Here is a 114572-nt window from a genome sequence, read left to right as displayed (position 1 = left end):
TCCAATACACTTCAAACACCTACCGGAAGCTCAACACAATGCTGAAACGACTGCTCGCCCCCGCGCTGATCGCGCTGCTGCCGCTATCCGCCATGGCCGCGCCCACGCTGGAACAAACCAACTTCACCAAGCTGCAAGGCGGCAACGCCACCATCGCCGCCTATAAGGGCAAGGTCACGGTGCTGAACTTCTGGGCCACTTGGTGCGGGCCTTGCCGCGAAGAAATGCCGATGCTGAACCGCCTGCACGCCAAACTGGCGCCCAAAGGCGTGGAAGTGGTGGGCGTGGCGCTGGACAACAAGGAAGAAGTCAGCGCCTTCGTCAACCAGTTGAAGATAGGCTACCCGATCCTGCTGGGCGACAGCGACACCCTGAACCTGATGCGCAGCCTGGGCAACGCCACCGGCGGCCTGCCCTACACCCTGATCCTGGACCGCAAGGGCAAGATCGCCGCCAAGCTCACCGGCTTGCTGGACGAGAAAAAGCTGGAAGCGGCGATCAAAACCCAGTTGTAAATCAGCCGGCGGCGGCCTCTGGCGTCAACCGCCGCCAATCACGCCTCAACGGCCGGCTCTACGCCGGCTCACTTCCGCAGCCAGCTCCCCCGCCTCCGCCGTCAATTGCCGCTCCACGCGCCAATAGCGCCGGCAATCCGGCGTGCGCCCCAGCAAGCCCTGCTCCACCAGTTCGCGCCGCAACAGCACATGATCGCCAAAGACTTCGCCCGCGCGGATCAAGGCGTTTACCTCCGGCTCGGACCATTGTCCGCCCTGCGGCAAAGCGGCCCACAACGCCCATAGGCAGAGACGCTGCTCGCTGAACTTCTTCGGCCAGCGCGTCAAGCGCCCCTCGGCGTCGTAATGACGCAACAGCCGCGTCGTCTCCGCGGACAAAGCTGCTGACGGAGCCGGACGTTCGCATTCCGCGCGCCAGTGTTGGAAATTCTGAAAACCAGCGGAACGCGCCAGCATATTGAGAATGTGCACATGGCTGGGCGGAGCGCTTTCCTGCGCCCATTGCTGCTTGAGCGAACGCGCCAGCGCGGAGATGTCGCTGCAATAAAAGGGATAAAGCGTACGAGACATGGTTCGAATCCTGTCGTCGTGCCAAGGTCGGAATGGACTGCCGCGGTCGCCTTTACGGCCTGGCACGGGTTCGAGCCAAGCGAGATGAATCTAGCCAAGACAGGTTTAGCGTGGTGAGGGCACCGGCGACGCCTGGGTGAACTGTTGACCCGCGACGATGCTAACACCGCGCCGCCGGCTTGCAAAGCGCATGGACATGAAAAAAGCCGACGCCCTCGCGTCGGCTTTTTGCGCTCTTGCTACTGGATCACTCCAAACGGCCGTGGCACTGCTTGTACTTCTTGCCGCTGCCGCAAGGGCAGGCGTCGTTGCGGCCAATGCGCAGACCCTGCGCGGCCAGCGCGTCCGGAGACAGCGGATTCTCTTCGTCATCGCCCAGCGCAGAACCCGGCGCGGCGTGCTGCATTTCATACTCGCCCACCTGGTGCGGTTCCACCGCGTCCACGTCTTCCTGGCTGCGGATTTGCACCGTCATCAGCACATTGACCACGCTGCGCTTGATGCGCTCCAGCATGTCGGCGAACAGTTCGAAGGCTTCGCGCTTGTATTCCTGCTTCGGGTTCTTCTGCGCGTAACCGCGCAGATGAATGCCCTGGCGCAGATGATCCATCGCCGCCAAGTGTTCGCGCCAGTGATTATCCAGCATCTGCAGCACCAAGCTGCGCTCGAACTGGCGCATCACGCCGTCGCCGGCCAGTTCCACCTTGGCCTGATAGGTCTCGGCGGCTTGCTCGATGATGCGCTCGCGGATGGTTTCGATGTCCAGCGCCGGTTCGGCCTTCAGCCACTCGCTGACCTTGATCGGCAGCAGGAATTCGGCTTCCAGCGTTTTTTCCAGGCCGGTCAGATCCCATTGCTCTTCCATGGATTCCGGCGGCAGGTGTTGGTCCACCAGGTCGGACAACACGCCTTCGCGCATATTGACCACCACGTCGGACACATCGCTTTCCACCAGAATTTCATTGCGCTGCTGGTAAATCACTTTACGCTGGTCGTTGGCAACGTCGTCGTACTCCAGCAATTGCTTGCGGATGTCGAAGTTGCGGCCTTCCACCTTGCGCTGGGCGTTCTCGATGGAGCGGGACACCCACGGGTGCTCGATCGCCTCGCCTTCCGGCATTTTCAGGCGGTCCATGATCGCGGCGACGCGGTCGGAAGCGAAGATGCGCAGCAGCGGGTCTTCCAGGCACAGATAGAAACGGGATGAGCCCGGGTCGCCCTGGCGGCCGGAACGGCCGCGCAGCTGATTATCGATACGACGGGATTCATGGCGCTCGGTGCCCACGATGTGCAGGCCGCCGGCGGCCAACACCTGATCGTGGACCACTTTCCAATCGGCGCGGATCTTGTCGATGCGCGCGCGCTTTTCCTCTGCGGACAGGCTGTCGTCGGACTCGATGCCCTTGATCTCCGGCTCCGGATTGCCGCCCAGCACGATGTCGGTGCCGCGGCCGGCCATATTGGTGGCCACGGTGATCACGCCGGGGCGGCCGGCCTGCACCACGATGTCGGCTTCGCGAGCGTGTTCCTTGGCGTTCAGCACATTGTGCGGCAGCTTGGCTTTTTGCAGCAGATCAGCGATCAGCTCGGAGTTTTCAATGCTGGTGGTGCCCACCAACACCGGTTGGCCGCGCTCGTGGCAGTCTTTGATGTCTGCCAGGATGGCGTCGTACTTTTCCTTGGCGGAACGGTAGACCTTGTCCTGTGCGTCCTTGCGTATCATCGGCCGGTTGGTCGGGATCACCACGGTTTCCAGGCCGTAAATGCTCTGGAATTCGTAAGCTTCGGTGTCGGCGGTACCGGTCATGCCGGCCAGCTTGCCGTACAAGCGGAAGTAGTTCTGGAAGGTGATCGAAGCCAGCGTCTGGTTTTCGCGGTTGATCTCCACGCCTTCCTTGGCTTCCACCGCCTGGTGCAGGCCTTCGGACCAGCGGCGGCCGGCCATCAGGCGGCCGGTGAACTCATCCACGATCACCACTTCGCCGTCTTGCACCACGTAGTGCTGGTCCTTGTGGAACAGCGAATGGGCGCGCAAGGCGGCCATCAGATGGTGCATCAGCGTGATGTTGGTGGCGGAATACAGGCTGTCGCCTTCCTTCAGCAGGCCCAAGCGGGTCAGGATTTCTTCGCTGTGCTCGTGACCGGCTTCGGACATCATCACCGAGTTGGCCTTTTCGTCCACCCAGTAATCGCCCTCGCCCTCTTCGGTTTCCTGGCGCTTCAACATCGGCGGCACCGCGTTCATGCGCTGGTACATGTCGATATTGTCGTCGGCCGGGCCGGAGATGATCAGCGGGGTGCGCGCTTCGTCGATCAGGATGGAGTCCACCTCGTCGATCACCGCATAGGCAAGCTTGCGCTGCACCTTCTCTTCCACGCTGAACACCATATTGTCGCGCAGATAGTCAAAGCCGAATTCGTTGTTGGTGCCGTAAGTGATGTCGCAGGCGTAGGCTTGCTGCTTCTCGTCGTGCGGCATCTGGGACAGGTTGACGCCGACGGAGAGGCCCAGGAAGTTGTACAACTTGGCCATGATGCCGGCGTCGCGGCTGGCCAGGTAGTCGTTGACGGTGACGACGTGCACGCCATCGCCGGTCAGCGCGTTCAGGTAGGACGGCAGCGTGGCCACCAGGGTCTTGCCCTCGCCGGTGCGCATCTCGGCGATCTTGCCGTAGTGCAGCACCATGCCGCCGATCAGCTGCACGTCGAAGTGGCGCATGCCCAGCACGCGACGCGAGGCCTCGCGGCACACCGCAAAGGCTTCCGGCAACAAGTCGTCCACCGTCTCGCCTTTGGCCAGGCGCTGCTTGAACTCATCGGTTTTGGCTGCCAAAGCCTCGTCGGACAACGCTTTCAAGCCCTCTTCCAGAGCGTTGATGCGCACCACCGTCTGGTGGAATTGCTTCAGAAGCCGGTCATTGCGGCTGCCGAATACTTTTTTAAGCAAAGAAGAAATCATGTAATCGAATTCCAGAGACCAGCGGGCTGTTTAGGTAAGGTGTCCGCAAAAATGCTTGAAAGTGTAGCACATTAGCCGCCTTATTTTATGGGGGCGCGCTTGCGCTGTATCAAGGGGGCAAGCGCCTGCTCGCGGTCTTTATTTTCGTATGCGCCCAACCCCGGCGTGAAAACAGCCCGTCGCGGCACGGCCTCGTCCGCAGGCGCGCGGCCATGGCGCCGCGCTTGCGGGCGGAGCCCGACCAAACTCAAACAAGTGTTGGTTTTAATCCACGTTTTTCGGGCGAATTCGAGCAAACACTCAATTAAATTGACACTGACTGTCATGCCACTTTAATAATCCCCTCCAACAATAACGCCTTTCCAACAAGGGCCGTCCACGGCCCGATTCAAGCAGAAGCACGCATAGACAATAGAGGGGAGACATCGATGGACCGCAGACAGTTTCTGAAGTGGAGCGGCTTCTTGACCGCTTCCGTCGCCGCCGGCGGCTTGACCGCGTGCGGCGGCGGAGGCGCCGGCAGCTTGCCGGGGGGCGCCGGTTCGACGCTAGGCATCAATGGCAGCGGCTTTGGCCAGGGCGTAGCCTCCGGCGACCCCAAACCGGACAGCATCGTTCTATGGACCCGGGCGGACGGCGGCGACGGCAGCCAAAACGTCAAGGTCACATTGCAGTTGTCCGACCGCGCGGATTTCTCCACCCTGCTGGTGAATGTGGCGCTCAGCGCCCAGCCGGACTGGGACTACACCATTCGCCACAAAGTCACCGGCCTTAGCAGCGCCGCCACCTACTACTATCGTTTCCTCACCGGCCAGGCGGTCAGCATGACCGGCCGCACCAAGACCGCGCCGGCCGCCGGCGCGCCGCTGTCACAACTGAAGTTCGCCTTCATTTCCTGTCAGGACTGGAGCGTCAACCACTGGGGCGCTTTTGAGGAGCTCGCCAATCAGGACCTGGACTTCATCGTCCATCTGGGCGACTACATCTATGAAACCGTCGGCGCCGGCTTCCAGAGCGGCGGCAACGAAACCCGCCATCCGGCGCTGAGCCTGCCCAACGGCACCCAGCGCGCCGACGGCGCCCGCTATGCCACCACACTGGCGGACTACCGCTCGCTGTACAAGTCCTATCGCAACGACCCCCGCCTGCAAAAGCTGCACGCCAGCTTCCCGATGATTGCGATCTGGGACGACCACGAGTTTTCCGACGACTGCTGGCAAGACCGCCAGGAGTACACCGCCACCGACGACAGTTCGCCGCAAACCGCGCGCCGCCGCAGCGCCAGCCAGGCCTGGTTTGAGAATATGCCGGCCGACGTGCAGTTGGACCTGAACAACCCCTCGTTCCAAAACATCCAGATCTACCGCAGCTTTACCTTCGGCGACCTTGCCACCTTGGTGATGACCGACGAGCGCTTGTACCGCAGCGACCACATCATTCCGGAAACCCAGGCCGGCAGCGAGATAGGCAGCCGCTACTTCGTGCAGAAAAACACCCTGGCCCAGGTGGAAGCCAGCAAGATGGCCTCCACCGGCGGCAATCTGCTCAATGTCTCCATTCTGGGCGAAACCCAGCGCGCCTGGTGGCAGAACCAGATGAAGTCCGCCGCCACTACCTGGAAGCTGTGGGGCAATGAAGTCTCGCTGCTACGCATGGGTTTCGACGGCACCGTCGCGGTGGCCTCGCTGCTGACCCAGGGCCTGGCGCCGCAACTGGCCGGCCTGGGCCTGACGCTGACCCAGCCGCAGATCGCCCAGCTGCAAGGCGCGCTCTATCTGGACCTGGCCGCCGCCAACACCAGCGCCGCCACACCCGTGGTCAGCTATGCCAACACCCAGCCACTGTTGAGCACCCTCAGCGGCGGCGGGATCTCCGCCGGCACGTTCAACACCGCCATCAAACCCGGCCTGGACGCCAGCCTGCCGCCGTCGATGTTCTTCGACAAGTTCATCCTCAACGCCGACCAGTGGGACGGCTACAATGCCGAGCGCAAAGCGCTGATGGCCTATCTGAAAGCTCAGGGCATCGCCAATGTGGTGGCCCTCACCGGCGACATCCACGCCTTCTTCGCCGGCCCGGTGATGGATGACTACGACGCCGCCAGCCCCAGCCCGGTGATGGTGGACCTGGTGACCGCCGGCGTCTCCAGCAACTCTCTGTTCAGCTATTTCAAGAACGTGGTGGACACCGTGCCGGCCTTCTCCAAGGCCAAACCGCTGATCTACACCACGGTGGGCGGCCAGGTGGTCAACACCTTCACCAGCACCTTGCAAAACTTCAACAGCTGGCTCAAATACGTGGACAGCGACGCTCAGGGTTACGCACTGGTGACGCTGACGCCGGCCAAACTCAGCTGCGCCTTCCACAAAGTGGGCGCCTTGAACGGCGGCTCGGCCCCCAACCCGGCCACAGCCAGCGTCAAAACCGTGGAGGTGGCGGCCGGCAGCCCCGCCGTCAACGTACTGTAAACCCCAGCGCACACCAAACGCTCCGAGCACCCGGCCAAGCCGGGCGCTCCGGAGCGAAACGCCACTCAGTTTCAAACAGTACAATCCGTCACAAAACCCCAACAAATCTGCCGCGCCGGTAACAATCCCGTTCACGTAACTCTGCTAGTATCCAGCGCCGACGCCCTGCGCTCTCATTCCCGATGCATGGCCTTGCTGGCAGCCCGCACCCGATGCCCCTGGCCTATGCTTTAAGATGACAGGCATGCTGATTCCGGCTGCGTGCCGCGCGGCCGCGGCTCCGCCCGAACAAAACAGACTAAAACCGCTGACCGCCGCTGGCGGCGCTGTCGGCGGCGCTAAACCGGAGAGGCCAGATGACTACCGTTGTCCGCCATTTCATGCCCGCCACAGCCAAACGGCTGATCCCCAATCGCTGGGATTTGATTGCGTTTCCGCTATTGCTGGGTTTTCTGCTGATGGCCACCACCGGCATCCGCGAAACCTGGGCGCCGCTTACAGCCTTGCAAACCGTCCCGATCACGCTGGACCCGGCCAATCTGCCGGAGTACGCGCTGCGCACCACGCTGCGCATGCTGGCCGCCATGGCCGCCGCACTGGTCTTCACCTTGATCTACGGCACGCTGGCGGCCAAGAGCCGCCGCGCCGGCTTGCTGCTGGTGCCCATCCTGGACATCCTGCAATCGGTGCCGGTGCTGGGCTATGTCTCCTTCACCGTCACCTTCTTCCTGGCGCTGTTTCCCGGCCGGGTGCTAGGCGCGGAATTCGCCGCCATCTTCGCCATCTTCACCAGCCAGGCCTGGAACATGACCTTCAGCTTCTACCAATCGCTGCGCACTGTGCCGCGCGACTTGGAAGAAGTCTCGCTCAATCTGCGGCTCACGCCGTGGCAAAAGTTCTGGAAGCTGGAAGTGCCGTTCTCCATGCCCGGCATGATCTGGAACATGATGATGAGCATGTCCGGCGGCTGGTTCTTCGTGGTCGCCTCGGAAGCCATCACGGTGGGCGACAAGACCGTCACCCTGCCCGGCGTCGGTTCCTACCTGGCGATGGCCATCCAGAACAAGAATCTGGCCGCCGTGGGCTGGGTGATTCTGACCATGACCGTGGTCATCGTCATCTACGACCAATTCCTGTTCCGGCCCATGGTGGCCTGGGCCGATAAATTCCGTCTGGAGGACACCGCCAGCCAATCCGCGCCGGAGTCCTGGGTACTGAACCTGATACAGCGCACCCGCGCCATCCAGCTTCTGCTCAAACCCTTTGGCAAACTGCTGCGCAAAACCGCCCGGCTGCGCCTCAATTACCGCCTGCCGCAGGGCCTGCACTCGGAAGCGCAAACCCCGGTGTCTCGCGGCATAGACGTGGTCTGGTGGCTGCTGGTGGCGGTGCTGGGCCTGTTGGCCAGCTGGAAACTGGTGACCTTCATTCACACAGAGGTGGGCGTCTCCGAAGTGCTGCGCGTGCTGGGCCTGGGTCTGATCACCCTGGTGCGGGTATCACTGCTGATCCTGCTCGCCTCCATCGTCTGGGTACCGCTGGGCGTGCACATCGGCCTGCGCCCGGCGCTGGCGGAAAAGATCCAGCCGCTGGCCCAGTTCCTGGCCGCCTTCCCGGCCAATCTGCTGTTCCCGGTGTTCGTGGTCTTCATCGTCCACTTCAAACTCAACCCGGATATCTGGCTGTCGCCGCTGATCGTGCTCGGCACCCAGTGGTACATCCTGTTTAATGTGGTGGCCGGCGCCAGCGCCTTCCCCAACGATTTTCGCGAAGCGGCGGCCAATTTCCGCATCCGCGGCTGGCAATGGTGGCGGCAAGTGATGCTGCCCGGCATCTTCCCCTACTACGTCACCGGCGCGATTACCGCATCGGGGGGCGCCTGGAACGCCAGCATCGTGTCCGAATACGTGTCCTGGGGCGACGACAAGCTGGCCGCTCACGGTCTGGGCGCTTACATTGCCCAAACCACAGCCGCCGGCGACTATCCGAAGATACTGCTCGGCATCACCGTGATGTCCATCTTTGTCGTCCTGTTCAACCGCCTGCTGTGGCGGCCGATGTACGCCGCCGCCGAAAACAAACTCCGTCTCAACTAAGGGGGCAACCATGACTCAAGACACCATCACCCCGGGGCGGGAGATTTTCCGGCTGGAAAACGTTTGCCGCGGCTTCAACAAGGGCAATGACGAAATCCAGGTGCTGGACGACGTCAACCTGACGCTGCGCGAAGGCGAAATCGTCGGCCTGCTAGGCCGTTCCGGCTCGGGCAAATCCACCCTGCTGCGCATCATTGCCGGCCTGATCAAGCAAAGCAGCGGCAATGTCAGTTACCACGGCAAGCCCCTGACCGGCCCTGCCGAAGGCGTGGCCATGGTGTTCCAGACCTTCGCGCTATTCCCCTGGCTGACCGTGCTGCAAAACGTGGAAGCCGGGCTGGAAGCGCTGGGCGTGGAAGCCAAGGAACGCCGCCGCCGCGCGCTGGCCGCCATCGACCTGATCGGTCTGGACGGTTTCGAGAACGCCTACCCGCGCGAACTGTCCGGCGGCATGCGCCAACGCGTCGGCTTCGCCCGCGGCCTGGTGGTCAACCCCACCCTGCTCTTGATGGACGAACCCTTCTCCGCACTGGACGTGCTCACCGCCGAAACGCTGCGCACCGACATGCTGGACCTGTGGAGCGAAGGCCAGTTGCCCATCCAGTCCGTGCTCATCGTCACCCACAATATCGAAGAAGCCGTATTCATGTGCGACCGCATCCTGGTGCTGTCGTCCAACCCCGGCCGCGTGGTGGCGGAAATCAAAGTGCCGTTCCCGCACCGCCGCAACCGGCTGGACCCGGCCTTCCGCAAAATGGTGGACGACATCTACGCGCTGATGACCGCGCGCCGCAGCGCCCACACCCTGCACAAGTTGCCGCTGGAAATCGGCAGCCAGTTAAGCGAGGTGTCCACCAACCTGATGGCCGGCTTGATTGAGGAAGTGGCTCAAGCGCCCTATCACGGCAAAGCGGACATGCCGGAAATCGCGGAGAAACTACGGCTGGAAGTGGACGAACTGTTCCCGGTGGCCGAAATCCTGGAACATCTGGGCTTCGCCGAACTGAAAGACGGCGACATCCTGCTCACCGCCGCCGGCAAACTGTTCGCCGACTACGGCACCCAGGAACGCAAAGTACAGTTCGCCGAACACCTGCTGCGCCACGTGCCCATGGCCGCCCACATCCGCAAAGTGCTTCAAGAGCGTCCAGGCCAACGCGCGCCGCGGCTGCGCTTCGCTCAGGAACTGGAAGACTCTCTGTCCGACGAAACCGCCGAGGAGACGCTGGACACCGTGATCAGCTGGGGACGCTACGCGGAAATCTTCTCTTACAACGACCACACTGAAACCTTCAGTCTGGAAGACGTGGAAGGCGGTCAATAAGCGCCGCTGGCGGCCTCGTCGACGGGACGAGAACGCCAGCTTATCTCCAAACACGGCCCGCCAGCGGCTACAATGACTTGTTTTCATTCCGCAGCCCGCCATGTCCGGACGCCAATTCACCGATATCGCCCGTCTCGACGGCACCCTGACCCGCCTCACCGCCGAAGCCCAGGCGCTGATGCGGCTGGACCGCGCCTTCCAGAAACTGTTGCCGCCGCAACTGGCCGGCACCTGCCGCGCCGTGCGCATCCGCGATGACGAACTAGTGATTTACACCGATACCGGCATCATCGCCGCCCGCCTGCGCATGCTGGCCCCCGGCCTGCTGCCGCAACTGGCGCAGCAAGGCTATGTGGCCGGCAAAGTACGGGTCAAAGTGGATATCCGCCTGGCGCGCAAACCCAAGGAAAAAACGCTGAAGATCAGCCAGAACGCATTGGACGGCATGGAAGAAGCCGCCGCCAGCGTCAGCAACCCTCTGGTCAGCGCCGCGCTGGCCAAGCTGATAGCCCACCACCGCAAGTAAAGGCCGGCGCGCCGCCGGCCGTCTTGCCGCAGCCGGTCAAACCGGCTTAAAGTCGCGGCATGAAAAAATACATCATCATGGCGCTCGCCGGCCTGGCCGCCGGCATCGCTCAAGCCGCTCCGACAGAACAGCCGACGCCGGCGGAGGCGGAAGCCGCCTTCAAGACCCAGGCCCTCGCCGAATTCAACAACAAGCCGGAATCCACCCACACGGTGCTGATGCGCTCGATGCTGGAATCCATGCTCAAGGACCTGCGCGTCACCTCAGTGAGCGACTGTCAGAACGATGAAGAAAACGCCACCCTGGACTGCGAAGTCAGCTACCAGGGCCGCAAACTTACCGGCAAGCCAGTGAAGCGCGAGCAGCGGATGCGCTTCAGCCGTCAAGACGGCCAATGGCGCATCGTGCCCCCGCCCAAAGACGCGGACGACGAAGAGGCCGGCGCCGCGTCCTCTCCTCAATAGGCTCAGGCAAGCTGCGCCTCGAAGCTGTCCGCTCGGGCCATTTGCCACATACGGCCGTAGAACGCCGCCTTGATCTCCGGCTCCAGCAACTCGCCCGGCTGCAAAAAGACATGCAGTTGCGAAAACAGCCTGATCTCGGTGTCGCTGACGCGGCGCACCAAATGGTGCGGCCGCAACTGCGACGGGTGCTCCAGCCCGGCCGAGGCCAGCATCTCCGCCAGCGCCTTCATGGTGTTGCGATGAAAATGGAACACCCGGTCCGCCTTATCCGGCACCACCAGCGCGCGCTGACGCAGCGCATCCTGCGTCGCCACCCCGGTGGGGCAACGGTTGGTGTGACAGCTCTGGCTTTGGATGCAGCCGATGGCGAACATGAAGCCGCGCGCGGAATTGGCCCAGTCCGCGCCTATCGCCAGCACGCTGGCGATGTCGAAAGCGCTGACCAGCTTGCCGCTGGCGCCGATCTTGATCTTGTCCCGCAGATTCAAGCCCACCAACACATTGTGGACAAACAGCAAACCCTCGCGCAGCGGCACGCCGATGTGATCCGTGAACTCCAGCGGCGCCGCTCCTGTGCCGCCCTCCTTGCCGTCCACCACGATGAAGTCCGGCAGAATCCCCGTTTCCAGCATCGCCTTGGCGATACCCATGAACTCCCACGGATGGCCCAGACAAAACTTGAAACCCACCGGCTTGCCGCCGGACAACTCGCGCAACCGGGCGATGAAACGCATCAGTTCGATCGGCGTGGAAAACGCGCTGTGGCGCGACGGCGACACGCAATCCTGCCCCAACGGCACGCCGCGGGTCGCGGCGATTTCCGGCGTCACCTTGTGCTTGGGCAAAATGCCGCCGTGGCCGGGCTTGGCGCCCTGGCTCAGCTTGATCTCTACCATCTTCACCTGCGGATTGCGCGCCTGTTCGGCAAAGCGCTCCGCGTCGAAACCGCCGGCCGCGTCTCGGCAGCCGAAATAGCCGCTGCCCAGTTCCCACACCAGCGCGCCGCCATGCTCCAAGTGATAAGGGCTGATGCTGCCCTCGCCGGTGTCGTGATAGAAATCACCGCGCTGCGCACCCTGATTCAAGGCGCGGATGGCGTTGGCGCTGAGCGCGCCAAAGCTCATCGCCGACACATTGAACAAGGAAGCCGAATACGGCTGGGTACACTGCGGGCCGCCGATTTCCACGCGAAAGCCGGCAGGATCGCTCAGCGGCGCCGGCCGCATCGAATGGCTGATGAACTCGAAGCCCGGCTGATACACATCGATCAAGGTGCCGAACGGCTTGTCCGCGCCCTCGTTCTTGGCGCGCGCGTACACCAGCGAGCGCTGAGCGCGCGAGAACGGCAGTTGCTCGCGGTCGGACTCCAGCAGGTACTGGCGGATTTCCGGACGGATGCTTTCCACCAGGTAACGGATATTGCCCAGAATCGGATAGTTGCGACGCACCGCATGGCGGGTTTGCAGCAAATCGAACACCCCCAGCAGCGTCAACGCGGCGGCGGCCAGCGTGAACGGCCACAACCACTCATAGTGAACGAAGGGCAAGCTGAACAGCGTGAACAACAGGCAACAGGAGAAAAAGGCGTAGCGGCTCAACAAGGACACACTCATGTGGACTCCAGACTGGGGTGGCGGGGAAGGCTCAGGGTAACGTCGAAAACCCGCGGCTCACAAGGCGCGGCAGGCGCGAATTCACATTAATAAATACATTCACTATAAAGATAATCTACTCCCTGACCTAAAGGCCGGCTCCGCAGACACGGTAAATATCCGGAAGATAACATCTCTCGACATCCACACCGCCGCGGCCCGACCGCGGTACTTTAATAAAACGATGGAACCCAAGACATGCCCTGCCTGCAACGCTTCCTCCCGGACACCGCGCCGGAAACCCTGATCGCCGCGCTAGAACAAGACGGCGGCATCGTGATAGAACATCTGTTGACCCCGGATGGCCTGGCACAGTTCCGCGCCCAGCTGCAGCCGCTGCTGGACCGCTCCGCCCCCTGCCAGGGCGACTTCTACGGCTACGCCACCCGCAGGATCAGCGGCCTGATAGAACGCGTGCCCGTCACCCGCGAACTCGCCATCCACCCTTTGATCCTGCAAGTGATGGACGCCTTCCTGCTGCGCGGCTGCCGCGAATACCAGCTCAACCTCACCCAGGCCATCAGCATCGGCCCCGGCGAACCGCGTCAATTCCTGCACAGCGACGACCTGATGTTTCCCGGCACCGCGCCCGGATCGGAAAAAATGATCAACTGCATGTACGCGTTGGACGACTTCACCGAACAGAACGGCGCCACCTGCGTCGTGCCCGGCAGCCACCGCTGGCCGGAACCGCGCGATCCCAAGCCGGAAGAAGTCATCAGCGCCGCCATGCCCGCCGGCTCGGTGCTGATCTATCTGGGCTCGCTGATCCACGGCGGCGGCGCCAACCAGAGCGCCCAGGCGCGCACCGGCGTCGTCATCAGCTACAACCTGGGCTGGCTGCGCCAGGCGGAGAACCAATACCTTGCCGTCTCCCGGGAACTGGCCCGCGCGCTGCCGCCCCGGCTGCAACGGCTGCTGGGCTACTTTGTCCATGCGCCCAACCTTGGCAGCATAGACGGCCGCGACCCGATAGAACTGCTGCACGATCAGCCGCCGGCGGACGCGCTGTTCCGCGAATTCCTGCCGGAGGAAATTATCCAACCGCTCGCGGAAGCGCGCGCAGCCGCGTTGCGCGTCGATTAATCTTATCTCTGCACATCGACATCCCGCCGCAACATCGCGGCGGGATGATGAACAATGGAACACGCGGGCCATCCGGCTGACGCGCGCCGCCACCGCACTCTCTAGACCAAGGATAACAGCATGAACGCCAGCGAAGATCAGGACAGCCCGCAGCAAACCGAAGCGGACGCGCCGCAAGACCCTTCCCGCCGCCGCCTTTTTGAAGGCCTGGCCGCCATCGGCGCTAGCTGTGCGCTGCCCGCGGCGGCGGCGACGCCGTCAAGCCATCCGCGCCGGGGCCAATTGGACGCCTTGCTCAAAGCGAATATCAAGAATGTGGTGGTGATCTATCTGGAAAACCGCAGCTTCAACAACCTCTACGGCAACTTCCCCGGCGTGGCCCAGCCGCTAAGCGCCGTCGCCCCGGAACAAGCCTTGCAAAGCGACCGCGACGGCCGCCCGCTGCCCGGCCTGCCCAAAATTTGGGGCGGCCTGGTGCCTACCGGCCAAACCGTGGCCGGCAAGCACTATTTCATAGAAGAAAAAGACATACACGGCCTGCCCAACGCGCCGTTCCCGCTGAAAGACGCCGAAGGGCAGCCTTTGCCGGAGGCCGTGATCACCCGCGATCTCTGTCATCTGTTCTATCACAACCAGATGCAGATCAACGACGGCCGCAACGACCAGTTCGTTGCCTGGGCCGATTCCGGCGCGCTGGTCATGGGCCACTACCCAGACACCGCACGCACTCTCAATCAATGGCAGATCGCCCGCCGCTTCACTCTGTGCGACAACTTCTTCATGGCGGCCTTCGGCGGCTCCTACCTCAACCACCAATTTCTGATCGCCGCGCGCACCCCTGAATATTTCAATGCCGCCCAGACCCCGGCCAAGAAGAAAATCGCCGTGCTGGCCGACGGCCCTACCGGTCGCCGGCTGGCGCTGGACCCCAAATCCCCGGCCTCGGCGCTGGACGGTCCGCCCAAATTCGTCAACAACGGCTCCATCACCCCGGACGGCTACGCGGTCAATACCATGGCCCCGCCCTACCAGCCCAGCTTCGTGCGGCCGGCGGAGGGCGGCGACAAACGCTATGCCGACCCGCAAGACCCCAGCACCCTGCCGCCGCAAAGCTACCGCACCATAGGCGATCTCTTGTCCGAAAAACACATCGGCTGGGCCTGGTACGGCGGCAGTTGGCAAGCCGCGCTGGACGGCAAGGGCGGCGGCGACGCGCCCAACTTTCAATACCATCACCAGCCCTTCAATTACTTCCGCCAGTTCGCGCCCGGCAGCACCGCGCGCGAGCGCCATCTGCTGGACGGCGGCCTGGGCGATAGCCCGATTTCCAACCGCTTCATCGCTGACGCCGTGGCCGGCAAGCTGCCCGCGGTGGCGTTCTACAAGCCGCAGGGCAATCTGAACATGCATGCGGGCTATTCCGACGTGGAGTCCGGCGATCGTCATGTAGCCAATGTGTTGCAGCATTTGATGAGCGGACCGCAATGGAAGCATATGCTGGTGGTGATCACCCATGATGAGAACGGCGGCTGGTGGGATCATGTGGCGCCGCCTCAGGGGGACCGCTGGGGACCGGGTTCGCGGATTCCAGCGATCATCGCCTCGCCGTTCGCCAAGCGCGGGCATGTGGATCACACTTTTTACGATACAACGTCCATCATCCGTTTCATCAGCCGGCTGCATGATTTGCCGGAGTTGGAGGGGGTGAGCGCGCGCAATGCGGCCTTCCGCGCGCGCGGCGCGCGGCCGCCAGGGGATTTGACCGGGGCTTTGGTGTTTGCGTGAGAACCTGTTCACGATCTGCTGCGCGTTGGTGAGATAGCGTAAAAACAAGCTCAAAAAGCTCTGGCCTTGAGAGCACAGGAATCCACAAAAAAAGCACCGTTTTCCATGCTTGGAAACGGTGCTTTTCTCTTAAGTGAACGGCATTACCCCGACTTCCGGGGCGTTTTGAATGAACGCGACAAGCACTCAGATCACGTAATCCTGACCTTCCTGCTTGGCAAACACCGACAGCTTCTTCGGCGTCACATACAGGCTGTCGCCGGGCAATACCGCCAGTTCTCGATAACGCTCCTTGCTCACCGCCGCCTCTATGCTCCGGCCGTCGGCCTGCACCAGCTCCACCCGCACGATGGGTCCCACCGCGTGGATATGCTCCACCGTGCCCTGCGCCAACGCACCATCGGCGTGGCGCGACAGGTCCAGGTCGTGCGGGCGCACATAGGCCACCGCCTCATCGCCGCTGGCCAGCGCCAGCCCTTCCAACGCATGGGCATAGCCGCCGATCTGCAACTGCCCGCGCTCGATGCGGCCGTGGAACAGGTTCACATCGCCCAGGAACTGCGTGACAAAAGGCGTGGCCGGGTTTTCGTAGATGTCGTCCGGACGTCCCACTTGCTCGATGTGGCCGTGGTCCATCACCACGACCCGGTCCGACACTTCCAGCGCCTCTTCCTGATCGTGAGTGACGAACACGCTGGTGATGTGCATATCGTTGTGCAGGTCGCGCAGCCAACGGCGCAAGTCCTTGCGCACCTTGGCGTCCAACGCGCCGAAGGGTTCGTCCAATAGCAGCACCTTGGGCTCCACCGCCAAAGAGCGCGCCAGGGCGATACGCTGGCGCTGGCCGCCGGACAGCTGGCCGGGATAGGCGTCCGCCAACCAGTCCAGCTGCACCATTTTCAGCAGCTGCATTACTTTGTCGCGGATTTCATCCTTGCCGGGGCGGCTCTTGCGCGGCTTGACGCTGAGGCCGAAGGCCACGTTGTCGAACACCGTCATGTGACGGAACAACGCGTAATGCTGGAATACGAAGCCCACTTCGCGCTCGGCCACATGGGTGTGGGTGGCGTCGGCGCCGGCAAACAGCACTTGCCCAGCGTCCGGGCGTTCCAGTCCGGCGATGATGCGCAGCAAGGTGGTCTTGCCGCAGCCGGACGGCCCCAGCAGCGCCAGCAGTTCGCCGGCCTCCACGTTGAGGCTGACATTGTCCAGCGCGACGAAGTCGCCGAACTGTTTGCGGATATTGCGGATTTCTATGCTCATGCGGGCTGGTCCTTAGCTATGGCGCGGCCGGCGGCGGCCAGGCGAGCGGCCGCGCTGCGTTCCGCGGCGGCGTCGCTCTGTCGCGCCATCCGCCACTCCACCAGGCTCTTGACGCCCAGGGTGACCAGGGCGAGGAAGGCCAAGAGCGAAGCGCAAGCGAAGGCGCCGACGAAGTTGTACTCGTTGTACAGGATTTCTACATGCAGCGGAATGGTGTTGGTCTGGCCGCGGATATGGCCGGACACCACGCTCACCGCCCCGAATTCCCCCATGGCGCGGGCATTGGTCAGGATCACGCCGTAGAGCAGGCCCCATTTGACATTGGGGAGGGTGACGCGCCAAAAGGTTTGCCATCCAGACGCGCCCAAAACCAGCGCCGCCTGCTCCTCGTCCGCGCCTTGCGCCTGCATCAGCGGAATCAGTTCGCGGGCCACGAAGGGGAAGGTGACGAAGACGGTGGCCAACACGATGCCGGGGACGGCGAAGATCACTTGCAGGCCATGCTGTTGCAGCCAGCCGCCTAGCGCGGTGTTGACGCCGAACAGCAGCACGTACATCAGGCCGGCCACCACCGGCGACACCGCGAACGGCAGGTCGATCAGCGTGGTCAGGAAACTCTTGCCGCGGAATTCAAAACGAGCAATGGCCCAGGCCGCCGCTACGCCGAACACCAGGTTCAGCGGCACGGCGATGACGGCGGCGATCAAGGTCAGCTTGATCGCCGCCAGCGCGTCCGGCTCGGTCAGCGCTGCCAGGTACAGGTCCCAACCTTTGCGGAAAGCTTCCCAGAACACCGCCAACAGCGGCACCAGCAGGAACAGGAACAAAAAGACCAAGGCCAGGCCGGTCAACAGATAGCGCACCAGGCGCGATTCAGTGGTCAGGCTTTGCATATCATTTACCCGCGCCGTGGCGGCGCGCGGCCCACCATTGGATGAGGTTGATGGCGAAAAGGATCAGGAAGGAGATGGCCAGCATCACCAGCGCCACCGCTACCGCGCCGTGCTGGTCGAACTGGTCCAGCTTGGCGGCGATGATCAGCGGGGCGATTTCCGACACCATGGGGATATTGCCGGCAATGAAGATCACCGAGCCGTATTCGCCGGTGGCGCGAGCGAAGGCCATCGCGCCGCCGGTGATCAAGGCAGGCAGCGCCGCCGGGAAAATCACGCGCCGGAAGATGTCCCAGCGCCCGGCGCCCAAGCAGGTGGCGGCTTCTTCCAGTTCGCGCTCCAGGTCTTCCAACACCGGCTGCACCGTGCGCACCACAAAGGGCAGGCCGATGAAGGTCAACGCCACGATGATGCCCAGCGGGGTGAACGACACTTTCAGGCCCAGCGGCTCCAGATATTGACCGATCCAACCGTTGGGCGCGTACAGCGTGGTCAGCGCGATGCCGGCCACGGCGGTGGGCAGCGCGAACGGCAGGTCCACCAACGCGTCGATCAGCCGTTTGCCGGGAAAGCGGTAGCGCACCAGCACCCAGGCCACCAGAAAGCCGAACAGCAGATTGATCAGCGCGGCGATGCCGGCGGAGACGAAGGACAGGCGGATGGCGGCGACCACGCGCTCATGGGCCACCGCATCGACGAAGGCCGCCCAGCCCATGCCGTGCGCCGACCATAACAGCGCGGCAAACGGCAGCAGCACAATCAGGCCCAGCCAAAACAGGGTAATGCCGAAAGACAGGCCGAAGCCGGGCAGCACCGAGTGGCGCTTGTTGATCAGATTGAAACCGCTGGCCGCCATCATGCGCTCATTTCTTGCTGAAGATCTGGTCGAAGCTGCCGCCATCGGCGAAATGCTTCTGGTTGACCGCGGCCCAGGAACCGAACACGCTGGCCACGGTGAAGGTCTTCACCGCCGGGAAACGGGAGGCAAACTGCTTGGCCACCGCCGGGTCTTGCGGACGCAGGTAGTTTTCCGCGGCCAGCTTCTGGCCTTCCGGGCTCCACAAGTATTGCAGATAGGCTTCCGCCTGCTTGCGGCTGCCTTTGCGGTCCACCACCTTGTCCACCACCGACACCGGGTTCTCGGCCAGCACCGACAGGCTGGGATACACCACTTCAAAGCCGCCGCGGCCGAATTCGCGGGCGATCATTTCCGCCTCGTTCTCGAAGGTCACCAACACATCGCCGATCTGGCGCTGCATGAAGGTAGTGGTGGCGGCGCGGCCGCCGCCGTCCAGCACAGGCACGTTCTTGAAGATTTTGCCCACCAGGTCCTGGGCCTTGGCCTCATTGCCGCCCGGCTGCTTCAACGCATAGCCCCAGGCCGCCAGGTAGCTGTAACGGCCGTTGCCGGAAGTCTTGGGATTGGGAATAACCACTTTCAAACCCGGCTTGGCCAGGTCGCTCCAGTCGCGCACTTGCTGCGGGTTGCCCTTGCGCACCAGGAACACGATGGTGGAGGTGAACGGCACCGCGTGGTTGGGCAGCCGGCTGGCCCAGTTGGCCGGCACCAAGCCCTTGCCCGCCAGCAGGTCGATATCGGTGGCCTGGTTCATGGTGATCACGTCGGCGGCCAGGCCGTTGGCCACCGCCAGCGCCTGCTTGCTGGAGCCGCCGTGCGACTGTTGCAGGGTGACGGTTTCGCCGGTCTTGGCCTTATAAGCTTTCTGGAAAGCCGGGTTGTAGTCCTTGTAGAAGTCGCGCATCACGTCATAGGACACGTTGAGCAGAGTGGCGTCGGCCAGCGCGGAGCCGGTCGCGGCCAGCAACAGTGCGGCCAGGGCAAGGCGGAGCTTCATGGACAGACCTTTTCTTGATGGATGATCGGCGATGTTCCCGACTATACCCAAGGACTGTTATATCCATAAATAATATTGTGAAATACTCTTATCCCTCAATCATCTAACAAAACCAACCCGCCCCCAAGGCGTTCCCGCTCTGGCCCCCCTCCCCGCTTTGGTTTACTCTCAGAGTCAATTCTCTATTCTGGCTCTCGGAAGTTTCCACGATGAACGTCAAAGACTATATGCAACAGACGGGCAAGGCCGCCCGCAAGGCCAGCCGCGAGCTGGCCCGCGCAGACACCGCGCAGAAAAACCGCGCGCTGCTGGCAATGGCTGACGCCATCCTGCGCGATCAGTCCAAGCTGTTGGACGCCAATGCTCAGGACATGGAGGCGGCGCGCAAGGCCGGCTTGGAACCGGCGCTGCTGGAGCGGCTGGCTTTGACTGAGAAAACCATTGTCGGCATGGCCGAAGGGCTGCGCCAAATCGCCGCGCTACCGGACCCGGTGGGCGAGGTCAGCGAGATGGCCTACCGGCCCTCCGGCATTCAACTAGGCAAGATGCGGGTGCCGCTGGGCGTGGTGGGCATCATTTACGAGGCGCGTCCCAACGTCACCGCCGACGCCGCCGGCCTGTGCCTGAAATCCGGCAACGCCGCTTTGCTGCGCGGCGGTTCCGAGGCCTTCCACAGCAATCAGGCTATCGCCGCCTGCGTGCACGAAGGCCTGCGCGCGGCCGGACTGCCGGCGGAAGCGGTGCAGGTGCTGGCCACCACCGACCGCGCCGCGGTAGGCGAGTTGATCACCATGCCGCAATACGTGGACGTGATCGTGCCGCGCGGCGGCAAGGGTCTGATCGCCCGCATCAGCGCCGAGGCGCGGGTGCCGGTGATCAAGCATCTGGACGGCAACTGTCATGTCTACATTGACGACACCGCCAGCCCGGACAAGGCTTTCGACATCGCTCTAAACGCCAAGACCCACCGCTACGGCACCTGCAACACCATGGAAACCTTGCTGGTGCACACCGCCTTCGCGGAATTCATCCTGCCGCGCCTGGCCGAGGCCTATTGGGAAAAAGACGTGGAGCTGCGCGGTTGCGAACGCACGCGCGCCATCCTGGGCGACAAGGTTCGGCCGGCCAGCGACGAGGACTGGGCCAGCGAATATCTGGCGCCTATTCTAGCCATCAAGGTGGTCAAAGACCTTGATGAGGCCATCGAGCATATCAATCACTGGGGCAGCCACCACACCGACGCCATCGTGTCCGAGGACTACGGGCGCACGCGCCGCTTCCTGCGCGAGGTGGACTCCGCCAGCGTGATGGTCAACGCCTCCACCCGCTTCGCCGACGGTTTCGAATACGGGCTGGGCGCGGAAATCGGCATTTCCACCGACAAGATCCACGCGCGCGGCCCGGTGGGCCTGACCGGGCTGACCAGCCAGAAATGGATCGTGCTGGGCGACGGCCAGATCCGTTCCTGATTCCGCCGCCTTGGAAGCCGGCCGCGTGGCAGGCTTCTCGCTCTGGCGGGACACACGCCGCCGGCCTCGCTGCCGGCGGCGTTTTCATTGATAATCGCTGCTTTGCTTCCCTACCGGGCGATTCCATGCAGACCCTGAACCAACAAGACCTGGCCGCGCTGTCGGCCAAAGCCGCCTGTGCGCCGCGCCTGCGCGCCAACCAGAATTTCCACGCTCAACTGGAAGACCCCATCCAGCGCCTGGCCATCGCCATGGAGCCGGACACCTACGTGCGCCCGCACCGCCACGACCACAGCTGGGAAATGTTGATCGCGCTCAGCGGCGCCTTCGAGGTGATCGTGTTCGACGAGGCCGGCGTGGTGCAAGGCCGCCATCGCTTGGGCGAAGACGGCGCGCGGGTATTCGAAATGCCGGCCAACACCTGGCATTCGGTCGTGTCGCTGCTGCCGGGCAGCGTGGTATTTGAAGTCAAACACGGTCCTTATCTGCCGCTGCAGGACCAAAATCTGGCCGCCTGGTCCCCGGCCGAGGGCTCCGAGCGCGTGCCGGCGATGCTGGATTTCCTGCGCCGCGCCCAAGCGGGCCAGCGCTTCGACAGCTAAGCCGTCCCCCGGTCAAACGGCTAAGCAAATAAGCTTGCCAGCCGCCGCGCCCCTGTTTACCGTGTAGGGCATCTCTTGGGGACGGGAGGCAAACCATGTTGTGGCACTGGCTGCTGGCAAGCTTGCACCTACTGGCTTTGGGCGCCGGCCTGGCCGCGCTATGGAGCCGCGCCGGCCTGCTGCGCCAGCAGCAATTCCCCAGCCAGACCTCTCAGCTATTCCGCAGCCATCGCTGGTGGCTGCTGGCGCTGACGCTGTGGACCATCAGCGGCCTGGGCCTGCTCTCGCTGGACCCCTCCCGTCTGCAGCATCCGCTTTTCATTCTCAAACTGCTGACCCTGACCCCGCTGCTGCTGCTGGAAGTCCGCGCCTCCCGCGGTCTGATGCGCTGGCAAAGCCAGCTGCGCATCCAGCGCAGCCTGGAACTGCGCGGCGCCGATTCGCTGGCGCGCAGCAGCTATTGGCAAATCTGGCTGCTGCTCGCCATCGTCGGCGAATCCGTCGCGCTGCACGGGTGAAGCACCGTTCACGCTCGTAGACTTTGAGCCGGTTCTGGACGCTCCTCGGGCCTCAAACTCCTTAACACCTGCAACTGGCCTCACTCGAACTTGCGCGCGCCGCGGCGTTTCCAATCCTGGTACGTCGTCACTTCACGCAAGTTAAAGCCATGCCCAATCTGATCGAACACTGCAAATCCCTATTACTGCAAACCGCGCTCGGCGTCGCCCTGAGCTGCGCGGTGGTGCCGGCGCTCGCCAACCTGAACGACCCGGTCGCCACGCTGAAAGCCAAAGCGCCTCCGCCCGTCGTCGCCACCTGCCTGGACGAGCGCATGCGCAAGCTGCGCATTCCCAGCGAATACATCGAACGCGAACGCGGCAAAGACCACGGCGAAACCGTGCGTCTGACCAATCCCGCCACCAATAAAGACGGACTGGAAATCCTCATCCGCCCGGACGGCGACGCCAGCAAGCTAACGGTGAACACCCACGGCCTTAGCTACAGCAAGGCATGGCGCAAACTGGTCAATGACTGCGCGCAACGCGGCTGACGTCTCCCCCTGCGGGCCTGTGGACAGTGCTGTCCGCAGCCCCGCCGCTGTGGAAAGTGTGCACAAACTGTGCACAAACCTGTGGATAACATATACAGACACTCCAGCAGACCCCCGGTTTGACTGCGTCTGCTTGCCTGCTCATCTTGTGCACAACTTTTGTAACGCCCGCCACGCTGTGTGTAATGTGGATGAAACGGGGACAACTTTGTGGATAAGATTAGCCGCCGCTTCCACCTGACAAAAATTCTCTAGCGGTTAAACTGGACAGGAGATCTTTAGTCCAGGAGCCCGCATGTCCAATTACCACGCCAAGTACGAACTGCACTACGCCGCCGGCAAGGCGCTGCGTCAATCCTGCTCCCGCACCCTGCAAGCGGAAAACCGGCTCAGCGCGCCGCGCGATGTGGTGGCCATGGTGGAGCAAACCTCTCAGGGGCGGGTGCAAAGCCTGATTCCTCTGCGTTACAGCCGAATGCAGGTATCTCCGTTCACCTTTTTCCGCGGCTTCGCCATGATCCAGGCCGCCGACTTGGCCGCCAACCCTTCCAGCGGCTTGAAGCTGCAGATCTGCGGCGACGCCCACCTGATGAACTACGGCTTCTTCGCCTCCCCCGAACGGCAACTGATCTTCGATATCAACGACTTCGACGAAACCCACCACGGCCCATGGGAGTGGGACTTGAAACGGCTGGCGGTCAGCCTGGTGCTGGCCGCGCGCGGCCAGGGCTTCAGCGAAAGCCAGGCGCGGGAGATGGTGAGCCGCGCCAGCGAGGTCTACCGCCGCCGCGTCAACGAGTACGCTCGCATGGGCCAGTTGGAGCTGTGGTACACCAAGGTGGGCTTCGAGCAATTGCTGGAGCGCGCGCCCACCGACGCCATCCGCCAGCAAATGCTCAAGCTCTCCGACAAGGCCAGACACCAGACCCAGGAAAAGCTGCTGCCCAAGATGACGGAACTGGAGGACGGCACGCTGCGGCTGCGCGACAACCCGCCGGTCATCTTCCACCTGCACGACAAGAACACCCTGCTGGACAACGACGACAGCTGGCTGTCCGCCGCCGACGCCGAGGCCTTGGTCAAGCCGATGCTGGACAACTACATCGCCACTCTGAAGGAAGACCGCCGCGAGTTGCTGGAGCGTTTCCGGCTTGTGGATTGCGCGTTCAAGGTAGTGGGCGTGGGCAGCGTGGGCACCCGCTGTCTGGTGATGCTATTGCAGGACAATTTCGACCAACCGCTGTTCCTGCAATTGAAGGAGGCGCGTTCTTCGGTGCTGGAGCCCTACACCCAGGCCTGCGTTCATGGCCATCAGGGCAAGCGAGTCGTGTTTGGCCAGCGCCTGATGCAAGCCGCCAGCGACCTGTTCCTGGGTTGGACCATCGGCCCCGCCGGCCGCCACTTCTACGTGCGCCAGCTGCGCGACATGAAGGCCGCTCCGTCGCTAGAAGCCTTCGCCACGCCGGAGGCGCTAACCGCCTACGGCCAGGCCTGCGCCTGGGCGCTGGCGCGGGCGCATTCCAAATCCGGCGGCCAAGCCGCCCAGCTGGCGGGCTATGTGGGCGACAGCGACAAACTGGACCAGGCCATCGCCGACTACGCGCTGGCCTACGCGGATCAGGTAGAGGCCGATTACCAAGTGTTCAAGGCCGCCATCGCCAGCGGCCGGCTGCAAGTCCACGACTAAAAAGCGCGCAACGGCGCCGCCGCCGGCGGCGCCAAGCCTACCGTATTAATACCAAACCCTTGATCTTGCTGCTTGTAATGTCATAAAACCATACTACAACAGGCGATAATCCCGGTCCTGCTCTTGCCGCCGGCAAAGACAGGACCTACCGCCCAAAATCAGACATCCACCTTCGAAAAGCGAACATCATGCGGGTCAATACCAGACTGTTCATCATCATGGCGGCCAGCCTGCTGGCTCTGCTAAGCATCGCGGCCGTGGCGCTGCTCTCCACCCGCGCCACGCTGGTCCAGGAAAAGCGCGAGCAAATCACCCACCTGCTGCGCATGGCCGAAGGCACGATGAGCCACTTCCAGAAGCTGGAAGAAAAAGGCCTGCCGCGCGCCGACGCCCAAAAACAAGCCATCGCCGCGCTCAACGCGCTCAAGGTGGATGATATCTACTTCTTCGGCCGCAACCCGCAAAACGTAGTGATGTTTCACCCCAACAAGGACCGGGTGGGCAAAGTGGACATGGGCAGCACCCTGCCGGACGGCCGCACCACGGTGGCGGTCTATGAAGAGGCGCTGCAGAAGGACCACTACGGCCTGGTGACCATCCAGACCTCGCGCAAGGGCAGCAAGGAAGAATTTCCCAAACTCAACGGCGTGGTGCGCTTCGAGCCTTGGGGCTGGATGGTGGGCACCGGCATTTTCATCGACGACATCGACCAACTGTTCTGGAGTCAGGCGCGCACGCTGCTGATCATCGCCGCCATCGGCATGATCACGCTGGCCGGGCTGATCCTGCTGGTATCGCGCAGCATCATGCAATCTCTGGGCGGCGACCCCAACTATGCCGCGCAGGTGGTCAAGGCCATCGCCGACGGCGACCTGGGCACCGACATCGCGGTACAGGGCCCGCCGCACAGCCTGCTGGCGGCGATGCGCGAAATGCAGCTGAAACTGCGCCAGATGATAGAAGAGATCCGCCTGGCGGCCACCCATATCAACCAGGCCAGCCGCCAGCTGTCCAGCGACATGGACAAGGTGCACGAAGTGTCCGGCGTGGCCAGCTCCTCCACCAGTTCCGCCGCCGCCGCCATTGAGCAGCTGTCGGTCAGCATCGACCACGTCACCGCCAGCGCTCGCGATACCGAGTCCGGCTCGCGCGGCACCGTGGAACTGGCGCGCCAAGGCGAAGCGCTGGCCGCCCAAGCCGCCGACGGCATCCGCAATATCGCCGGCCAAGTGCATGCGGCCAGCGATATGGTGGGCAAACTGGCAGAGCGCACCCGCAACATCAGCGGCATCGCCGAGACCATACGCGATATCGCCAACCAGACTAATCTGCTGGCGCTGAACGCCGCGATCGAAGCCGCCCGCGCAGGCGAAACCGGCCGAGGCTTCGCGGTGGTGGCCGACGAAGTGCGCAAGCTGGCCGAACGCACCGCCACCGCCACCGATGAAATCTCCACCATCGTGCAAGCGGTGGTGAGCGAAACCGGCAGCGTGTCCAACCAGATGGACGACATCCGTCCGGCGGTGGAGGGCGGCGTGGAACAGGTGCAACAGGCGGCCCAGACCCTGGACGCCATCAGCAAGCAAGCCAGCCAGGCGCTGGAGAACGTGCACAATGTCGTCGTGGCGATGGGCGAACAAAGCCAGGCCGGCACCAATATCGCCGGCAATGTCGAACAGGTGGCCGGCGTGGTGGAGGAAACTCAGAACTCGGTCAGCAACGCAGTGCAAGCGGTGCGCGCCATCGATCAGCAGGCGGATACCCTGCAGCAGACCGTGGGCCGCTTCCGCCTCTAAGAACCTGTTCACGATCTGCTGCGCTGCGGCGATACGGCGTTAAAAACAAGCTCAAAATGCTCATGTACCCCTTGTACATTCCGCTTTTTCGATCGTTTTCGCCTTGTCTCGCTCTTGCTCGCGAAGTCGTGAACAGGCTCTAAAAGCCTGTTTGCGGTCTGCTGCGCGTCGGCGAGATCGATAGAAAAGGGCGTTGAAAACACGTTCCAAGCCTTCCCCTCCCCCAAGCCCCGGTCCGCCGGGGCTTTTTGCCGCCTTCATTCCGAGCTTGCCCTCCCGCCCCTGCCTGATGGCATAATGGCCGCAGAGCAAACGCTCCAAAAATAAAACCACGCCACGGACAGACAGACCCAAACATGCAAACAATAACGCGCAAGCGCATCGGGAGAGACTCATGTCCCAGGCCACCATCCCGGCGGACTTGGCCGAATGGCTGATTCAACAGAATGTTCGTGACGTAGAACTGGCTTTCGCCGACGTGCACGGCTTTGCCCGCGGCAAAACCCTGCCGGCCAAAGCCTTCATCAAGGGGCAACCGCTGCGCATTGCGCGAGCGGTGCCCATTCAAAGCTGCATAGGAGAGTTTCCGGACTACCGCTTCTACGGCGAGCACGATCCCGACGTCACGCTGGCGCCGGACTTCGCCACTCTGCGCCAGGTGCCATGGGCCAAGACCCCGCGCGCCAGCGTGATCTGCGACTGCGTCGATCACGACGGCAGCCTCACGCCGCTGGCGCCGCGCTCGGCGCTGAAAGCGGTGCTGGCGCGCTACGCGGCGCTAGGCTGGACGCCGGTGGTGGCGCCGGAGCTGGAGTTCTACATCTTCGCCGCCCACGGCGACCCGCAACAGCCGTTTCAACCTCCAACGCTGCGCAGCGGCCGCCGCGAAGCCGGCTTCGACTCCTTCAGCTTCTCCTCGCTCAACGATCTGGAAGCTTATTTCGACGATCTGTACCGCGCCTGCGAAATGCTGGGCATCGCCACCGACACCTTCGTCCACGAGATGGGCCCCAGCCAGTTTGAAATCAATCTCAAACACGGCGACGCGCTGGCGCTGGCCGACCAAACCTTCCTGTTCAAGACCGCGCTTAAGGAGATAGGCAACCTCCATGGCCTCAGCGTGGTGTGCATGGCCAAGCCGCTGCCGGGCCAGCCGGGCAGTTCGATGCACCTGCACCAAAGCGTGGTGGACCAGCGCGGCGACAATGTGTTCAGCCGCGCCGACGGCGAAGCCTCGGACACTTTCCACGGCTTCATCGCCGGACTGCAGCGTTATCTGCCGGAACTGATGCCCTTGTTCTGCCCCAGTCCCAACTCCTATCGCCGCTTCGTCAAGGGCATGGCCGCGCCAGTCAATTTAAGCTGGGGCCTGGACAATCGCTCGGTGGGACTGCGGGTGCCGGTGTCCGGCCCCGAAGGCCGCCGCGTGGAAAACCGGCTGCCCGGCTGCGACGCCAACCCCTATTTGTCGCTGGCCGCCAGCCTGGGCGCCGGCCTGCTGGGCATTGAAGAACGCTTGCGGCCTAGCGAACCCGCCACCGGCAATGTATTCAAGAGCGAACGCGCCAGCCTGCCCAACACCCTGGACGCAGCCTGCGAGGCCATGGCCGGCGGCGACGCCGCCAAGCGGCTGTTCGGCGCGGAGTTCAGCGCCGCCTACCTTGCGGTGAAGGAGGTGGAACTGAGCCACTACCATAGCCAGATTACGCCGTGGGAGCGTCAATACCTGGGCCTGCTGGCCTGAGAACCGGTTGGTCAATAAAAACAGGCCCGTTTATGCGGGCCTGTTTTTATTCTCTCACGCTGAAAACCTCAGTTGCGGCTCAATAACAGCCGTCTCGCCAGCAGCTCGATCGCCTCATCACGGCTGACCGGCACGTTGCCGCGATATTGCTCGGCCACAATCCACTTTTCCACCGCGGCTCGATCCCCGCGCGCAGCCTTGAGCAGCACGCCAAAAGCCATCCCCGTGGAATGCTCCGGCGGCTCCACCGCGCGGATCTGAGTATTCAAAGCGTACACCTTGTCCTCGGCCCGCGTCCTTTTGACCTGGTGCGGCGCGCGGCGCGAGTACAAAATCCACCCCAGCAAAGCCAGCAAGCACGCGCCGATGATCAATAGAAAAACAAGCATTTCAAATCAAACCTTTAACTGAAGATTGAATTGTAAAACACCGCCCAGCCCCTTCGCCAATGCTTTGCGCTAGGTCAAGCCCGGCCTATGCCGACTTGGCCTGTGCAGCCCTCCGCGATATGCTGTCACGATAGCCCTCCGTCTCACCAGCCATAAAGGACATCGAACATGTACCAACACATCATCGCCGCGCTGGACGGCAGCAGCAATTCGGACAAGGCGCTGCTGGAGGCCATTCGCATCGCCAAGTTCTGCAAAGCCAGCCTGACGCTGTTCCACATCGCCAGCCTGCGCGACCTGGCGGTGGAAGGCGTCGGCCTGCTCGGCACCCACGAACTGCACGATCAAGCTTTCCGCGACGGCAACCGCGTGCTGGAACAGGCGCGCAAACAGGCAGTGGAAGCCGGCGTGGAACAAGTGCAGATCCACATGGCGGAAAGCTGGGACGGCGGCGCCGACATGGCGGAGCTGCTGGTGCGCTATGCCGACAGCCACAACGCCAACCTGGTCGTGCTGGGCACGCATGGCCGCAGCGGCATCGCCCACCTGCTATTGGGTAGCTTCGCTCAAAACCTGCTGCGTCGGGCCAACTGTCCGGTCATGGTGTTGCGCAGCGAACAAAGCGAATTCGGCCAAGCGGAATAATAACCGCGACGCGCGGCCGTGGCGATGCCTTCATCATAAAAAGCTTCGCCTCGCGCCGCTCAGCGTTTGCGCGCGTAGATGAAAAACTCGCGGTTGCCGTCGCCGCCTGTGATCGGGCTGTCGAACCACTTCAACAGCTCGAACCCCTGCTCCCGCACGGCTTCGCTGATTTTTTCCCTCACTCGCGGATACAGACTCTCGTCGCGTACGATGCCCCCTCTGGCCAAACCTTCGCGTCCCACCTCGAACTGCGGCTTCACCAGGCTGAGCAGATGCCCGCCGGGACGGATCAAGGGCAGCGCCGACGGCAACACCAGGGTCAGGGAAATAAAGGACACATCGCATACCATCAGGTCGAAGGGCAGCCCGTCATTGGCCGCCAACAAGGCGGCGTGGTCCAACGCCCTGGCGTTTACGCCTTCGAAATAACGAACGCGCGCGTCCGTTCGCAGCCGCGGATGCAATTGATCGTGGCCCACGTCCACCCCCACCACCCTCCGCGCGCCTTGTTGCAGCAGGCAATCGCTAAAACCGCCAGTGGACTGGCCCACATCCAAAGCCAGCGCGTCGCGCGGGTCCAGGCCGGACGACTCCAAAGCGCCCAGCATTTTCAGCCCGCCGCGCGAGACGAAACGATCGGACGGATCGGCGGCGATATCGAAACGGCTGCCCGGCGCGCATTTCTGACTGGGCTTGCTCACCAGCGCGCCATCGCAACTGACCCGCCCGGCGGCGATCAAGTTTTGCGCCGCCGTGCGCGAAGCCGCCAAGCCAAGTTCCACCAGCAACACGTCCACTCGCGTCATCGCGCTCTCCCAACCATCGACAAAACCGCACAGCGTGGCAAGCGCGCCGGCCGCTGTCAAGCCAAGGTCACGATCTCACCGTGCGGAGGCCCCTCCAACCGCGCTAGAATCGCTACATGCCAATCCGGCCCGCCGCCGCCCCCGGCGTCGGCAGCCTCAAGCGGAGACATGGATGGATACACATCAACTGGAAGCGCGTGAAGTGCGCGTGCTGGGCGCCCTGGTGGAAAAGCAGGCGCTGACCCCGGACGCCTACCCGATGACCTTGAACGGCCTGGCGTCGGCCTGTAATCAGCTCACCAGCCGCGAGCCGGTGATGCAACTGTCCGAGGCCGACATCAGCGCGGCGCTGGACAGCCTGATCGCCAAGAAACTGGTGAACGAGCGGCTGCCGGCCGGCAGCCGGGTGGCCAAGTACGAACACAGGCTCAATTACGAATGGAATATCGAAGGCGCGCGGCTGGCCGCGCTGGCGCTGCTGATGTTGCGCGGGCCGCAGACAGCCGCGGAGATCCGCACCCGCTCAGGCCGCATCTACGGCTTCAGCGGCGTGGAGGAAGTGGAAACCGCGCTCAACGCGCTGGCCGACAAATACCCGCCGCTGGTGCTGAAGCTTGAACGTCAACCCGGCGAGCGCGAAGCGCGTTGGGCCCACTTGCTCAGCGGCGAACCGCCGTCTTTGCCGGCCGCCGGCGACAACGGCTGCGGCGTGATCGAAGTGGGCATGGCCGGCCGCGTCGCCGCGCTGGAAGCGGAAGTGGCCGCCCTCAAGACCCGACTACTGGAACTGGAAAACCTGCTCACCAGCGAATGATTCGCGCGTGAATATTTGGCGGCGCGTCGAACTTGTTAATTAAAAAGCGGTCACTTCCCTTGTTGTCTAACTCACCCAAGAGAAGTGACCCCATGAAAACTCTGCAACTGGGCGCCGCCGCCGCTCTGCTCTCCCTGGCCGCCGCCGCCCACGCCGCCGACTACAGCTTCATCGCCGGCAAGGATTTCCAGCAATTCAGCCGCACCCCGCAAGGCCTGGGCCTGGGCCTTTCCATCGACTACCTGAACAGCGACCACAAAGGTAACGCCGGCGGCGCCGGCTTGGAGTTCGCCATTCCGCTAGGCCCCGTCACCCTGGCCGGCGGCGGCAAGCTGATGGGCCTGAACCCGGATAGCGGTTCCGGCACCGCCGCCTTGCTGGGCGGCCGCGCCAACATCCAGCTGGCGCCCAAGGTCAGCCTCTACGGCCAGGCCTATTACGCCGGCGACAGCATGGCCAGCGGCAGTGTCAAGAACGTGAGCGATCTCGCCGCCGGCGTGCGCTGGAATCCGATCGGCCCGTTCACCGTCGAAGCCGGCTACCGCTACTTCGATATTGAACGCAAAGACAACAACCGCAACCGCCGGCTGGCCGACGGCATGTACATCGGCGCCGGCTTCACTTTTTAAACTCAGCGTTTCCCCCACGAAAAACAGCCCCGCAACGCGGGGCTGTTTCGCCTTTCCGGGCAACCGCCCTATTCCCGGTCCTGCGGCTGCCGCGGCTCGAACACCGCATACGTCTTGCAAGCCGGCTCAAGCACTTGCCAGGTGCCTACAAAGCCGGCGGGGATCACAAAGTGGTCGCCCTGCGCCAGCTCCACACTGTGCCCGGCCTCGTCGCTGACCCGCACCCGGCCTTGCAGCAAGGTGCAGAACTCATGTTCGCTGTAGCGCACTTTCCAGCAGCCCAGACCACCGCTCCAAATGCCGGCGTAAAACTGGCCGCTGGGATCGGAATAATGGTTGGCCACACTTTGCCGGCACTCGCCGGCGATGCGGCGATCTTCGGCCGCCACAAACGATTCCAGCGCCACGTCGTGGCGCTGGAACACAATGATATCGCTGGCCTGCTTCATCGCGCTGCTCTCCATTTGTGTTTGAAATATTTAACACAATGCCATGGATCACACGAAATATTCAACTCCTAGCGCTCCAATCGCCTCGTCGCCGGCCACATCGCCATGCAAAGCAGCACCATCGCCAAAGGCTGGTAACCAACATAAGGCTGGTAGGCCACACTGATCAAGGCCAACCCGCCGGCGATCAGCAGGTAATACATCAGGCCCAGCAAGGCGCCGGCCGTGCCTTGCACCGGGCGGTAGTCCCTCAACGCTTCAGCCAGCAAAGGCGGAATCGCGCAGCCGAAGGCCGCTGCGATCGCCAGTTGGCTGGCCAGCAATACGCCGACGGCCACAGGCGGAGACCATCCCGGCCAAGCGCTGGACAGTTGAACCAGCGCAGCCGCCCCGGCCGCAGCCAGCGCCGCGCGAGGCAAGCGCGCGCCGCCGCCGCGCGCCGCCAAGCGGCGGTTGACGAAGGCTCCGAACAAGCCGCCGGCGGCCACCAGCAAACCGCTGAGGCCGAACAGCCAGGCCGGCATGCCCAGCAACCGCAGCGTGAACGGCGCCAGGGTGTAAAAGCCGAACAACAACAGATTGAAACCCGCCACCAGCCACACTGTGGCCAATACCCGCGGATCGCGCGCCATTCTGACCGCCACCGCGCATAGCGCCGCCGGAGGCGGCAAATCCGCCGGCCGGGTCTCGCCGGCCAGCCTCCAGGACAGCAGCAGCAACCATGCCGCCAAGCCGCACAAGGCCGTGAACACGCCAAGATGACCGAAACCGGCCACCAACAGCGCCCCCAGCGGCGGGCCCAAGGCCGGAGACAGCGACAAGGCGGCGCTGACGGTGGCGAACACCGCCAGCAAGGCCGGGCCCTGATAGCGATCTCGCAACATGGTCTGCACCACCACCGAACCGGCGCTGGCGCCGAAAGCCAGCAATAGGCGCGCCAGCAACAGCACGGCGAAATCGCGGCTCAATACGGCCAGGACCGCGCCCGCGCCGTAGCACCCCAGAGCGGACAGCAAAGCCGGCCGTCTGCCATACACGTCGGCGCAGCGTCCCCAGCACACCACGCCGAAGGCGAAAGCCAGGAAGTAGACGCTCATCGTCAGTTGCGCCTGGCCTGGGCTGACGCGGTAAGCCTGGGCGATCTCGGTCAAGGCCGGCGCGTAAATGGTTTCGCTCAATTGCGGAAAACCCAGCAATACAATCAGCAGCGCCAGCGGCGCCGCCCGGATCGCGGATTTCATTTTGTCCTCCTTCAAACATTGAGCACGGATTGTAGGAGAATGAAGACCTGACTATTATCGATGGATAGCCATGAAACATTGAAAATCGGACAATATGCCGCGCTACCAGCCCACCACGGCCCCGGACCCGGACCAGCTGGCCGACCCCATCGTGGGCATGGCCATAGACGCGCCGGCACCGCACGATTCCGGCCTGCATCGCCATTGCCGCGCGCAACTGATGTACGCGGTCAGCGGCGTGCTGCAAATCCGCATCGGCCATACCCGCTGCGTGCTGCCCCCCACGATGGCCGCCTGGATTCCCTCGGGACTATGGCACCAGGCCGAAACCGGCAAGCCCTTCGCCTACCGCAGCCTGTATTTCGACCCTGCGGTCTACCCCTCTCTGCCGCGTCGGCCGCAGATCATCGCCGTCAGTCCATTGCTGCGGGAGCTGATCGTGCGGGTGGCGGAGTGGCCGTTGTCGCCGTTGGAGCCTGAGCAAGAACGGCTGGTGGAGGTATTGCTGGACGAAGCCGGCCGCGCGCCGGAGCAGGCGCTGAGTTTGCCGCTGCCGCAGGACCGACGGCTGCTGCGCATTGCCGAGCAGCTCTTGCAGCAGCCCGGCGGCGAAGCCACTTTGGAACAACTGGCGGCTCAGGCCGGCGCCAGCAGCCGCACCGTCAACAGGTTGTTCCAGCAACAGACCGGTCTTGGCTTCAGCGCCTGGAGGCGGCAACTGAAAATAATGGAAGCCAGCCGGCTGCTGGCCGAGGGGGAAAGCGTAAGCAGGGTGGCGACGGAACTGGGCTATGCGCAGGACAGCGCCTTCATCGCCATGTTCCGCCGCCATGCCGGGCTCACGCCCGGCCAACTCAAACGTTTACTCTGAGAATGTCTTAGAGCCTGTTCAAAATCTTGCGAGCAAGAGCGAGACAAGGCGAAAACGGCTGAGAAAGTGGAATGTACAAGTGGTACATGAGCATTTCGAAGCGGTACTCATCGTGTCACGCCTCGCGAAGCGCAGCAGATTATGAACAGATTCTTACCACCACAAATGGAAACGTTGCTTAGGCGGCAAATACATCTTGTCGCCCGGCTTGACGTCGAAAGCCTGGTAAAACGGCTCCATATTGCTGGCGGTGCCGATGGGGCGCCACAAGTCCGGCGTGTGCGGGTCCGACACTAGTTGCTTGAGCGTGGCCTCGTCGCGGGTTTTGCTGCGCCAGGATTGGGCGAAGGCGATAAAGAAGCGCTGGTCGCCGCTCATGCCGTCCAGCACAGGAGCCTCCTTGCCGCCCAACGCCAAATGGTAGGCTTTGTACGCCACTTCCAGGCCGGCGTTGTCGGCGATGTTCTCGCCCAGCGTCAACTCGCCGTTGACGTAATGGCCGGGCACCGGCTGGTAACGGCCGTATTGCTTGACCAGCTTGCGCGTGGCGGCCTTGAAGCGCGCGTTGTCCGTGGCGGTCCACCAGTTGCGCATATTGCCGTCACCGTCGAATTGACTGCCTTGGTCGTCGAAACCGTGACTGATTTCGTGGCCGATGGTGGCCCCAATGCTGCCGTAGTTGACCGCTGGGTCGAAGCCGGGATCGAAATACGGCGCTTGCAGGATGGCGGCTGGAAACACGATCTCGTTATTGGCCGGGTTGTAATAGGCGTTGACCGTCTGCGGCGTCATGCTCCATTCCTTGCGGTCCACCGGCTGGCCTAGCTTGCCGATCATATACCGGTAGTTGAAACTTGCGATGCGCCGCGCATTGCCGGCCAAATCGTCCGGGGACAGCTCCAGGCCCTCGTAATTCCTCCACTTGTCCGGATAGCCTATCTTCAAGGCGTATTTGGACAACTTGACATGAGCCTGCCGCTTGGTGGCCTCGCTCATCCAATCCAGAGTGTCGATGGACTGGTCATAGGCTTTCAGCAGATTGCGCACCAGTTCGTCGGCCTGGCGCTTGGCTTCCGGCGTGAAATAGCGCGCCACGTAAAGTTTGCCCAGCGCCTCTCCCAGCCCGCTTTCCACCACGCTCACACCGCGTTTCCAGCGCGGCCGGTTTTGCTTGCGGCCTTCCAGCGTCTTGCCGTAGAAATCGAAGTGGGCATCGACGAAGGCCGGCGTCAGGCTGGGCGCGTAGGCGTCCAGCGTGCGCGCCAGCAGATAATTGCGCAATGTGGCCGCCGATGTGGTCCGCAGCAGCGGCGCCAGCTTGCTCAGATAGTCGGGCTGATCCAAGTTCAATTGCTTGGCCGCGCCCAGGCCGGCGTCGCTCAACAAAGCCGACCAATCATAGCCCGGCTGCCGGCGAGCCAGCTCGGCCAGGCTCAGCTTGTTGTAGGTTTTCTGGATGTCGCGGTTCTCGACATTGGTCCATTGGATTTTCGCCAAGCGCGTTTCGAAAGCCAGCACATCGCGAGCGCGGCTTTGCGGCTGGTCCAGTTCCGCCAGCGCGAACAAGCGCTCCAGATACTTCAAGTAAGCCTGACGCGCGGCGGCGAAATCCGCGGATTTGCCCAGGTAGTAATCCTGGTCCATCGCCAGGCCTGACTGGCCGACTCCGGCCAGATAGACGGCGGAGTCCTTGGGGTCCTGGCTGACATAGAAGCGAAACGGCGTATCCACCGGCTGATCCTGCAACCGGCCCATATAACGCACCGCCTCCTCCGTCGAATTCAGGCCGGCCACCGCCCGCAGCGATTCGCGCAGCGGCTCCAGCCCGCGACGGGCAATGGTGTCCTCGTCCATAAAGCTGCGGTACAAGGCGGCTATCTGACTCGCCTCCTTGCCGACGTCCGCGCCCTGACCGGCCTGCTCTATCAACTGTCGCAGCCGTTCCAGATTACGCTCCGCCAACACTTCCGCCACGCCGATAGAGGAACGCTCGGCCGGAATCTCCGCGTGCTTGAGCCAGCCCCCGTTAGCATGCAGCGACAGATTATCCTGCACCCGCACCGCCGGATCGATGCCGTTCAAATCGATGCCGTAGCGGCCGTAGTCCAATCCGCTATCCGCCCATGCGCCGGCCGCGCACAACCAGGCCGCCAAAGGCAGCAGTCTGTTCATCTTCATGTTTTCCCCTTTGCTTTTATCGTGTTGCCTCGCGGCGGACCCTCTAACTTATCAAGGGTAAAACTCGGCCCGCAGCCTCTCCGCATACGCCACCAGATTGGGGCGCGCCGACACCAGCGCCCGCGACGGCGTTTCTCCCATGGCGTCGGTCAGCGCGCCGCTGACGAAGGCGTAGACGCTGGCGTCAATCCATGTGGCGGCGTCGCCCATGAAATAACGCCGCTCGCCCAACAAGGCTGACAGCGCCTCCACATCCGCTTCCAGCAGCCGCAAGCGCTCCGCCTCGCTGAAACGTCCCATGCCCTGCCCCCACAGATTGGCGCGCACTTTACGCCGCACCAGCGCCACCACCAATCCGCGCAGCAACGACGGCACGCCCTTGAAGAATACGCCGGGGCCGCGCTCGAAATGCGCGTCCACCATCCAACGCTCATGCACGATGCCCCAGTAGAAATGCTCTCCCAGCATACAGTCCACGCTCCAGGCCAGCGCTTTCTGCTCGGAGCTCAGGCCGGCGTCCAGCGTGATGCCATGCTTGTCCGCCAAGTGCAGGCGGATCAGCGTGGAGTCCGGCACCATCTGGCCGTCGTCGTCGATGCAGGGCAGTTTGCCCTTGGGGGCCTTGCGCATATCGCCGCGCACGCGGCGGTACGGGAGGCCGGACAGCTTAAGCAGCAGATCCGCCTTCACCACAAAGGGGCTGGGATCCATCAGGCCCATGGCGGGGCCAAACTGGTACAGGGTGATCATCAAGCACCTCCCGCGGCCAACATGACATTGAACTGAGGCAGACTAGCACGCCGTCGGGAGCACGCGCGAGAGGGCTGCGTGAAAAGGGGGAAGGAAGAGAGTTAATCCGCCGCGCAACGACGCAGCCAGTCCATGACCGCCCGCACTCGAGGGGACGGCGCTTGCGGCGCGCGCACCAGATAATACGCCTGTGGTCCCAGCGGCTCGAACGGCCCTAGCGGCAGCATCAGTTCGCCGCGCTCCACCCGTTCTTGAACCAGACGCCGCCGGCCCAGCGCCACTCCAGCGTGATGCGCGGCCGCCTGCGCGCACAAATCGGAACGGTCAAAACTCATGCCGCGCGACGGCAGCGCCACGCCGCGGCGGCGCGCCCACTCGCGCCATTCAGCATCGTGAGCCGCCCGCTCCCAAGCCTGGGCGTCGTGCAGCAGCAAACAATCGGCCAGGGCCGCCGGATTGCCGCGCAGGCCATGCCGGTCCGCGTACTCCGGGCTGCACACCGGCGCCACTTGCTCGTCCATCAGGCGCTGCGCATCCAGGCTGGGAAACTCGCCGGTGGAGTAATACAGCGCCAGGTCGATGTTCCAGGTGCGAAAATCCACCATCTCGTTGCCGCTGCGGATATCCAGCGCGATGCGCGGGTGGCGCTCGGCGAAGTCCGCCAGCCTCGGAGCCAGCCAGCATTGCGCCAGCGAGGGCCGTGCGTACAAGGCCACCGCGCCAGCCGGTTCGGTCTCGTCCCGCGGGTTCAAAGCCGCCTCCAGTTGCGCCTGGCCGGCCAGCCAAGCCTGGTAGATGCGTTCGCCGTCCTCGCTCAAGCGCAGACTACGGGTCAGCCGCAGGAACAAGCGGGTGCCCAGCGCCCGCTCCAGCCTGGCGATGCGATGACTGACCGCGCTGGCGCTCAGGCACAACTCATCGGCGGCGCGGGCGAAGCTCAAATGCCTCGCCGCCGCCGCGAAGGTATGCAGATTGGACCATTGTGCGCCGTCCAGCCGAACGCCGGCGCGTGGGGGAAGGTTCAGCATGCCGCCATTATCGTTCACGCAGGCAGCCGCCGCCGGCCTTCCGCCAGATAGGCGTCCATTTCCGCCGGCGGCACCATGCCGCCGCCGGTGCCCCATACCAGATGCGCCGCGCGCGCCAGCTTCTCCGCGTTCAAGCCCATCCGCTGGCGGTAGCCCTGGGACTCGCCTAGCACCCTCAGCGGGCCCGGCATGCCGGCCAGCGCCGACGGCTCCAGTTTCAACCCCTGCTCCCGCTCCAATAAGGCCAGTAAACGGTACAGCTCGCCATCGTCCACCGTGTAATAGCCGTCTATCAAGCGTTGCATCGCCCGGCCGACAAAACCGGATGGACGCCCCACGGCCAAGCCATCGGCCGCGGTCAGATTGTCGATGCCGAAATCCTGCACCGCTACCGCCTCATGCAGCCCGGTGTGGACCCCCAACAGCATGCAGGGCGCGTGAGTGGGTTCAGCGAACAGGCAATGCACGGCGTCGCCGAAAGCCAGTTTGAGGCCGAAGGCCACCCCGCCCGGCCCGCCGCCCACGCCGCAGGGCAGATACACCAGCAGCGGGTGTTCCGCGTCCACCCGGACGCCCTGCTCCGCCAATTGGCTGCGCAGGCGCTCCGCCGCCACCGCGTAGCCTAGAAACAGGTTCTTCGAATTCTCGTCGTCGACAAAATGGCAGCGTGGATCGGACGCCGCCTGCTTGCGGCCTTCGGCCACCGCCACGCTGTAATCGGACGGGTACTCAACCACATTGACGCCGTGGCTGCGCAGCAAGTCCTTCTTCCACTGCCGCGCGTCCGCCGACATATGCACGCTGGCCTGGAAACCCAGCTTGGCGCTGATGATGCCGATGGACAAGCCCAAATTCCCGGTGGAGCCCACCGCCACCCGATAGCCGCTGAAGAAGGCTCGCGCCTCATCGCTGTCCAATCCGGCATAGTCGTCGCCCTCCCGCAGCAGGCCGTGGCTGAGCGCCAAGGCTTCCGCGTGTTTCAGCACCTCGTAGATGCCGCCGCGCGCCTTGATTGAGCCGGAAATCGGCAGCAAATTGTCCGCCTTCAGCCACAGGCTGCCGCCCGCCTCCAAGCCGGCCTCGGCCCATAGCGCCGCGCGCATCGCCGGAATCGGCAACAGCGGCGACTCTATGATGCCGCCGCTGGCGGCAGCGTCCGGGAACACCCGCGCCAGATAGGGCGCGAAGCGGCGCAGCCGCGCGTCGGCGTCCTCGACGTCGGCCCTGCTCAAGCCCACGTCGGCCAATGCTTCCGCCGCCGGCGCCAGTGCGGGATTGAACCAGCTCAAAGGCTGCAAGGCCATCAAGGACGTCAATAAGGGATGGCTGGCCTGCCAGTCAGCCACGGTCTTGCCGGCAATCGTCGCTTGCATCGCGCGCTCCATGGAATCGAAGACCCGATTAAACCGCGCCGCGCCGCCGCTGGCAAAAGACGATTGCGCAAGCGACGGCTGACGCTGGATCAGCCATGCGGACTCGGGGACTTGCCACGCGCCGGGGTCCATCGCCTATGATGTGCGGATTATCCGCCGTCAGGAGTCCCCGTGCTCGCCAAGATCACCCGCCTGTTTCCGCTATGGGCCTTGCTGCTATCCGCCATCGCTTACCAGCGGCCGGCGGCGTTCACCCCCTTGCTGCCACATACCGGCCTGATGCTGGCGGTGATCATGTTCGCCATGGGACTAACGCTGACGCTGGACGATTTCAAACGGGTGCTGAGCCGGCCGGCGCCGGTATTGGCCGGACTCGGTCTGCACTATCTGGTGATGCCGCTGGCGGCCTGGGCGCTGGCGCGGCTGTTCCAGATGCCGCCGCAACTGGCCATCGGCATGATTCTGGTGGGCAGCGTCGCCAGCGGCACCGCGTCCAATGTGATCATCTATCTATCGCGCGGCGATGTGGCGCTATCGGTCACCATCTCTTCGCTGTCCACGCTGGTGGGCGTGGTGGCCACACCCTTGCTGACCCGGCTGTACGTGGACGCGGCGATCAAGGTGGAAGTGGCGGCGATGCTGCTGAGCATTCTGCAAATCGTCATCCTGCCGATAGGGCTGGGCTTGCTGGCCCACCGTTTCTTCGCGCCTCAGGTCCGCCGGCTGGAGCCGCTGCTGCCGCTGTTGTCGATGCTGGCCATCGTCGCGCTGATCGCCGCCATCGTCGCCGGCAGCAAGAACCACATCGCCGCGGTGGGCGGGCTGACCATTCTGGCGGTGATGCTGCACAACGCCATCGGCCTGTTGGGCGGGTATTGGGGAGGACGCTTGCTGGGCTTCGACGAATCGGTATGCCGCACGCTGGCGATTGAGGTGGGCATGCAGAACTCCGGCCTGGCCGCCCAGCTGGGCAAGGCCTACTTCAGCCCGCTAGCGGCGCTGCCGGGGGCGCTGTTTTCGGTCTGGCACAATATTTCCGGCTCGCTGCTGGCCGGCTATTGGCGGGACAAGCCCGCCGAGCGGACGCCGGCCGGTGCGGAACAACACGGGTAACGACACATGAGACTGCGCGCGACATCGCGCCGGATCAGCTCTCCACCCGCCAATGCCCGCTCTTGCCGCCCTCTTTCTCCAGCAGCCGCACGCCGTCGATGACCATGCCGCGGTCCACCGCCTTGCACATATCGTAAATGGTCAACAGGCCGACGTTGGCGGCGGTCAGCGCCTCCATTTCCACCCCGGTCTGGCCGCTGCATTCCGCGGTGACTTCGATGCGCACGGCGTTGTCGGCCTCCAGCAGTTCGAAGTCCACCGCCACGCGGGTAAGCGCGATCGGGTGGCAGAGCGGGATCAGGTCCGCGGCTTTCTTGGACGCCATGATGGCGGCGATGCGAGCGATGCCGAGCACATCGCCTTTTTTATGGCCGCCACCCTTCACCAGCGCAAAGGTAGCGGGCAGCATGCGGATATGGCCTTCGGCCACCGCGCGGCGGCGGGTGTGCGCCTTGGCGCCGACGTCGACCATATGGGCCTGGCCGCCGGCATCGAAATGTGTCAATTTGGACATGGGTTCATCACTCCTCCGGCCCGCTTAGGACAGCAGCCGGTAAATCAGCCAGAAGGCGCTGACCAGTACCACCAGGCCGCCGCTCCAGCGGCCGATGCGGCCAAGGTAGCGCAGGTAGAGCGGATTGCGGGTCAATAGATAGCAGACGCCTGCCCAGCCCAACAACAGGATGGTGACGAGCAGCCACAAGCGCCAGAAGCCGAACACCGCTAGGCCACCTCCGGCAGCCGGTGGAAGCTGGACGGCGCGTCCAGCGGATCGTCGTAGCTGACGTATTCCCAGGCTTCCGGCGTTTCCAACAGCTTGCGCAGCAGCTTGTTGTTCATCGCGTGGCCGGATTTGTGGCCGGAGAAGGCGGCGATCAACGGGTGGCCGATGATGTAGAGGTCGCCGATGGCGTCCAGGATTTTATGGCGGACGAATTCATCCGGAAAGCGCAGGCCTTCCGGGTTCAGCACGTATTCGTCGTCGATGACGATGGCGTTGTCCAGGCTGCCGCCACGGCCCAGCCCGTGGTTGCGCATGTATTCCACCTCGTGCATGAAGCCGAAGGTGCGCGCGCGGCTGATCTCGTCGGTATAGGAATGGCGCGCGAAATCCACCGCCACGGTCTGCGGCGCCAGATTGAAGGCCGGATGGTTGAAGTCTATGGACAAGGTGACCTTGAAGCCGTCATGCGGCTCCAGCTTGACCCAGACGCCGCGCTCTTCCACCTCCACCGTCCGGGTGACGCGGATGAAGCGCTTCTTGGCGTTCTGCTCGGCCACGCCCGCGGTCTGCAGCAGGTAAATGAAAGGAGCGGCGGATCCGTCCATGATGGGGATTTCCGCCGCCGTGACCTCAATCACGAGGTTGTCGATGCCAAAGCCCGCCAGGGCCGACATCAAATGCTCGATCGTGCCGACACGCACGCCGGTGTCAGTCACCAGCGTGGAGGAGAGTCGCGTGTCGTTGACGAGCGATGGATCCACTTTCACCTCCACCGGCTCGGGCAAGTCGGTGCGGCGAAAGACGATCCCGGTGTCGGGCGCGGCCGGCAGCAGGGTGAGTTTCACCCGCTCGCCGGAGTGCAAACCCACACCCGTGGCGCTTATCGCTTGTTTCAGCGTGCGCTGCAATATCATGTCGGACTTCTCAAACGGATGGGAATGCCCGATTCTAGCACAGTCAAAAACCGCACTTTATTGATTGATTTGCAGTATTAAATAGCTTTCTTCTATAGCGACTCCGCCTCAGTCCGCCTGCTTGCGCAGGAAGGCCGGGATATCGTAGCTTTCGCTCACTTCCGGATTGGAGAAGTCCATGGACGGCGCGGCGCGGCGACGGCCCTGGCGCATGATGGCCGGGGTGTCGAAGTCGTCGTAGCTGACCACTTCCACCGCGCGGTCGTCGGTGCCGGTCTTCACGATCTTGATGTACTCCGGACGCTCCTCGGTGTTGCGCGCGGTCTTCTTCTGGCCCAGACCAGTAGCGATCAAGGTCACGCGGATGGTGTCTTCCGGCATGTCTTCCACTTCGGCGGTGCCGAACTTGATCTGCGCGTCTTCGTCCGCGTACTGGCGCACGATGCCCATGATTTCGCGATACTCGCTCATCTTCAGGCAACCCGGCGCGGTGGAGATGTTGACCAGCACGCCGCGCGCGCCTTCCAGAGTGATGTTGTCCAGCAGCGGGCTGGCCACGGCCTGCTCGGCGGCCACGCGGGCGCGGTCGATGCCGGACGCGTAGGCGGAACCCATCATCGCCAGGCCCATTTCGCTCATCACGGTGCGCACGTCGGCAAAGTCGACGTTGATCAGGCCCGGGCAAGTGATGACTTCGGCAATGCCGGCCACCGCGCCCTTGAGCACATCGTCGGCGGCGCGGAAGGCTTCGCGCATGGTCACGTCGTCGCCCAGCACTTCCATCAGTTTTTCATTGGGGATCACGATCAGCGAATCGACGTGCTTTTTCAGGTCCTCGATGCCGTTCTGCGCCACTTTCATGCGCTTGCCTTCGTGCTCGAACGGACGAGTGACCACGCCCACGGTCAGGATACCCATTTCCTTGGCCACTTCCGCCACTACCGGCGCCGCGCCGGTGCCGGTGCCGCCGCCCATGCCGGCGGTGACGAACACCATATTGGAGCCGCGCAGCATCTCGGCGATGCGCTCGCGGTCTTCCAGCGCCGCGCTGCGGCCCACTTCCGGATTGGCGCCCGCGCCCAGGCCGCGGGTCAGGTTGTTGCCCAACTGCAGTTTCTGCGGCGACTTGTTGCGCAGCAGCGACTGAGCGTCGGTATTGGCGCAGATGAATTCCACGCCGTGCACATTGCCGTCGATCATGTTGTCGATGGCGTTGCAACCGCCGCCGCCAACGCCGATGACTTTGATGATCGCCACATTGGCGGTTTCTTGCATAACTTCAAAGACCATTCCGCTCATTTTCCTCTCCTCAATAAAGATGAGCTACCTACCCGATACATCTGCCCGATCGCTATCGTGGCCAGCGTGTGCGCCGGCCGCGTAGCGCTTAGTAAAATGTTCACGATCCTGCGAGCTAAAGCGAGACCAGGCGAAAACAGCTGAAGAAGCGGAATGTACATACGGTACATGAGCATTCTGAAGCCGTTTTCAACGCCGTATCGCCGACGCGCAGCGGATCGTAAACAAACTCCTAGAAATTGCCAGCGAACCACGCCTTCATGCGCGAGAACATCTGGCCCACGCCCGCCGACTCCACCTTGGGGCCGGTATGCGTTTGAATCTGATCCTTGCCGTACAACAGCAGGCCGACGCCGGTGGAGAAGCGCGGGGTCTTCACCACTTCCGCCAGGCCGCCCACATACTTGGGCACGCCGACGCGCACCGGCATGTGGAACACTTCCTCCGCCAGCTCCACCATGCCCGGCATCAGGCTGGCGCCGCCGGTCAGCACGATGCCGGAGGACAGCAAATCCTCAAAACCGCTGCGGCGCAGTTCCTGCTGCACCAGTTGGAACAGCTCTTCCACCCGCGGCTCCACCACTTCGGCCAGCGTGGCGCGCGACATCTGACGCGGCCCGCGCTCGCCCACGCCCGGCACTTCTATCATCTGGCTGGGGTCGGCCATCGCCACCAGCGCCACCGCGTGCTGGATCTTGATGTCCTCGGCCTCCTTGGTGGGCGTGCGCAAGGCCATGGCGATGTCGTTGGTGATCTGGTCGCCGGCGATCGGTATCACCGCGGTGTGGCGGATCGCGCCGTTGGCGTACACCGCGATGTCGGTGGTGCCGCCGCCGATGTCGATCAGGCACACGCCCAGGTCTTTTTCGTCCTCCGACAGCACCGCGATGGCGGAAGCCATCGGCTGCAATACCAGGTCGGACACTTCCAGGCCGCAGCGGCGCACGCACTTGGTCACGTTCTGGGCGGCGGACACCGCGCCGGTGACGATGTGCACCTTGGCTTCCAGCCGCACTCCGCTCATGCCCAGCGGTTCGCGCACGCCTTCCTGACCGTCGATGCTGTATTCCTGAGTCAGGATGTGCAGCACCTGATGGTCCGGCGGGATGGTCACCGCGCGCGCGGTTTCAATCACGCGGTCGATGTCCATCTTGGTGACTTCGCGATCCTTGATCGCCACCATGCCGTGCGAGTTCACGCTCTTGATGTGGCTGCCGGCAATGCCGGCGAACACTTCGTGAATCTTGCAATCGGCCATCAGCTCGGCCTCTTCCAGCGCGCGCTGGATGGCCTGCACCGTGGATTCGATGTTCACCACCATGCCGCGCTTCAAACCGCGCGACGGGGTGTGGCCCATGCCGACGATATTGAGTTGGCCGTCCTCCAGGACTTCTGCGACGATCGCCACGATCTTGGATGTGCCGATGTCGAGGCCAACCAGCATGTTCTTGCTTTCCTTTGGTTTGCTCACCTGTCGCTCCAACTGCTAATTACTTGTTTCCCTTGGCCGGCGGCGCCTTGTAATCGGGCATCCGCACGGCGAATCCATTCGGGTAGCGCATATCCACGTATTCCACGTGATACGGCAACGCCGCCAATTTGCTCTTCCAGTACTGGGCGAAGCGGCGGGCGCGCGGACTTACGTCGTTGCGTCCCAACTCCAGCTGCACCTGATTGTCCAGCCCCACTTTCCAGGCGCGGCGGCTGGACAGCCACAGCGCCGCGGGCTTGACGCCCGCCGGAGCCAGATCCTGGCGCAGCCCGCCCAGCATTTCGCTCATGTCCTTCTCTGCCCCCGCCGGCCCGTAAAACACCGGCAGGTCCTGATCGCTGGCGGCGTCGAACCGCTCTCCTCGGGTATTGACCAGGCCGTTCTCTCCCCAGCGCGCAAGCGCCACATGCTCTTCCACCGAGATGTCCAGCGCGTCCGGCCAGCGCCGTCGCACCTGGGCATCCCGCACCCACGGCAATTTGCCGAAGGCCGCCCGCGTCTTGTCGATGTCCAGCGTGAAGAAGGTGCCGGACAGTTCATGCTCGGCAATGAACTTCAGCTGTTCCGGCGTCACGCGTTTCATGTCGCCGCGAATCTGGATCTTCTTCACCGGAAACACCGGAGCGTGCGTCAACCAGAACCCTCCTGCATACAGCAACATCAGCGCTGCGGCGGCCAGCATCAAATTGGCCAGGCCTCTTAGCAACCGATGGTTATCCCACATGCACCATATCCAGCACCTTGAGGCACAAATCCTCGTAACTGATGCCCATCGCCCGCGCCGCCATCGGCACCAGGCTGTGGCTGGTCATGCCCGGATTGGTGTTGGCTTCCAGCAAGTAAATGCCTCCGGCCTCGTCCATCAGGAAATCCACCCGGCCCCAGCCGCGGCCGCCCAATACGCGGAACGCCGCCAGCGACAGTTCGCGCGCGCGCTGTTCCAGCGCCTCGCTCAGGCCGGACGGGCAACGGTAGACGGTGTCGTCGCGGAAATACTTGGCGTCGTAGTCGTAGAACTCGGTCGCCGGCTCGATCTTGATCGTCGGATAGGCCGTGTCGCCAATCACCGCACAGGTGTACTCACCGCCGCCGATGAATCGCTCGGCAATCACGATGCTGTCGTATTTGCGCGCCTCTTCGAACGCGGCTTTCAGTTCGCCCGGCTGCTTGACCTTGGTCACGCCGATGCTGGAGCCCTCAGTGGCCGGCTTGACGAAGATGGGCAGACCAAGCTTGGCCTCCACCGCTGCGAAGTCGCTGTTCTCGTCCAGCAGCTCGAATTCCGGGATCGGCAGGCCGGCGCCTTGCCACAACAGCTTGGTGCGCCATTTGTCCATGCAGATCGCCGACGCCATCACCCCGCAGCCGGTATACGGCAGGCCCATGCTTTCCAGCACGCCTTGCAAGGTGCCGTCTTCTCCGAAAGGGCCGTGCAGGATGTTGAACACGCGGTCGAAGCCTTCTTCCTTCAACGCGCTCAGCGGTTGTTCCGACGGATCGAACTTGTGAGCGTTCACGCCGCGGGACTGCAGGGCCTTGAGCACGCCGGCGCCGCTCATCAGCGACACTTCGCGCTCGGAGGAGCTCCCGCCCATCATCACCGCCACCTTGCCGTACTGCGTCATTGCCTTGTCCTTGTCATTCATCATCACGCGCCCGCCGCCACTTTGGCCGGCACCGCGCCGATGGAGCCCGCGCCCATGGTCACCACCACGTCGCCGTCGCGAGCCTGATCGAAAATGGTCTGCTGCATATCGACGATGTCCTCGACGAACACCGGCTCCACCTTGCCCAAAACCCGCACCGCGCGCGCCAAGGCGCGACCGTCGGCGGCCACAATGGGCGCTTCGCCGGCGGCGTAGACTTCGGACAGCAACAAGGCGTCCACGCTGGACAGCACTTTGACGAAGTCTTCAAACAGATCCCGGGTGCGGGTGTAGCGGTGCGGCTGGAAGGCCAGCACCAGACGCTTGTCCGGGAAGGCGCCGCGCACCGCGGCCAGCGTGGCGGCCATTTCCACCGGGTGATGGCCGTAGTCGTCCACCAGGGTGAAGCTGCCGCCGTCCTTGGCCGGCACTTCGCCATAGCGCTGGAAACGGCGGCCGACGCCGGCGAACTCGGCCAGGCCTTGCTGGATCGCTTCCACGCTGGCTCCGCACTCCAGGCCGATGGCGATGGCGGACAGCGCGTTGAGCACGTTGTGGCGGCCCGGCATGTTCAGCACAACAGGAAAGCGCACTTCCTTGCCGTTCTTCACCACCACGTCGAAATGCATCTGGCCGGCCGCGGCGCGGATGTTCTCCGCGTAGATGTCGGCGGAATCGTCCAGGCCATAAGTGGTCACCGGCTTGGTGATGCGGCCTCGGATCTCGCGCACATTGGGATCGTCCACGCACAGCACCGCGCGGCCGTAAAACGGCAAGCGCTGCAGAAAGTCCACAAAAGCCTGCTTGAGCTTGTCGAAGCTGTGGTCGTAGGTGTCCATGTGATCGGCGTCGATATTGGTCACCACCGCCATCACCGGAGTCAGGTGCAAGAAGGAGGCGTCCGATTCGTCGGCCTCGGCCACCAGGAATTCGCCGGACCCCAGGCGCGCGTTGGTGCCGGCCGCGGTCAGCTTGCCGCCGATGACGAAAGTGGGATCCAAACCGGCCGCGCCCAGCACCGAGGCGGTCAGGCTGGTGGTGGTGGTCTTGCCGTGGGTGCCGGCGATGGCGATGCCCTGCTTGAAGCGCATCAACTCAGCCAACATCAGCGCGCGAGGGATCACCGGAATTTTGTTGGCGCGCGCTTCCAGCACTTCAGGATTGTCGGACTTGACCGCAGTGGAGGTCACCACCACGTCGGCGCCATGCATATAAGTGGCGTCGTGGCCGTAGAACACGCGTATGCCCTGATCGATCAACCGCTTGCTGGTGGCGCTTTCCGCCATGTCGGAGCCGGACACGGTAAAGCCCAGGCCGTGCAGCACCTCCGCGATGCCGCACATGCCCACGCCGCCGATGCCGACGAAATGTATGTGTTTGACCCTGTGTTTCATGTCTGTGTCTCTGCTTGAGCGCTCATATGACGCCCTGTCATTCCCTGGCCAGCTGCTGGCACAGGTCGGCCACCCGGCCGGCCGCGCCGGAATGGGCCAGCGCGCGCGCGCGTTCGGCCTTGTCCAGCAACTGGTCTCTATCCAAACCCGCCAACAAGCCCGCAAGCCCATCGGCGTTCAATTCTTTCTGCGGCAGATGCCAGGCCGCGCCGGCCTTCGCCATCCACTCGGCGTTGTCGCGCTGATGGCCGGTGGTGGACACCACCAGCGGCACCAGCACGCTGGGCACGCCGGCAGCGCACAATTCGCTGACCGTGATCGCGCCAGCGCGGCAAATCACCAAATCGCATTCGGCCAGGCGCTTTGGCATGTCGTCTACGAAGGGCAACAATTCCACCTGATCCCGCAAGCCAGCAGCCTGATAAGCCGCTTCGACCGCGGCGAAATTCGCCTCGCCGGTCTGATGCGTCAATTGCGGCCGCTTGTCCGCCGGTAACTTGGCCATCGCCTGCGGCAAAGTGTCATTCAAAACCTTGGCGCCCAGGCTGCCCCCCACCACCAACACCTTCAGCGGGCCGCCGCGGCCGGCAAAACGCTCAGCCGGCGCGGCGATGCTCTCGATCTCGCCTCGCACCGGATTACCGGTGACCAGGGCCTTGCCGTTGCGCGCCGCGTCCCCATCGAAACCGCAGACCAGTTTCTTGGCGAACGGCAGCAAGGCCTTATTGCTCAACAACAGGCCGGCGTCGGCGTTGACCAAGACCAGCGGCTTCCACAGCAGGCCAGCCATCACGCCGCCGGGCAGGCAGACATAGCCGCCCATACCCAGCACCACGTCCGGGCGATGGCGGAAAATCTGCGCCGCGCTGCTGAAGAAAGCGCCAAGCAGCTGCAAAGCGCCCTTGGCCGAGCCCAACAGGCCCTTGCCGCGCACGCCGTGGAAATTCAGCCGTTCCAGCGGAATGCCGGTGGGCGGCACCAACTTGTTCTCCATGCCGCGCCGGGTGCCCAGCCACACCACATTCCAGCCCCGGCTTTGCAACTCCTTGGCCACGGCAAGGCCGGGGACGATGTGTCCACCCGTACCAGCCGCCATCACCATGACCGTGCGATTCGCCATCTCTAATCCGTTCCGTTAACTCTCGTTGCCGCGCATCGTGCGCCGGTTTTCGCTTCGCCCTTCGGGCTTGCAGAAACCGAAGGAGACGGCGCCAAGGCGCCTGGAAAGGCTTACCGCCTTTCCTGAATGCGGGGCTAAACCTTATAGCCCCGCATAATCCTTCGGTTTTCATAATCAACCCGCAGCAGCACCGCCACCGCGATCAAATTCATCAACATCGCCGAGCCGCCGAAGGACATCAGCGGCAAGGTCAAACCCTTGGTCGGCAGCAGGCCCATATTCACCCCGATGTTGAAAAACACCTGGATGCCGAGCCAGATGCCCAGACCCTGCGCCACCAGCGACTGGTAATAGCGCTCCAGCTTTTTCGACTCCACGCCGATGTGGAAGGCGCGCCGCACAATCCAGGCGTACAGACCCACCACCACGCAAATGCCGGCAAAACCGAACTCTTCCGAAATCACCGCCATGATGAAGTCGGTATGCGCCTCCGGCAGGTAAAACAGCTTCTCTATGCTGCCGCCCAAGCCGACGCCGAACCACTCGCCGCGACCGATGGCGATCAAGGAGTGCGACAACTGATAGCCCTTGCCGTACGGGTCGTCCCACGGGTCCATGAAACCCAGAACCCGCTTCAAGCGATACGGCGAGGAGATGATCAGCACCACGATGGCGCCCACCGCCATCACCGCCAGCCCGCTGAAGATGCGCATATTGATGCCGCCAAGGAAAAGCAGGCCCATCGCGATGCTCATCACCACCATCAACGCGCCGAAGTCCGGCTCGCGCAGCAGCAGGAAGGCCACCACCACCATGGCGGCGAACATCGGCGCGAAGCCTTCTTTCAGGCTGTGCAGCAGATGACTCTTGCGCACGGTGTAATCCGCCGCGTACAGCACGGTGGCGAACTTCATCACTTCTGACGGCTGCAGGTTCAACACAAACAAGTTGATCCAGCGCCGCGAGCCGTTGACCATCTTGCCGATGCCGGGAATCAACACCAGCACCAGCAACACCAGCCCAATCAGGAAAATCTTGCCGGAGTACTTCTGCCAGAACGCCGTCGGAATCTGGAAGGCGATATAGGCCGCGCTCAGCCCTATCGTCATGAAGATCATGTGGCGGATCAGGTAGAAGTAACGGTTGTGCGTGGCCGCGTCGGCCTCGGCGTAGGCGATGGACGCCGAGTACACCATCACCAGGCTGATCGACAACAGCAGGGCCAGCGCCCAGGACAGCGCTTCGTCGAACGGCTTGATGGCGGCGTAGCGCCGGGCTCCGTGCACGATCATGGCCGCGTCGCCTCGGTTTGCCGCGCCTTCAGTTCGCGCACGGTGTCGATGAACACCTGGGCGCGATGCGCGTAGTTGCGGAACATGTCCAGGCTGGCGCAAGCCGGCGACAGCAGCACCACATCGCCGGGCCGCGCCAGCTCAGCCGCGCGGCGGGTGGCTTCTTCCAGCGTCGCGCAGTCGTGCAGCGGAAGACCGGAGTCCGCCAGCGCGGCGCGAATCTTGCCGGCGTCGCGGCCAATCAACAGCACGGCGCGGGCGATGCGGCGGCAGGCCGGCGCCAGCGGCGCGAAGTCCTGTCCCTTGCCCTCTCCGCCGGCGATCAACACCACCGGACGGGTCATGCCGTTCAGGGCCGCCTCGGTGGCGCCGACATTGGTGCCCTTGGAGTCATCGATAAACGCAACCGAACCGATTTCGTCCACCAACTCGACGCGATGTTCCAGACCCTGAAAGGTTTTCAGCCCTTGCAGCAGCGCCGCGCGCGGCGCGCCCACGGCTTCGCACAAAGCCAGCGCGGCCAGCGCGTTGGCGGCGTTGTGCAGGCCTTGCAGACGCATTTCGGCGCAATCGAAGGCCCGCTCTCCGTCCAGGCTCAGCCAGTAGCGGCCGTCATCCTGCTGCAACGCGAATGCGGCATTCTCTGTCAGCGAAAACCATTTGACCACGCGGCCGGGCCGCGCCATCGCGCGCACCAGCGCATCGTCTCGGTTCAGCACTTGAACGCCGCCGCCGCGGAACACCCGGGTCTTGGTATGGGCGTAGTCCAGCAGATCGTCGTAGCGGTCCAGGTGGTCTTCGGAAATGTTCAGCACCGTGGCGGCATCGGCCTCCAGCGTAAGTGTGGACTCCAGTTGAAAGCTGGATAGCTCCAGCACCCACACGTCCGGGCGCTTGCCGCTTTGTTCGCGTTCCAGTTGCGCTTCCAGCACCGCCAGGCCGATATTGCCGGCCACTACCGCGTCCAGGCCGGCGGCGGCGCACAAATGGCCCGCCAGGCTGGTGACGGTGCTCTTGCCGTTGGAGCCCGTGATGGCGATCACCTTGCTGCCGTCGCCGCGAATCGCCCGCGCCAGCACTTCGATATCGCCTATCACCTCGCCGCCGGCTTGGCGGAAGGCGGCAACGGCCGGGTTCTTCAGCGGCACGCCCGGACTCAGCACCAGCAAGTCGGCGTCGGCGAAGGTCTGTTCGTTGAAGTCGCCGCCGCGCACTTCCGCCTGCGGCAGGAAGGCGCGCAGTTCGGCCACGCGCTCGGCCGACGGTTTTGCGTCGGCCACGCTCACGCGCGCGCCGTGCGCGGCCAGGTAGCGCGCGGCCGCCAAGCCCGAGCCCCCCAAGCCCACTACCACGACGTGACGATTCGCGTAATCCATGTTCTTCCTCAACGCAGCTTGATGGTGGACAGGCCGGCCAACACCAGCATCATGGTGATGATCCAGAAACGCACCACCACTTGCGTTTCCTTCCAGCCTTTCAATTCATAGTGGTGATGCAGTGGGGCCATGCGGAACACCCGTTTGCCGGTGAGCTTGAACGAAGCCACCTGAATCATCACGGACAGCGCTTCCACCACGAACAGGCCGCCCATGATCAACAATACAATCTCCTGGCGCACAATCACGGCCACGGTGCCCAGCGCCGCGCCCAGGGCCAGCGCGCCCACATCGCCCATGAACACTTGGGCCGGATAGGCGTTGAACCATAAAAAACCCAAACAGGCGCCGCACATCGCGGCGCAGAACACCACCACCTCGTGCGCGCCGGGAATGAAGGGCAGGCCCAGATATTTGGAAAACACCGCGTGGCCGGCAACGTAGGCGAAGATGGACAGCCCGGCCGCCACCAGCACGGTGGGCAAGGCCGCCAGACCATCCAGGCCATCGGTCAGATTCACCGCGTTGGAGGTGCCGACGATGACGAAGTAGGTGAGCACGCAAAAACCGATGGCGCCCAACGGGTAGGCGACGGTCTTGACGAAGGGCACGATCAGCTCGGTGGACGCCGGCAGCTTGGCGGTGGCGATCAGGAACACGCCGGCGCCGATGGCGATGGCGGACTGCCAAGCCATCTTGAACTTGGCGGACACGCCTTTCGGGTCCTTGTACACCACCTTGCGCCAGTCGTCGTAAAAACCCAGCGCGCCGGTGCCGAACATGACAGCCAACAGCAGCCACACGTATTTGTTCGACAGGTCGGCCCACAGCAGCGTGGTCAGACCGATGGCCAGCAGGATCAGCGAACCGCCCATGGTCGGAGTCCCCGCCTTGATCAGATGGGTCTGCGGGCCGTCGTTGCGCACCGCCTGGCCCACTTTGAGTTCGGTCAACTTGCGGATCACCCACGGTCCCAGCAGCAGCGAGATCGCCAGCGCGGTCAGCGCCGCCATCACCGCGCGCAGCGTGATGTAGTTGAAGACGTTGAAGGCCCGGATGTGGGAGCCCAGCAGTTCAGCCAGCCAGAGCAGCACGTTATTGTTCCTCTCTTAATTGTTGCATCAGGTGTTCCACCACCCGTTCCATGCGCATGAAGCGCGACCCCTTGACCAGAACGGAGGCACCCGACGGCAACTGCCGGTCGAGGAACTCGTACAACTCGTCAATCGAATCAAAATGTTTGCCGCCCGCGCCGCAGGCGACGGCGGCGTGACGCGAGGCTTCACCCAAGGTCAGCAGCAGATCGATGCCGCGTGCCTGGGCGTACTCGCCCACTTCCGCGTGCAGCGCATCGGCGGCTTCGCCCAATTCGCCGATGTCGCCCATCACGAAGCAGCGCGGCGCAGGCAAGCGCGTCAGCACGTCGATTCCGGCCTTCATCGAGTCCGGGTTGGCGTTGTAACTGTCGTCGATCACGCTCAAGCCGCGCGGACTTTGCTTGAGCTGCAAACGGCCCTTGGCCCCGCCGAAGGCCGCCAAACCGGTGGCGATGCCATCCAACGGCACGCCGGCGGCCAGGGCCAGGCTGGCGGCGGCCAGCGCGTTGCGCACATTGTGTTCGCCCGGCGCCGGCAGTTCTATCCGCCGCTCGCCGTCGGCGCAACGCAGGGTGAAACGGCTGCTGAGCGCGCCCAGCTCGATGTCGGCGGCGTGAACATCAGCCTCGGCGTTCAGACCGAAGACGATCTGACGATGGCCGTCCGCCGCGCGGCGGAACAGCGCCAGATTGGCATCGTCGACATTCAGTACCGCCACGCCGTCGGCGTCCAGACCTTCGAAGATTTCCGCCTTGGCGCGCGCCACCTCCTCGGTGGAGCCGAAATAACCGAAGTGAGCGCGCATCGCGTTATTGACCAGCGCGATGCGCGGCCGGGCCAGGCCGGTCAGGTAGCGCAGCTCGCCATGATGGTTCATGCCCATTTCCAGCACCGCGTAGCGATGCGCCGGCGTCAGTTGAAGCAGGGTCAGCGGCAGGCCGATATCGTTGTTGAAATTGCCGGCGGTAGCCAGCACCGCGTCGGCCCCGGCATGGCGACGCAGAATCGCCGCCAGCATTTCCTTGACCGTGGTCTTGCCGTTGGAGCCGGTGACGCCAATGCGCAGCACCGGCAGGCGGAGCGCCCAGCCGGAGGCCAGCCGGCCCAGGGCCAGGCGGGTGTCCTCTACCTGGATCAGGCTCGCGCCGGGCAAGTCAAAATCCGCGCGCACCAGCGCGGCCGCGCCCTTGGCGACAACCTCGGCGACAAAGTCGTGGGCGTCGAAGCGTTCGCCCTTCAAGGCGACGAACAGATCGCCGGGACCGGCCTCGCGGCTATCGGTCACTACGCGCAGGATGTCGCCGTCCGGGCCGCTCAAAGCGCCCCGGGCCAGTTCGGCGGCCTGCAGCAGCGTCATCATGCGCGTTCCCCCCAAGCGGTCAGCGCCTCTTCCGCCACGCGGAAGTCGGAGAACGGCCGTTTGACGCCGGCGATGTCCTGGTATTCCTCATGGCCCTTGCCGGCCACCAGCACCACGTCGCCGGCGCGCGCCTGGCCCACCGCCCAGTGGATGGCCGCTTCGCGGTCTACCTCAACGTGAGTGCGCGCGGCGTCCATGCCGGCCAACACGTCGCGCAGAATGGCTTGCGGGTCTTCAGTGCGCGGGTTGTCGCTGGTCAGCACCGCCACGTCGGCGATTTTCTCGGCGATGGCGCCCATCATCGGGCGCTTGCCCGGATCGCGGTCGCCGCCGCAGCCGAACACGCAGAACAGGCGGCCGCCTTCCGGGCGAATCTCGGCCAAGGTGGACAAGGCTTTTTCCAGCGCGTCCGGAGTGTGGGCGTAGTCGATCACCACTAGCGGCTCGTGCGCGCCGCCCACGCTCTGCATGCGGCCTCGCGCCGGCTGGATGCGCGCCATCACCGCGGCGGCGTCGCGCAGGCTGACGCCGTTGACGCACAAGGTGGCCAGACAGGCCAGCAGATTAGCGGCGTTGAAGCGTCCCACCAAGCCGGTGCGCACATCGGCGATGCCCCAGGGGGTGGTCACCGTCAGTTGCAGGCCGTCCAGCGTCGCGGCCAGCGCCAGCGGACGCACATCGCCCTGCTCCAGGCCGTAAGTCACCACTTGGGTCTGGGCCGGATCGATTTCGGCGGCCAATTGCCTGCCGAATTCATCGTCGGCGTTGATCACCGCGTGTTTCAGGCCCTCCCAGAAAAACAGCTTCTTCTTGGATTCGCCGTAGGCTTCCATCGAACCGTGATAGTCCAGATGATCGCGAGTCAGATTAGTCAGCACCGCCGTGGCGAAGTCCACGCCGTTGACGCGGCTTTGATCCAGGCTGTGGCTGGATACCTCCATCGTCACCACATGCGCGCCCTGACGGCGGTATTCAGCCAGTTTCTGCTGAATGGTCACCGGGTCCGGCGTGGTGTGGGTGGTTTCGGTCAGTTCGCCGTAAAAACCATTGCCGACGGTGCCGATCAGCGCCGCCTTCTGGCCCAGCAGCGAAAAAGCCTGCGCCAGCCAATGGGAAATAGAAGTCTTGCCGTTGGTGCCGGTGATGCCGATTACGCGCAGCGCGCGGCTGGGGTAACCGTAGACCTCGGCCGCCAGCATGCCGATGCGGTCGCGCAGATGCGGCACCGGCAGATTGGGCGCTTGCCACAGCGGGTTCCAGGCGAAGCCGCCGGCATCGTCCCACAACACCGCGGCCGCGCCTTTCGCCAACGCGGCCTGGATGTAGTCGCGGCCGTCGGAATGCAGGCCGGGGCACGCCAGGAACACGTCGCCGGGCAGCACGCGGCGGCTGTCGGTCTCCACCCGCTTGACGGGCAGTCCCAACTGCTTGATGTCGGTCGGATTCCAATCCGGCATGGGGGTCAAACGGCTTTTCATGATTTGATCAAAAATCCACCGGCACCGGGGTGGATTCCGGCAATAAAGTGTTGTTGGAGGGCTCGTCCGGCTGCACGTTCAGCACTCGCAGCGCGCCGCCGGCGATCTGCGAGAACACCGGCGCAGCCACCGCGCCGCCGTAATATTTGCCCGCGGAGGGCTCGTCTATCATGACCGACACAATCACGCGCGGCGATTTGCCCGGCGCGAAGCCCATGAACAGCGCGCGGTGCTTGTTGGCCACGTAAGTGCGGCCCTCCAGCTTGCGCGCGGTGCCGCTTTTGCCGCCGATGCTGTAACCGATGATGCGGCCGCCTACGGCGCCGCCGCCCGGCTGGCTGTTGGCGACCAGCAGGTCGCGCATTTCATGCGCGGTCTTTTCCGCCAGCACGCGCTTGCCCGGCATCGGCGTATTGGTCTTGTACAGCGAGATAGGCAACATCACGCCGTCGTTGGCGAACACGGTGTAGGCGCGCGCCATCTGGATCAGGCTGACCGAGATGCCGTAGCCGAAGGACATCGTCGCCTGCTCGATGGGCCGCCAGTTGTGCCAGTCGCGCAGCCGGCCGCCGGCTTCGCCGGGAAAACCGGTTTCCGGCGCGCGGCCAAAGCCCAGCGCGTCGTAATGCTTCCACGATTGTTCCGGCGAGCTCATCAGCGCCAGCTTGCTGGTACCGACGTTGGACGATTTCTGAATGATGCCCAGGATGTCCAGGCTGGGGCGCGGCGCCACGTCGCGAATGGTGGCCGGGCCTATCATGTAAGTGTGAGTGTCCAATACCGTGTTGAGGCCGGCCTTGCCGTTTTCCAGCGCCAGCGAGATCGACAGCGGCTTCATCGTCGAACCCGGTTCGAACAAATCGATCACGCCGCGGTTGCGCATCATTTCCGGCGTTACGCCGCTGCGGTTATTGGGATTGAACGACGGATAATTCGCCAGCGCCAACAACTCGCCGGTATGAGCGTCCAGCACCACCACGCTGCCCGCCTTGGCCTTGTTAAGCTCCACAGCCGCCTTCAGCTCGCGATAAGCCAAATACTGGATGCGGTGATCCACCGCCAACGCCAGCTTCTGGCCGTCTCGCGGCGGCTCGATGGCGGCGACGTCTTCAATGATGTGGCCGCGGCGATCCTTCAGCACCACGCGGCGGCCATCCTTGCCCGCCAGCATCTTCTCGCGCGCCAGTTCCACGCCTTCCTGGCCTTTACCGTCCACGCCGGTGAAGCCGATGATGTGGGACACAATCTCGCCGGCCGGGTAGAAACGGCGGAATTCCTGCTGCTTGGCGATGCCGGGCACGCCCAGCGCCATCACTTTGTCGGCCAGCTCCGGGCTGATCTGGCGCTTGATGTAAACAAACTCTTTCTTGCGGTCGGACAGTTTGGCCGACAACTCTTCCGGCGACAGATCCAGCATCGCGGCCAGTTCGCGCAGCTTGGCCGGCGGCACCGGCTCCATGTCCGCGGGGCTGGCCCAAATCGTCTGCACCGGCGAGCTGATCGCCAGCGGCTCGCCGTTGCGATCGGTGATCACGCCTCGGTTGGCTTCCAGCGTCATTGCGCGGCGGAAGCGAGCCTCGCCCTGGTTTTGCAGAAAATCCTGCTGCATCACTTGCAGGTAAACCGCGCGGCCGATCAGCGCCAGGAACAGCAGCGCCAGCATCAGCAGCACGAAACGCACGCGGCCCGGCTTCATGCGCAGCGCGGGGCTGGCGTCCGGGATGCGTTGCTGGTGGCGCGGTGAGTAAGTGCGCATCACATCCCCTTTCCAGGTGAAACCACCTGGATCTGACGCGGATCCGGGGTATGCATGTCGAGGCGGCTGGACGCGGCTTTCTCAATCACCGCGTGCGCGCCCCAGGTGCTCTGCTCCAGCTGCAGCTGTCCGAACTCGATCTCCAGCTGCTGGGCGGATTTGCGTTCTTTCTGCAAATCGCTGTAGAGCTTGCGCGACACATGGGTCGAGGTGACCACCGACCAGGCGGACAGCACCACGATGACCAGCAGTATCGCGTTGAGCTTGTTCATGCGTCGATCTCCCGCCACGGCGCTGCGGTGCGTTCGGCCACGCGCATGATGGCGCTGCGGGAGCGCGCATTGGCGCGCACCTCTTCATCGCCCGCGCGCACCGGCTTGCCCACAGTGGACATCGGCGGCTGCGCCATGTCGGAAGCGCGCACCATCGCCCAAGCCGGCAGCTTTTCCTCGCTGCTGGCGTCGCGCAGGTATTGCTTGACGATGCGGTCTTCCAGCGAATGGAAGCTGATCACCGCCAGACGGCCGTTTTCCGCCAGACGGCGCGCCGCCTGCGGCAGCACCGCCTTGAGTTCGTCCAGCTCGCGGTTCACAAAGATCCGGATCGCTTGGAAGGTACGCGTTGCGGGGTCCTGACCCGGTTCCCGAGTACGGACGTTTTGCCCAACGAGCACGGCGAGCTCACGCGTGGTCTGGAGGGGGGCGTCAGCCCTTTGCGCAACAATGGCTGCTGCGATCTTGCGAGCAAACCGCTCTTCACCATAAGTCTTGATGACCTCTCTGATATCGGCCTCGTCTGCCGTCGCCAACCATTCGGCCGCGGTGATGCCGCGGGTGGTATCCATACGCATGTCCAGGGGCGCGTCGAAACGGAAACTGAAACCGCGCCGCCCGTCGTCGATCTGCGGCGAGGACACGCCCAGATCCATCAACACGCCATCCACCTGGGGCACGCCCAGGCGGTCCAGTTCCTGCCCCAGCGCTTCAAAACCGTTGTGCACGATCTGAAAGCGCGGGTCTTCCTCCGCCAGCCGCGTGGCCACGGCGATGGCTTCGGGATCCTTGTCGAAGGCGATCAGGCGGCCTTGCGGCCCCAGTCGCGACAGGATCAAGCGGCTGTGGCCACCTCGACCGAAAGTGCAATCGACGTAGGTGCCATCCGGCCGGATGGCAAGCGCGTCGACCGCTTCGGTCAAGAGCACCGTCAGGTGCACGAAAGGGGTGGTGCTCACAGCGTAAAGTCTCCAAGGTGTTGGGCCAGATCGGTTTGATCGATGGCCAGGGCGTCAGCGGTCTGACTGTCCCATTCCTCGGCATTCCACAGCTCGAAGCGGTTGCCCATGCCCACCAGCGCGACGTCTTTGTCGAGTCCGGTGAGATCGCGCAAGCGCGCGGGCAACAGAATGCGTCCGGCACTGTCCATTTCCAGGGTTTCCGCGTGGCCGAGCACGAGGCGCTGGTAACGTTTCAGAGTGGGATTGCCGGTGGGAAGGGCTAACAGGCGGGCTTCGACCGGACGCCAGTTGGGTTCGGGGTAGATCAGCAAGTGGTCTTGGGATTCAAGGGTGACGATCAGTTTGTGCCCGAAAGCGGACAGCAGTGTCTCGCGGTGTTTAGCCGGAATAGCCAAACGCCCCTTGCTATCGAGAGACAAGATGCTGACGCCACCAATCATGATTTCGAGCCCGCTGACCGAATAAACCTAAGGGGCCGTCGCCCCCTGGGACAAATGCCCCACTTTCACCCACTTCGCCCCACTTTCCGCCACTATAAGAAAGAACTTCCCCACGGTCAACATCGAGAAGTTCTAATTCACCTTTTGAGACAATGACTTAGCGGACAGCGCAAAAAGCGGATTCCTTGTCAAATCAGAGGCTTAAAAACATCAGTCAAAGTGAGCTGTTAACACTCGAACTATTCCCGAAACACCACACCTCGAGCCTGGGAATATTTCCAAGGACAGTCCAATGCAAGACCACTTTCCGCGCCGCAACACAAAAACAGGACGGCGGCGCCACATTCGGCGCCGCCGTCCCGGAGTTCCGCCGGATTAGGCCAGCTTCTGTCGCAGAATATCCTGCACCTGGGCCGGATTGGCCTTGCCCTTGGAAGCCTTCATCACCTGACCGGCCAAGGCGTTGAGCGCCTTTTCCTTGCCGGCGCGGAATTCTTCTACCGCCTTGGGATTGGCGGCGATCGCTTCTTCCACCATCTTCTCGATGGCGCCGACGTCGGACACCTGCTTCAGGCCGTCGCGCTCGATGATGTCGTCGGCGGAGAGTTCGCTGTCCCACAAGGCGTCGAACACCTGCTTGGCCAGCTTGCTGGACAGGGTGTTGTCGGCGATGCGCGCGATCAGGCCGGACAGACGCTCGGCCGAAATCGGGCAATCGGCGATCTCCTTGCCGTCACGGTTCAACCGCGCGGCGATCTCGCCATTGATCCAGTTGGCGGCCAGCTTGCCCTGACCGGAGGCCTTGGCCGCGGCTTCGAAGTACTGAGCCAGGGCCAGGCTGGAAGTCAGCAGCGCCGCGTCGTAGGCGGACACGCCGTAAGCCTCGACCAGACGGACTTGCATCGCCGCCGGCAGCTCCGGCATCTCGCCGCGGATGCGGGCGATCTGCTCGTCGGAAATGCGCACCGGCAGCAGGTCCGGGTCCGGGAAGTAGCGGTAATCGTGCGCGTCTTCCTTGCTGCGCATCATCCGGGTTTCGCCGGTGTCCGGATCGAATAGCACGGTGGCCTGCTGCACCTTGCCGCCGTCTTCCAGGGTGTCAATCTGCCACTGGATCTCGTACTTGGCGGCCTGCTCCAGGAAGCGGAAGGAGTTGAGGTTCTTGATCTCGCGGCGGGTGCCGAATTCCTTCTGCCCCTCCGGGCGCACCGACACGTTGACGTCCATGCGGAAGCTGCCTTCCTGCATATTGCCGTCGCAGATGCCCAGCCAGGTCACCAGCGCGTACAGCGCCTTGACATAGGCCAACGCCTCGTCCACCGAGCGCATGTCCGGTTCGGACACCACTTCCAGCAGCGGCGTGCCGGCGCGGTTGAGGTCGATGCCGGACAAGCCATGGAAGTCTTCGTGCAAGCTCTTGCCGGCGTCCTCTTCCATATGGGCGCGAGTCACGCCTATCACCTTCTCTTGCTCGCCCACCAGGATTTTCAGCTGGCCGTGCTCAACAATAGGCAGGTCCATCTGGCTGATCTGGTAGCCCTTGGGGAGGTCCGGATAGAAGTAGTTCTTGCGCGCGAACACGTTTTTCTGGTTGATCTTGGCGTTCAGCGCCAAGCCCAGGCGGATGGCCTTGTCCACCGCGGCCTTGTTCAGCACCGGCAACACGCCGGGGAAGGCCAGTTCCACCGCGGAGGCCTGAGTGTTCGGCTCGGCGCCGAAGGCGGTGCTGGAGCCGGAGAAAATCTTGGAGACGGTATTGAGCTGCACATGCACCTCGATACCGATGACGACTTCCCATTTCATGGTCGGAAAATCCTTTTTGATGCCAGGACGGAGCTAAAACGCCGCCCTCGTAAACGTAAACTTAGCCGGCCTGCGAGCGGCGCTTGAAGACAAGGCGCGCGCAGGCAGTGCATTTAAGTACGGCAAGCGCGCCCAATGTCGAATTCGCATTGCGCAGCGGCCGGCTTCACAGCACCGGCGCGCGGCTATGCCAATCGGTGGCCAACTGGAACTGATGCGCGACATTCAACATCTTGGCTTCGCCGAAGTAATTGCCGATGATCTGCAAGCCGATAGGACGGCCATTGGCGCTGAAGCCGGCTGGCACGCTCATGCCTGGCAGACCGGCCAGGTTCACCGACAGCGTGTAGATGTCGGACAGATACATCTGCACCGGATCGTCGTTCATCGCGCCGATGTCGAAGGCCGCGGTCGGCGCCACCGGCCCCAGGATCACGTCGCACTGCTCGAAGGCGGCCTTGAAATCGTTGGCGATCAGACGGCGGATCTTCTGGGCCTTGAGGTAATAGGCGTCGTAATAGCCGTGCGACAGCACATAGCTGCCCACCAGGATGCGGCGCTTGACCTCGCTGCCGAACCCTTCGGCGCGGGTCTTCTCGTACATGTCCACCAGGTCCTTGTACTCTGCGGCGCGATGGCCGTAGCGCACGCCGTCGTAGCGCGACAAATTGGTCGAGGCCTCGGCCGGCGCGATCACGTAGTAGGCCGGAATGGACAGCTCGGTATTGGGCAGGCTGATTTCCACCACCTGCGCGCCCTGCTTCTTCAACACCGCCACCGCCTCGTCCACGGCGCGCGCCACGTCGGCGCTCAGGCCAGCGGCGAAGTATTCGCGCGGCAGGCCCACTTTGAGGCCGGCCAGCGGCTGATTCAGATCGCGGGCGTAGTCTTCGCGGGCGCGCTCCAGGCTGGTGGAATCGCGCTGGTCGAAGCCGGCCATCACGTTCAACATCAACGCGCAGTCCTCGGCGGTCTGCGCGATCGGGCCGCCCTGGTCCAGCGAGGAGGCGTAGGCCACCATGCCGTATCGGGACACCACGCCGTAAGTCGGCTTGATGCCGGTAACGCCGCAATGGGAAGCCGGCTGGCGGATGGAGCCGCCGGTGTCGGTGGCGGTGGCCACCGGCGTCAGCCGCGCGGCCACCGCAGCGGCGGAACCGCCGGAACTGCCGCCCGGCACCGCCTTCTGGTCCCAGGGGTTTTTCACGGCGCCGTAGAAGGAGTTCTCGTTGGACGAACCCATCGCGAACTCGTCCATATTGGCGCGCCCCAGCGTCACCAGACCGGCGGCCTGGCATTGCTCAACCACGTGAGCGCTGTACGGCGACACGAAGTTGTCCAGCATCTTGGAGCCGCAGCTGGTTCTCCAACCCTGCTGACAGAACAGATCTTTGTGGATGATGGGCACGCCGGTCAGCGCATGGGCGTCGCCGGCGGCGATGCGCGCGTCGGCGGCCGCGGCCTCGGCCAGGGTCTTGGCCCGGTCGACGGTGACCAGCGCGTTGAGCGCCGGGTTCAGCGCCTCGATCCGATCCAGATATTGGGTGGCCAGCTCAACGCTGGAGACTTCCTTGGCCGCCAGCTGCCGCGACAGTTGCTTTAAAGTAGACTGTGTCATTTCAAATGGAATCTTTAGCTATCCGGGAATGGCGCCGCCGTCCTTTCAGACAGCGACCGGCGCCGGCCTCCCGCGCGGGAGGGAACCTAAACCGGCACAGGCAATCAGAGCATCACTCGATGACCTTGGGAACCAGGAACAAGCCCTTTTCCACTTGCGGGGCCACGGCCTGGAAAGCTTCGCGCTGATTGGTTTCGGTAACGATATCTTCGCGCAAACGCAAAGAGACATCCTGCGGATGGGCCATCGGCTCGATGCCGTCGGTGTTCACCGCTTGCATCTGTTCGATCAGGCCAAAAATATTATTGAGTTGCTTGCTTGTCGCGGCAATTTCCGCTTCATTGACATTGATGCGGGCAAGCTTGGCAATTCGTGCGACATCCTGATGCGTCAGCGACATGGTGTCCTCGTTCAAAACCTTTAATATTTCAAGCGTTATAGGGTATCATAGCCCGCTTGATTCTCCCAAGATCGACATCACGCCACGGCGTTATTTCGGCAGCGCTTTCACCGCGCGGCCGACAGGCGGCAAGCCGCCGCGCCGGGGCCGGATCGTGCAGGCCTCATCAACCCGACACAGCGTCGGAAAACGATGCGCAAGGCCAGCCGGGCGAAGCCGCTTAGCCGGTGTCGCCCAGTGGGCGCCAAGCGTCGTTTTGCCACGCGGCGGGTAGACTCGGGTCGTACGAGTAGACAACAAACAACAGATTAAACGCGGACGCGACGGCGCGTCCGCCACATGACGAAAACTGACCAGGATCGCCCAATGTTTCGTTCGCTGACCGGATACTTCTCCAACGACCTCGCCATTGACCTTGGCACAGCCAACACCCTCATCTACATGCGCGCCAAAGGCATCGTGCTGGACGAGCCCTCGGTTGTCGCCATTCACAGCGACGCGCCCACCAACAAGAAATCCATCCTGGCCGTGGGCCTGGAAGCCAAGCGCATGCTGGGCCGCACCCCGGGCAGCATCCAGGCGATCCGCCCGATGAAGGACGGCGTGATCGCCGACTTCACCGTCACCGAACAGATGCTCAAGCAGTTCATCAAGAAGGTGAACCCCAACCGCTTTTTCGCCGCCAGCCCCCGCATCGTGATCTGCGTGCCCTGCGGCTCCACCCAGGTGGAGCGCAAGGCGATCCGCGACTCGGCGCTGGCCGCCGGCGCGCGCCGCGTGGAACTGATCGAAGAGCCGATGGCGGCCGCCATCGGCGCCGGCCTGCCGGTTGAGGAACCCACCGGTTCCATGGTGGTGGACATCGGCGGCGGCACCACCGAGGTCGGTGTGATCTCGCTGGGCGGCGTGGTGTATTCCAACTCCGTCCGCGTGGGCGGCGACAAGTTCGACGAAGCCATCATCAACTACATCCGCCGCAACTACGGCATGCTGATCGGCGAAACCACCGCCGAGGAAATCAAGAAGACCATCGGCTCCGCCTTCCCGGGCGCCGAAGTCCGCGAAATGGAAGTCAAGGGCCGCAACCTGGCCGAAGGCATTCCGCGCGCCTTCACCGTGTCGTCCAACGAAATCCTGGAAGCGCTGACCGAGCCGCTGAATCAGATCGTGTCCGCGGTGAAGATCGCGCTGGAACAAACTCCGCCGGAACTGGGCGCCGACATCGCCGACAAGGGCATGGTGCTGACCGGCGGCGGCGCGCTGCTGAAAGACATCGACCGCCTGCTGGCCGAAGAAACCGGCCTGCCGGTGTTCGTGGCCGAAGAACCGCTGACCTGCGTGGTGCGCGGCTCCGGCAAGGCGCTGGAGAAAATGGACAAGATTGGCACTATTTTCACCAACGTCCCTTAAACCGGAACGGCCGACGCCCGCCTGAGCCCGGCTCCTGCGGCGGCGGTCGCTCGTAACGCAAGCGATGATGGCGGGCGCGCGGCAAGCGCGCCCGTTTTTGAAGCACAGCGCCCCGTGTCAAGGGGCGAGGTCTGAGCCGATGGACTTTGCCAACACCCCCAGCTTTTTTCGCTCCGGGCCGCCGCCCGGCGCGCGCTTGGCCATGGCCGTGGCCGCCTCGGTGGCGCTCCTGGTCGGCGACAGCTATTTCGGCCTGATGGAACAGGCGCGCGAAGCCACTTCGCTGGCGCTCTACCCCGTACAGCGCGCGGTGAACATGCCCGCGCAGGCGATGCGCCACGTCAGTGACTTCCTCAGCTCCCAAACTGAACTGAAACAGGAAAACACCGCCTTGCGCGTGCGCCAGCTGGAAATGTCGGCGCAACTGTCGCGGCTGCAGACCCTGCAACGGGAACTGGACGAAGTGCGCAAGCTCAACGGCATCAAGTCCAGCTATCACCAACAGGCGCAGATGGCCGAAACGCTGTATACCGGCCGCGATCCGTTTTCCTACAAAATCATCATCGACAAAGGCAGCGACGCCAACCTGAAGGCCGGCCAGCCGGTCGTGGACGCCACCGGCCTGCTAGGCCAAGTCACCCGGGTGCAGCCGCTGACCGCGGAAGTCACTCTGGTCATAGACAAGAACCAGATGGTGCCGGTCATGGTGGCCCGCACCGGCCAGCGCGCCATCCTGTACGGCTACGGCGGCGGTGTGGAAATCCGCTATCTGCCGCAAAGCGCCGACATCAAGGACGGCGATCACATCGTCACCTCCGGCGTGGACGGCGTTTATCCCGCCGGCATCCCGGTGGCCCGCGTGACCCGGGTGGAGCGAAACCAAGGCGCCACCTTCGCACGCATCGCCACCTCGCCCCTGGCCGGCGTGCAGCAAACCCGCTACATGCTGGTGCTGGGCGAAAAGCAGGCGCCGCCGCGCCCGCCGGAACCGGCCCCCATCGTCAAAAAGAGCAGGGGCGGCAAGAAAGCCGCCGCCGAGGAGTAAGCCCCGATGACGTTCGAGCGCCCCAAGGAACTGCTCAAACCGGTGAAGCGCCGCTTCATCCTGTTCACCTTCATCTTCGCCGTCCTGATCGAACTGATCCCGCTGCCGCACGGCAGCACGCGCTGGCTGCCGGACTTCATCGGCATGCTGATCCTGTACTGGGTGATCAACCAGCCGCGCCGGGTCAATATCGGCACCGCATTCTTGCTGGGCCTGGTGGCCGACATTTCCACCGCCGGCCTGTTCGGCCAACACGCGCTGGCCTATTCAATCACCGCTTACCTGGCGCTCGCGCGCCAGCGCCAGGTGGTGATGTTCAACCTGGGCCAGCAAACGCTGGTGGTGCTGGGCCTGTTGCTGACCAACCAGATCATCATGGTGGTGGTGCGCATGCTCACCGGCTCCGCCTTCGTCGGCTGGGGTTACTTCCTGCCGCCCTTGATCGGCGCCCTGCTATGGCCGTTGCTGACCAAGCTGATGCTGATGCCCTACCGCCACAACGCGGTGTAGCGCCGCGGACCGTCCATGCCTCAACCCACCCGTTTCAAGAACCCGCAGGCCGAAGATAGCCAGTTCCAGCTGCGCTTGATCGTCGCTTACGCGTTGATCGTGCTGATGTTTCTGGTATTGCTCACGCGTTTCATCTGGCTGCAAGTGCTGCAGCACGAACACTTTTCCACGCTGGCTCAGAACAACCGCATTTCGCTGGTGCCCATCCTGCCCAACCGCGGCCTGATTCTGGACCGCAACGGCGTGGTGCTGGCGCAGAACTACTCCGCCTACACGCTGGAGCTGACGCCCAGCAAGATCCCGGACCTGGCCGCCACCGAGGCCGAGCTGCGCAAGCTGGTGGAGATCACCCCGCGTGACGAGCGCCAGTTCAAACGCCTGCTGATTGAAAGCAAAAACTTCGAATCCATCCCGCTGAAAACCAAACTCAGCGAAGAAGAAGCCGCTCGGGTCGCCGCCCAGGCCTGGCGCTTCCCTGGCGTGGAAGTCAAGGCGCGGCTGTTCCGCGACTATCCGTTCAAAGAAATGACCAGCCATGTGCTCGGTTATATCGGCCGCATCAACCAGCGCGACAAGGAAAGGCTGGAAGAAGAAGAAAAAACCGCCAATTACAAAGGCTCCAATTACATTGGCAAGACGGGCCTGGAGGCGGTGTACGAGGACGATCTGCACGGCAAGGTCGGCTTCGAGGAAGTGGAAACCGATTCCGGAGGACGCGCGGTGCGTTCGCTGCGGCGCACGCCGCCGGTCAACGGCAACACCCTGAAACTGGCGCTGGATATTCGGCTGCAGGAGATGGCGGACAAGCTCTTCGGCAACCGCCGCGGCGCGCTGGTGGCGATAGAGCCGTCCACCGGCGGCGTGCTCGCCTTCCTGTCCAAGCCGGGCTTCGATCCCAATCTATTCATCGACGGCATCGACACCCAAACTTGGACCAACCTGAACAACGACTGGCAGAAACCGATGATCAACCGCGCGCTGCGCGGCACCTACCCGCCCGGTTCCACCTTCAAGCCCTTCATGGCGATGGCCGCGCTGGAAAACCACGCCATCGGCATGCGCGACATCCGTCCCGCGCCGGGCTATTTCACCCTGCCCGGCTCCAGCCACCAGTTCCGCGACAGCAAGAAAGCCGGCAACGGCATGATCAATCTGCAGCGCGCGATCGAAGTCTCCAGCGACACCTTCTTTTACAAGCTGGCCTGGGACATGGGCATAGACAAGATCCACCCGGCGCTGGCGCAGTTCGGCCTGGGCAGCAAGAGCGGCATCGACCTGGACGGCGAGTCCATCGGCGTGCTGCCGTCCAAGGAATGGAAAGCGCGCCGCTTTGCCCGCTACAAGGAAGAATTCCGCCGCTGGTATCCGGCCGATGTGGTCAGCATCGGCATTGGACAGGGTTTCAACGCCTACACTCCGCTGCAAATGGCCAACGCCACCGCCATCATGGCAAACAACGGCCAAGTGTTCAAACCGCACTTGGTGCAGCAGGTGGTGGATACCCGCAGCGGCAAAGCGCGCATCATTGAACCGATGCCCACCCGCCAGGTTCCGTTTAAACCGGAAAACTTCGAATACGTGAAGCGCGGCATGGAGGGCGTGATGACGCGCGGCACCGGCGCGCGGCTGGGCGTGGGCCTGCAGTACTCGATGGCGGGCAAGACCGGCACCGCCCAAGTCGTGCAAATCAAACAGGGCGCCAAGTACAACGCCTCCGCCCTGGCCGAGCAATACCGCGACCACAGTTGGTTCATCGCCTTCGCCCCGGTGGACAAGCCCCGCATCGCCGTGGCGGTGATCGTGGAGAACGCTGGCTTCGGCGCCGCCGCCGCCGCGCCCATCGTGCGCGCGCTGTTCGATTACTACTTGCTGGGCAAGGTGCCGAAAGACATCGAAGGCACGCTGAAGACCATGCCCACCGACACCGCCAACGACAATGCAGACCTCTCTAATTAAACGCGTCTGGCAACAGATCCAAGAACCGCTGGACGGCTGGCTGATGCTGTTCCTGGGCATGATCTTCGTGGTCAGCATGGTGCTGCTGTACTCGGCCAACAACCAGTCCTTCGACAAGATAGACAACAAGCTGATCTACACCAGCCTGTCGCTGATCATCATGTGGATCATCGCCCGCATGCGGCCGCAAAGCATCATGAACTTCGCGCCGCCCATCTACGGGCTGGGCGTGCTGCTGCTGCTGGCCGTCCACTTCAAGGGCGTCACCGTCAACGGCTCCACCCGCTGGCTGGAACTGGGCATTACCCGCATCCAGCCGTCCGAAATCATGAAGATCGCGTTGCCGATGATGCTGGCCTGGTTCTTCCAGAAATACGAACTATCAATGCGCTGGTGGCACTACCTGGGGGCCGCCTTGCTGATGGCCGTGCCCAGCGCGCTGGTGCTGAAGCAGCCGGATCTGGGCACCACGCTGCTGATCGCCGCCGCCGGCCTGTTCGTGCTGTTCTTCGCCGGCCTGCCGTGGAAAGTGATCTTCGCCGGCATCGGCCTGGGCGCCGCCAGCCTGCCCATCGTCTGGAACCTGCTGCACGACTACCAGCGCCGCCGGGTGCTGACCATGATAGACCCCACCACCGACCCCTTGGGCGACGGCTACCACATCATCCAGTCCATGATCGCCATCGGCTCCGGCGGCCCCTGGGGCAAGGGCTGGCTCAACGGCACTCAGACCCACCTGGATTACATCCCGGAGCGGACCACGGACTTCATCTTCGCCGTGTACTCAGAGGAGTTCGGCCTGGCCGGCAATGTGCTTCTGCTGGTGCTCTATCTGCTGGTGCTCAGCCGCGCGATGATGATCACCGCCAGCGCGCAAACACTGTACGGCCGACTGATGGCCGGTTCCATCACGATGTCCTTCTTCGTCTATGCCTTCGTCAACATGGGCATGGTGTCCGGCATCCTGCCCGTGGTGGGCGTGCCGCTGCCCTTCATGTCCTACGGCGGCACCGCCACCGTCACCCTGTTCGTCGGCATGGGCATGCTGATGAGCATCAGCAATCTGAAACGCTGAGAACCTTCTCTTTCCAAACCCCGCGGCGGGAACCAATTCCCCGCCGCGCCGGCCTATTCTGTCTGCACGCGACTGACGTCATGCCAGAAATGCTTCCGGCTTGACGAAAGCAAGCAAAATCGCAAGCCTATAGAATTCCGGCGCCGCCGCGCGCCGCCGCCCTCATCTACGCAGAGGAAACGCCAACGCATGCGCATCAAGACCCTGAGCCTGCTGCTCGCCCTGTCCCTGGGCCACGCCCTGCCGGCCATCGCCGCCGAACCCGTCGCCGCCAGCCAAAGCCAGCTGCAAGCCTACACCAGCGTGGAAGGCATCACCGAATACCGGTTGCCCAACGGCCTGCGGGTCCTGCTGGCCCCGGACGCCTCCAAGCCCACCACCACCGTCAACATCACCTATCTGGTGGGCAGCCGCCACGAAAGCTACGGCGAAACCGGCATGGCCCATTTGCTGGAGCACATGCTGTTCAAGGGCACGCCCACCAGCGGCAACCTGATGCAGGAACTGGGCAAACGCGGCATGCAGTTCAACGGCACCACCTTCCTGGATCGCACCAACTACTACGAAACCTTCCCGGCCAACGACGACAACCTTCGCTGGGCGCTGGAGATGGAAGCAGACCGCATGGTCAACAGCAAGATCGCCAGGAGCGATCTGGACACCGAGTTCTCGGTGGTGCGCAATGAAATGGAAATGGGGGAGAATAATCCCCGCCGCGTGCTGTGGAAGCAGATGACCGCGGTCAGCTACGACTGGCACAACTACGGCCACAACACCATAGGCGCGCGCTCGGACGTGGAAAAAGTCCGCATCGACAATCTGCAGGCCTTCTACCGCAAGTACTACCAGCCGGACAATGCGGTACTGATGATCAGCGGCAAGTTCGACCCGGCGGCGACGCTGGACGTCGTCCGGCAGACATTCGGCAAGATCGCCAAGCCGCAGCGCCAACTGACGCCAACCTGGACCGAGGAACCGCAGCGCGACGGCGCGCGCGAACTGACGGTGGAGCGCGTCGGCGACACCCAACTAGCCGCGGTGCTGTACCCGATCTCCGCCGGCAGCCACCCGGACGCGGCGGCCATCCTCGTTCTGGCCGACATCCTGGCCAGCACCCCCAACGGCCGGCTGTACCAGGCGCTGGTGGGCGGCAAGAAAGCCGTCGGCGTCGAGGCCTGGCCGTTCGCGCTGGCAGAACCCGGCTACATCATTTTTTGGGCAGAGTTGAACAAGGGCCAGAAACTGGCCGATACGCGCCAGGCCATGCTCGCCGCCATCGAGGGCTTCAAGAACAAGCCGGTGACCGAAGCCGAACTCAAGCGCGCCAAGGCCAGCCTGCTCAACGATATCGACAAGACCCTTAACGACCCGCAGCAGCTGGCGGTGGAAATGTCCGAGGCTATCGCCAAGGGAGATTGGCGGCTATTCTTCCTGACCCGCGACCGCATCGAGGCGCTAAGCGCCAAAGACGTGGAACGGGCCGCGGAGAACTACTTCAAGCCGTCCAACCGCACCTACGGCCAGTTCGTGCCCACCGCCAAACCGGACCGCAGCGTGATCCCGGCCACGCCGGACGTGGCCAAGCTGGTGGACGGCTACAAGGGCCGCGCAGCAATCAGCCAGGGCGAGGCCTTCGATCCCAGCCCAGCCAACATCGACGCCCGCACCGTGAAAACGACGCTCGCCAACGGCGCCAAACTGGCCTTGCTGGCCAAGAAAACCCGCGGAGAAACCGTTAACGGCAGCTTCAGCCTCGCCTTCGGCGACGAGAAAAGCCTGTTCGGACTCGGCGCCGTGCCCAGCCTCGCCGCCGACATGCTGGAACGCGGCAGCGGCAAGCTCAGCCGCGCAGAAATCAGCAATCGCCTGGATCAATTGAAAGCCAAGCTCAGCATCTCCGGCTCCGGTCAGGAGGTGAACGTGGACTTTGAAACCACCCGCACGCATCTGCCGGCCTTGCTGGACCTGATCGCCGACCTGCTAAAACAGCCCAGTTTCCCGGAACGGGAGTTCGAACTGCTGCGCAAGGAGGGGCTGACCGCCATCGACGCCCAACGCAACGAGCCGCAGGCCATGGCCACCCAGGCTGTTGGCCAGGCGCTCAACATCTATCGCAAGGGCGATCTGCGCTACCGTCCGACGCTGGACGAGGCCGCAGCCGAATTGAAAACCGCCAAGCTGGACGATCTCAAGCGCTTCCACCGCCAGTTCTACGGCGCCAACCACGCCCGCTTCGCCCTCGTCGGCGACTTCGACGCCAAAGCCGCGCAAAGCCAACTGCAAAAGCTGTTCGGCGGCTGGAATAGCACCGTGACGTACAGCCGCGCGCCCAGCTTGCTGCCGCCGGCCAAGCCGGGCCAACAACAACTGCAGGCCAAGGACAAAGCCAACGCCTTCTACCTGGCCACCGCGCCGTTGGCGATGCGGGACAGCGACGCCGACTACCCGGCAATGCTGGTCGCCAACAAGATCCTGGGCGGCGGCGTCAAATCACGGCTGCTGGATCGCCTGCGCCAAAAGGACGGCATCAGCTACTACACCGGCAGCCAGTTCAAGGCAGGCAGCTTCGAACCGGTGGCCAGCCTGAGCCTGGTGGCCATTTACGCGCCGCAGAATCTGGAAAAATTGAAACAGGGGGTGACGGAGGAGTTGACGCGCTTCATCCGCGACGGCGTCAACGCCACCGAGCTGGCCGACGCCCAAAAGGCGCTGCAACAGGAAAGGGAAATCGCCCGCGCTCAGGACGGCGCACTGAGCGGCGCGCTGGACGGCCAGTTGCAAATCGGCCGCGGCATGGAGTTCAACGCCAAGGTGGATACCGCCATCGCCGCGCTGACGGTGGAGCAGGTCAACGCCGCGCTGCGCAAACACATCAACCCGGCCCAACTGCTCCAGGTCTACGCCGGCGACTTCAAGCGCCCCTGATCCAGCCTTGCGCCGGCTGGCCTCAGCTGTTCTGCGGGGGCTGGTCGGCGTCTATCATAGGCGGCTCCGCCTCGCCCGCGGCAGCGTCCGCCGGCTGGTCCGGCAGCGGACGGCCGTCGCGGCCGAACAGGCGCAACTGACGCGGCAGGTCGTGCTCGTCCGCCAGCTTGACGCCGACGCCCACCAAGCGCACCGGCCGCCGGCCCCGCTCGAACCCCACCCGCAACAACTCTCCAAAACGCGCCGGCGACAACTGTCCGCCGGCGTGCTCCACCGTGGTCTGGCTGAAATCGTCGAACTTGAGCTTGACCGACAAGCCTTTGAACGCGGGGTTGCCGCTGCGCGCGATGCGCGCGCTCAGCCGGTCTATCAGCTCCGGCAGCTTGGACAGACAGGCGGCGGCGTCGGGCAGGTCCACCGCGTAGGTCTCCTCAACGCTGATCGATTTGCGGCTGCGGTCAGTGGACACCGGCCGCGGATCCACTCCACGCGCCAGCTCGTAGAGGCGCTCGCCGAAACGGCCGAAGTGGCGCAGCAGATCGGCCAGCTCCCAGGCCAGCATGTCGCCGCAACGCCTGATGCCCAATTCGTTCAGCCGCTGCGCGGTGACCCGGCCCACGCCGTGTATCTTCTCCACCGGCAAGGCGGCGACGAAGCCGGCCACATCCTGTGGCCGGATCAGGAATTGCCCGTCCGGCTTGTTCCAATCACTGGCCACCTTGGCCAGGAATTTATTAGGCGCGATGCCGGCCGAGGCGGTGATGCCCACCTCCTCGCGAATCTGACGGCGGATCGCCTCCGCCATTCGCGTGGCGCTGCCCTGCTCGTGCGGCTGTCCAGTCACATCCAGATAGGCCTCGTCCAGCGACAAGGGCTCGATCAAGGGCGTGTAGCGCTCGTAGATGCGCATGATCTTCTGGCTGGCCTCGCGATAGCGCGCCATGTCAGGCGGCAAGATCAACAAATCGGGACACAAGCGCAACGCGCGCGCGGACGACATCGCCGAGCGCACGCCGTAGCGTCGCGCGATGTAATTGCAGGTGGCGATGACGCCGCGGCTTTCCGGCCGGCCGCCCACCGCCAGCGGCAAGGGACGTAAGGCGGGATCGTCGCGCATCTCGATCGCGGCGTAGAAACAATCGCAATCGACGTGGATGATCTTGCGCAGCGGCTCGCTCATGGCGATAGCCGAATCAGGAAACGGCGCCGTCGCTATGACCCAGCGAACGCTGCGGCGCCACCCGGTCGCGCACCCGCTGCTTCAGCAGCTTGATGTCGGGGAAGCCACCGTCGGCCTTGCGGTCCCACAACAGCTCTCCGTCCAGCTCCACGCGGAACACGCCGCCGCTGCCGGGCCGCAAGGCCACTTCAGCCAATTCCTTCTCGAAGGTGGTCAGCAGCTCCTGCGCCATCCAGGCGGCGCGCAGCAGCCAGCGGCATCCGGTGCAGTACTCAATGCTCAGGCGCGGAGTTTTGGCGGGGGAAATAGAGGAAGTCATGCGGGAAAAAGCAGTCGGCAACAAGATGGCTGACAGCATACATCATGGAAGGGGAAAGGAACTGCCGGCGTCCCTGGATTTTGTTGTGTGCGGGCGCAAGCGCCCGCTCCTCCATCGTTTCTCTCTTTGTGCAGACTTGGCGTTTTGACCTTGTTCAGGGCGCCGGCAGTGGCAATGACGTCTTGTTCGCAACACATTCCCGAGGCCAAGTCTGCCCAGTAGCCGGCTCGGGGTAAAGCATTTACTCCAGCCCGCGCCGATTGCTGCGCTGCACGATGTAACTTCGGCGCAACGTTACCGGTAGCAAACGATCGCGCCTAGCGAATCAATGCGCGTGTTCTGCCGGGGCGGCCGCCGCGACGCCGTCTTCCACCACCACTTCAACGGTTACGCTGCCCGCCTTCTCGAAACGCAAGGTCAGCGGGAAACGGTCGCCCACGCGCAGCGGCTGCTTCAACCCCATCAGCATCACGTGATAGCTGCCGGGCGCGAATTTGACTTCCTGGCCCGCGGCCACGGCCACGCCGCCGGCCACTTCGCGCATGCGCATCACGCCCTTGTCGTTGAGATGGGTGTGCAATTCGGCCTTGGCCGCGCGCGGCGTGCTGGCCGACAGCAGCTTGTCGGCGGTCTTGCCCTGATTGTTCAACGACAGATAAACACCGCCGGTGGGGCTGCTTTCCGGCATTGCCCGGCTCCACGGATGGCCGATCTTGATATCGCCCAGCTTGAATTCGTGCGCCATCGCTCCGGCGCTCAGCAGGCACAGGCCCAGCAGGGCGCTCAATGTCTTTCGCATAATCAACTCCTTGGGTTTTCCGCACTCTAGCACAGCCGCCCACAGCAGCCGTGCGGCATAATGCCACAGCCAATGTCATGCCGCGCGCGCGCCGCGGGGCTCCTAGCAGAATTTCCCTTGTCACCGGCCCGCGGCCTCAGGCAGACTGCGTCCATCCATTGTAATGTTCGCTTCATCAGCGTAGTGCCATGCTCAAGACGTTGTCGCTCCAATTCCTGTTCGGCGGGCTACTCAGCCTGATCACCATCACTAACCCGCTATCCAAAATTCCGCTGTTCATCACCCTGACCCGCGAAATGACGGACTCTGCGCGCGACAACCAGGCGCGCCGCGCCTGCGTGTTCGCGGCGGCCATCATGGTGGTCAGCCTGCTGGCCGGCAACGTGATCATGTCCGCTTTCGGCATTTCCTACGGCGCGCTGCGCATTTCCGGCGGCTTCGTCGTCGCCGTGCTGGGCTACCGCATGCTGTTCCTGTCGCAGGATCCGGGCAACGCGCCCAAGACCGGCGAGCGCGAGGACTACGCTTTCTTCCCGCTGGCCATGCCCGGCATCAGCGGGCCCGGCACCATTGCCGTGGTCATCGGCATTTCCACGGAGATTGCCGAACTGACGACTCTGCCAGCCAAGGCGCTGGCCTTTGCGATGACCTTCGCCGCCATCGGCGGCACTTGCTTCGGCATGTGGTTGACGCTGCAATCCTCGCAGTTGATCGCCCAGCGCCTAGGCCGGGGCGGCCGCGAGGTGATGACGCGGCTGATGGGTTTCTTGCTGATCTGCATTGGCGTGCAATTCGTCGGTTCCGGCATCCGCACCTTCATGGCCGGTTCCTGAGGCCGGCCGCGACGCCCTGCCATGTCTTATCAGGCGTCCGACCGTTCCGACTTCTTCCGCGCCGACGACATCGGCCAGTTGGAATGCCTGGACGCCAGCTACGCCCAGCGCGTGTTTCCGCCCCATTTCCATGAAGAATACGTAGTCAACGCATTAACCCTGGGCGCGCAGTCTTACCGCCACCGCGGCGGCACCCACCGCGCCGGCGTCGGCGCGCTGGTGCTGATCAATCCCGGCGAAGTGCATACCGGCGAAACCGCCGATGCGCGCGGCTGGGCTTACCGCGGCTTCTATCCATCAGCGGACTTCCTCCAGCGGCTGGCCGCCGACATCAGCGGCGACGCCCACGCCCGGCCTTATTTTCGCGACACCGTGGTGCTGGACGCTACGCTGGCCGTCGGCCTGGACCAGTTGCACCGGCTACTGCGCGGCAGCCAAGACCGGCTGTTGCGCGAATCCGCCTTGCAGCGGGTATTCGGCGCGGTGCTGCAACGCCATATGCAGGTGCGCGGCCAGATGCACGCGGCCGCTCCGCGCGCGGTGGAGCTGGCGCGGCAAATGCTGGCCGACGCCATCAACGAGAACCTGTCTCTGCAAGCGCTGGCGGAAGCGGCCCAGCTCTCGCCTTGGCAACTATGCCGCCAGTTCCGCCAGCACTTCGGCCTGCCGCCGGTGGCCTGGCGCAATCAGTTGCGCGTCAACCGCGCGCGCCAGCTATTGGCTCAGGGCCAGACGCCCGGCGCGGTGGCGCTCAGCCTGGGCTTCGCCGACCAGGCTCATCTCACCCGGTCCTTCCGCCACACCGTGGGGCTGGCGCCGGCGGCTTATCAACGCGCGCTGGGTCTGCGCCGCTGAACGTCTGTTCACGCTTTTCTCCACCGTAGCGCCCCATCTCGCGCTAGTGCGCAAGCGCCAGGCCACAGCGCAAACCCATCCTGCAAAATCGTTCAAGACGACGACTGGTTTCGGCGGCATGATGAATGGACTTCGTTTCCGCAAGGACCCGTTCCGATGACGAGCTCCACCCCCATCGCCTGGGCACTGCAAGGCGCGCGCGACAGCCTCCCCATGCTGATAGGCGCCGCGCCCTTCGGCGTGATCTTCGGCACCCTGGCCATCGCCGCCGGCCTCAGCCCGCTGACAACCCAAGCCATGTCCCTGCTGGTTTTCGCCGGCTCCTCGCAATTCATCGCCGTCAGCCTGGTAGCGGCCGGCGCCGCGCTGCCGGTACTGTGGCTGACCACTTTCGTGGTCAATCTGCGCCACGCGCTGTACAGCGCCACCCTGCTGCCTTACGCGCGGCAATGGCCACTGGCCTGGCGCTGGCCGCTGGCGTTCTGGCTCACAGACGAAACCTTCGCCGTGGTCGAGCACCGCTTCCGCACCCAAGGCGCGGCCGGCGGCCAGTGGTATTGGCTGGGCTCTTCGCTGGCGATGTACGGCAACTGGCAGGCATGGACGCTGGCCGGCGTGCTGCTGGGACGTTCAGTGCCGGGGCTGGCGCAACTGGGGCTGGACTTCGCCATGGTGGCCACCTTCGCCGCCATCGTCGCGCCGCAATTGAAAAAACGGCCCACGCTGGCGGCCGCGACAGTAGCCGGCCTGACCGCGCTGTTGGCGCGCGGTCTCCCCTACAAACTGGATCTGATGCTGGCGGCGCTGCTGGGCGTCGGCGCCGGATTCTTGCTTGAAGGCAAGCGCAAGGAGGCGGCATGAATCATTGGTGGATGATACTCGGCATGCTGGCGGCCACCTTGATGATCCGCGCCAGCTTCCTGGTGTTCGGTCAGCGGCTGGCTTTCCCGGACTGGCTGAACCGCGCGCTGCATTATGTCCCGGCGGCGGTACTGTCGGCGCTGGTGGTGCCGATGGCCCTGGCTCCCGCCGGACGTATCGACCTGTCGCTGGGCAACGCCTACCTGATCGGCACCTTGGTTGCCGTCGCGGTGGCGTGGAAAAACGGCAAGACTCTGCTCGCCATTGTGGTCAGCTTCATAGTCTATGGCTTGCTGCGCTGGCTCTAAGAACCTGCTCGGAGCCTGCATGCACCGCTTCGCGGCGCGCGGCCGGCAATGGGCAGCGGGCCGCGGGCCGCGCGCGGAATCTCGGCTCAGATATTGTAGACCAGCACCAAGCCGATCAGAACCGGAGCCGCCCAGCAATAAATAAAGCGCACGCCGGAGGCCAAGGCGCTGGGCAATTTCAACTCGGCTCGCATGGTCGGCCAGATCACCCAGCCGGCGAAGCAGGCGGTGCCGATGCCGCCCAGCGGCAGCAGGATGTTGGACGCGGTGTAGTCCATCAGCTCGAACACATTGCGGCCGAACAGCTTCCAACCCGCCAGCGGCCCAAAGGACAACGCCGCCGGCACCCCGGCGCAAAACACCAGCAGACAAATGAGCAGCGTCGCCTTGCGTCGGCCGACGCCCCACTCATCGATGGGAAACACCGCCACCAACTCCAGCAGAGACACCGAAGAAGTCAGCGCCGCCATCAGCAGCAGCAGAAAGAAAGCCGCCGCCAAGCCTTGGCCGAAAGGCAGGTGGTTGAACACCACCGGCATGGTCATATAGGTCAGGCCCGGACCGGCCTGCGGATCCAGACCGAAAGCGTAGATCGCCGGGAAGATCATCAGGCCGGCCAGGACCGAGGTCAGCGTGGTCAGGCCGGTGACCCACAATGCCGCGCTCGCCAATTTCGCGTCCCTGCCCAGGTAGGAACCGTAGGCGATCATGCAGCCGGCGCCCACCGACAAGGAGAAGAAGGCCAAACCCAAGGCCTCCACCAGCATGCCCGGCGTCACTTTGGAGAAATCCGGCGTCAGCAGGGCCGCCACGCCGGCCTCCGCGCCCGGCAAAGTCAGCGAGCGCGCAATCAAGCCCAGCATCAGCAGGAACAATAGCGGCATCAACACCTTGCCCGCCCGCTCAATCCCCTTCTGCACCCCGCACATCACCACTAGCAAGGTCAGCCCGGTGAACAAGGCGTGAGTCAGCAGCGATTCGAAGGGATTGGACACGTAATCGCCGAACAGCCGCGCCAGCGCCGCCGGGTCGTTGCTCATCACCCGGCCGTCGAGGGCGCGCAGCAGATAACCCAGAGTCCAGCCGCCCACCACGCTGTAGAAGGAAAACACCAGGAAGCCGCACAACACGCCGGCATAGCCCACCAGCTTCCAGCGGCGCGAGCCCAGCCGGGCGAAAGCGCTCACCGCGCCGCAAGCGGCCGCGCGGCCGATGGCGATCTCGGCCAACAGCAAGGCGATGCCCAAGGTGAAGGTGAGCAATAGATAGATCAGTAGAAAGGCGCCGCCGCCGTTCATCGCGGTGACGTAGGGAAACTTCCAGATGGAGCCCAGGCCGACCGTGGCGCCGGCCGAAGCCAGAATGAAACCGAGGCGGGAACCCCATTGCGTGCGAGACATGACAACTCCTGAGTCAGAACAATTTGCCGCCGCACGGGGTAACGCTGGATACAACAAGGCCGCCCATGACGGCGGCCCGGAAAACAGATGCTAAAATCCCTGGCGCGCCGATTAGCTGCGCCACCACCACGATTTGGTCTGGAATGGGATCTTCTGCTTCATAAGTTCGCCAGCATGCCGGTTTACGCCCCAGTACGTCAAGCCCGGCATGCGCGCTCACGCCTTGTCGACAGCCAAGCCGGCCTCCGCCATCCCCGCCTTCTTCAGCCGAAAACCCAGCCACAACGCCAGCAACCAGGCCGGCAGCACATACACCGACACCGCGATGCCCGGCGTGAACAACATCACGCCCAGAATCATCAGCATGAAGGCCAGGCACAGCCAGTTGGCGAACGGATGCCACAGGGAAGCGAACACCAGCTTGCGACCACCCTGGGCGCGGCGAAACTTCAAATGCGTGAGGCTGATCATCGCCCAGTTGATCACCAGCGCGGTTACCACCAACGACATCAGCAGCGCCAGCGCGCCGTTGGGCAACAGGTAGTTAAGCACCACGCCGGCGAAAGTCGCCAGAGCCGAGAACAAGGTGGCGTTGACCGGCACCCCCCGCTTGTCCAGCTTGGCCATGCGCGTGGGCGCGTTGCCCTGCTGAGCCAGGCTGAACAACATGCGGCTGGTGGCGTAGACGCCACCGTTGTACACCGACAAGGCTGCGGTCAGCACCACGAAATTAAGCCCGTGCGCGGCGAAACCGGCCCCGATCTGCTCAAAAATCATCACAAAGGGGCTGCCGCCGGCAGCCACCTTGCTCCACGGATACAAAGACAGCAGCACCAACAGCGAGCCGATGTAAAAAATCAGCACGCGGTAGATCACCTGATTCACCGCCTTGGGGATGGTTTTCTGCGGATCCTGGGTCTCCGCCGCCGCCATGCCTATCAGTTCCAGGCCGCCAAAGGAGAACATGATCACCGCCATCGTCATGAACAGGCCTCCGACGCCGTGCGGGAAGAAGCCGCCATCGCGCCACAGATTGCTCACCGAGGCCTGCGGACCGCCGTTTCCGGACAAGAGCAGATAGCCGCCGAACACGATCATCGCGATGACCGCGCCCACCTTGATCAGCGCGAACCAGAACTCCGTCTCGCCGTAATATTTGACGCTGCTCAGATTGACGCCGGTGATCACCGTGAAGAAGACCAGCGCGGTGACCCAAGTGGGCACATCCGGCCACCAGTAACGCACGTATTCGCCAGCGGCCGTCAGTTCGGCCATGCCGGCCAGCACATACAGCGCCCAGTAATTCCAGCCGGACAGGAAGGCGGGAAACTTGCCCCAGTAGCGATCGGCGAAATGGCTGAGCGAGCCGGCCACCGGCTCCTCGGCCAACATCTCGCCCAATTGGCGCATGATCAGGAAAATGATGAAGCCGGCGACGGCGTAGCCGAGAATCATAGCCGGTCCGGCCGCTTTCAACACGCTGGCCGAGCCCAGGAACAGACCAGTGCCGATCGCGCCGCCCAGCGCGATCAACTGAATATGGCGGTTTTTCAGCTCGCGCTTCAAACCGGTGGAAGTGGGGGTAACGCTCACCTTGGCGCCTCCTGCTGATTGAGTGAATGGAACGGTATTGCTTCATCAATGCAGCAAGGCCCTTACCACTCAAAATTGGACAATAAGTCCAATAAAACCAGCAAGACATCCCTATTACATACATCAACTTCAAACAAACCACGACCAGATTAAACAAAACAAGACATAAGGTCAAAAAGCATTTCACTGCATTTAGCAAAGAATTGCCAACCAATGCTATAGCTTCAAATTATCGGACACTTTGTCCAAAAACATTTTAATATCGGAGAAGCCGGCGTAAAAGAGCAGGGCCGCCTGCGGAGGCGGCCCTGCCGATTACGGTCTCGCCAGAGCGGCGACCGATGAAGTCATCCTCAAGGCGTTTGACGCGCGGGCTCCGCCGCCGGTGTGCCCTTGGCGCGATAACCCACCCACAACAGCCCCAACCATATCGGCAACACATAGACCGATACCGCGGCACCCGGCGTCAGCAACAGGATCAGCAAAATCATCGCCATGAAGGCCAGGCAGACCCAGTTGGTCAGCGGGAACCAGAAGGATTTGAACACCAGCTGTTCGCCGGCCTCGATCTTGGCGCGACGGAACTTCAAGTGCGTCAGACTGATCATCGCCCAGTTGGTCACCAAGGCGGCCACCACCAGCGACATCAAGATGCCCAGCGCCTCGCCCGGCAACACATAGTTGAGGATCACGCAGGCGAAAGTCGCCGCCGCCGAAACCAGGATCGCCATCACCGGCACGCCGCGCTTGTCCACCTGCATCAAGGCCTTGGGCGCGTTGCCTTGCTTGGCCAGCCCGTACAGCATGCGGCTATTGGCGTAGACGCTGCTGTTGTACACCGACAGCGCCGCGGTCAACACCACAAAGTTAAGCAGGTTGGCGGTGAGGCCGGAGCCAATCTGCTGGAAAATCATCACGAAAGGGCTGCCGCCGGACGCCACCTTGCTCCACGGATACAAGGACAGCAGCACCACCAGCGAGCCGATGTAGAAGATCAGGATACGGTAAATCACCTGATTCACCGCCTTGGGGATGGTGGTGCGCGGATTGTCCGCCTCAGCCGCGGTCAAGCCAATCAGCTCCAGACCGCCGAAGGAGAACATGATCACCGCCATCATCATGAACAAGCCGCCAAAGCCGTGCGGGAAGAAGCCGCCGTCGCTCCACAAATTGCTCACCGAGGCCTGCGGACCGCCGGTGCCAGTCAGCAGCAGATAGCCGCCAAACAGAATCATCGCGATCACCGCCACCACCTTGATCAAGGCGAACCAAAACTCCGCTTCGCCGTAAACCTTGACGTTGGCCAGATTGATGCCGTTGATACAGACGAAGAACACCAGCGCTGACACCCAGGTGGGCACATGAGGCCACCAGTACTGGACATAGGCGCCTACCGCGGTGAGCTCGGCCATGCTGACCAGGATGTACAACACCCAGTAGTTCCAGCCGGACAGGAAGCCGGCGAAATCACCCCAGTAACGATAGGCGAAGTGGCTGAACGAGCCGGCCACTGGCTCCTGTGCCACCATTTCGCCCAGTTGGCGCATGATCATGAAGGCGATCAGGCCGGCGATGGCGTAGCCCAGAATCATTGACGGGCCGGCGGCTTTCAGCACGCTGGCCGAACCGAGGAACAGGCCAGTGCCTACCGCGCCGCCCAGCGCGATCAATTGTATGTGGCGGTTTTTCAAGCCGCGTTTCAAACCGGCTTCAGTGGAGATATCAGTCAAGGCTGCCCCCTCAAATCATCATTTTCCAGCAACATTAATACCAACAGCATGACAATTCAGGCAAGCCGCGTCGTTCCTGTTGCAAACATCGACAAGCTGAACATTAAGCACCTAAGCGCAGACTGAGTCAAACGACGACATTGGAGTTTTATGCCTCGATCACGTCATATATTGAATACAATGAAATTAAATTCGATTATTTAAACAAATACTTTGCTCAAATTGCTCAACAAGCTGCAGACTACTGCAAATTTCTGCCACGCGCCCTCTCCTCCGCCCGTATCAGTACAATGACACATAAGCAAGCGTTTGCTTGCCGATATCTTGATTTAAATCAAACTGCTATCGATAGTCGCCCCCCGTCCTCGCTCCCGTAAACGCTAACGACTCGCCACTTTTAGTAACAAATGGAAAACATTTAATTTGCAACTGTCTGCCACCATAAAGTGTCTGAATTTCATCTCACTCATCATGATTACGGCCGCATAGACGGCCTGCTTTTTGGAGACGAACCATGAAACAATCCTTGTTGATCGCCAGCGTGCTGGGCGGCGGCATTGCCCTTGGCGGCCTGGGCGTGGCCGGCTATCAGGCCGTGAAATCCAACCCGCAAACCGCGGCCGCGCCTCAGCAAACCGCCAGCGCGCCGGCCGCAGCATCCGCCGCCGCGGTTCTGCCGCCCACGGTGGCCTCCGCTCCGGTTACCGTCGCGGCGGCCGCGCCGGCCGCCGCTCAAACGGCTCAAGCCGTTGCGAAGCCCGCCGAACCAAGCGCGCCGGCCAAGCCGGCGGCGCCGGTTCACGCCACGCATGCCCGCATTCTGGCGGTGACGCCGATCAAGGAAACCGTCAATGCGCCGAAGCAGGTATGCCATCAGGAGCAAGTGACCCATCAGGCGCCGGTTCAGGATCAAAACCGCATCGCCGGCTCCGTGATAGGCGGCGTGCTCGGGGGCGTGCTGGGCAATCAAGTGGGCGGCGGCAACGGCAAGAAAGCCGCCACCGTGATCGGCGCATTGGCCGGCGGCCTGGCTGGCAACAAGGTGCAGGAAGGCATGCAGCAACGCGATCAGGTCAACAGCACCCAGACTATTTGCAATGAAGTGAACGAAAGCAGCGAGAAGGTCGTCGGCTACGACGTCAAATACTCGCTGGACGGCAAGACCGGCACCGTACGCATGGATCGCAAGCCCAAGGGTAAAACCTTGCCGGCCAAGAACGGCAAGGTGCTGGTTTAGAGCGGCTAAAATCCTGATGTTGCATTGCACCGACTTGCCGCGCGACTTGCTTCAGCCGTAAAAGCTGAATTTTTTGGCCGCGCTTACCCCCAAGCCTTGCCACGCAAAAGCGGACCTCCCGGTCCGCTTTTTTTCATACCCTCAGGGCCTGTTCAAAGTCTCGCGAGCTAAAGCGAAGCAAGGCGCCGCCGCAGCGCAGCCCGCTTTACTCAATACGGTATACGAGCATTTCGAAGCCGATACGCATCGCGCCATGTCACCACCGACGCGGAGGCCGATTACAAACAGGTGCTCAGCGCCAACGCGCAGCAACCGCCTCCGCCTCTTCTGGCGGGCCGAACAAGACCGTCCAACGGTCTTTCCAGTTGGGCGCGCGCCAGGCTTCGCGCAGCATGTCGCGCCATTCCACCACGCTGACCCACAGCGGATTGAAGCTGTTCACCGGCTTGACCGTGCCGTAGTCGCAGGGATCTTGCTCGCACTCTTCCACATAGGTGCCGAACAGGCGGTCCCAAACTACCAACACGCCTGCGTAGTTATGGTCGATGTAGCGCGGATTCTTGGCATGATGGCCGCGATGGATGGACGGAGTGTTGAGCACGTACTCCAGCCAACCCAGCTTGGGGCAGGCCTGGGTATGCACAAAGAACTGGAACGCCAGGTTCAGCAACACCACGCCCACCACCTGCTCCGGCGGGAAACCCAGCCAGGCCAGCGGCAGCCAGAACGCCCACATGCCGGCCAATGGATACATCAGGCTCTGACGGAAGGCGGTGGTGAAATTCATGCGGGTGGAGCTGTGATGAACGCTGTGCGCCGCCCACAGCCAGCGCACGCGATGACTGACGCGGTGGAACCAGTAGTAGAGAAAATCCTGACCGATGAACAGCAGCAGGAAGCTGAGCCAGGAATCGGAAAACTGAAACAAGCGGTGCTGCTGATAAATCCATGCGTACAAGGGCAGCACCAGCACCCAGGCCAGCTTGTCCGCGCCCTGATGCAACAAACCCAAACAGGCGCAGCACACCGAGTCGCGCCAGTCGTAAAGGCTGAGCCGGCCCTGGCGGCGCAAATACCAGAGCTCGCCGGCAACGCAGGCCAGGAATACCGGCGCCAAAGCCAACAGCAGCAGTTGAATGTCGAACTTCATCACCGCCTCCCGCTTGGGAACTGTGTCCACGCGCTAACGCAAACATTTGATTGGAGTTTGAGCTCTATAATTACTCAAACGCCGAATGCCGGCAAGCGGATCAGCCCTGTCCTGCGGTCTACCCTACTGCTGCTGACGCGCGCGGAACGCGGTCAAGGCCGCCTCCCTCTCGCTCCAGGTCCGGTTCACGCTCCTGCGCCCGGACAGGCGCTGCAGATAGGCCTCGCGGTCGGGAAAACCGGCGGTGACGTCTTCGCCCAGCAAGGCTTTGCTCATCTGCTCCAGCGCCGGCAGGATGCAGGCGGCGCTGATGTCGGCGCTGCTGAAATCTTCGCCACAGGCCCAAGGCCCGTAATCCAGCAACTGCGCGCAGGCCGCCACGCCTCGAGTGATCTGCTGGCGAGCGGCGTCAATGGCGCCGGCTTCCAGCGGGCTGCCAAACAGCCAATGGCGGTACAGCGGCAGCGCCGGCGACAACACGTATAAATCCAGCATCGCGCTCAATTGGCGCGCATGAGCGCGGCCGTTCGGCGTAGGCGGCAGCAAGGAGGCGGTGGGATAGGCATCCTCCAGCCATTCCAGGATCACCGATGACTCCGCCATGGCGTGGCCGCCCACTTCGACAAAAGGAATCTTGCCCATCGGGCTCTTCGCCAGCAGTTCTTCCTGCTGCGAAGGGGCGGTGAGGATTTCTTGGAAGTTGACGCCCTTTTCCAGCAAGGCGATTTTGACCTTGTTGTAATAAGGGGACAGCGCAGCGCCGTAAAGCTTGATCATTCAGGTCTCCAGGCAGGCCGTGCCTGCGGTTGCTGATGGAAGGCGGCCGGCCATGCTGCGATGCAGGACCAGCCCGGCAGCATTATGCCATTACTTATTCATGGCAATGGCTTTTTGCTGCAGCAACTGCCGGATCTGCGGCAGCGCCGCTTGTGCCGCGCGCTCGCCCTCCAGAATAGCCTGATGACGCGCGTCGAATTGAGCGGATCCGATATCCTGCACTTGCGGGCGTATCACCACGTCGGCCTGCTTCAATTCTTGCGCCAGCGCCGGCCCGTTCATGATGTTCAGGCTTTGGTCCAGCATGGACAGAAAGCCGGTGGCGGCGCCCTTGCGCGGCCGCGCCGAGATATCGACGGCGATGACGAAGTCCGCGCCCATCTCGCGCGCGGCGCTGACCGGCACCGGGCTGACCAGGCCGCCGTCCACATAGCTCTTGTTGCCTATCTTCACCGGCAGAAACACATTAGGAATGCTGGCCGAGGCGCGCACGGCCTGGCCGGTATTGCCCAGGCGAAACACCACTTTGCGGCCGCTGTCCAGTTCGGTGGCCACCGCGCCAAACGGCCGTGGCAGTTGTTCCATGGTCTTGTTGGCCACCTGGGCGTTAATCCAGTTCTGTAGCTTCTCGCCTTTGATCACGCCCTTGCTGGACAAGGTCCAGTCGGTGAGATTGGATTCATCCAATTGAATCGCCCGGCTCTGCAACTGCATGCCGCTAAGACCGGATGCGTACAGGCTGCCGACCACGCTGCCGGCGCTGGTGCCGGTCACCAGGTCCGGCGTGAGGCCGGCGGCTTCCAATACCTTGATCACGCCGACATGGGCGAAGCCCTTGGCCGCGCCGCCGCCGAGCGCCAAACCGATCTTGGGCTTCAGCACCGGCTTGGGCGTCACCGCCGCGGGGGGGGAAGACAAGGTGGAGCAGGCAGCCAGCAGCGCGGCCATGCTCGCCAGCAACCAGGGCCGGAGTGTATGTTTGCTAATCATGATTCCATCAGGCTTTCAGACATCGGCGGCAATCAACGCCGCCCCAACGGACGCGGAATCCAGCATCACATAGTTCAGATGCCGCGCGCCCTCCAATTCGAAATAGCATTCGCCGTGGACATCCATTTCCAACCGGCGGTAGAACGCGATCGCGCGCTCATTGCCGTGCCACACCGTCAGCCACAGGCGGGCGGGCTCTGGAAGGGCGAACGCCCAACGCCGCCCCGCTTCAAGCAAGCGCCGGCCCAGTCCTTCCCCTGTACGGCTCTCCACCAGATAGAGCCGCTCGACTTCCACGGTGGCGAAGTCACAGCCCTGGCATGGGCTGTCCCGCTTCAACAGTACGTAGCCAATCAGGAAATCATCCTGCTCCATCACCAGCAGATGATGCGCGGAATCGACAATCAAGGCCTCGAAATTCGCCGGCGTGAATTGGCTCAACACATAGTTGGCCATGTCCCGGCGGACGCCGTCGGTCACGTAGGTGCTCAGCCACACTTGAATCGACAAGGCGGCTAGGCAAGCGGCATCAGTCTGCGTCGCCGGGCGGATGGTCGGCATCGCCTTATTCCGGCCGTTTCTTGACGAACTCGATCACCTGACGGCCATCGTCGCTGAACTTGGCCAGTTTCTTGTCGCCGCCCTTCCAGGCATGGCCGTACACCACCTCGTAGGTGGCCGGCAGCTTGCCGTCGCGGCGCAGATCCTCATACGCCGCCTCCACCCGCTGCCAGGCGTGCTTGCCCATCAGGCCGCGGCCGCGGCCGCTGGTGGCGTTGTGCGCGCCGATGGCTTTCAGGTCCGCCATCACGTCGCGGGCGCGGCCATAGGTCAACACGATTTTTTCCATGTCCATCACCGGCTCGGCGAAACCGGCGCGCATCAACGCGTCGCCCAGATCGTGCATGTCGATGAATTGGTTGACGTGGGTGGCGCGGTCCACTCCGGCAAAGGCGCCCCGCAATTCATGCAGGGTGTCCGGGCCCAGGGTGGAAAACATCAGCATGCCTTCGGGCTTCAACACACGGCGGAATTCGGCGAACACGCTATCCGGCACATTGACCCACTGGATGGTGAGGCTGGACCAGATCATATCCACGCTGGCGTCCGCCAGCGGCAAGCGCTCGACGTCGGCCACCACCTGCCACGGCAGGCTGGGGCGAAACAGTTTCTTCAACAGGCCGTCGCCGCTCTGCTGCTTGGCGCGGGAGGCTTGCAGCATCGCCTGGGCCAGGTCCAGCTCCACCACGCGCGCATCTGGATAACGGGCGCGTAATTGGGCCGAGCCGTAGCCGGTGCCTGCGCCGGCGTCCAGCACCACTTGCGGCTGAAACTTGATGTAGTCCAGCCGCTCGGACATCCGGTCGGAGACTTCGCGCTGCAAGACCGCGGCGGAGTCGTAGCTGGCGGCGGCCTTCTCAAACGAGGCGCGCACGCGCGCCTTGTCGGTGTAAAACGCTTCAGTCATGCATGGGTTTCCAAATGCTGGGCAAGCGCGGCGACGAATTCGGCTTCGTGCGACAGAAACGGCGCATGCGACGCTTGCGGAAATTCATAAAGCCGGGCATCGCCCAGCGCGTCGGCCAGCCAACGGCCGGCGCCTATCGGCGTGATGGCGTCGCGGGCGCCGTAGAACAGGCCCACCGGGCATTGAATGCGGCCGGCCAGCGCGCGCGCGTCGGCCATAAGCAACAGTTCCAGCGCAGGTAGCAGGCCTTGCGGCCGGCCATGGGCGAACAGGTCCGCGCGCAAGGCCTTCAGCGTGTCGCGGGCGGACGGCGCGCCCATCATCTGCAAGGCCAGGAAACGCTCCAGCGTCTGCTCGAAGGCGCCGTCCAGACTGGCGGCCACGGCTTCAATGGATTTGCGCTCCTGCGCGTGCGGCCAGCCCTCCTCGCGCACGAAGCGCGGGCTGGTCGCCACCAAGGCCAGGCTCTTGATCTTGTCGGGATGGCGGGCCGCCCAATGCTGGGCGATCAGCCCGCCCAGCGACCAGCCCACCAATTGCAGCGGCAATGGAAAAGCCTGGTCCAATAGATCGGCCACCGCGTCGGCGTCGAAGGAGGCCAACGGGGCGGATGCGCCGTGACCAGGCAGGTCAACCAGATGCACGCAATGACGGGCAGCCAATTGCGCCGCCACGCGGCTGAACACACCGCCATGCAAGCCCCAACCGTGCAGCAGGACGACGTCCGGGCCTTGACCCAGCGTTTCAACAAACAGACTCATGGACGACCAGATGGGGTGAAACCATCATTTTCGCAAGATCGCGATGCGAAAGAAACCACCTAGTCCGGCATCTTCGTCATGAACCTTGCTCAAACGACAGGCCGCCAGGATATCTTCAAGCCGACGGTTGATGTCGGTGGCGATTAGACGCGACAGCTGGTTGCCGGCGCTGCGCAACAAAGACGGCCGCTGGCCGTCGGGCAGGAATTTATCGAACACCGCCGCCCGGCCGCCGGGCTTGAGCACGCGCTCCACTTCGCGGATGCAGGCTTGCGGGTCCGGCACCACCGCCAACGCCAGATGCAGCACCACCGCGTCGAAGCTGGCGTCGGGGAAATCCATCGCCTGCGCGTCCATCACCCTGGCGTCCACCGCCATGCCCAAGGCCTCGGCGTGAGCGCTCAGCCGCGCCAGCATGCCGTCCGAGATGTCGATGGCGGCCACATGGCGGCAGCGCACCATAAAGTCCAGGTCCAAACCCGTGCCGGCGGCCACCAGCAGGATGCGCTCCTCAGGCTGCGGATTGAGCAGGGCGATGGAACGGCGACGGCGCGCGGCGAAAGCCTGCGCCACCCTATCGTAGACCGGCGCATACAGATTGTAGCGCCAGCGGTTGAATGCCTGCGGCCAGCGCCGCCATCCGCTAGCACTCACCTTGGAACTCCTTGCGGAAGCGGGCCAGCCGCTCCCAGTCCACGCCCTGGGCCGGCGCCGGAGCGGCGAAGTAAAAGCCTTGCAGTTTGCCGCAGCCCATCTTTTTGAGCATGGCCAGTTGAGCGGCCGTTTCCACGCCTTCGGCCACCACCTCCAGATCCAGGGCCTTGGCCAACGCCAGAATAGCCCGCACGATAGCCGCCGATTCCTGAGTGCGATCCAGATCGAAGACAAAGGACTGGTCTATTTTCAGCACATCGAAACGATAGCGATGCAGATAGGACAGCGCCGAATAACCGGTGCCGAAGTCGTCCAAGGCCAGCCGAACCCCCAGTTCATGCAACGCGTGCATCACGGTGGCGGCGATTTCCGGCTGATCGATCAGCGCGCTTTCGGTGATTTCCAAATGCAGCGTCGCCGGCGGCAGCCGGTAGTGCCGGATGCGCTCGCCTATCCAGACCGCCAGTTCCGGATCGTGGAAATGGGCCGACGACAGATTGATGTGCAGGGCCACCTCCGGCCCCACCCGGCCCTGAGCGCGCCACGCGCTCAATTGAGCGCAGGCGGCGTTCAGCATATAGCGGTCCAGACGGGTAATCAGCCCGCTCTCCTCGGCGATGGGCAGGAACAAGCCGGGCGAAATCAGGCCGCGCTGCGGATGCTGCCAGCGGGCCAAGGCTTCGAAGCCGACCAGCTCGCCGCTGTCGCCTTCCATGAAGGGCTGGAAATACGGCAGCAGCTGCCCCTCTTCCTCCAGCGCGCGCCGCAGTTCGCTCTCCAACGCCAACTGGTCCGCCTGATTGATGCGCAGCTCATGGTTGAACAAGGTATAACCCTGCCGCCCCTGCTGCTTGGTGCAATACATCGCGTGGTCGGCATCGCGCAGCAGATCGTCGGCCTTGTGGTAATGCTCGTGGTCCGCCAGCACCACTCCGACGCTGGCGGTGGAAAACACCTCCCGCCCCGCCAGGATCACCGGTCGCTCGAACTCGCTGACAATGCGCTGGGCGATGCGCTCGCAGTCGCCGCCGCCGTCCATGCCGAACATCAACACCGCGAACTCGTCGCCGCCCAGCCGCGCCAGAAAATCGTAATGGCGCAAGCAGGAACGGATGCGCGCGCCGGCCTCGAACAAAAGATGGTCGCCGGCCAGATGGCCCAGGGTGTCGTTGACCAGCTTGAAGCGATCCAGATCGATGAACAGCACCGCAAAGCGCTCGCCTCCGCCATGCGAATACGTCTCCCAAGCCCGGCGCAAGGCCTTGGAAAAATAGCTGCGGTTAGGCAGCTTGGTCAGCGGATCGTGCAGGCTGTCGAACTCCAACTGGGCGTTGACCGCGTCCAGCTCGCTGGTCCGCTCCCGCACCCTTTGCTCCAGCTCCACGTAAGCGGTTTGCAGGCTTTCCAGCGCCTTGACCCGGGTCAGCGCCGCCCCGATATGGTTGGCGACGAATTCCAGCACCTCTTGATCGCGGAAATTGTAGACCACGTCCTCTTCATAGCTCTGCACCGCCAGCACGCCCAGGAGATCGGTGCCGCAATACAAGGGCACGCCCAGCCAGCTCTTGGGCCGGGGCAGCTCCTCATCGGCCTCAGGCTGGCGGTTCTGCTGCGAATAGGGATCAATCAGCAAAGGCCGTCCGCTGTGCAGCACCTGTTCGACAAAGCCCTTGCCGGGCCGATGCGGCTTGAGCGGCGGCGCGTATTCGTCGGCGCAGTAGGGAAAGCTGATGCAATCCTCGGCCTGATCGTACAAGGCCACCAGACAATTGCGCGCCGGCACCATTTCGGCCAGCAGGCGGTGCAGACCGCCGAGAAAAGCCTCCAGCGACAAGCTGGTATTCGACAACTCCGCGATACGGAACAAGGCGCCCTGGAAACGCTCGGCGCGCTTGCGTTCGGCCACCTCCGCGCGCAATCGCGCGTTGGCGCCTTCGAGCTCGCTGGTGCGCAGCCAAACCTGGCGCTCCAACTGGCTGCGATGCAGCACCCGCTCCAGCACAAAGCCGACATGGCGGGCGGCGAACAGAAACAACTGCTGCTCGGCCGATGTCAGCGGCGTTTGATCCTCGTACAGCTGCAGCACCACCGCGCCGATCACATGGCCGCCGGCATTGACCAGCGGCGCCCCCATCCAGCTGGCCGGCAGCAGTCCCTGCCGGCTCAGCCCCTCCTGCTGACACACTTCCAGCAGGCGCTCCCGGCTCAGCACCACCGGCTTGCCGCCGCGGATCAACCAGGCGGTCAAGGACTGGGCGTGGCCAGTCAGCGGAAAAATGGCGTCGCTGGCGGGTGGGGCGGGGTCGCGTTGGTCGATGTAGAAGGGAAAGTGGATGACTTGGGCTTCATCATCGTATAGGGCGATGTAGAAGTTGCTGGCGTCCATCAGCCGCATCATCTGCCGGTGCAAGCCGGGCAGAACCTGATCGATGGTGCCGCACTCTTCGGCTAACTGCGAAATATCGAACAAGGCTTCGTTGGCTTCGCGCGCGGCCACCTGCTCCGCGCCCAGCCGCGCGCACAGCAGATGCGCGCAGAGCAAGGCGGCGGAAGGATTCAGCGCCGAGCCGGCGTCTCCGCGCCACACCAACCATCCCAGCACCTGCTCCCCGGCGCGCAAGGGCATCGCCTCACAGCCTGCATGCAACCTGCCGCCGCCCTCCAGCATTTCCACGCTAGGCAGAGCGTCGGCAGCGCCCAAGGCCGCCAAGAGCTGCCAGGCCGCCCCCAGCTGCCGCCAAACCGCGGCAACACGCACTCCTCCCTGCTCTTGCAGCAGAGACAGCGCCATTGCTGCAGCCTGCTCTGGCGTCGCCAGATATTCAGCCATGCTCTTCATGTGATTATCGTAGTATGAGTTAGCTGGAAAATCCGGCCATGCCGATGCGCCCCTCCCCATGGGCGCGCCGGCTCAGGACGCCGCGGCGCGCTGAATACAGGACAGCAGGCGCTGCAAGTGTTCCGGCTGATGCATGGCCGACAAAGACAGACGCAAGCGCGCCGTCCCGGCCGCTACCGTGGGCGGGCGGATCGCCGGCACCCACAAGCCCTGCTCGCGCAGACGGGCGGCCATGGCCAACGCCTGTTCTTCGCTGCCTATGATAAGTGGCTGAATCGGCGTTCGGGAAGCCCCTACGGAGTATTTGAATTCAGATAGTCCTGATTTGACAGTTTCTATCGATTCACGCAGCCGCGCGCGCCGCTCATCCGCCTCGGAGATCAAGCGCAGGCTGGCCAGAATCGCACAGGCCAACGCCGGCGGCTGGGAGGTCGTGTAAATATAACTGCGCGCGGAATTGATCAGCCACTCCACCAAGTCCGCTCCGCCGGAGATGAAGGCGCCGGCCACCCCAGCGGCCTTGCCCAAGGTCGCCATGTAAATCAAGCGCGGGCTGGACAGCCCGTGCTCGGCCAGCGCGCCGCGACCATCGCCCAGCACGCCGAAGCCATGGGCGTCATCCACATACAGCCAAGCGTCATAGCGTTCGGCCAAGGCCAGCAACGCCGGTAGCGGGGCTTCATCGCCGTCCATGCTGTACACCGACTCCACCGCGATCAGTTTGGAGCGCGCGCTGGACTCCGCCAGCAAACGTTCCAGTTGCGTCAGGTCGTTGTGATGAAAGCGCTTGAACTCGGCGCGGCTCAGTCTACAGGCGTCGTTCAACGAGGCATGGTTCAGCCGGTCGGCGAACACCGCGTCGCCGCGGTCCAGCAAACTGCTGACAATCGCCAGATTGGCCGCGTAGCCGGAGCCAAACAATAATGCCGCAGGCTGGCCGACGAATTCCGCCAACGCCTCCTCGGCCTGCTGTTGCACGCTGAAGTGACCGGCCAGCAAATGCGAGGAGCCGCCGCCCACCCCCCAACGTTCAAGACCCTGCTGCGCGGCGCGCACCAGGGCCGGGTGATCGGCTAATCCAAGGTAATCGTTGCTGGCGAAAGAGACATAGGAACGCCCGTCCACCACCACTTCGACCCCTTGAGGGCTGTCGATGACCGCGCGTTGGCGACGGCAATGGGTGGCGGAAAGGTCCAGCAGGGCGGCAGGCAAGTCTTGAAGGCGCATATCGGCTCGAAATATCCCGTGAAAAGGGCTTGGCCGGAACCAGCCTCGCCGGCCGCCCAAGCTATTCCTTATATATACATTTTTTACATCGCCCGCGAATCCGCCGCCCAATCCGCTCAAAGCGGCGTCAGATCAAGCTTTTCCAACAGCTGCCGGTCGGCATCCACCTCGGGGTTGCCGGTCGTCAAGAGCTTGTCGCCGTAAAAGATGGAATTGGCACCGGCAAGGAAGCACAAAGCCTGCGTGGACTCATCCATTTCGCGGCGTCCGGCGGACAATCGCACATAGGTTTTGGGCATCACGATGCGGGCCACCGCGATGGTGCGCACAAACTCGGTCCAGTCCAGCGGCTCGGCGCCTTCCAGCGGCGTGCCCTCTACCTTGACCAGCTTGTTGATAGGCACCGACTCCGGTTGCGGCTCAAGATTCGCTAGCTGTGCAATCAGACCTGCGCGATCGTTGCGGGTTTCATTCATGCCAACAATACCACCACAGCACACCGATAGACCCGCACTGCGTACTTTTCCCAAAGTGTCCAGCCGATCTTCATAGTCCCGCGTGGCAATGATATCGGAATATTTGTCCGGCGAGGTATCCAGATTGTGATTGTAATAATCCAGGCCGGCCGCCTTCAGTTTTTCCGCCTGTCCGCCCTTCAGCAAACCAAAGGTGGCGCAGGTTTCCAGCCCCAAGGCTTTGACTTCCTTGACCATTTCCAACGTTTTTTCCAAGTCCGCGTCCTTGGGGCCGCGCCAGGCCGCGCCCATGCAAAAGCGGCTGGCCCCGTTGGCCTTGGCCGCGCGCGCGGCGCTCAAGACCTCGTCCACCGTCAGCATCGGCTGATTGGGCACCGGCGTGTCGTGATGCGTCGATTGCGGGCAGTAGCCGCAGTCTTCCGGACAGCCGCCGGTCTTGATGGAAATCAGCGTGGACAGCTGCACCTTGGTGGGGTCGAAAAACTGGCGATGAATCTCGGCCGCGCGGAATACCAGCTCCATGAAGGGCAAGGCCAGCAGCGTTTCGATTTCCGCCACAGTCCAGCTGGCAGATTCCGGATGCGGGTTGGCGGAAGGCTTGAATTCGATAGCGGAAGAATGCATGGTCTATCCTGGCTGTGGTCACTGTCCGGCGATGGAAGACCTTGATCTGGCAAGGATAACTCCGGCTTTCGCCGTCAGGACCGTCAGAGTGCCACGCCCGGCCGGGCGTGGGGCGAATCAGCGCATCTTGCTGGGGAGGGCGCCATGCTGTCAAACCTGACAAGGATCATAACTGACAAGTGCACAATATTTAATCAGCCATGCCTGCTCTGCGGGGACTGGCGGGCAGAGCGGGGCTTTTGCCAGGACTGTCGCCGACAGTTGCCTGCTCTGCCGTCCACGCAATGCGCGCGCTGCGCGGAACCGCTGCCCGTCTCCGGCTTATGCGGCCAGTGCCAACGCCGGCCTCCCGCCTTTGACGCGCTGTACGCGCCGTATTTGTTCGATTACCCTCTCGCCGCGTTGATCCACGCCTTCAAATACGGAAAACAGCTGCAGATGGGCGCGGCCTTGGGTGGCTTGCTCGCCGATTTCGCCCTACCGCTCAGCCCAAAATATCACCTCGTCATTCCTGTTCCACTGGCAAAAGAACGGCTTGCCGAACGCGGTTTCAATCAAAGTCATGAGTTGGCAAAAGCATTCGCTGCTACAATGGCGAGCCGTTTGAGCGCCGAGGTTTGTTGGCGAAAATACAACACTCTTCCCCAAGCCTCCCTCGGACGCGCCGAACGCCGGAAAAACCTCCGCCATGCTTTCGGCGTAAATTGCCGCTGTGACGGGCTTTCCATCGCCATTGTCGATGACGTCGCCACCAGCGGCGCCACCCTGTCGGCGCTGGCCGAAATTTTGAAAAAACAGGGGGCAAAACGGGTCGATGGCTGGGTGCTCGCCAGGGCCTTTTCTCCTAAAACTTGACCAAGATTTTGATTCTTTGGAACAATCCAGGCTGCCAACGATGTTCACTGTAATTCTTTTTCAGCCGGAAATACCGCCCAACACGGGCAATGTGATTCGTTTATGTGCCAACACCGGCTGTGAACTGCATCTGGTCAAACCCATGGGCTTCCCTTTGGAGGACGCCAAGCTGCGACGAGCGGGACTCGATTATCACGAGTACGCACGCGTAGTGGTTCATGAGGATTGGGCGGCTTGTCAAGAGACTTTGCGCGGACGGCGTATTTTTGCCGCCACCACCAAGGGCTCCGAGCGCCATGACCGGATATCCTATCAACCTGGGGACGTTTTTTTGTTCGGTCCCGAATCCCGCGGTCTGCCGCCTGAAGTGCTGGAGTCTTTGCCTCCGCAGCAGAGGATTCGTTTGCCGATGCGTCCAGAATCAAGAAGTCTCAATCTTTCGAACACGGTCGCGGTGACGGTGTTCGAGGCTTGGCGACAGCTAGATTTCGCAGGGGGAAGCTGAAGCGGTTCGCAGATCGGCCCAACAAGGGACTCTGAAAAGCCTGGTCCGAGCGCTTGCTAGCAAGCGCGAAGCGCCGACGTTCAAACGGCGCGCCAAGGTTTGCAGTGGTTCCGACAGCATAAGGGAGATCTATGCAATCAGTACTCCGATGGCTGTGGCTTGTGTTCGTCAGTCTCGTACTCGTGGCCTGTTCCACCGTGAAGACGGCCAGCGCCACCAACCAGTCGGCCTCCTCGTCGACCGGCAACAAGAAAACCGTTGCCAAAAATGGAGCCTTTTTCCAGAACGATGGTCCCGCCGACCATATTCCGGTCAACCTGAACCTGGTGCCGGACGCTGTGCCCCAGGAAGAGCCGCTGATCAAATCAGCCAACCTGCCCTACACAGCGCTGGGAATGAGCTTCCGCCCCGACACGCGCGAAAAACCCTACCAAGCCACGGGCCGCGCCTCTTGGTATGGCAAGCAGTTCCACGGCCGCAAAACGTCCTCCGGCGAGAAATACGATATGTTCGCCATGACCGCCGCCCATCCTACGCTGCCGATCCCGAGCTATGCCCGGGTTACCAATCTTAACAACGGCAAATCCGTGGTGGTGCGCGTCAATGACCGCGGCCCCTTCCACAAGAACCGCCTGATGGACCTGTCCTACGCGGCGGCCTATCGCCTGGGCTTCGTCAAGCAAGGCAGCGCCAAGATCGCCATCGAACGCGTATGGCCGGACGCCGGCGGCGAGAACATCGCCAGCACCCGTCCCGTCAACACCGCTCGACGCGTTGAAGACACGCCCAAGTATCTGCAACTGGGCAGCTTCTCCAAACTGGCCAACGCCGAGGCGATGGTGCAGAAAATGCTGGGCGAGATGGACGACAAATACGAGTCCAAGCTTGGCATCGTGAATCAGGAAGGCGTCTACAAAGTGCGTCTGGGGCCCTTCCGCTCCAGCGACGCGGTGCGCAACGCCGCAGAGAACCTGCACGTGGAGACCGTAGTCACCAGCTTGTAAGAACCAACGATCTGCTGCGCGTCGGCGATACGACGTTGAAACCGACTTCGAAATGCTCATGTACCGTATGTACATTCCGCTTTCTCAGCCGTTTTCGCCTTGTCTCGCTCTAGCTCGCGAGATCGTAAACAGGCTCTACAAGCGCTCGGTCAAAAACAAAGGCGAAGGAGACATCTCCTTCGCCTTTGTCGTTTCCGCCGCCAATAAAAAGCCCCGGCAAGCTGCTGCCGGGGCAAGCCTGATCAATCCAGGCCCCGCTCAGGGAGGCAAGCGGGAGGTGTTGGCCACCTGCTTGTTTAGGTGCGGGCCTGTTCCTAAAGTTCCGGCGGCTCGGACTCGTCCGCAGCCGGCTGTCCCATGTACTGGTCGAACCAGCCGTTCACCACCCGCTCCACGTCCTCTACCCCGCTTTTCTTCAGGCTGGAAAACATCTGCACGCTGACGTCCGGATAGTCTTTCAGCTCGCTCTTGACCAAGGCCAGCACCTTGGATTGCTCCTGACGCGACAGCTTGTCGGCTTTGGACAACAGGATATGCACCGGCCGTCGGGTAATGCGGAAGAACTCCAGCATCTTGCGGTCCAGCTCTTTCAAAGGATGGCGCGCGTCCATAATCAACAGTAGGCCGATCAGGCTCTCGCGCGACTGCAAATAGCGTCCCAGCAGCTCCACCCAGTGCGCGCGCACCGCTTCAGGCACCTCGGCATAGCCATAACCGGGTAAATCGACTAGAAAACATTCGTTACCCAGCTCAAAAAAATTGATGTGCTGAGTGCGGCCCGGCGTCTTGGACACCCGCGCCAGACGGCCATGATTGGCCAATGTGTTGATAGCGCTGGACTTGCCTGCATTGGAGCGGCCCACGAAGGCGACCTCCGCTCGGGTGGGCGGCAAGTCCTTCATGTGGTTGACGGTGGTATAAAATCGGGCGTTTTGAAAAGTCGACATAGTAGTAAGGGTGAAATCAGTTGGTATAGAATAGCAGGTTTGAAATTGCCACTTTTACAGATATTTAGGGATAGCCCCTAAAGGAGCGACCATGAAACGTATGATGCTGTTGGCGATGGCGGCTGCAACCCTGGCCGGAAACGCGTTGGCGGCTGCGCCGGTTGCCGCCAAGGCGGACCCGGTGAAGGCCAAACAGATCGTAGAAACGGTTTGCGCGGCTTGCCACGGCACTGACGGCAACAGCGTAGCCGCGGCCAACCCCACGCTGGCGGGTCAGAACGCGCACTATCTGTACACCCAGTTGAAGGCGTTCAAGGCGGGCGTGCGCAAGAACCCGACCATGCTGGGCATGGCCTCCACGCTGTCCGAAGACGATATGCGCAATGTCGCCGCCTACTACAGCGAGCAAAAGCCGAAGGACCGCGAGGCCTCCGACAAAACGCAAATGCCGCTGGGCGCCAAGATCTACCGCGTCGGCAACGCCGGCACCCAAGTCCCCGCCTGTATGTCCTGCCACGGCCCCGCCGGGAAGGGCCTGCCCGACCAGTACCCGCGTCTGGGCAGCCAGCACGCCGGCTACATCGTCAAGCAGTTGCAAGACTTCAAGGCCGGCACCGACCGCAAGAACGGCCCGATGCAGGATATCGCCAACCGCATGAGCGACGCGGAAATGAAGGCCGTGGCCGAATACATTTCCGGCCTGCGCTGAGCACCGATGCCGCCCGACCGCGCCGCTTGCGCGGCCGGCCGGGCATGACGGCCCGCAGGGCCGCGCCGTGTAGGGAACTCCGCGCCGCTTGCGCCAGACGGCGCCGTCCGCACCTCGAGACGCGCCGGCAACTTTGTCCGGCACCCCCGGCTCAAAAGGGAAGACCCGTCCACGGGCTTTCCTTTTTGCACTTTACGCCACTATGAAAAAAACTAGCCGCAACGGCCTGGCTCATGCCTGGTATGAGTTGCTCAGCTCGATGCGCTTCGCCATCGGCCTGCTGACGATACTGGCCATCGCCTCGGTGATCGGGACGGTTCTGAAACAGAACGAACCCTATCCCAATTATGCCTTCGAATTCGGGCAATTCTGGTTTCAAGCGTTTGAATGGCTAGGCTTGTACGACGTCTACCATTCGGCGTGGTTCCTCACCATCCTCGCCTTCCTCGTGCTGTCCACCAGCTTGTGCATTCTGCGCAACGGTCCCGGCTTCATCAAGGAGATGCGCGCTTACCGTGAAAAAGCCTCCGACAACTCACTGGCGGCGATGAAACACAGCGTCAGCTTCCAGGCGGAAGGCTTCGACACCGAGGCCGCCCGCGCCTACTTGCAGGCGCAAGGCTTCCGCCTCAAGGAGCAAGCGCGCACCGACGGCGGCCTGGTGCTGGCGGCCAAGAAAGGCGCGGCCGGCAAGCTTGGTTATTTCTTCGCCCACATCGCGCTGGTGGTGATCTGCATAGGCGGCCTTCTGGACGGCAACCTGCCCTTGAAAATAGGCGAACTGACCGGCAAAGTGGTGCCCGAAACCCGCGATGTGCCGCAAAACCAGATTCCGGCGGTCAGCCGCTTGGGCCCGAACAATCTGTCCTTCCGCGGCAATGTCACCATTGCGGAGAACAAGAGCGCCGACGTTACCTTCCTCAACGCCGGCAACGGCTACCTGGTTCAGGAACTGCCCTTCATCATCACCTTGAAGAAGTTTCACGTCGACTACTACAGCAACGGCATGCCCAAGCTGTTCGCCAGCGACATCGTCGTCACAGACAAGGCCAGCGGAAAAACCACCGAGGCCACCGTCAAGGTCAACCATCCGCTGATCGTCGACGGCATCGCCATCTACCAGTCCAGCTTCGGCGACGGCGCCTCCCCGCTCAAGTTCAAGGCCTGGAACCTGGCCGCGCCGCAGGCGCGTCCCACCGAGATTCCAGCGGTGTCGATGTCCAGCCAACCCCTGAAAGCCAACGGCAAGGACTACACGCTGGAAGTGGGGGAACTGCGCGTATTCAACATAGAAAACATCGGCAAGCCTCAGGACGAGCAGCGCACTTTGTCGCAGCGCATGCACGACGCGCGCGAGGTAAAGCAAGACAAGCAGCTGAAAAACCAGGGGCCGTCGATCAGTTTCAAACTGCGCGACGCCCAGGGTCAAGCGGTGGAGTTCATGCATTACATGGCCCCGATTCAGCAGGACGGCGCCAGCTATCAGATGGCCGGCGTGCGCAAAACCGTGGCCGAACCGTTCCAATACGTGCGCATCCCCTTGGATGAAGAGATGAGCATGGAGCGCTTCATGCGCCTGCGCGCCGCTTTGCTGGACCCGGCGCGTTACGACGAAATCGCCCGCCGCGCCGCGCACAAGGCGCTGAAAGGCGACGCTATCAGCCCGGCAATGCAGCAGCAGTTCACCGACAGCGTCAAATGGGTATTGGCGCGCTTCGGCGACAGCGGCTTCGTCGGTCTGGAGAAGTTCCTGGACGCCCGCGTGCCGCAAGACAAACGCCAGGCCGTGGCGCAAACCTATATCAAGATTCTGCAAGGCGCGGTGGCGGACGTGATGGCGGTGGCGGACGAAAAAGCCGGCCTGCCGGCGATGAAGCTGGACAGCGAGCATTACCGCTTCCTGCTGGACAGCCTGGTGGCGGTCAGCTCGCTGCACGACTACGGCGCGCCGGTATTCCTGCAACTGGAAGGCTTCGAGCAGGTGCAAGCCTCCGGCCTGCAGCTGACCCGCTCGCCCGGCAAGACCCTGGTCTATCTGGGCTCGGTGCTGCTGGTCTTCGGCATCATCCTGATGTTCTACGTGCGCGAGCTGCGTCTATGGGTTCGCGTCAATGGTTCCAAAGTACGGGTAGCGATGACGTCAAACCGGCATAATCGCGATCTGGACGGCGACTTTGCGCGCCATACTCAACTAATCAAACAGCTGGTACGAGGTGCATGATGGAACTGGCCCACGCTTCTTTCTCGCAACAGCCGCTGCTGAAACGGCTGAGCCTGACCGACTGGCTCTACGCGCTGCTGGTGCTGGGCGCCGCCGGCTACAGCTACGCGCTGTACAACCATTACATGGACGGCTATGAGCAGGCTATCCTGGCCGGCTCGGCGCTCGGCTTGATCGGCCTGGGCTGGTTCTGGAAATCCTGGCGCTGGTTCTTCCCGCTGGCGGGCTGTATCTCGTTGCTGGCGATCCAGGTTTATCAGCATGAGCTCGCGCGCGGGCAGACCGCCTTCCTGCTCAAGTACATGCTGTCCAGCCAATCCTCCATCATGTGGATGTGCACGCTGTTTTTCCTGGCCGCCTTCTCGTACTGGATCGGCTTGCTGACTCGCTCCGACACCCTCAACCGCATGGGCACCGGCCTGACCTGGGCCGCGTCGGTAATGGGCCTGGCCGGCTTGTTCACCCGTTGGTACGAAAGCTACCTGATCAGTCCGGACATCGGCCACATCCCGGTGTCCAATCTGTACGAAGTTTTCGTCTTGTTCACGCTGATCACCTCGCTGATGTATCTGTACTACGAAGCCAAGTACGCGGCGCGTCAGATGGGCGCCTTCGTGCTGCTGGTGATCTGCGCCTCGGTCAGCTTCATCCTGTGGTACACCTTCGATCGCCAGGCTCACGAGATCCAACCCTTGATCCCGGCGCTGCAATCCTGGTGGATGAAGATACACGTGCCGGCCAACTTCGTCGGCTACGGCGCTTTCGCCATCGCCGCCATGCTCGGCATCGCTGAACTCCTCTCGCTGAAGGGCTGGCTCAAGGACAAGCTGCCGCCGGCCGAGGTGCTGGACGAGGTGATGTACAAAGCCATCGCCGTCGGCTTCCTGTTCTTCACCATCGCCACCATCTTGGGCGCAATGTGGGCCGCAGACGCCTGGGGCGGTTACTGGAGCTGGGACCCCAAGGAAACCTGGGCTTTGATCGTGTGGCTGAACTACGCCGCCTGGCTGCACATTCGCCTGGTCAAGGGTTGGCGCGGCGCGCCGCTGGCCTGGTGGGCGGTGGTGGGCTTGTTCGTCACCAGCTTCGCCTTCCTAGGCGTCAATATGTTCCTGGCCGGCCTGCATTCCTACGGCGGCCTGTAAGAGCCTGCTTGCGCTCTGCTGCTCTTGATGGCACGGGGTGTAAACAGATACACCCCGCTTTCTCCGCCTCAACACCGTGTCTCGCTCAAGCTCGCGAGATCGTGAGCGTGCTCTAAACCTCCCCCCGAGCCCCCCCGCCGACGCGGGGTTTTTCTCTTGCCGGCGCGGCCGGTCGCGACGGATTTTTGTTAATCGCGCCCCGACTGTGCTATTTTTACCCCGTTTTTATTTATAAGGAATCTTCGTTTTCATCATGGACGTTTCGTGGCTGTCTGACCCTTCCGCCTGGCTTGGCCTCCTCACGCTGATCATCCTGGAGGTGGTGCTGGGCGTTGACAACCTGATCTTCGTCGCCATCCTGGCGGAAAAGCTCCCCCCGCACCAACGCGACCGCGCCCGCATCACCGGCCTGTCGCTCGCTCTGATCATGCGTCTAGTGCTGCTGGCCAGCATCTCCTGGCTGGTGACGCTGACCTCGCCGCTGTTCCATGTGCTCAGCCAACCCTTCTCGGGGCGAGATCTCATCATGCTGGGCGGCGGTGTATTCCTGTTGTTCAAAGCCACCACGGAACTGCACGAACGCCTGGAAGGCGTGGATGAAGTGAAGAGCAATGGCCAGAAGGCTTACGCCGCCTTCGGCACCGTCGTCGCCCAGATCCTGGTGCTGGACGCGGTATTCTCCATCGACTCGGTGGTCACCGCCATCGGCATGGCCGAACACCTGCCGGTGATGATGCTGGCCGTCATCATCGCCATGCTGATGATGATTGCCGCCAGCAAACCGCTGACCGCCTTCGTCAACGCCCACCCCACCGTGGTGATGCTGTGCCTGGGCTTCCTGCTGATGATCGGTTTCAGCCTGGTGGCGGAAGGCTTCGGCTTCCATATTCCCAAGGGTTATCTGTACGCGGCGATCGGCTTCTCGGTGCTGATCGAGGCCTTTAACCAGGTCTCTCAGGCCAACCGCATCCGCTACCTGAACCGCAACCAATCCTTGCGCGAACGCACCGCCAACGCGGTGCTGAGCCTGATGGGCAGCAAGCTGACCAGCCCCAGCGCCGATGAAGGCAAGGTGGAAGACAGCAAGGACGCCGAACCGCAAGAAGCCTTCGCCCAAAACGAGCGCGCGATGATACACAGCGTGCTGACCCTGGCCGAGCGGCCGATCCGCGTGATCGCCACGCCGCGCGCCGATGTCCACCGCCTGGACCTGAGCCAGAGCCAGGATGCCCAGCGCAAAGTGCTGCGCGATAGCCCCTACTCCCGGCTGGTGGTGATCCGGGACGGCAGCATAGACGAGCCGCTGGGCATCGTCGCGCGCAAAGACCTGCTGACCCAGTTGCTGGACGGCGGCGAGATGAACATCGACGCCGCCCTGCGTCAGCCGCTGGTGCTGCCGGAAACCGTCACCGTGCTCAAGGCGCTGGAGAGCTTCCGCCAACATTCGGCGGACATGGCCTTCGTGGTCAACGAGTTCGGCAGCCTGGAAGGCATCGTCACCCAAAAGGACTTGATGGAGGCCATCGCCGGCGAGTTTCCGGAAGAGCACGAGCGTCACGAACTGCCGGCCATCCTGCAGCAGGCCGACGGTAGCTTCGATGTGGAAGGCAGCCTGGAACTGGTGACGCTGGAACAGCACATCGTGCTGGGGGACTTCGAGGACGAAGACTTCCACACCGTGGCCGGCCTGCTGATGGACTGCCTGGAGCGCATTCCGCGCGAGGGCGATGAAATCACCGTCGGCGAATGGAAGCTGCGCGTCACCGTGCAAAAGGGCAACCGCACCGAGCGGGTGCTGATCAGCCCGCTGGTCAATCTGGATGCCAGCATCTAAGTCCGCCGCCGCGCGGGGCACTCAGGGCCGGGCTTCCCCCCGGCCCTGGTTTTTATACGTGCTGCGCTGCCGGGACGGCGCGCTTTACACCGGCATCACCACCGATGTGGCGCGCCGCTACGCCCAGCACGCCGCCGGCAAGGGCGCGCGCTACACTCGGCTCAATCCGCCGCAAGCGCTGGCCCTGGTGCTAGTCTGCACCGGACGCTCCGACGCCCTGAAGGCCGAGTACGCGTTCAAGCGGCTGGACCGCGCAGCCAAGCTGGACTTCCTGAACCTCCACGCGCCCGCGGACGGAGATTTCACGGTTTTCATGTCGGCGCCCGCCAATGGCAACACAGATTAACCAGCCTTAACAGACACTTACCGTCTTCTGCCCTAGGCTGACATCTGGCAGTTATTGCCATTCCAGGAGATCAAGATGAAAACGAACGCTCGCCCCCTCATGCTGGCCAGCCTGCTCGCCGCCAGTTTATTGTTCGCCGCCCAGGCCCGGGCCGAATCAGAATGGCAGAAAGAACATCCACGCCGCGAGGAAGTCAATCAGCGCCTGCACCATCAGGACCGCCGCATCCACCACGAACTGAAGGAAGGCAAGATCAGCCGCGACGAAGCGCGCAAGCTGCACGGTGAAGACCGCGACATCCGCCAGCAAGAACAAGGCATGGCCAAGCTGGACCACGGCCACATCACCAAGCAGGAACAAAAAACGCTGAACCAGGAGGAAAACCAGGTCAGCCAGCAGATCAAGAACGGCAACTGATCGTCTCGTCCAAAGACAAAGCCCGCCAAATGGCGGGCTTTGTCTTTGCGGCCTAGCTGGGCTCACTCCAGTTCCAGTTAGAACCGAAAACGCGAAGGCGATCAAGCGGGGCCGCAGACAGTACAAGAGAGTACGGCAAGGCCCCGCGTAGTGAAGCCGACAAAGTTATCGGTGTTAAATGGGATTGGAATCAGTGCTGCAATATCTTGGACAGGAAGTGACGAGCCCGCTCGGAGCGGCCGTCCAGATTGCCGAAGAACTCGTCCTTATCGCAATCCTCCACGATGTGGCCCTGATCCATGAAGATCACGCGGTTGGCCACGCGGCGGGCAAAGCCCATCTCGTGGGTCACGCACATCATGGTCATGCCCTCGTGCGCCAACTCGGTCATCACGTCCAGCACCTCGTTGATCATCTCCGGGTCCAGCGCGCTGGTGGGCTCGTCGAACAACATCGCGATCGGGTCCATCGCCAGCGCGCGCGCAATCGCCACCCGCTGCTGTTGGCCGCCGGACAACTGGCTGGGAAACTTGTCGGCGTGCGCCTTCAAGCCCACGCGGTCCAACAGCTTCAGGCCCTTGTCCCGCGCCTCGTCCTGGCCGCGGCCCAGCACCTTGACCTGAGCGATGGCCAGGTTCTCGGTGATGGACAGGTGCGGGAACAGTTCGAAGTGCTGGAACACCATGCCAACGCGGCTGCGCAGCTTGGGCAGGTCGGTTTTGGGATCGCCCACCGAGATGCCGTCGACAACGATCTCGCCCTTCTGAAACGGCTCCAGCGCATTGACGCACTTGATCAAGGTGGACTTGCCGGAACCGGACGGCCCGCACACCACCACCACCTCGCCCTTGGCGACCTGGGTGGTGCAATCGGTCAGGACCTGGAACTGTCCGTACCACTTGCTGACTTGCTTCAGGGAAATCATTGCGCTCATACAGCCAACCTTTTTTGCATGCGCTTCACCAAAAGGGAAGCGCCGAAACTGATCACGAAATACACCGCGCCGGCAAATAGCAGGAACTCATGCGGCAAACCGACGACATCGCCCTTGGAGCGGGCGGTGTTCAGGAAATCCATCAAACCCACAGCGTACACCAGCGAAGTGTCCTGGAACAGAATGATGGACTGCTGCAGCAGCAAGGGCGTCATCTTGCGGAAGGCCTGCGGCAGGATCACCAGCCGCATCACCTGGCCGTAGTTCATCCCCAGCGCGTAGGCCGCGCCGGCCTGGCCCTTGGGGATGGCCTGAATGCCCGCGCGGACGATTTCGGAGAAATACGCCGCCTCGAACATCACGAAGGCCACTAGGCAGGAGGTGAACGCGCCCACCGGTTCCAGGCTGCCGGTAATCCAGTTCAGCACCATCGGCACCACCAGATAGAACCAGGAGATCACCAGCAGCAAGGGGATGGAGCGGAAGTAATTAACGTAGAACTTGGCCAGCGGCGACAACACCCGGTGCTCGGAGAGCCGGGCCAGGGCCAGCAAGGTGCCCAACACCACGCCGCCCGCTACCGCCATCACCAGCAGTTTCAGGGTCAGCTGCATGCCTTGCCACAAACCCGGCAGCGCCGGAACGATCTGACTGAAATCCAATTCCATCATTTGCCCCCCATCATGCCGGGAATGCGCACGCGCCGCTCGATCCAGGCCATCAGCGTCATCAAGCTCATATTGAGCACGAAATAGATGATGGTGGCCAGGGTGAAGGCCTCAAAGATGTTGGCGGAGAACTCCGCGGTCTGCTTGGTTTGCGCCAGCAGCTCCATCAGGCCAATCAGCGAAGCCACCGAGGAGTTCTTGAAAATATTCAAAAACTCGCTGGTCAGCGGCGGAATGATGATGCGGAAGGCCTGGGGCAACAGCACGTGCCGGTAGGCTTGCGGCAAGGTGAAGCCCATCGCCTGCGCCGCGTTGCGCTGACCACGCGGCAGAGCCTCGATGCCGGTGCGCACTTGCTCGCACACCCGCGCCGCGGTGAACAGCCCCAAACACACCACTACCGACAGAAAGGCGGAAGTGGCCGGCGCCAGGTCCTGCTTGAACCAGGTTTGCGCGCCCTCGGGCAGCAGATCCGGGATCAGAAAGTACCAGACGAACAATTGCACCAACAAGGGCACATTGCGGAACAACTCGACGTAGGCGGTGGCAATGCCCGCCACCCACCGGTTCGACACCGTGCGCATCACGCCCAGCACCGAGCCCAAAGCCAGGGCGATCGCCCAGCCGGCCAACGCCACGGCGATGGTCCAGCCCAGGCCGGACACGAACCAGTTCAGATAGATTTCGCTACCCACCCCGGTGGACTTGAAAAACACCATCCAGTCCCAGTGGTAATTCATGCTTCACTCCCACAACGCCAGCCCGCCGGCGCGCTCATCCGCGCCGGCGGGCCGCGGCCCGGCTTAAACGCCCGGCCACACACAAAGAAAGCGGGTACGGCCGCGCGCCCCGTGCTCCTCGCGAAACGGCGGGGAACACGGGGCGGCGACGCGCCAACCGCGACTTACATCTGCTCGGCAGACTTGTCGGTCGGCTTGGCGATCAGCTCCTTGAATTCATCGGACATCGGGAAGTTCAGGTTCAGCCCCTTGGGCGGCACCGGGCTGGTGAACCACTTGGCGTAGATCTTGTTGACCTCGCCGGACTTGAAGGTGTTGCTCAGCGCGGTGTCCACCACTTTCTTGAAGGCGGGATCTTCCTTGCGCAGCATGCAGCCGTAGATCTCGTAGGACTGCGCCTTGCCGGTGACCACCCAGTTGGCCGGGTTCTTGGCCTTGGCCATCTCGCCGTACAGCAGCGCGTCGTCCATCATGAAGGCGGCGGCGCGGCCGGACTCCAGCATCAGGAAGGATTCGCCGTGATCCTTGGCCGAGATAATGTTCATGCCCAGCTTCTTATCGGCGTTCATCGCCTTGATCAGGCGCTCGGAAGTGGTGCCGGCGGTGGTCACCACGTTCTTGCCCTTCAGATCCGGGAAGTCTTTGATGCCGGAGGTCTTGGCGGTCAACAGACGGGTGCCGATTTCAAAGATGCCCACCGAGAACGCCACTTGCTTCTGACGCTCCACATTATTGGTGGTGGAACCGCACTCCAGATCCACTGTGCCGTTTTGCACCAGCGGGATGCGAGTCTGCGACGTCACCAGATTGTATTTGACCTGCAGGTTCGGCATTTTCAGCTCTTTTTTCACCTGCTCAACCACTTTGTTGGCCAAATCCACCGAGTAGCCCACCGGCTTCTGGTTATTGTCGTAGTAGGAAAACGGAATGGACGCGTCGCGGTTGCCCAAAACGATCACGCCGGAATCCTTGATTTTCTTGAGAGTGCCGGTCAGTTCGGCGGCCATGGCCGGAGCGGCGCAGAAGGCGCCCAAAGTGGCGGCACAGATCAGGGTGGAGCGAATACGCATGAAGTTTCTCCTTTTTCACTTCCTGTGATAGACAGCCCCCGCCAACAAGGACGGGGACAGACGACTCTTTGTAGTGCGGCGGGCGCTGAACGCCCGCTCGTGTTTTTTACTTTCAACGCCCTGTTACTGGCGTTTGGCCTTGAGGCCTTTCGAGCTCAGATAATTGGCCAGGCGGACGTAATCCCCCACCGGCAGGTTCTCCGGCCGCAGCCCGGGATCGAGCGCCAGCGCGGCGAAGCCATCCGCGTCCAGCAGACCCTTCAAATTGTTCTTCAGCGTCTTGCGCCGCTGCGAAAACGCCGTGGTCACCACCTGCTCCAGCAGCGCCTCATCGTCGGCCACGCCGCAACGGCCCGGTGCCGGAATCATCCGCACCACGGCGGAATCCACCTTCGGAGGCGGCCAGAACGCTTCCGGCGGCACATGCAGGATGTTCTCCATTTCAAAGCGATACTGCAACATCACCGTCAATCGGCCGTAGTCGGCGGTGGACGGCTCCGCCACCATGCGTTCGATCACCTCTTTTTGCAACATGAAATGCATGTCGGTGACTTTCTGACCGTAAGTGGCCAGATGGAACAGCAGGGGCGTGGAAATATTGTAAGGCAGATTACCGACGATCTTCAGCTTGCCCTCCGCCACCGAGGCGAAGTCGAACGCCAGCGCGTCCCCGGCATGAATGCTCAAACGCTCCGCCGGAAACTCCGTTTGCAAACGGCTGATGATGTCGCGGTCGATCTCCACCACATGCAGATGCTTGAGTGCAGCCAATAGCGGCTTGGTGATCGCGCCCAGTCCGGGGCCGATCTCGATGACGACATCGTCCGGCTGCGGATTCACCGCATGCACGATGTTGGCGATGACGCTGGCGTCCTGCAGGAAATTCTGGCCGAAGCGCTTGCGCGGAATATGTTTGTTCATGAAATCTGCTAATCAGTACAAAGAACGGAGAAGCGCCGGACAGCTTGCCGTCGCGCCTCATTGTCGAAGTCAATTCTCAAGTTTTGGCCAATTGTCTGCCGATTGTAGGCTGCCCGACAAGAGCTAAAGCCGCCCCTGCGCCACAAATCTCACAATACATGCCAAACACTTGAAAATCAGTGAGGATTTTCCCGAATCGCCGCGGCGGGCCGGGTCAGCCAACGGCACAATCCGGCCAACAGCAACACCATCGCGCCCAGCGCCCATTCGCCCGGCAACGGCAAAGCGGCCAGGCCCGCCGACACGCCGGCTGCGAACAACATCTGCCCGCAGCCCAACAAGGCGGCGGCGCGGCCGGCGCCCTGAGAGAACGGCGCCATCGCCATGCCGCTGGCCGGCCCCAATGTCCAGGCGAAGCCCACGCTCAGCACGCCTATCGGCAACATATAGTGCCAAGCGCCCGGCTGGCCGGATAGCGACAACAACATGACCCCCGCCAGCAACATGATGTTGAGACCGTAGCGCAACATCGCTTTTTGACCAAAGCGGCCGATCAGCTTCAAGCCAAGGAAGCTGGCCGCCATCACCAAGAGGGCGTTGCCGCCGAACAGCAAGCCGAAGGTGGTGGCGTCCACCCCGCCGCGCTCAATCAGCACCGCCGGCGCCAGCGTCACATAGCTGACGATCAAAGCCAGCGCCGCGCAGCAGCAAGCCCCATAGCGGCGCAGCGCCTGCGTGGACAGCACTTGGCGCATGCTGATCGCCGGCCCTCCGTCGGCGCTGGCAACAGCGGGCCGGGTTTCCGGCATCTTCCAGGCCAGCCACGCCGCCGCCAGCACCGCGCTGCCTGCCAGCGCCAGGAAGCAGGACTGCCAGCCCCAGCGCACAGTCAGCCAGCCGCCCAGCAAGGGCGCCATCGCCGGCACCACGTTCAGAGCGGCATTGAGCAGGCTGTAGCGCTGCGCGGCGGCATTGCCGGAAAAACAATCTCGCACCAGGGTGAACGCGCACACCGAACTGGCGCTAGCGCCCAAGCCCTGCAGCGCGCGCAAGCCCAGAAAACCGCCCAGACTGTCGCTGCGGCTAGCCAGAAACGCGGCCGCGGCATACAGCAGCAGGCCGCCCAAAGCCACCGGCTTGCGGCCTATCCTGTCCGCCAACGGGCCGAACAGCAACTGCCCCAGCCCCAGGCTGAAAATGAACACGCTGAGGCTGATCGCGACATCGGCCTGAAAATGCAGCTGCATCGCCGGCATTGCCGACAGGTAAAGATCGATGCCCAAGGGATTGAACAAGATCAACAAGATGGCCGCCAAGGTAGCGGCGCGGGCAAACGGAGAAGCGCTAGGGTTGGGCATCGGGGTATGACGACAGGGGATGGGGAAGCAAGCCGCCATGATACCGGGGAGAGCGCCCCGCCGCAGCAGGGCGCAGGAAAAAAACCCGCCAGGGCACCGCTTCCGCGCCTTTAAAAACAGCAAATTGACGCCACTTAACACGGACCGCGCCGGCCTGAAAAAGCCTGGTGCCTGATGGATTCGATGGTTGCGGCATCACGCGTCTGGTAACCTAGACAGCGACCGAAAGAACAAATGAGCAGACTATCATGACCGCAAATGACACCCGGATTTACCTGTCCTCCGGCAGCCCTCGCCGCCGCGAAATTCTGGAACAGTTGGGCATGCACCTGGAGCGCATCCACGCCGATATCGACGAATCGGTGCGGCCCGGCGAATCCGCCGTCGCTTACACAGAACGGCTGGCGCTGTCCAAGGCCGAGGCCGGCTGGCAGGTCGTGGTGTCTTGCGGACTGCCGTCCCGGCCCTTGCTGGCCGCCGACACCACGGTGGCGATGGACGGCGAAATCTTCGGCAAGCCGGAAAACGCCGACGACGCCCGCCGCATGCTACGGGCCTTCTCCGGCCGCAGCCATCAAGCCATCACCAGCGTGGCGGTGCGCGAAGGCGACAAGGTGCGGCTCAAGACCTCGGTCACCGAGGTGTTCTTCCGTCCGCTCAGCGAGCAGGACATTGAGCGCTACCTGGGCAGCGGCGAGCCTTTCGACAAGGCCGGCGCTTACGGCATCCAGGGCAAAGCCAACGTCTTCGTCGAGCGCATCCACGGCAGCCACAGCGGCGTGATGGGCCTGCCTATCTTCGAAACCGCGGCGCTGCTGAGCGAATTCGGCTTCCAGTTTCCATGAGCGCCCGGGGGACCACCATGCTGCATCAATCGATACCCCTGCCGCGCGATCTGCCGCGCCCCAAGGAACAAATCCTGGTCAACATCACCCCGCAGGAAACCCGAGTCGCGGTGCTGGAAGACGCCGTGGTTCAGGAACTGCATGTGGAGCGCGCAGCCAGCCGCGGCATTGTCGGCAACATCTATCTGGGCCAGGTCAAGCGCGTGCTGCCCGGCATGCAGAGCGCCTTCATTGAAATCGGCTTGGAACGCGCCGCCTTTCTGCATATCGCCGACGTGCTGGAACAGCGCCAGCACCCGACCGAACCCCAACGCATCGAGAAGATGCTGTTCGAGGGGCAGACCGTGCTGGTGCAGGTGATCAAGGATCCGATTGGCACCAAGGGCGCGCGTCTGTCCACCCAGATCTCGCTGGCCGGACGCTTCCTCGTGCACTTGCCGCAGGAAGAGCACATCGGCGTATCGCAGAAGATAGACAGCGAAAGCGAGCGCCACAATCTGAAATCCAGGCTGGAAAAACTGTTGCCGGCCAACAGCCCTCGCGGCTACATCATCCGCACCAGCGCCGAGACCGCGCGCGACGACGAATTGGCCGCCGACATCGGCTACTTGTCCAAGCTGTGGTCCGACATCCGCCACAAATCCCAGCACCTGCCGGCGCAAAGCCTGCTCTACGAAGACCTCCCGCTGGCGGTGCGCGTGCTGCGCGACATGGTCAGCGGCTTCACCGACCAGGTGGTGGTGGACTCCACGGAAAACTACAGCCGCATGGTGGAGTTTGCCGAGCAATACGTGCAGATCGCCGTGGACAAGATAGAACGCTACAGCGGAGAACGCCCGCTGTTCGAGCTGCACGGCATCGAGGCCGAGATCGACAAGGCGCTGGCGCGCCGCGTCAACCTGAAGTTCGGCGGCTATCTGATCATCGACCAGACCGAGGCGATGACCACCATTGACGTCAACACCGGCGGCTTCGTCGGCAACCGCAATTTCGACGAAACCATCTTCAAGACCAATCTGGAAGCCACCCAGACCATCGCCCGACAGCTGCGGCTGCGCAATCTGGGCGGCATCATCATCGTCGACTTCATCGACATGGACAACGACGAGCACCAATCCGCGGTGCTGGCGGAGCTGGCCAAGGCGATGGCGCGCGACCGTACCCGCGTCACCCTCAACGGCTTTACCAGCCTGGGCCTGGTGGAAATCACCCGCAAGCGCACCCGTGAAAGCCTGGCCCACGTACTGTGCGAGCCCTGCCCCACCTGTCAGGGCCGCGGCGAGATCAAGACCGCGCAAACCGTGTGCTACGAGATCCAGCGCGAGATTGTGCGCGAAGCGCGTCAGTTCGACGCCAAGGGTTACCGCATCCTGGCCGCGCAATCGGTGATCGACATGTTCATCGACGAAGAATCGCAAAGCCTGGCGATGCTGATCGACTTCATCGGCAAGCCGATCTCGCTGTCGGTGGAAGCCACCTACACCCAGGAGCAATTCGACGTCGTCCTGCTGTAAGCCGCCATGTCATTCCGCCCGTTTCGTCTGGCGGCCCGGCTGCCGCGCCTGTTGTCCCGCGCGGCGCTGGGCCTGCTGGCGCTAATTTCGCTCTACCTGCTCGCCGCGCTGACGCTTGGCCTGCTCCCGGTCAACCGTGACTGGCGACAGAGCGACGCCGGCATTCCGGTTTTTCTGGACAGCAATGGTGTGCACGCTGGCCTGCTGCTGCCGCGCAGCGGCCCCGGCATGAACTGGGACGAGACCTTCCCCCCAGGGCATCCGCGCGCCGGGCCCAATCTGGACAAACGGCCCTATGTGGGCATAGGCTGGGGCAGCCGCAGCTTTTTCCTGGAAACACGGGACTGGTCGGACCTCACCCCAGGCAAAGCGCTTTACGCCCTGTCCGGGCTGGACGGCGCCGTACTGCATGTGGAATATCTGCCGATGCCGCGCGAAGGCGCCGCCACCCGGCGCCTGATGCTCGCGCCGGAACAATACCGGCGGCTGGCCGGCTTCATCCAGGCCTCCGTCGCCCGCGACGCAATCGGAAAAGCCCTCTGGATGCAGGGCTATCATTATCATGATCAGGATGCGTTTTATCTGGCCAACGGCCGCTATAGCCCGTTGACCACCTGCAACCAGTGGGTGCGCGACGCGCTGGCGGCCAGCGGCGTGCGCACCGCCTGGTGGTCCCCATTCGACCACGCACTATTCTGGCAATTGAAAGACCGCTGAGACGATCGCCTCGGCGTAAGGGAGTTTCGCAAAATGAACGAAGAAAACGGCGATCCGCTCTGGTTCGCCATCCGGCAGGAAGCCGAACAAGCCGCGCAAGACGAGCCCATGCTGGCCAGTTTCCTGCACATGACCGTGCTGCGCCACAATACCCTGGAAGACGTGCTGGCCTTTCACCTGTCCAGCAAGCTCGCCAGCCCGGTGATGGACGCCCGCGCGCTGATGGAACTGTTCCGAGAAGCGCTGGACGCCGACCCGGCCATCAGCGCAGCCACGCGCGCCGACATCAGCGCCTGCTTCGACCGCGATCCGGCCTGCGACAACTACTCCACCCCGCTGCTCTATTTCAAAGGCTTCCACGCCATCCAGTGCCAGCGCATCACCCACTGGCTGTGGCGGGAAGAGCGCAAAACCCTGGCGCTGTTTCTGCAAAACCGCATTTCCGAAGTCACCGGCGCCGACATCCACCCGGCCGCCCGCATCGGCCAGGGCGTGATGCTGGACCACGGCACGGGCGTCGTGGTGGGCGAAACCGCCGTCATCGGCGATAACGTCTCGATGCTGCAGGGCGTGACCCTGGGCGGAACCGGCAAGGAACACGGCGACCGCCATCCCAAGATCGCCGACGGCGTGCTGATCGGCGCCAACACCTCCATCCTCGGCAACATCCAGGTGGGCGCCTGCGCCAAGATAGGCGCCGGCAGCGTGGTGCTGGAAGACGTGCCGGCCCACACCACCGTGGTCGGCGTGCCCGCCCGCGTGGTGGCCCGCGCCTGCGAAGGCACCCCGGCGCTGGATATGGATCAGCGCGTATGAGCGCTGAGCGGGCCCACCTCGCTGTCGGCGACTCCGCCGCCGGCATGCTGAACGCACTGCGACGCGACGGCCTGCTCAACGGCGAAGTCCTACCCTTCATCGAAGATCTAAGCGCCGGCCCGCTTCTGGACGCCGACGCCATCGATCAAGGCCTGCGCCTGGCCTGGCACCAACAACTGCTACAAGCTCAACCCTGGCTGCCGGAATACGAGGACGGCTGGCTGCTCCGCCACCAGGCCAGCCGCAAGGCGCTGCTGCGGCTTCTGGAACAGCCGCGCCCGCTCACTGTCTGGCTGGGCCGCAACGCCGGCGACCACCTGACGCTGGCGCTGCTGGCAGAACAACTGCCGGCGCACTGCCCGCTGTCCGTCATCGCCGTGCCGGAACCGGCATGGCAAGCCGGCGACGAGATGGCGGAATGGAGCCTGGCCATGCTGCCGCTGGAACGGCTGGCCGCCTGCCGGCCGCTGCAACGCCCGCTCAGCGCCGCGGAACGGCAAGCGCTGGCCGCGCAATGGCGCCACTGGCGCGAACGCGGCCAGGGACTACGCCGCTGGCAGGACAACACCATCGTTGAAGCGCCGCTGGAGCATTACGATGCGCTGCTGCTGGAACAGGCCGGCGCGGACCCGCTCGCTATCCAGCGCCTGGTCGGCGCCGCGTTCATCCGCATCCGGGACGCACTGGTTTCATCCGACCTTCTGTTCTGGCGCGTACAGCAACTGCTGCGCGCGGGTCGGCTCTGCGCCGAAAGCGCGGCTGGAACGGCGGGTTCTTCCCCGCGAATCCGCCGCTGCGCCTGAAGCCCAGTTGCTACAGCGCGACATCTGCCCTGAAGGACTACAGCAAGCGCTTGGTGATGCACAGCCGCGCGGGTAAAATCCCAGCCCTTGACGCCTGCCCCGCCATTGAATGGCAGCGTCCTGCAATCCTCAGGAAGCCCACCCCATGAATGTCAGAGTTGTCGACTACCACGCGCCGGACGCCGCGGAACAATTCACCCGTTCGCTGCACGAAACCGGCTTCGGCGTGCTGGTCAATCATCCGGTACCCCAGGACTTGGTCGAAAAAATCTATGCGGACTGGCTTGCCTTCTTCAACAGCCAGGCCAAATACGACTACGCCTTCTCCATGGAGCGCCAGGACGGCTGGTTTTCCCCGGAGGTGTCGGAAACCGCCAAGGGCTCAAGCCTGAAAGACATCAAGGAATACTTCCACATCTACCCGTGGGGCCGTGTGCCGCCGGAACTCAAGGCGGATGCCGACCGCTACTACGCCGTCGCCAACCAGTTGGCTCAAGAGCTGCTGTCCTGGGTGCAGCAATACACCCCGGCCCACATCGCCGCCAGCTACACCGAACCGCTGTCCCACATGATCGCAGACAGCCAGAAGACCCTGCTGCGCGTGCTGCGCTATCCGCCGCTCACCGGCCGGGAACCCGCCGGCTCGCTGCGCGCCGCCGCCCACGG

105 protein-coding genes (1 of these 105 cut by a window edge) are annotated in these 114572 nt (G+C 63.2%); 46 read left to right on the top strand and 59 right to left on the bottom strand.

Annotation, left to right across the window (positions count from 1 at the left end; translation table 11 throughout):
* Window positions 1–38: 38 nt before the first annotated feature.
* A complete protein-coding gene (locus tag ACUXV1_RS17095; RefSeq protein ID WP_446016026.1) occupies window positions 39–515 on the top strand; it encodes a TlpA family protein disulfide reductase in 477 nt (158 codons plus the stop codon).
* 45 nt (window positions 516–560) lie between these two features.
* On the opposite strand, the gene ACUXV1_RS17090 is transcribed toward ACUXV1_RS17095, so the two are convergent.
* Together ACUXV1_RS17090 and secA are read right to left on the bottom strand one after the other, a co-directional pair.
* Window positions 561–1085 carry a DUF2087 domain-containing protein gene (locus ACUXV1_RS17090; protein ID WP_114153683.1) on the bottom strand — a complete coding sequence of 175 codons (525 nt, stop codon included), beginning with the start codon at window positions 1083–1085 and terminating at the stop codon, window positions 561–563.
* A gap of 247 nt (window positions 1086–1332) precedes the next feature.
* On the bottom strand, window positions 1333–4044 hold the full coding sequence (secA, locus tag ACUXV1_RS17085) for a preprotein translocase subunit SecA (RefSeq protein ID WP_043635582.1): 2712 nt from the start codon (window positions 4042–4044) through the stop codon (window positions 1333–1335).
* A gap of 428 nt (window positions 4045–4472) precedes the next feature.
* Here secA and ACUXV1_RS17080 point away from each other — a divergent pair, with 428 nt between their 5' ends.
* The 5 genes from ACUXV1_RS17080 (at window position 4473) to ACUXV1_RS17060 (ending at window position 10922) form a co-directional block, all read left to right on the top strand.
* Window positions 4473–6512, top strand: a complete 2040-nt coding sequence (locus tag ACUXV1_RS17080) for an alkaline phosphatase D family protein (RefSeq protein ID WP_446016027.1) — start codon at window positions 4473–4475, stop codon at window positions 6510–6512.
* A gap of 356 nt (window positions 6513–6868) precedes the next feature.
* Entirely contained in the window at window positions 6869–8608 is a 1740-nt protein-coding gene (locus tag ACUXV1_RS17075) for an ABC transporter permease (RefSeq protein ID WP_446016028.1), read from the top strand.
* A 10-nt stretch (window positions 8609–8618) separates the two neighbouring features.
* Window positions 8619–9932, top strand: a complete 1314-nt coding sequence (locus tag ACUXV1_RS17070; protein WP_043592358.1) for an ABC transporter ATP-binding protein — start codon at window positions 8619–8621, stop codon at window positions 9930–9932.
* 100 nt (window positions 9933–10032) lie between these two features.
* A complete protein-coding gene (locus tag ACUXV1_RS17065) occupies window positions 10033–10458 on the top strand; it encodes a DUF721 domain-containing protein (RefSeq protein ID WP_019101716.1) in 426 nt (141 codons plus the stop codon).
* Window positions 10459–10517: 59 nt separating this feature from the next.
* A complete protein-coding gene (locus ACUXV1_RS17060) occupies window positions 10518–10922 on the top strand; it encodes a hypothetical protein (protein WP_446016029.1) in 405 nt (134 codons plus the stop codon).
* Between the two features lie 2 nt (window positions 10923–10924).
* Here ACUXV1_RS17060 and ACUXV1_RS17055 read toward each other — a convergent pair whose 3' ends face one another.
* Window positions 10925–12535 carry an FMN-binding glutamate synthase family protein gene (locus tag ACUXV1_RS17055; RefSeq protein WP_337882995.1) on the bottom strand — a complete coding sequence of 537 codons (1611 nt, stop codon included), beginning with the start codon at window positions 12533–12535 and terminating at the stop codon, window positions 10925–10927.
* A gap of 237 nt (window positions 12536–12772) precedes the next feature.
* Here ACUXV1_RS17055 and ACUXV1_RS17050 point away from each other — a divergent pair, with 237 nt between their 5' ends.
* On the top strand, window positions 12773–13660 hold the full coding sequence (locus tag ACUXV1_RS17050) for a phytanoyl-CoA dioxygenase family protein (protein ID WP_052370438.1): 888 nt from the start codon (window positions 12773–12775) through the stop codon (window positions 13658–13660).
* Between the two features lie 120 nt (window positions 13661–13780).
* Window positions 13781–15445 (top strand): acid phosphatase, encoded by a 1665-nt coding sequence (locus ACUXV1_RS17045; RefSeq protein ID WP_446016030.1) that lies wholly within the window; start codon window positions 13781–13783, stop codon window positions 15443–15445.
* 186 nt (window positions 15446–15631) lie between these two features.
* Here ACUXV1_RS17045 and ACUXV1_RS17040 read toward each other — a convergent pair whose 3' ends face one another.
* From ACUXV1_RS17040 to ACUXV1_RS17025, 4 genes are read right to left on the bottom strand one after another with little or no spacing between them, the layout of a single operon-like run.
* Window positions 15632–16708 carry a sulfate/molybdate ABC transporter ATP-binding protein gene (locus ACUXV1_RS17040; RefSeq protein ID WP_043635558.1) on the bottom strand — a complete coding sequence of 359 codons (1077 nt, stop codon included), beginning with the start codon at window positions 16706–16708 and terminating at the stop codon, window positions 15632–15634.
* The gene (gene cysW, locus ACUXV1_RS17035) at window positions 16705–17601 is read right to left on the bottom strand and encodes a sulfate ABC transporter permease subunit CysW (RefSeq protein WP_019103752.1); all 897 of its coding nucleotides are present in this window, start codon (window positions 17599–17601) and stop codon (window positions 16705–16707) included. Before cysW ends, ACUXV1_RS17040 begins: the two co-directional genes overlap by 4 nt.
* 1 nt (window position 17602) lies before the next feature.
* Window positions 17603–18460, bottom strand: coding sequence for a sulfate ABC transporter permease subunit CysT (gene cysT, locus ACUXV1_RS17030; RefSeq protein ID WP_019103753.1), 858 nt, complete (start codon window positions 18458–18460; stop codon window positions 17603–17605).
* A 4-nt stretch (window positions 18461–18464) separates the two neighbouring features.
* Window positions 18465–19457, bottom strand: coding sequence for a sulfate ABC transporter substrate-binding protein (locus ACUXV1_RS17025; RefSeq protein WP_043635553.1), 993 nt, complete (start codon window positions 19455–19457; stop codon window positions 18465–18467).
* Between the two features lie 209 nt (window positions 19458–19666).
* On the opposite strand from ACUXV1_RS17025, the gene ACUXV1_RS17020 reads away from it, so the two are divergent.
* From ACUXV1_RS17020 to ACUXV1_RS16990, 7 genes are all read left to right on the top strand, one after another.
* Window positions 19667–20926, top strand: a complete 1260-nt coding sequence (locus ACUXV1_RS17020; protein ID WP_019103755.1) for a glutamate-5-semialdehyde dehydrogenase — start codon at window positions 19667–19669, stop codon at window positions 20924–20926.
* 125 nt (window positions 20927–21051) lie between these two features.
* Complete coding sequence (locus tag ACUXV1_RS17015) at window positions 21052–21528, top strand: WbuC family cupin fold metalloprotein (RefSeq protein ID WP_043635549.1); 477 nt, start codon at window positions 21052–21054, stop codon at window positions 21526–21528.
* A 95-nt stretch (window positions 21529–21623) separates the two neighbouring features.
* Window positions 21624–22046: a DUF2214 family protein gene (locus ACUXV1_RS17010; RefSeq protein WP_446016032.1), complete on the top strand. Its 423-nt coding sequence runs from the start codon at window positions 21624–21626 to the stop codon at window positions 22044–22046.
* Between the two features lie 149 nt (window positions 22047–22195).
* Entirely contained in the window at window positions 22196–22579 is a 384-nt protein-coding gene (locus tag ACUXV1_RS17005) for a hypothetical protein (protein ID WP_081555013.1), read from the top strand.
* A 295-nt stretch (window positions 22580–22874) separates the two neighbouring features.
* Complete coding sequence (locus ACUXV1_RS17000; protein WP_446016033.1) at window positions 22875–24266, top strand: DUF2252 domain-containing protein; 1392 nt, start codon at window positions 22875–22877, stop codon at window positions 24264–24266.
* Between the two features lie 188 nt (window positions 24267–24454).
* Window positions 24455–26062, top strand: a complete 1608-nt coding sequence (locus ACUXV1_RS16995; RefSeq protein WP_043635538.1) for a methyl-accepting chemotaxis protein — start codon at window positions 24455–24457, stop codon at window positions 26060–26062.
* Window positions 26063–26456: 394 nt separating this feature from the next.
* Window positions 26457–27806 (top strand): glutamine synthetase family protein, encoded by a 1350-nt coding sequence (locus ACUXV1_RS16990; RefSeq protein ID WP_203389498.1) that lies wholly within the window; start codon window positions 26457–26459, stop codon window positions 27804–27806.
* Window positions 27807–27874: 68 nt separating this feature from the next.
* Here the strand turns inward: ACUXV1_RS16990 and ACUXV1_RS16985 are convergent, their stop codons facing one another.
* Window positions 27875–28195 (bottom strand): hypothetical protein, encoded by a 321-nt coding sequence (locus tag ACUXV1_RS16985; protein ID WP_043635531.1) that lies wholly within the window; start codon window positions 28193–28195, stop codon window positions 27875–27877.
* 168 nt (window positions 28196–28363) lie between these two features.
* Between ACUXV1_RS16985 and ACUXV1_RS16980 the strand changes: the two genes are divergently transcribed.
* Entirely contained in the window at window positions 28364–28840 is a 477-nt protein-coding gene (locus tag ACUXV1_RS16980; protein WP_043635530.1) for a universal stress protein, read from the top strand.
* Between the two features lie 59 nt (window positions 28841–28899).
* Here ACUXV1_RS16980 and ACUXV1_RS16975 read toward each other — a convergent pair whose 3' ends face one another.
* Window positions 28900–29646 (bottom strand): TlyA family RNA methyltransferase, encoded by a 747-nt coding sequence (locus ACUXV1_RS16975; RefSeq protein ID WP_043635529.1) that lies wholly within the window; start codon window positions 29644–29646, stop codon window positions 28900–28902.
* A gap of 172 nt (window positions 29647–29818) precedes the next feature.
* Here ACUXV1_RS16975 and ACUXV1_RS16970 point away from each other — a divergent pair, with 172 nt between their 5' ends.
* Together ACUXV1_RS16970 and ACUXV1_RS16965 are read left to right on the top strand one after the other, a co-directional pair.
* Window positions 29819–30460 carry a YceH family protein gene (locus tag ACUXV1_RS16970; protein ID WP_446016034.1) on the top strand — a complete coding sequence of 214 codons (642 nt, stop codon included), beginning with the start codon at window positions 29819–29821 and terminating at the stop codon, window positions 30458–30460.
* A 92-nt stretch (window positions 30461–30552) separates the two neighbouring features.
* A complete protein-coding gene (locus ACUXV1_RS16965; RefSeq protein ID WP_043635523.1) occupies window positions 30553–31089 on the top strand; it encodes a YfaZ family outer membrane protein in 537 nt (178 codons plus the stop codon).
* 68 nt (window positions 31090–31157) lie between these two features.
* On the opposite strand, the gene ACUXV1_RS16960 is transcribed toward ACUXV1_RS16965, so the two are convergent.
* Both ACUXV1_RS16960 and ACUXV1_RS16955 read right to left on the bottom strand, forming a co-directional pair.
* The gene (locus ACUXV1_RS16960; RefSeq protein WP_446016035.1) at window positions 31158–31538 is read right to left on the bottom strand and encodes a cupin domain-containing protein; all 381 of its coding nucleotides are present in this window, start codon (window positions 31536–31538) and stop codon (window positions 31158–31160) included.
* A gap of 68 nt (window positions 31539–31606) precedes the next feature.
* Window positions 31607–32779: an MFS transporter gene (locus ACUXV1_RS16955; RefSeq protein WP_446016037.1), complete on the bottom strand. Its 1173-nt coding sequence runs from the start codon at window positions 32777–32779 to the stop codon at window positions 31607–31609.
* Between the two features lie 94 nt (window positions 32780–32873).
* On the opposite strand from ACUXV1_RS16955, the gene ACUXV1_RS16950 reads away from it, so the two are divergent.
* Complete coding sequence (locus ACUXV1_RS16950; protein WP_446016038.1) at window positions 32874–33650, top strand: AraC family transcriptional regulator; 777 nt, start codon at window positions 32874–32876, stop codon at window positions 33648–33650.
* A gap of 153 nt (window positions 33651–33803) precedes the next feature.
* On the opposite strand, the gene ACUXV1_RS16945 is transcribed toward ACUXV1_RS16950, so the two are convergent.
* The 4 genes from ACUXV1_RS16945 to dsdA all read right to left on the bottom strand — a co-directional run bounded on the left by ACUXV1_RS16945 (window position 33804) and on the right by dsdA (window position 38979).
* Window positions 33804–35828 carry a M13 family metallopeptidase gene (locus ACUXV1_RS16945; RefSeq protein ID WP_446016039.1) on the bottom strand — a complete coding sequence of 675 codons (2025 nt, stop codon included), beginning with the start codon at window positions 35826–35828 and terminating at the stop codon, window positions 33804–33806.
* A gap of 51 nt (window positions 35829–35879) precedes the next feature.
* Window positions 35880–36578, bottom strand: coding sequence for a glutathione S-transferase family protein (locus tag ACUXV1_RS16940; RefSeq protein ID WP_446016040.1), 699 nt, complete (start codon window positions 36576–36578; stop codon window positions 35880–35882).
* Between the two features lie 101 nt (window positions 36579–36679).
* Complete coding sequence (gene dsdC / locus ACUXV1_RS16935) at window positions 36680–37606, bottom strand: DNA-binding transcriptional regulator DsdC (RefSeq protein ID WP_043592435.1); 927 nt, start codon at window positions 37604–37606, stop codon at window positions 36680–36682.
* Between the two features lie 14 nt (window positions 37607–37620).
* Window positions 37621–38979, bottom strand: coding sequence for a D-serine ammonia-lyase (dsdA, locus tag ACUXV1_RS16930; RefSeq protein ID WP_446016041.1), 1359 nt, complete (start codon window positions 38977–38979; stop codon window positions 37621–37623).
* A gap of 171 nt (window positions 38980–39150) precedes the next feature.
* On the opposite strand from dsdA, the gene panS reads away from it, so the two are divergent.
* Entirely contained in the window at window positions 39151–40092 is a 942-nt protein-coding gene (gene panS / locus ACUXV1_RS16925) for a ketopantoate/pantoate/pantothenate transporter PanS (RefSeq protein WP_081555181.1), read from the top strand.
* A 34-nt stretch (window positions 40093–40126) separates the two neighbouring features.
* Here the strand turns inward: panS and moaC are convergent, their stop codons facing one another.
* The 21 genes from moaC to gatC all read right to left on the bottom strand — a co-directional run bounded on the left by moaC (window position 40127) and on the right by gatC (window position 62535).
* A complete protein-coding gene (gene moaC, locus ACUXV1_RS16920) occupies window positions 40127–40606 on the bottom strand; it encodes a cyclic pyranopterin monophosphate synthase MoaC (protein WP_043635503.1) in 480 nt (159 codons plus the stop codon).
* A 24-nt stretch (window positions 40607–40630) separates the two neighbouring features.
* Complete coding sequence (locus ACUXV1_RS16915) at window positions 40631–40813, bottom strand: hypothetical protein (RefSeq protein WP_446016042.1); 183 nt, start codon at window positions 40811–40813, stop codon at window positions 40631–40633.
* Window positions 40814–40815: 2 nt separating this feature from the next.
* Window positions 40816–41727, bottom strand: coding sequence for a UDP-3-O-acyl-N-acetylglucosamine deacetylase (gene lpxC, locus ACUXV1_RS16910; RefSeq protein WP_043635701.1), 912 nt, complete (start codon window positions 41725–41727; stop codon window positions 40816–40818).
* Window positions 41728–41838: 111 nt separating this feature from the next.
* The gene (gene ftsZ / locus ACUXV1_RS16905) at window positions 41839–43029 is read right to left on the bottom strand and encodes a cell division protein FtsZ (protein WP_039755403.1); all 1191 of its coding nucleotides are present in this window, start codon (window positions 43027–43029) and stop codon (window positions 41839–41841) included.
* Between the two features lie 232 nt (window positions 43030–43261).
* Window positions 43262–44500 (bottom strand): cell division protein FtsA, encoded by a 1239-nt coding sequence (gene ftsA, locus ACUXV1_RS16900; protein WP_043592377.1) that lies wholly within the window; start codon window positions 44498–44500, stop codon window positions 43262–43264.
* A 19-nt stretch (window positions 44501–44519) separates the two neighbouring features.
* Window positions 44520–45245 (bottom strand): cell division protein FtsQ/DivIB, encoded by a 726-nt coding sequence (locus ACUXV1_RS16895; RefSeq protein WP_019102324.1) that lies wholly within the window; start codon window positions 45243–45245, stop codon window positions 44520–44522.
* Window positions 45235–46146, bottom strand: a complete 912-nt coding sequence (locus tag ACUXV1_RS16890; RefSeq protein ID WP_043592438.1) for a D-alanine--D-alanine ligase — start codon at window positions 46144–46146, stop codon at window positions 45235–45237. Before ACUXV1_RS16890 ends, ACUXV1_RS16895 begins: the two co-directional genes overlap by 11 nt.
* Window positions 46147–46169: 23 nt before the next feature.
* Window positions 46170–47561: a UDP-N-acetylmuramate--L-alanine ligase gene (murC, locus tag ACUXV1_RS16885; protein ID WP_446016043.1), complete on the bottom strand. Its 1392-nt coding sequence runs from the start codon at window positions 47559–47561 to the stop codon at window positions 46170–46172.
* 37 nt (window positions 47562–47598) lie between these two features.
* A complete protein-coding gene (gene murG, locus ACUXV1_RS16880) occupies window positions 47599–48681 on the bottom strand; it encodes an undecaprenyldiphospho-muramoylpentapeptide beta-N-acetylglucosaminyltransferase (RefSeq protein WP_043635493.1) in 1083 nt (360 codons plus the stop codon).
* 134 nt (window positions 48682–48815) lie between these two features.
* Entirely contained in the window at window positions 48816–49973 is a 1158-nt protein-coding gene (gene ftsW / locus ACUXV1_RS16875; protein WP_052370435.1) for a putative lipid II flippase FtsW, read from the bottom strand.
* Window positions 49970–51349: a UDP-N-acetylmuramoyl-L-alanine--D-glutamate ligase gene (gene murD, locus ACUXV1_RS16870; RefSeq protein WP_446016044.1), complete on the bottom strand. Its 1380-nt coding sequence runs from the start codon at window positions 51347–51349 to the stop codon at window positions 49970–49972. Before murD ends, ftsW begins: the two co-directional genes overlap by 4 nt.
* Before the next feature lie 8 nt (window positions 51350–51357).
* Window positions 51358–52443, bottom strand: a complete 1086-nt coding sequence (gene mraY / locus ACUXV1_RS16865) for a phospho-N-acetylmuramoyl-pentapeptide-transferase (protein ID WP_043635488.1) — start codon at window positions 52441–52443, stop codon at window positions 51358–51360.
* A gap of 1 nt (window position 52444) precedes the next feature.
* Entirely contained in the window at window positions 52445–53806 is a 1362-nt protein-coding gene (locus ACUXV1_RS16860) for a UDP-N-acetylmuramoyl-tripeptide--D-alanyl-D-alanine ligase (RefSeq protein WP_446016046.1), read from the bottom strand.
* Window positions 53803–55284, bottom strand: coding sequence for a UDP-N-acetylmuramoyl-L-alanyl-D-glutamate--2,6-diaminopimelate ligase (locus ACUXV1_RS16855; RefSeq protein ID WP_446016047.1), 1482 nt, complete (start codon window positions 55282–55284; stop codon window positions 53803–53805). The genes ACUXV1_RS16860 and ACUXV1_RS16855 overlap by 4 nt, the downstream gene beginning before the upstream one ends.
* A 7-nt stretch (window positions 55285–55291) precedes the next feature.
* Window positions 55292–57040 carry a peptidoglycan D,D-transpeptidase FtsI family protein gene (locus ACUXV1_RS16850; RefSeq protein WP_043635478.1) on the bottom strand — a complete coding sequence of 583 codons (1749 nt, stop codon included), beginning with the start codon at window positions 57038–57040 and terminating at the stop codon, window positions 55292–55294.
* Window positions 57040–57312, bottom strand: coding sequence for a cell division protein FtsL (gene ftsL / locus ACUXV1_RS16845; RefSeq protein WP_019102080.1), 273 nt, complete (start codon window positions 57310–57312; stop codon window positions 57040–57042). Before ftsL ends, ACUXV1_RS16850 begins: the two co-directional genes overlap by 1 nt.
* Window positions 57309–58271 carry a 16S rRNA (cytosine(1402)-N(4))-methyltransferase RsmH gene (gene rsmH, locus ACUXV1_RS16840; protein WP_019102081.1) on the bottom strand — a complete coding sequence of 321 codons (963 nt, stop codon included), beginning with the start codon at window positions 58269–58271 and terminating at the stop codon, window positions 57309–57311. The genes ftsL and rsmH overlap by 4 nt, the downstream gene beginning before the upstream one ends.
* Window positions 58268–58714, bottom strand: coding sequence for a division/cell wall cluster transcriptional repressor MraZ (gene mraZ, locus ACUXV1_RS16835; protein WP_043635472.1), 447 nt, complete (start codon window positions 58712–58714; stop codon window positions 58268–58270). The genes rsmH and mraZ overlap by 4 nt, the downstream gene beginning before the upstream one ends.
* A 375-nt stretch (window positions 58715–59089) precedes the next feature.
* Window positions 59090–60517, bottom strand: coding sequence for an Asp-tRNA(Asn)/Glu-tRNA(Gln) amidotransferase subunit GatB (gatB, locus tag ACUXV1_RS16830; protein WP_446016048.1), 1428 nt, complete (start codon window positions 60515–60517; stop codon window positions 59090–59092).
* Between the two features lie 166 nt (window positions 60518–60683).
* Window positions 60684–62135 (bottom strand): Asp-tRNA(Asn)/Glu-tRNA(Gln) amidotransferase subunit GatA, encoded by a 1452-nt coding sequence (gene gatA / locus ACUXV1_RS16825; protein WP_161523072.1) that lies wholly within the window; start codon window positions 62133–62135, stop codon window positions 60684–60686.
* 112 nt (window positions 62136–62247) lie between these two features.
* Window positions 62248–62535 carry an Asp-tRNA(Asn)/Glu-tRNA(Gln) amidotransferase subunit GatC gene (gene gatC / locus ACUXV1_RS16820; protein WP_043592439.1) on the bottom strand — a complete coding sequence of 96 codons (288 nt, stop codon included), beginning with the start codon at window positions 62533–62535 and terminating at the stop codon, window positions 62248–62250.
* A 366-nt stretch (window positions 62536–62901) separates the two neighbouring features.
* On the opposite strand from gatC, the gene ACUXV1_RS16815 reads away from it, so the two are divergent.
* The 6 genes from ACUXV1_RS16815 to ACUXV1_RS16790 all read left to right on the top strand — a co-directional run bounded on the left by ACUXV1_RS16815 (window position 62902) and on the right by ACUXV1_RS16790 (window position 71456).
* On the top strand, window positions 62902–63945 hold the full coding sequence (locus ACUXV1_RS16815) for a rod shape-determining protein (RefSeq protein ID WP_043592385.1): 1044 nt from the start codon (window positions 62902–62904) through the stop codon (window positions 63943–63945).
* A 139-nt stretch (window positions 63946–64084) separates the two neighbouring features.
* Window positions 64085–64990, top strand: a complete 906-nt coding sequence (gene mreC, locus ACUXV1_RS16810) for a rod shape-determining protein MreC (RefSeq protein ID WP_043635462.1) — start codon at window positions 64085–64087, stop codon at window positions 64988–64990.
* A gap of 6 nt (window positions 64991–64996) precedes the next feature.
* Window positions 64997–65500 (top strand): rod shape-determining protein MreD, encoded by a 504-nt coding sequence (gene mreD, locus ACUXV1_RS16805; RefSeq protein WP_019101651.1) that lies wholly within the window; start codon window positions 64997–64999, stop codon window positions 65498–65500.
* 15 nt (window positions 65501–65515) lie between these two features.
* Window positions 65516–67456: a penicillin-binding protein 2 gene (gene mrdA, locus ACUXV1_RS16800; protein WP_446016049.1), complete on the top strand. Its 1941-nt coding sequence runs from the start codon at window positions 65516–65518 to the stop codon at window positions 67454–67456.
* Window positions 67437–68531: a rod shape-determining protein RodA gene (rodA, locus tag ACUXV1_RS16795; RefSeq protein WP_446016050.1), complete on the top strand. Its 1095-nt coding sequence runs from the start codon at window positions 67437–67439 to the stop codon at window positions 68529–68531. The genes mrdA and rodA overlap by 20 nt, the downstream gene beginning before the upstream one ends.
* A 189-nt stretch (window positions 68532–68720) precedes the next feature.
* The gene (locus ACUXV1_RS16790; protein WP_446016051.1) at window positions 68721–71456 is read left to right on the top strand and encodes a M16 family metallopeptidase; all 2736 of its coding nucleotides are present in this window, start codon (window positions 68721–68723) and stop codon (window positions 71454–71456) included.
* A gap of 22 nt (window positions 71457–71478) precedes the next feature.
* Here ACUXV1_RS16790 and dinB read toward each other — a convergent pair whose 3' ends face one another.
* The 3 genes from dinB to ACUXV1_RS16775 all read right to left on the bottom strand — a co-directional run bounded on the left by dinB (window position 71479) and on the right by ACUXV1_RS16775 (window position 73754).
* Entirely contained in the window at window positions 71479–72636 is a 1158-nt protein-coding gene (gene dinB / locus ACUXV1_RS16785; protein ID WP_114152699.1) for a DNA polymerase IV, read from the bottom strand.
* Window positions 72637–72649: 13 nt separating this feature from the next.
* A complete protein-coding gene (locus ACUXV1_RS16780) occupies window positions 72650–72955 on the bottom strand; it encodes a SelT/SelW/SelH family protein (protein ID WP_043635691.1) in 306 nt (101 codons plus the stop codon).
* A 325-nt stretch (window positions 72956–73280) separates the two neighbouring features.
* Window positions 73281–73754 carry a copper chaperone PCu(A)C gene (locus ACUXV1_RS16775; RefSeq protein ID WP_043592390.1) on the bottom strand — a complete coding sequence of 158 codons (474 nt, stop codon included), beginning with the start codon at window positions 73752–73754 and terminating at the stop codon, window positions 73281–73283.
* A gap of 188 nt (window positions 73755–73942) precedes the next feature.
* Between ACUXV1_RS16775 and ACUXV1_RS16770 the strand changes: the two genes are divergently transcribed.
* From ACUXV1_RS16770 to ACUXV1_RS16755, 4 genes are all read left to right on the top strand, one after another.
* Entirely contained in the window at window positions 73943–74587 is a 645-nt protein-coding gene (locus ACUXV1_RS16770; protein ID WP_043592391.1) for a MarC family NAAT transporter, read from the top strand.
* Window positions 74588–74608: 21 nt separating this feature from the next.
* Window positions 74609–75442: an AraC family transcriptional regulator gene (locus tag ACUXV1_RS16765; protein WP_446016052.1), complete on the top strand. Its 834-nt coding sequence runs from the start codon at window positions 74609–74611 to the stop codon at window positions 75440–75442.
* A 156-nt stretch (window positions 75443–75598) separates the two neighbouring features.
* Window positions 75599–76303, top strand: a complete 705-nt coding sequence (locus ACUXV1_RS16760; RefSeq protein ID WP_337882010.1) for an AzlC family ABC transporter permease — start codon at window positions 75599–75601, stop codon at window positions 76301–76303.
* The gene (locus tag ACUXV1_RS16755) at window positions 76300–76611 is read left to right on the top strand and encodes an AzlD domain-containing protein (RefSeq protein WP_043635445.1); all 312 of its coding nucleotides are present in this window, start codon (window positions 76300–76302) and stop codon (window positions 76609–76611) included. The genes ACUXV1_RS16760 and ACUXV1_RS16755 overlap by 4 nt, the downstream gene beginning before the upstream one ends.
* Before the next feature lie 86 nt (window positions 76612–76697).
* Here the strand turns inward: ACUXV1_RS16755 and ACUXV1_RS16750 are convergent, their stop codons facing one another.
* The 3 genes from ACUXV1_RS16750 to ACUXV1_RS16740 form a co-directional block, all read right to left on the bottom strand.
* Window positions 76698–78011, bottom strand: a complete 1314-nt coding sequence (locus ACUXV1_RS16750; protein WP_043638126.1) for a sodium-dependent transporter — start codon at window positions 78009–78011, stop codon at window positions 76698–76700.
* A gap of 216 nt (window positions 78012–78227) precedes the next feature.
* Window positions 78228–79604, bottom strand: coding sequence for an amino acid permease (locus ACUXV1_RS16745; protein ID WP_043638128.1), 1377 nt, complete (start codon window positions 79602–79604; stop codon window positions 78228–78230).
* Between the two features lie 353 nt (window positions 79605–79957).
* Entirely contained in the window at window positions 79958–81334 is a 1377-nt protein-coding gene (locus ACUXV1_RS16740; RefSeq protein WP_052052110.1) for an amino acid permease, read from the bottom strand.
* Between the two features lie 514 nt (window positions 81335–81848).
* Between ACUXV1_RS16740 and ACUXV1_RS16735 the strand changes: the two genes are divergently transcribed.
* Entirely contained in the window at window positions 81849–82571 is a 723-nt protein-coding gene (locus ACUXV1_RS16735) for a glycine zipper 2TM domain-containing protein (RefSeq protein WP_081555196.1), read from the top strand.
* Window positions 82572–82863: 292 nt separating this feature from the next.
* Here the strand turns inward: ACUXV1_RS16735 and ACUXV1_RS16730 are convergent, their stop codons facing one another.
* The 10 genes from ACUXV1_RS16730 to bioB form a co-directional block, all read right to left on the bottom strand.
* A complete protein-coding gene (locus ACUXV1_RS16730; RefSeq protein WP_043638130.1) occupies window positions 82864–83721 on the bottom strand; it encodes a sterol desaturase family protein in 858 nt (285 codons plus the stop codon).
* Window positions 83722–83844: 123 nt separating this feature from the next.
* Complete coding sequence (locus ACUXV1_RS16725) at window positions 83845–84498, bottom strand: glutathione S-transferase family protein (protein WP_043638132.1); 654 nt, start codon at window positions 84496–84498, stop codon at window positions 83845–83847.
* 90 nt (window positions 84499–84588) lie between these two features.
* Window positions 84589–85488, bottom strand: a complete 900-nt coding sequence (locus tag ACUXV1_RS16720) for a patatin-like phospholipase family protein (protein ID WP_043638134.1) — start codon at window positions 85486–85488, stop codon at window positions 84589–84591.
* Window positions 85489–85503: 15 nt separating this feature from the next.
* Window positions 85504–86049, bottom strand: coding sequence for a GNAT family N-acetyltransferase (locus ACUXV1_RS16715; protein WP_081555197.1), 546 nt, complete (start codon window positions 86047–86049; stop codon window positions 85504–85506).
* Window positions 86050–86053: 4 nt separating this feature from the next.
* Window positions 86054–86956 (bottom strand): malonyl-ACP O-methyltransferase BioC, encoded by a 903-nt coding sequence (gene bioC, locus ACUXV1_RS16710; RefSeq protein WP_043638138.1) that lies wholly within the window; start codon window positions 86954–86956, stop codon window positions 86054–86056.
* The gene (bioH, locus tag ACUXV1_RS16705; protein ID WP_019101747.1) at window positions 86953–87717 is read right to left on the bottom strand and encodes a pimeloyl-ACP methyl ester esterase BioH; all 765 of its coding nucleotides are present in this window, start codon (window positions 87715–87717) and stop codon (window positions 86953–86955) included. Before bioH ends, bioC begins: the two co-directional genes overlap by 4 nt.
* Window positions 87718–87741: 24 nt before the next feature.
* A complete protein-coding gene (locus tag ACUXV1_RS16700; RefSeq protein WP_114152693.1) occupies window positions 87742–88371 on the bottom strand; it encodes a class I SAM-dependent methyltransferase in 630 nt (209 codons plus the stop codon).
* Complete coding sequence (locus tag ACUXV1_RS16695) at window positions 88361–91210, bottom strand: bifunctional diguanylate cyclase/phosphodiesterase (protein ID WP_081862657.1); 2850 nt, start codon at window positions 91208–91210, stop codon at window positions 88361–88363. Before ACUXV1_RS16695 ends, ACUXV1_RS16700 begins: the two co-directional genes overlap by 11 nt.
* A 72-nt stretch (window positions 91211–91282) precedes the next feature.
* Window positions 91283–92437 (bottom strand): 8-amino-7-oxononanoate synthase, encoded by a 1155-nt coding sequence (gene bioF, locus ACUXV1_RS16690; protein ID WP_446016053.1) that lies wholly within the window; start codon window positions 92435–92437, stop codon window positions 91283–91285.
* Window positions 92438–92553: 116 nt separating this feature from the next.
* Complete coding sequence (gene bioB, locus ACUXV1_RS16685) at window positions 92554–93537, bottom strand: biotin synthase BioB (protein WP_043638155.1); 984 nt, start codon at window positions 93535–93537, stop codon at window positions 92554–92556.
* Between the two features lie 144 nt (window positions 93538–93681).
* Between bioB and ACUXV1_RS16680 the strand changes: the two genes are divergently transcribed.
* The 3 genes from ACUXV1_RS16680 to ACUXV1_RS16670 all read left to right on the top strand — a co-directional run bounded on the left by ACUXV1_RS16680 (window position 93682) and on the right by ACUXV1_RS16670 (window position 95901).
* Window positions 93682–94392, top strand: a complete 711-nt coding sequence (locus ACUXV1_RS16680; protein WP_043638159.1) for a ComF family protein — start codon at window positions 93682–93684, stop codon at window positions 94390–94392.
* Between the two features lie 40 nt (window positions 94393–94432).
* Window positions 94433–94897, top strand: coding sequence for a tRNA (cytidine(34)-2'-O)-methyltransferase (locus ACUXV1_RS16675; protein ID WP_081862658.1), 465 nt, complete (start codon window positions 94433–94435; stop codon window positions 94895–94897).
* Window positions 94898–95028: 131 nt separating this feature from the next.
* A complete protein-coding gene (locus ACUXV1_RS16670) occupies window positions 95029–95901 on the top strand; it encodes a septal ring lytic transglycosylase RlpA family protein (protein ID WP_043638166.1) in 873 nt (290 codons plus the stop codon).
* 314 nt (window positions 95902–96215) lie between these two features.
* Here the strand turns inward: ACUXV1_RS16670 and yihA are convergent, their stop codons facing one another.
* Entirely contained in the window at window positions 96216–96848 is a 633-nt protein-coding gene (yihA, locus tag ACUXV1_RS16665) for a ribosome biogenesis GTP-binding protein YihA/YsxC (protein WP_043638169.1), read from the bottom strand.
* Between the two features lie 91 nt (window positions 96849–96939).
* On the opposite strand from yihA, the gene ACUXV1_RS16660 reads away from it, so the two are divergent.
* The 6 genes from ACUXV1_RS16660 (at window position 96940) to ACUXV1_RS16635 (ending at window position 103520) form a co-directional block, all read left to right on the top strand.
* The gene (locus ACUXV1_RS16660) at window positions 96940–97557 is read left to right on the top strand and encodes a c-type cytochrome (protein ID WP_446016054.1); all 618 of its coding nucleotides are present in this window, start codon (window positions 96940–96942) and stop codon (window positions 97555–97557) included.
* Between the two features lie 202 nt (window positions 97558–97759).
* Entirely contained in the window at window positions 97760–99778 is a 2019-nt protein-coding gene (locus tag ACUXV1_RS16655) for a cytochrome c biogenesis protein ResB (protein ID WP_446016055.1), read from the top strand.
* Window positions 99778–100923, top strand: coding sequence for a c-type cytochrome biogenesis protein CcsB (gene ccsB / locus ACUXV1_RS16650; protein WP_446016086.1), 1146 nt, complete (start codon window positions 99778–99780; stop codon window positions 100921–100923). The genes ACUXV1_RS16655 and ccsB overlap by 1 nt, the downstream gene beginning before the upstream one ends.
* 253 nt (window positions 100924–101176) lie before the next feature.
* Window positions 101177–102757 carry a TerC family protein gene (locus ACUXV1_RS16645; RefSeq protein WP_043638178.1) on the top strand — a complete coding sequence of 527 codons (1581 nt, stop codon included), beginning with the start codon at window positions 101177–101179 and terminating at the stop codon, window positions 102755–102757.
* Window positions 102744–103103, top strand: coding sequence for a GIY-YIG nuclease family protein (locus ACUXV1_RS16640; protein ID WP_446016056.1), 360 nt, complete (start codon window positions 102744–102746; stop codon window positions 103101–103103). The genes ACUXV1_RS16645 and ACUXV1_RS16640 overlap by 14 nt, the downstream gene beginning before the upstream one ends.
* Before the next feature lie 75 nt (window positions 103104–103178).
* A complete protein-coding gene (locus ACUXV1_RS16635) occupies window positions 103179–103520 on the top strand; it encodes a hypothetical protein (RefSeq protein ID WP_043638181.1) in 342 nt (113 codons plus the stop codon).
* A gap of 190 nt (window positions 103521–103710) precedes the next feature.
* Here the strand turns inward: ACUXV1_RS16635 and ACUXV1_RS16630 are convergent, their stop codons facing one another.
* From ACUXV1_RS16630 to ACUXV1_RS16605, 6 genes are all read right to left on the bottom strand, one after another.
* Window positions 103711–104445, bottom strand: a complete 735-nt coding sequence (locus ACUXV1_RS16630) for an amino acid ABC transporter ATP-binding protein (protein ID WP_019101740.1) — start codon at window positions 104443–104445, stop codon at window positions 103711–103713.
* A 5-nt stretch (window positions 104446–104450) separates the two neighbouring features.
* Window positions 104451–105125 (bottom strand): ABC transporter permease subunit, encoded by a 675-nt coding sequence (locus tag ACUXV1_RS16625; RefSeq protein ID WP_196783807.1) that lies wholly within the window; start codon window positions 105123–105125, stop codon window positions 104451–104453.
* On the bottom strand, window positions 105122–105862 hold the full coding sequence (locus ACUXV1_RS16620) for an amino acid ABC transporter permease (RefSeq protein ID WP_043592404.1): 741 nt from the start codon (window positions 105860–105862) through the stop codon (window positions 105122–105124). Before ACUXV1_RS16620 ends, ACUXV1_RS16625 begins: the two co-directional genes overlap by 4 nt.
* 164 nt (window positions 105863–106026) lie before the next feature.
* Window positions 106027–106932: a glutamate/aspartate ABC transporter substrate-binding protein gene (locus tag ACUXV1_RS16615; RefSeq protein WP_194427140.1), complete on the bottom strand. Its 906-nt coding sequence runs from the start codon at window positions 106930–106932 to the stop codon at window positions 106027–106029.
* Window positions 106933–107055: 123 nt separating this feature from the next.
* Complete coding sequence (rsmA, locus tag ACUXV1_RS16610; protein ID WP_446016057.1) at window positions 107056–107853, bottom strand: 16S rRNA (adenine(1518)-N(6)/adenine(1519)-N(6))-dimethyltransferase RsmA; 798 nt, start codon at window positions 107851–107853, stop codon at window positions 107056–107058.
* 176 nt (window positions 107854–108029) lie between these two features.
* Window positions 108030–109211 carry a multidrug effflux MFS transporter gene (locus ACUXV1_RS16605; RefSeq protein ID WP_179140730.1) on the bottom strand — a complete coding sequence of 394 codons (1182 nt, stop codon included), beginning with the start codon at window positions 109209–109211 and terminating at the stop codon, window positions 108030–108032.
* A gap of 248 nt (window positions 109212–109459) precedes the next feature.
* Here ACUXV1_RS16605 and ACUXV1_RS16600 point away from each other — a divergent pair, with 248 nt between their 5' ends.
* The 6 genes from ACUXV1_RS16600 to ACUXV1_RS16575 all read left to right on the top strand — a co-directional run.
* Window positions 109460–110056: a Maf family protein gene (locus tag ACUXV1_RS16600; protein WP_446016058.1), complete on the top strand. Its 597-nt coding sequence runs from the start codon at window positions 109460–109462 to the stop codon at window positions 110054–110056.
* A gap of 17 nt (window positions 110057–110073) precedes the next feature.
* Entirely contained in the window at window positions 110074–111570 is a 1497-nt protein-coding gene (gene rng, locus ACUXV1_RS16595; RefSeq protein WP_039755437.1) for a ribonuclease G, read from the top strand.
* A 6-nt stretch (window positions 111571–111576) separates the two neighbouring features.
* Window positions 111577–112287, top strand: a complete 711-nt coding sequence (locus tag ACUXV1_RS16590) for a TIGR02117 family protein (protein ID WP_446016059.1) — start codon at window positions 111577–111579, stop codon at window positions 112285–112287.
* A gap of 33 nt (window positions 112288–112320) precedes the next feature.
* Entirely contained in the window at window positions 112321–113103 is a 783-nt protein-coding gene (gene cysE, locus ACUXV1_RS16585; protein WP_019102377.1) for a serine O-acetyltransferase, read from the top strand.
* Window positions 113100–113906, top strand: a complete 807-nt coding sequence (locus ACUXV1_RS16580) for a DUF3658 domain-containing protein (protein WP_446016060.1) — start codon at window positions 113100–113102, stop codon at window positions 113904–113906. Before cysE ends, ACUXV1_RS16580 begins: the two co-directional genes overlap by 4 nt.
* 145 nt (window positions 113907–114051) lie before the next feature.
* A protein-coding gene (locus tag ACUXV1_RS16575; protein WP_446016061.1) for an isopenicillin N synthase family dioxygenase crosses the window boundary here: on the top strand, window positions 114052–114572 show its 5' portion. Its footprint extends 322 nt past the window's final position; the window shows 521 of its 843 coding nt (coding positions 1–521); the start codon lies at window positions 114052–114054; its stop codon lies beyond the right edge, outside the window.

It is taken from the genome of Chromobacterium sp. W521 (assembly GCF_052805975.1).
This window is presented reverse-complemented; position numbering and strand designations above follow the sequence as displayed.

Coding starts and splice junctions, on each gene's coding strand:
- ACUXV1_RS17095 (WP_446016026.1), top strand. CDS start 39: ATGCTGAAACGACTGCTCGCCCCCGCGCTGATCGCGCTGCTGCCGCTA.
- ACUXV1_RS17090 (WP_114153683.1), bottom strand. CDS start 1,085: ATGTCTCGTACGCTTTATCCCTTTTATTGCAGCGACATCTCCGCGCTG.
- secA (WP_043635582.1), bottom strand. CDS start 4,044: ATGATTTCTTCTTTGCTTAAAAAAGTATTCGGCAGCCGCAATGACCGG.
- ACUXV1_RS17080 (WP_446016027.1), top strand. CDS start 4,473: ATGGACCGCAGACAGTTTCTGAAGTGGAGCGGCTTCTTGACCGCTTCC.
- ACUXV1_RS17075 (WP_446016028.1), top strand. CDS start 6,869: ATGACTACCGTTGTCCGCCATTTCATGCCCGCCACAGCCAAACGGCTG.
- ACUXV1_RS17070 (WP_043592358.1), top strand. CDS start 8,619: ATGACTCAAGACACCATCACCCCGGGGCGGGAGATTTTCCGGCTGGAA.
- ACUXV1_RS17065 (WP_019101716.1), top strand. CDS start 10,033: ATGTCCGGACGCCAATTCACCGATATCGCCCGTCTCGACGGCACCCTG.
- ACUXV1_RS17060 (WP_446016029.1), top strand. CDS start 10,518: ATGAAAAAATACATCATCATGGCGCTCGCCGGCCTGGCCGCCGGCATC.
- ACUXV1_RS17055 (WP_337882995.1), bottom strand. CDS start 12,535: ATGAGTGTGTCCTTGTTGAGCCGCTACGCCTTTTTCTCCTGTTGCCTG.
- ACUXV1_RS17050 (WP_052370438.1), top strand. CDS start 12,773: ATGCCCTGCCTGCAACGCTTCCTCCCGGACACCGCGCCGGAAACCCTG.
- ACUXV1_RS17045 (WP_446016030.1), top strand. CDS start 13,781: ATGAACGCCAGCGAAGATCAGGACAGCCCGCAGCAAACCGAAGCGGAC.
- ACUXV1_RS17040 (WP_043635558.1), bottom strand. CDS start 16,708: ATGAGCATAGAAATCCGCAATATCCGCAAACAGTTCGGCGACTTCGTC.
- cysW (WP_019103752.1), bottom strand. CDS start 17,601: ATGCAAAGCCTGACCACTGAATCGCGCCTGGTGCGCTATCTGTTGACC.
- cysT (WP_019103753.1), bottom strand. CDS start 18,460: ATGATGGCGGCCAGCGGTTTCAATCTGATCAACAAGCGCCACTCGGTG.
- ACUXV1_RS17025 (WP_043635553.1), bottom strand. CDS start 19,457: ATGAAGCTCCGCCTTGCCCTGGCCGCACTGTTGCTGGCCGCGACCGGC.
- ACUXV1_RS17020 (WP_019103755.1), top strand. CDS start 19,667: ATGAACGTCAAAGACTATATGCAACAGACGGGCAAGGCCGCCCGCAAG.
- ACUXV1_RS17015 (WP_043635549.1), top strand. CDS start 21,052: ATGCAGACCCTGAACCAACAAGACCTGGCCGCGCTGTCGGCCAAAGCC.
- ACUXV1_RS17010 (WP_446016032.1), top strand. CDS start 21,624: ATGTTGTGGCACTGGCTGCTGGCAAGCTTGCACCTACTGGCTTTGGGC.
- ACUXV1_RS17005 (WP_081555013.1), top strand. CDS start 22,196: ATGCCCAATCTGATCGAACACTGCAAATCCCTATTACTGCAAACCGCG.
- ACUXV1_RS17000 (WP_446016033.1), top strand. CDS start 22,875: ATGTCCAATTACCACGCCAAGTACGAACTGCACTACGCCGCCGGCAAG.
- ACUXV1_RS16995 (WP_043635538.1), top strand. CDS start 24,455: ATGCGGGTCAATACCAGACTGTTCATCATCATGGCGGCCAGCCTGCTG.
- ACUXV1_RS16990 (WP_203389498.1), top strand. CDS start 26,457: ATGTCCCAGGCCACCATCCCGGCGGACTTGGCCGAATGGCTGATTCAA.
- ACUXV1_RS16985 (WP_043635531.1), bottom strand. CDS start 28,195: ATGCTTGTTTTTCTATTGATCATCGGCGCGTGCTTGCTGGCTTTGCTG.
- ACUXV1_RS16980 (WP_043635530.1), top strand. CDS start 28,364: ATGTACCAACACATCATCGCCGCGCTGGACGGCAGCAGCAATTCGGAC.
- ACUXV1_RS16975 (WP_043635529.1), bottom strand. CDS start 29,646: ATGACGCGAGTGGACGTGTTGCTGGTGGAACTTGGCTTGGCGGCTTCG.
- ACUXV1_RS16970 (WP_446016034.1), top strand. CDS start 29,819: ATGGATACACATCAACTGGAAGCGCGTGAAGTGCGCGTGCTGGGCGCC.
- ACUXV1_RS16965 (WP_043635523.1), top strand. CDS start 30,553: ATGAAAACTCTGCAACTGGGCGCCGCCGCCGCTCTGCTCTCCCTGGCC.
- ACUXV1_RS16960 (WP_446016035.1), bottom strand. CDS start 31,538: ATGAAGCAGGCCAGCGATATCATTGTGTTCCAGCGCCACGACGTGGCG.
- ACUXV1_RS16955 (WP_446016037.1), bottom strand. CDS start 32,779: ATGAAATCCGCGATCCGGGCGGCGCCGCTGGCGCTGCTGATTGTATTG.
- ACUXV1_RS16950 (WP_446016038.1), top strand. CDS start 32,874: ATGCCGCGCTACCAGCCCACCACGGCCCCGGACCCGGACCAGCTGGCC.
- ACUXV1_RS16945 (WP_446016039.1), bottom strand. CDS start 35,828: ATGAAGATGAACAGACTGCTGCCTTTGGCGGCCTGGTTGTGCGCGGCC.
- ACUXV1_RS16940 (WP_446016040.1), bottom strand. CDS start 36,578: ATGATCACCCTGTACCAGTTTGGCCCCGCCATGGGCCTGATGGATCCC.
- dsdC (WP_043592435.1), bottom strand. CDS start 37,606: ATGCTGAACCTTCCCCCACGCGCCGGCGTTCGGCTGGACGGCGCACAA.
- dsdA (WP_446016041.1), bottom strand. CDS start 38,979: ATGCAAGCGACGATTGCCGGCAAGACCGTGGCTGACTGGCAGGCCAGC.
- moaC (WP_043635503.1), bottom strand. CDS start 40,606: ATGTCCAAATTGACACATTTCGATGCCGGCGGCCAGGCCCATATGGTC.
- ftsZ (WP_039755403.1), bottom strand. CDS start 43,029: ATGAGCGGAATGGTCTTTGAAGTTATGCAAGAAACCGCCAATGTGGCG.
- ACUXV1_RS16895 (WP_019102324.1), bottom strand. CDS start 45,245: ATGTGGGATAACCATCGGTTGCTAAGAGGCCTGGCCAATTTGATGCTG.
- ACUXV1_RS16890 (WP_043592438.1), bottom strand. CDS start 46,146: ATGACGCAGTACGGCAAGGTGGCGGTGATGATGGGCGGGAGCTCCTCC.
- murC (WP_446016043.1), bottom strand. CDS start 47,561: ATGAAACACAGGGTCAAACACATACATTTCGTCGGCATCGGCGGCGTG.
- murG (WP_043635493.1), bottom strand. CDS start 48,681: ATGGCGAATCGCACGGTCATGGTGATGGCGGCTGGTACGGGTGGACAC.
- ftsW (WP_052370435.1), bottom strand. CDS start 49,973: ATGATCGTGCACGGAGCCCGGCGCTACGCCGCCATCAAGCCGTTCGAC.
- murD (WP_446016044.1), bottom strand. CDS start 51,349: ATGGATTACGCGAATCGTCACGTCGTGGTAGTGGGCTTGGGGGGCTCG.
- ACUXV1_RS16860 (WP_446016046.1), bottom strand. CDS start 53,806: ATGATGACGCTGCTGCAGGCCGCCGAACTGGCCCGGGGCGCTTTGAGC.
- ACUXV1_RS16855 (WP_446016047.1), bottom strand. CDS start 55,284: ATGAAAAGCCGTTTGACCCCCATGCCGGATTGGAATCCGACCGACATC.
- ACUXV1_RS16850 (WP_043635478.1), bottom strand. CDS start 57,040: ATGCGCACTTACTCACCGCGCCACCAGCAACGCATCCCGGACGCCAGC.
- ftsL (WP_019102080.1), bottom strand. CDS start 57,312: ATGAACAAGCTCAACGCGATACTGCTGGTCATCGTGGTGCTGTCCGCC.
- mraZ (WP_043635472.1), bottom strand. CDS start 58,714: ATGATTGGTGGCGTCAGCATCTTGTCTCTCGATAGCAAGGGGCGTTTG.
- gatB (WP_446016048.1), bottom strand. CDS start 60,517: ATGAAATGGGAAGTCGTCATCGGTATCGAGGTGCATGTGCAGCTCAAT.
- gatA (WP_161523072.1), bottom strand. CDS start 62,135: ATGACACAGTCTACTTTAAAGCAACTGTCGCGGCAGCTGGCGGCCAAG.
- gatC (WP_043592439.1), bottom strand. CDS start 62,535: ATGTCGCTGACGCATCAGGATGTCGCACGAATTGCCAAGCTTGCCCGC.
- ACUXV1_RS16815 (WP_043592385.1), top strand. CDS start 62,902: ATGTTTCGTTCGCTGACCGGATACTTCTCCAACGACCTCGCCATTGAC.
- mreC (WP_043635462.1), top strand. CDS start 64,085: ATGGACTTTGCCAACACCCCCAGCTTTTTTCGCTCCGGGCCGCCGCCC.
- mreD (WP_019101651.1), top strand. CDS start 64,997: ATGACGTTCGAGCGCCCCAAGGAACTGCTCAAACCGGTGAAGCGCCGC.
- mrdA (WP_446016049.1), top strand. CDS start 65,516: ATGCCTCAACCCACCCGTTTCAAGAACCCGCAGGCCGAAGATAGCCAG.
- rodA (WP_446016050.1), top strand. CDS start 67,437: ATGCAGACCTCTCTAATTAAACGCGTCTGGCAACAGATCCAAGAACCG.
- ACUXV1_RS16790 (WP_446016051.1), top strand. CDS start 68,721: ATGCGCATCAAGACCCTGAGCCTGCTGCTCGCCCTGTCCCTGGGCCAC.
- dinB (WP_114152699.1), bottom strand. CDS start 72,636: ATGAGCGAGCCGCTGCGCAAGATCATCCACGTCGATTGCGATTGTTTC.
- ACUXV1_RS16780 (WP_043635691.1), bottom strand. CDS start 72,955: ATGACTTCCTCTATTTCCCCCGCCAAAACTCCGCGCCTGAGCATTGAG.
- ACUXV1_RS16775 (WP_043592390.1), bottom strand. CDS start 73,754: ATGCGAAAGACATTGAGCGCCCTGCTGGGCCTGTGCCTGCTGAGCGCC.
- ACUXV1_RS16770 (WP_043592391.1), top strand. CDS start 73,943: ATGCTCAAGACGTTGTCGCTCCAATTCCTGTTCGGCGGGCTACTCAGC.
- ACUXV1_RS16765 (WP_446016052.1), top strand. CDS start 74,609: ATGTCTTATCAGGCGTCCGACCGTTCCGACTTCTTCCGCGCCGACGAC.
- ACUXV1_RS16760 (WP_337882010.1), top strand. CDS start 75,599: ATGACGAGCTCCACCCCCATCGCCTGGGCACTGCAAGGCGCGCGCGAC.
- ACUXV1_RS16755 (WP_043635445.1), top strand. CDS start 76,300: ATGAATCATTGGTGGATGATACTCGGCATGCTGGCGGCCACCTTGATG.
- ACUXV1_RS16750 (WP_043638126.1), bottom strand. CDS start 78,011: ATGTCTCGCACGCAATGGGGTTCCCGCCTCGGTTTCATTCTGGCTTCG.
- ACUXV1_RS16735 (WP_081555196.1), top strand. CDS start 81,849: ATGAAACAATCCTTGTTGATCGCCAGCGTGCTGGGCGGCGGCATTGCC.
- ACUXV1_RS16730 (WP_043638130.1), bottom strand. CDS start 83,721: ATGAAGTTCGACATTCAACTGCTGCTGTTGGCTTTGGCGCCGGTATTC.
- ACUXV1_RS16725 (WP_043638132.1), bottom strand. CDS start 84,498: ATGATCAAGCTTTACGGCGCTGCGCTGTCCCCTTATTACAACAAGGTC.
- ACUXV1_RS16720 (WP_043638134.1), bottom strand. CDS start 85,488: ATGATTAGCAAACATACACTCCGGCCCTGGTTGCTGGCGAGCATGGCC.
- ACUXV1_RS16715 (WP_081555197.1), bottom strand. CDS start 86,049: ATGCCGACCATCCGCCCGGCGACGCAGACTGATGCCGCTTGCCTAGCC.
- bioC (WP_043638138.1), bottom strand. CDS start 86,956: ATGACTGAAGCGTTTTACACCGACAAGGCGCGCGTGCGCGCCTCGTTT.
- bioH (WP_019101747.1), bottom strand. CDS start 87,717: ATGAGTCTGTTTGTTGAAACGCTGGGTCAAGGCCCGGACGTCGTCCTG.
- ACUXV1_RS16695 (WP_081862657.1), bottom strand. CDS start 91,210: ATGAAGAGCATGGCTGAATATCTGGCGACGCCAGAGCAGGCTGCAGCA.
- bioF (WP_446016053.1), bottom strand. CDS start 92,437: ATGCGCCTTCAAGACTTGCCTGCCGCCCTGCTGGACCTTTCCGCCACC.
- bioB (WP_043638155.1), bottom strand. CDS start 93,537: ATGCATTCTTCCGCTATCGAATTCAAGCCTTCCGCCAACCCGCATCCG.
- ACUXV1_RS16680 (WP_043638159.1), top strand. CDS start 93,682: ATGCTGTCAAACCTGACAAGGATCATAACTGACAAGTGCACAATATTT.
- ACUXV1_RS16675 (WP_081862658.1), top strand. CDS start 94,433: ATGTTCACTGTAATTCTTTTTCAGCCGGAAATACCGCCCAACACGGGC.
- ACUXV1_RS16670 (WP_043638166.1), top strand. CDS start 95,029: ATGCAATCAGTACTCCGATGGCTGTGGCTTGTGTTCGTCAGTCTCGTA.
- yihA (WP_043638169.1), bottom strand. CDS start 96,848: ATGTCGACTTTTCAAAACGCCCGATTTTATACCACCGTCAACCACATG.
- ACUXV1_RS16660 (WP_446016054.1), top strand. CDS start 96,940: ATGAAACGTATGATGCTGTTGGCGATGGCGGCTGCAACCCTGGCCGGA.
- ACUXV1_RS16655 (WP_446016055.1), top strand. CDS start 97,760: ATGAAAAAAACTAGCCGCAACGGCCTGGCTCATGCCTGGTATGAGTTG.
- ccsB (WP_446016086.1), top strand. CDS start 99,778: ATGGAACTGGCCCACGCTTCTTTCTCGCAACAGCCGCTGCTGAAACGG.
- ACUXV1_RS16645 (WP_043638178.1), top strand. CDS start 101,177: ATGGACGTTTCGTGGCTGTCTGACCCTTCCGCCTGGCTTGGCCTCCTC.
- ACUXV1_RS16640 (WP_446016056.1), top strand. CDS start 102,744: ATGCCAGCATCTAAGTCCGCCGCCGCGCGGGGCACTCAGGGCCGGGCT.
- ACUXV1_RS16635 (WP_043638181.1), top strand. CDS start 103,179: ATGAAAACGAACGCTCGCCCCCTCATGCTGGCCAGCCTGCTCGCCGCC.
- ACUXV1_RS16630 (WP_019101740.1), bottom strand. CDS start 104,445: ATGATTTCCCTGAAGCAAGTCAGCAAGTGGTACGGACAGTTCCAGGTC.
- ACUXV1_RS16625 (WP_196783807.1), bottom strand. CDS start 105,125: ATGATGGAATTGGATTTCAGTCAGATCGTTCCGGCGCTGCCGGGTTTG.
- ACUXV1_RS16620 (WP_043592404.1), bottom strand. CDS start 105,862: ATGAATTACCACTGGGACTGGATGGTGTTTTTCAAGTCCACCGGGGTG.
- ACUXV1_RS16615 (WP_194427140.1), bottom strand. CDS start 106,932: ATGCGTATTCGCTCCACCCTGATCTGTGCCGCCACTTTGGGCGCCTTC.
- rsmA (WP_446016057.1), bottom strand. CDS start 107,853: ATGAACAAACATATTCCGCGCAAGCGCTTCGGCCAGAATTTCCTGCAG.
- ACUXV1_RS16605 (WP_179140730.1), bottom strand. CDS start 109,211: ATGCCCAACCCTAGCGCTTCTCCGTTTGCCCGCGCCGCTACCTTGGCG.
- ACUXV1_RS16600 (WP_446016058.1), top strand. CDS start 109,460: ATGACCGCAAATGACACCCGGATTTACCTGTCCTCCGGCAGCCCTCGC.
- rng (WP_039755437.1), top strand. CDS start 110,074: ATGCTGCATCAATCGATACCCCTGCCGCGCGATCTGCCGCGCCCCAAG.
- ACUXV1_RS16590 (WP_446016059.1), top strand. CDS start 111,577: ATGTCATTCCGCCCGTTTCGTCTGGCGGCCCGGCTGCCGCGCCTGTTG.
- cysE (WP_019102377.1), top strand. CDS start 112,321: ATGAACGAAGAAAACGGCGATCCGCTCTGGTTCGCCATCCGGCAGGAA.
- ACUXV1_RS16580 (WP_446016060.1), top strand. CDS start 113,100: ATGAGCGCTGAGCGGGCCCACCTCGCTGTCGGCGACTCCGCCGCCGGC.